Origin of the sequence: Pseudomonas sp. (assembly GCF_049590575.1) — a bacterium.
Taxonomy (GTDB): Bacteria; Pseudomonadota; Gammaproteobacteria; order Pseudomonadales; family Pseudomonadaceae; genus Aquipseudomonas.
On sequence record NZ_JBAWDE010000397.1, the window covers coordinates 1 to 98,098 of the forward strand.

Here is a 98,098-nt window from a genome sequence, read left to right on the forward strand (position 1 = left end):
GCCCAGCGCGGGGCAAGCCCGCTCACTACAGGGTAATCAGTGTTGCTGGCGGCATTCCGGCACAGGCATTGCTTCATGCATTCATCTGCCCGGAAACAGGAGCATTCGTTACCCCCCGACCCAGAGCCGACCCCATAAGAAAGTAAGGACCAGGCCTGTTGGCACCATCAGCCACGGGCTCATAAAAAAATGCGTTTTTTAAAGCGGCAGTGCCACCCCGCGCACCCCTCGGCACTGACAAGGTACTGGAATGGCTCGATCTTTCTTTGATGAAATGAATGACGCAAATGGCGACTGCCGTGCGCATTATCAGGATTTCTCCCGCTGGCTGGCCAATACGCCGCCGGAACTGCTGGCCCAGCGTCGTCGTGAAGCCGACTTGCTGTTTCATCGCGCGGGAATCACCTTCACCCTGTATGGCGACGAGCAAGACACCGAGCGCCTGATCCCCTTTGACATCATCCCGCGCAGCATCCCCGCCAGTGAGTGGGACTTGATTGAACGCGGCTGCATCCAGCGCGTGAATGCGCTGAACATGTTTCTCGCCGATATCTACCACGACCAGCGCATCATCAAGGCCGGCATCATTCCGGCCGATCAGGTGCTGGGCAACGAGGGGTATCAGAAGGCGATGGTCGGCCTGGACTTGCACCGCGATATCTATTCGCACATCTCTGGCGTGGACCTGGTGCGCGACGGCGACGGCACCTACTACGTGCTCGAAGACAACCTGCGCACCCCCAGCGGCGTGAGCTACATGCTCGAAGACCGCAAGATGATGATGCGCCTGTTCCCTGAAGTGTTCGCCAAGCAGCGCATTGCGCCGGTCGACCACTACCCCAACCTGCTGCTCAAGACCCTGAAAAGCTCGAGCCGCCTGGACAACCCGAATGTGGTGGTGCTGACCCCGGGACGCTTCAACAGCGCATTTTTCGAGCATGCGTTCCTGGCGCGGGAAATGGGCGTGGAACTGGTGGAGGGCGCCGACCTGTTCGTGCACGACCTCAAGGTCTTCATGCGCACCACCGACGGCCCCAAGCCGGTCGACGTGATTTACCGGCGTATCGACGACGCCTTCCTCGATCCCAAAGCCTTCAACCCCGACTCGATGCTCGGCGTACCGGGGCTGGTGGCCGCTTACTGCGCGGGCAACGTGGTGTTGGCCAATGCAATCGGCACCGGCGTGGCCGACGACAAGTCGATCTACCCCTACGTACCTGCGATGATCAAGTTTTACCTGGACGAAGAGCCGATCCTGCAAAACGTGCCGACCTTCCAGTGCCGCAAGCCCGACGAACTGTCCCACGTGCTGGCCAACCTGGCCGAACTGGTGGTCAAGGAAACCCAGGGCTCCGGCGGCTACGGCATGCTGGTCGGCCCTGCGTCCACCGCCGCCGAGATCGAGGACTTCCGCCAACGCATCAAGGCGCGCCCGCACGCCTACATCGCGCAACCGACCCTGAGCCTGTCCACCTGCCCCACCTTTGTCGAAAACGGCATTGCGCCGCGGCACATCGACCTGCGGCCCTTTGTGCTCTCGGGCAAGGAAACCCGCCTGGTGCCCGGTGGCCTGACGCGGGTCGCCCTGCGCGAAGGCTCGCTGATCGTCAACTCGTCGCAAGGCGGCGGAACCAAGGACACCTGGGTGGTGGAGGGCTGAGTATGTTGAGTAGAACCGCCGCAGATCTGTACTGGATGTCGCGTTACCTGGAGCGTGCTGAAAACCTGGCGCGCATGCTTGAAGTCAGTTATTCGCTGTCGTTGATGCCCCAGGCCGGGCGCAGCGACGGCCTGGACGAACTGGCGATGTCGTTGCTCAGCAGCGGCACCCTGGACAGTTACCTTGAACGCCATAAGCAGTTGGATGCCGAACGCATGTTGCATTTCTTCGCCCTCGACGAAGAAAACCCCGCCAGCATCTACAACTGCCTGCGCGCCGCCCGTGGCAACGCCCACGCGGTACGCGGGCGCATCACCGCTGACATGTGGGAAAACCTCAACGCCACCTGGCTGGAAATGCGCAGCATCGCTGCCGGCGGCCTGGCACGGCATGGCATCAGCCACTTCTGTGACTGGGTCAAGCAGCGCTCGCACCTGTTCCGTGGCGCGACGTCCGGCACCATCATGCGCAATGACGCTTATCGGTTTATCCGCCTGGGGACCTTTGTCGAGCGCGCCGACAACACCTTGCGCCTGCTGGACGCGCGCTACGAAATGTTCGGTGAAGAGTCTGAAGAGGTCAGCGACCTGTCGGCACGCGGCTACTACCAGTGGAGCGCCCTGCTCCGCGCGTTGTCCTCGTTCGAGGCCTACACCGAGCTGTACCCGAATGCATTGAATGCACGCTCGGTGTCGGAACTGCTGTTGTTGCGCAGTGATGTACCGCGCTCGCTGCATGCGTGCATTGAGGAGTTGAGCCATATCCTCGCGGACCTGCCCGGCAGTTATGGGCGCACGGCGCAGCGCTTGGCGGCGGAGTTCGAGGCGCGGCTGAGGTACACGGGGATCGATGAGATTCTGGAGGATGGGCTGCACAGCCGGTTGACGGAGTTTATCGACACCGTGCGCGAGTTGGCGCGGGCGATACACAGTTCTTATCTTGAGATGGTTTGATCGTACCGCCGCTGTCGCGGCGCTACCTTTTCCCTAGAAACCCGAGCATCAACGCGTTGACCCGCTGGGCTTGCTCGTTCTGGATCCAGTGCCCGCAATCGGCCAACACGTGTTGTTCGAGGTCGGGCACCGCTTCAGGCATGCGCTTGAGGGTATGCGCTTCAAAAACCCCGACGGGGTCGCGATCACCGATCAGGAACAGCGTGGGTTGCAGCACCTGCCGCCCAGCCAGGAATTCGGTGCGCTGCCAGTTGCGCTCGAAGTTGCGATACCAGTTCAATGGGCCGCGAAACCCATGCTCGGCGAAGGTCTGCACGTAAACATCGAGATCCTCGCGTGCACACCATGACGGCAACGCGCCGGGCGTCGCAGCGCCTTCAAACAATCGGGCGGCGGCTGGTTTTTTCTGCAGAAACACATCCTGGTCCTGCATGAACAGGCGCAGGGTGCGTTCGATATCGGCGTTCAACTCTTGCTCAGCCACGCCCGCTTCCTGGAAATACACGATGTAATTGAAGCGGTCAGCGTACAGCTCCCGCAGAATCTCGATCACCGGCCGGCGCGCACGCCCGGCAAACGGCACTGACATCGTGATCAGCCGCGTAACCCGTTCAGGCTCAAGCAGCGCCAGGTGCCAGGCCACCACCGCGCCCCAGTCATGGCCGACCATCGTCACCTGCTCGTGGCCAAAATGGTCCATGGCCTGCTGGATATCCGCGCAAAGGCTCAGCAAGTCATAGTCGGCGACATCTGCAGGCGAACTCGACTGCCCATAACCGCGCATCTGTGGGGCAAACACCCGATAACCCGCCGCCGCCAACACGGGGATCTGCTCGCGCCAGGAGTGCCAGCACTCCGGGAAACCGTGGAGCAGCCAGATGGGCTGGCCGTGCTGCGGGCCGGCGATGTGCACGCTCAAATCAATGCCGTTGACCTGGATCCTGTACTGCTCGATAGCGTTCATCACTGGCTTCCTTGTGTAGATGGCGTCACGCTGTAGTCGCCGGCGACCACCAACGTGGCAATAGCTGGCGTACCCGCGCTTCACCGAAGCGGTCATCAATCAACATTACCACGCCGCGGTCCTGCTGGCTGCGGATCACCCGGCCGGCGGCCTGCACCACTTTCTGGATGCCGGGGTACAGGTAGGTGTAGTCGTAGCCGGCGCCGAAGATCGCGCCCATGCGCGCTTTCATTTGTTCGTTGACCGGGTTCAACTGCGGCAAGCCCAGGGTGGCAATGAACGCGCCGATCAAGCGCGCGCCAGGCAAGTCGATGCCTTCGCCGAATGCGCCGCCGAGCACGGCAAATCCGACGCCCTGGCTGTGCTCGGTGAACTGATCGAGAAAGGCCTGGCGCTCGGCCTCGGCCATACCGCGCGACTGTTGCCATAGCGCGATCTGCGGGTGGCGCTCGGCGAGCAATTGCGCAACCTGTTGCAGGTAATCAAAGCTTGAAAAAAACGCCAGGTAGTTGCCGGGTTGCTGGGCGAACTGCTCGGCGATCAGCTCGACGATAGGCGCAAGCGAGGCTTCTCGGTGCACGAACCGGGTCGAGACCTGATCAACGATGCGCACGCGCAGCTGCTCGGCCTTGAACGGCGATTCCACGTCGACCCACGCGGTATCCGCCGGCACGCCCAGCAGGTCGGCATAGTAGTGACGCGGGCTCAAGGTCGCGGAAAACAACACGCTGCTGCGCGCTGCGGTGAGCCGAGGGCGGATGAATTCGGCCGGCACGACGTTGCGCAGACACAGCGTGGAACTGCTGCGCTTGCCACTGAACTGGCGCTTGCTGATATCGAAAATGAAGTGCTCGTTGAACAGCTCGGCGACCTTGGCAAATTGCAGCACTTCAAAATAGAAGGCTTGCAGGTCCCCGGCCAGTGACTCGGGGTGGTCGTTGAAGTAATCGCCCATGGCACTGGCGCACAGGCTCAGGGCCTGCAGGAGTTTTTCCGGCCGCGCGGCATAGGCCTGGTAAGGCGCGAGCTGGTCCTTGTGCAGCGCATTCCATTCGCGGTTCAGGCGCTGCAAGGGTTTCTTCAACGCCTCGGGCGCGCTGTCGCGCAGGGTCTTGAGGCTGTACTGGTCGAGGCTCGCGCTGTACATCGAACGGGCGCGCTCCACCAGGTTGTGGGCCTCGTCCACCAGCACCGCGGCGCGCCACTGGTTGAGCTGGGCCAGACCGAACAGCATGGCGCCAAAGTCGAAATAGTAATTGTAGTCGGCGACCACCACGTCAGCCCAGCGCGCCATTTCCTGGCTCAGGTAATACGGGCACACGTCATGGGCCAGGGCCACGTCACGCAGGTTGCGCTGGTTCAGCAAACGCACTTTGGAGGCGGCGATCCGCGCGGCGGGCAATCGGTCATAGAAGCCCTTGGCCAGTGGGCAGGAGTCGCCATGGCAGGCTTTGTCCAGGTGTTCGCAGGCCTTGTCCCGCGCGACCAGTTCCAGCACGCGCAATGGCAGGTCGGGGCTGCTGCTGAACAGCACCTGGGAGGCGTCCAGGGCGAGTTTGCGTCCTGGGGTCTTGGCGGTGAGAAAGAACACCTTATCCAGTTGCTGAGGCGCCAGGGCCTTGAGCAACGGGAATATCGTACCGATGGTCTTGCCGATCCCGGTGGGCGCCTGCGCCATCAGGCAACGGCCCGTGCTGACCGCTTTGTAGACCGATTCGGCAAGGGTGCGCTGGCCGGGGCGAAAGTCGGCATGCGGAAAACTCAGGCTTTTCGCCGCCGTGTTACGTGCTTCGCGGTGCTGCATTTCCAGGCGGGCCCAGCCGAGGAACAGCGCACACTGCTGGTTGAAGAAGGGTTCCAGCTCGGCGGCCTGGAAGTGCTGGTGGAGCAGGGTTTCGCCCTCGCCGACGATATCGAAGTACACCAGTGTCAGGTTGATGTCCGTAAGGCCGAGCTTCTGGCACATCAACCAACCGTACACCTTGACCTGGGCCCAATGCAGTTGCCGATGGTTGGCGGGCTGGGCATCGAGGTCGCCGCGATAGGTCTTCACTTCTTCCAGGCGATTGGCGTCGGGGTCGTAGCCGTCCGCCCTGCCCCGCACCTTGAGTTGCTGGTATTCGCCCTCCAGGGCGACTTCGTTCTGATAATGCGCGCTACGCCGTGACGCGACGGTGCGATGCCCGACAATACCTTCCTGGGCGCTGGGTGACGGCGTAAAGCGCAGGTCCAGGTCGCCGACCTTGGCCGTGAACTCACACAGTGCACGCACGGCCACGCTGTAGCTCAAGCCGGTTGCTCCGCCCAGCGCACATAGCAGACGGTGACGGGCATCTGGTATTCGCCGCAGAATTCCAGCCAACGCAGCTGGTTATCCTGCAGGCGATCGCCGGGGCCCTTGACCTCGATCATCCGGTAGGTTTTTTGCGCCGGCCAGAACTGGATCAGGTCGGGCATGCCGGTGCGGTTGGCGCGGATATCCAGCAACAGGCGTTCGAACCAGTAGCGCAGGTGGTCGGCGGGCAGGCATTCCAGGGCCTGTTCCAGCAGTTCTTCACCGAGCAGGTTCCAGAACACGAAGGGCGATTGGATGCCCCACTTTTCGTTGTAGCGTTGGCGAATCGTGGTTTTGTAGCGCTGGTCCTGCAGTTGCTCGAAACACGCGGCAAACAGCGGCGCACGGCGCTGATGGAAATCTTCGCTGTGCAGGTCCGCCGGCCCGCGCTGGAACGGGTGGAAAAACGAACCCGGCAACGGCGCGAAGATCGCCTCCCAGCACAGCAGGCCAAACAATGAATTGATCAGGCCGTTTTCGACATAATGCACCGGCGCGTCAGGCTCGCTCAGGTGCGCCTGTACGCAGTATTCGACTGACATCAACGGCTCCGGCAACCTGAGGGCAAGGTCCAGGCGCGTGACTTCCCGGGGTTTGGCCTTGGGCAATGCCGGCTCGCCTAATTTTCGCCGCAGGCGTGGCACGACGCGCAACAGGTGTTGTTGCTCGGCGGGGCTTTCCGGCGCCTGTTGCGCGGCAGTCGCCAGCGCCATGGCCTGGGCGTAATCCGCCTGGCGCTCGAGCACGCGGATCAGCCGCGCGCGGGCGCCGGGGTAAGCGCAGGTGCGGTAGATCCGCTGCGCCAGGTCCAATTCGGCGCTGCGCTCGCAATACTGGCCAATCTGGAACAAAAGCTTGGCCCGGCGTTTTTCCAGCCAGGGGTTGTCGGTGCTCAGCGCTGCCACGTGCGCGAGCACATCCTCCAGCGCCTCGCCGCTGTCGAAGGCCTGTTGGCACTGGTGCAGGAACAAAAAACCATGCACGTCATCACGGCTGCGCAAGCCACGGGACTCGGCGCCGAACTCGACCTTTTCGTAGGTGTAGATGCCAAGGTCGGCCAGCACAAACTCGGACCAGTCCTGGTGCAGGTTGCCGAAAAACATCAGCCGCAGGCGGTCGCACAATTGCATGACGGTGAGGCTGTACAGCGTATCGGCAAGCTCAGGGCACCACCGCGCAAAGCTGCGCATTTCGGTGAACTGTGCCGCCAAGCCCTCCAGCCAGTCGGCTTTCTTGCCTTTGGGCTGGTCGATCCAGGGTTTGAATGCAGCGAGGATCTCGCCCTTTTGCAGCAACCCGAACACCTCGTCAAAGGCCAGCAGGCATTGCGCGTCAACCCAGCCCAGTGCCAGCAACGGCTCGGCAGCGGCGTAGGGGCAACCGATCTCCAGGTAATTGAGTTTGCCCGCCCGAAAATGCGCGCCCTTGCGCATCACCATGCGCACCAGCAAGGCCTGGGAAGCCTGCGGCAAGCTGTCAAATTGCTGAATGAAATGCTCTTCGTCAGGATCCAGCAGATCGGCATAGCGTTGCCCCAGCCAATGCAGGACCTGACGGAAGTTATGCAGGTAATAGAGCGGGTCTTCGAGGGAATTGGCCATGGTACGCAGTGATCAAATACTGTTTATGCATACAGAGTGCCGCCGCAAAAGCCTTGTTGCAATCGCTAATAGATAAATGGCGCAGGCAACTTTTTATATAAAAGTGATCAGATGGGTGAGTCGATGGCGTAACATTTGCGGCCCACGCCCCGTGTGTGGGATTTTTCAGGGTTAACGGTAAGGGTTATGAACATGAAGAATTTGGGTCTGCCACTGGTTGCACTCACTTTTCTGGTATTGGCCGGTTGCGCGACGCAAACCGTAGTGACATTGCAAAATGGCACGCAGTATCTGACCAAGGACAACCCAAAAACCAAGACCGCCGACGGTTTCTACGAATTTACCGACATTGCCGGCAAACGCATCCGCGTGAAGGCCGACGATGTGGCCACGGTCCGCAAGGAAGACTGATCTCGATCAACTGTGGGAGGCGGCAAGCCCCCTCCCACATTCGGATTGCATTCAATCCTCAACTGATCGTAAGGCCTTCCCCCGACCAGCCACTCACACCGACCAACGTCACCGAATCCCCTCCCACGCTGATCACCGTATCCCCGCCGTGCTCACGGTAATCCACACGCCCCTGCACATCCTTGAACACCAGCTTGTCCGTGGGCTGATAGCCAATCAGCCGATCCTGGCCAAAATGCCCGCTGAACAAAAAGGTGTTATGCCCGCTGCTGTCGCGGATCGTGTCATTGCCCTTGCCGCCTTCGATAAAGTCCGCGCCCTTGCCACCCTGGATCAGGTCATTGCCGTCACTGCCGATGATGAAGGTATTGCCCTTGTGCGGCTCGGCGTTGCGATTGAGGTCCTGCACCCAGGTGCTGGCGCGCGCCGGGTCGGACAGGTTGGCGACGATAATCGTCGAATCGCGGGTCATCTGCTCGTAGAACCCGGACGCCAGGATGCGCGTCATGCCATCGCCATACGCGGTGGGCAGATGCGAGACCCAGGTCGGCAGGTTGACGATGGAAAACGGCATTACATTCCACAGCGTCGAGGCGTAGTGGTCGTTGAAGCTGACGATGTTATCGGTGGTCGACTCGTGCGGCTTGTCGTGCACGCCGAGTGACGACAGGTTGACGGATGAGCCGTCCAGCGCGCGGAACACCGGGTCATTTTCATAGCCGATATTCAGCACCTTGTCGCCGGCACTCTGGGTGGGCGAGGCATACGCCACGTAGTTGGCGTCCTTGTAGAAGCCGCCCCACTTGGCGGTGCTCAAGTCAGCCAGGCTGTTCACCGCCAGGCCTCCGAGGCTGTGGCCGCTGACCACTACATCCGTGCCGCTCAGGCCCTGCGCACCGGCATACTCGGCGATACTTTTGAGCAAGCCGCCAAACGCTTCGCCGGCGTAATTCTTCGCGTAATCCTTGGGCCCCAGCGCCGCGAGCAAGTCACTGACCAGGTCGCCGATCGAATCGCTGATCAGGCTTTCCCGCGGGCCCGAGGTGCCGCGAAAACCGATACCGATTTCCAGCAGCTTGCCGGCGCCATCGTACTTGCCCAGCACCTCGACCTGGGCCGTGGTGTAGCCGGCCTTTTCGCCAAAGAAGGTGCCGCGCGCGTCGACCTTGCCGGCATAGCCCAGGGTGCCGGCGCTGATGGGCGTCCAACCGGCTTTCTGCACAGCGTCCAGCGCGGCCTTTTCCGAGTCGGGGTTCCAGGGGATGCCGGGGATCACACCCTGGGAATCCGTGCTGCCCAGCAGCGCACCGACCAACGTCGCCGGTAACCCAAGCCCCAGACCGTTGTGCTGATAGCCCACGGCAAAGCCGTTATCCAGGTTGTGATAGGTATACAAAGTGATCGCCATCGCATCGGCGAACAACGCTTTGGAGCCCTCGGCCCCAAGATTTTTATAGTCAAACACACCCATGGTATTGCCTCTCTTGTTGTTGGAATGGTCGAGAAAGGAATCAGTGCGGTGCGGGCCCAAACGCCTCATCCACTTTCGCCAGGTCTGTATCGCGCAAGTTCCCGGCGTAGTAATGCAACTTGGTCCAGGCCATCAAATAGTCATAACGCGCCTGGGCCAGGTCACGGCGGGTGCTGTAGAGCTGCTGCTCGGCATTCAGCGCGTCGAGGTTGACTCGCTCGCCGCCGAGGATGCTCTGCCTGGTCGACACCACCAGCGCTTCGGCCGAGGCCAAGGCCTTCTGGTACGCGCGCAATTTGCTCACCCCCGACAGGCAGGCGCTGAATTGCCGGCGCAATTCGATCAGGGTTTCCCGGGTCTTGCCTTCCAGTTCGTACTCGGCCTGTTCCATCGCACGGCTGGCCTGGCGCGTGGAGGCGGAAATACCGCCACCGGCATACAGCGGCAGGCTGACTTCGACGCCAATGGTGTTGGTGTCGTAGCGCTGGTTGTAGGTGTTGCCGCTGTCGGACTCCTGCTGACGCGAGCTCGCGTACGCGGTGATTTTAGGCAGGTGCCCGGCGCGGTTGCGCTCTACTTCATAACGCGCCACTTCCAGGGCCTGGCGCTGGGAGGCCAGCGTCGGGTTATTGCTGAGCGCCAGTTCATGCCAGGTGTCGTAGTTGGCCGGGGTCAGGGTGAACGCGGCAAAGCCCTGGTTAAGCGGCGCCAGGTCGTTGATGTTGACGCTTTGCACGCCGATCAACGCGCCCAGCTCGCGCAGGGAGGCGTCCTGTTCATCCAGGGCCTCGATCTCTTCGGCCGTCGCCAGCTCATAACGCGACTCGGCTTCCAGAATGTCCGTGCGCGTGCCCTCGCCTTGCTGAAACAGATGCTGGTTCTGCTGGAACTGCTGCTCGAAGGCTTTTTTCTTGGCGCGGGCGATGTCGATCTGGTCCTGGGCAAACAGCGCCTGGGTGTAGTAGGTCAGTACCCGCACCAGCAGCGCCTGGCTCTTGTCGCGAAAGCTTTCATCGGCGAACAGCGCCTGGGCCACGCCTTTGCGGTAGTTGGCGTAGGCCTCGTAGTCGAACAGCGGCTGTTGCAGGCTGAAGGTCGAGCCGTAGCTGTTGTAGTTGCGATCGTCGTGATAACTGCCGCCGCGGCCGTCGGGCAAGGTGGCCTGGGAATTGTTGCGGCCCTTGTTGTAGTTGTACGACAGCTTGGGCAGCAGGCCCGCGCGGCCGATGGTGCGGTTTTCCAGGCCGGCGTCGCGTTCCTTGATGGCGCCGAGAAATACCGGGTCGTTGCGCAGCGCCTGTTCGTAGACGTCGAACGGGCCCATGGCGGCCTGGGCGCTGGCGCAGCTGAAAAGCAAGGCAATGAGCAGCGGTTTCATGCTCATTCCTCGGTCAACGCGGAGCCGGCGCGATCCAGCAGCGGCTTGAACAGGTAGTTGAGCAGCGAGCGTTCGCCGGTGCGCACGAACATCTCGGCGGGCATGCCGGGCTTGATCACCAGGCCGTGGAGTTGTTCCAACGCCGCCTCACTGACCGTGGTGCGCAGCACGTAGTACGGCGCGCCGGTTTTTTCATCGAGCATCTGGTCGGCCGAGATCAGGCTGACCTCGCCGGGTACCCGTGGCGTGCGGCTCTGGTTGAAGGCGGTGAACAGGATATCGACCGGCAAGTGCGTGCCGACCTTGTCCACCAGGTGCACCGGCAGGTGCCCTTCCACCTCCAGCCGCGTGCCTTGGGGCACGATTTCCAACAGGGTTTCACCGGCGCGCACCACGGCGCCTTCGGTGTGTACCGCGAGGTTGACCGCAATGCCATCGGCCGGCGCGTTGATTTCGCTGTGCTGCAGGTCGAACCCGGCGGAGGTCAGTTGCTGTTCCAGGGTCAGGCTGCGCAACTGCGCGTCGGCCAGCTGGCTGCGCACTTCCTTCTGGTATTCCTCGCTGTGCTGCTGCAATTTCAAGCGTGATTCGAGGATGCCCTGCTCCACCCGGCCGCTTTCGCCGGTGTTCTGCGCCAGGTCCTGCTGCACCTGGGACAGCTGGCGCTGGTACTCCATCAGCCGGTTGCGCGGGATGTAGCCGTTATCGGCCAAAGGTTGCAGGTTACTCAGTTGATCGCGCAGTGACTGGGCTTGAGCCGTCAGGTCAGTACGCGCGCGGCGCATGCCACCGAGTTGCGCGGTGGCGCCGTCGATGTTCGCGCGAATTCCCGCCTGTTCACGGGCGAAGGCTTCGCGGCGGCTGCTGAACAGCTGGCGTTGGCCTTCCAACACCAGGGCCAGCGCCGGGTCCGGGCTGGCGCTCAACTCGGCCGGAAAAACGATGCTCGCGCGGTTGTCACGCTCGCTCTGCCAGCGCGCGACGCTGGCCCAGGCCATGCGGTACTGGGCCTGCAGCGACTGCACATCGGCCTGGTTCTGGGTCTGGTCAAGCCGAAACAGTGGCTGGCCCTGCTTAACCATTTCGCCTTCCTTGACCAGAATCCGGCTGACCACGCCGGGGCTGAAGGTCTGCACCGCCTTGCGTTTGCCCGAGACCACCACCGTGCCCTGCACCGGAATGCCCTGGTCGAGTGGCGCCAGGCTGGCCCACAGGAAAAACCCGCCGGCGCCGACTACCGTCAGCAACCAGCCCATGCGCACGAAGAACCGCGCGTCGTGCTCTTTAACAAGGGGTTCTGGAGTGATACTGCTCATGCGCCTGGATTCCTTCCGGCTTGGTACTGACGACTGAAACTCACACCGGGCTTTTCCCTAGGTGCTTCCTTCGGTGCTTCCTGCTGGCCGGACAACGCGCGCAGCACTTCCTGGCTGGGCCCGAAGGCCTGCAAGCGCCCTTCGTTGAGCACCAGCAACTTGTCGGCCTGGGCCAGTGCCGAGGAGCGATGGGTCACCAGCACCACGCTGCTGCCCTGGGCTTTCATCTGCACGATGGCACTGGCGAGTGCCGCTTCACCGACGGTGTCGAGGTTGGAGTTGGGCTCATCCAGCACGATCAGGCGTGGCCCGCCGTACAACGCGCGCGCCAGGGCCACCCGTTGTTTCTGGCCACCGGACAGGCCGCCGCCGTTGTCGCCCAGCAGCGTGTCGTAGCCTTGGGGCAGGCGCAGAATCAGCTCATGCACACCGGCCTGTTGCGCGGCCTTCACGACTAATGCCGGGTCGGCGTCGGTAAAGCGTGCGATGTTGTCAGCGATGCTGCCGCTGAACAGTTCGATGTCCTGGGGCAAATAGCCGATATGCGGGCCAAGGTCATCGCGGTCCCAGCGATGGATGTCCGCGCCGTCCAGGCGCACGGTGCCGGCCAGGGTCGGCCACACGCCCACCAACACGCGGGCCAGGGTGGATTTGCCGGAGCCCGAAGCGCCGAGCACGCCGAGCACTTCGCCGGCGCCGAGGGCGAAACTGACCTGATGCAGCGTCGCCGCACGCCGCCCAGGCGGGCCCGCGCTGACCTGTTCAAAACTGACCTGGCCGTTGGGCGCCGGCAATTTCATCGGCTCGACGTCCGGCGGGAACTCGCGCAGCAAGTCATCCAGGCGCTGGTAGGCCAGCTTGGCCGAACTCCATTGCTTCCACACTGCAATCAGCTGGTCGATGGGGCTGAGCACGCGGCCCATCAGGATCGAACCGGCGATCATCATCCCGGCGGTCATATCGCCGCGGATTACCAGCCATGCGCCCAGGCCCAACACCAGCGATTGCAGGCACAGCCTCAGGGACTTGCTCAGCGAGGTAATCACCGAGCCGGTGTCGCTGGCCGTGTTTTGCAAGCTGAGGAACTGCGAATGCACGGCAAACCAGCGCTGGCGCAGCGCGCCGAGCATGCCCATGGCCTGGATGGTCTCGGCGTTGTGCAAATGGCTGGTGGCCAACTGGGTCGATTGCTGGGAGAAACCGCTGGCCTCGCCCAAAGGTTTTTTGGTCAGGTATTCGTTGAGGCACGCCAAGGCGATCAACAGCACCGCCCCCGCCGTGGCCAGTACGCCCAGCCACAGGTTGAACAGGAAAATCACCAACAGGTAGATGGGAAACCACGGCGCATCAAAAAACGCGAACAGCGCAGGCCCGGTGATGAATTGGCGGATATGGGTCAAGTCGCCCAGCGATTGCCCTGCGTGCCCCTGGCCGCGCTGCAGGTTGCGTTCAAACGCGGCCTTGTACACGCGCAAGTTGAAACGCCGCTCTAACTGGCTGCCGATACGGATCACGATAAAACTGCGAATGACTTCCAGCGTGCCGATAAATGCAAAGAACCCCACGACCATCAACGTCAACATCACCAGGGTGGTTTCATTCTGGGAGGACAGCACGCGGTCATACACTTGCAGCATGTAAATCGAGGGCACCAGCATCAACAGGTTAATTAACGCCGTGAAGCAGCCAATGCTGATCAGAATGCTCTTGTATTCGCCCAGCGCCTTGAATAAGGGCGCCACGGCCTGGGACTTCGCCATATCTTTTGATCTTCTCTGAGCGAATGACGGGCAATAGTTGCCCCAGCCCCGACAACGGAGCGGCCAACTATTAAAATCGAGTTATAGGCGTATAACGAACAACTAAGGTGTGCGTTGCAATACAACTTCAAGGCCACTGGGTGTGCGACCTTTGTACTCGCCTTCTTTCTGCCGATTGAGGTGGGTAATCCCACTGCCTTCGGCATTCATCAGCCAGATGCCGTCCGGCGTCGGCGACCAGGTCAGGGGCTTGGCGCCCAGCCATTGCTCGGCGCACGCCACATCGCCAGCCAAGGCATTCGCCTGTTCCAACAAGTCCAGCGCACACACCTGGCCGGCCTGGAGCAACTGCCAATGCCCGGCCAATTGCGCGTTGGAAGGTAATACAAGACTGCTCGCCATTGCGTGGGCTCCTGCCGATACGAACATCACCTGCATAACGCAGGCGATCAGTTGAAAAAAACGCTGCATTTCACGCTCCCGCCTGGAAGCGCGGCGCCGAGACGCCGCGCTTTTACATCACGCCACGATGTCGCTGACGGCCGCCTGGCCAACGGTGGTGACGAGGAAATCCGCCACGCCGTGCCCGGAGAAGTCCACCGCCAAGGTACCCAGGTTGGTCCCTGCCGCGTAGGTCAGTACAGCATCGCCAGCATGCCCGGTAAACGCATTGACGAAGGTCAGGCCCGCGCCTTTGGTGATGCCGCTGAGGTCGATCTTGTCCGAACCCGAGGTAAAGTCAAAGATCTTGTCCGCCGCACCCGGCTTGGAATCGGAACTGGCGCCGAACACAAAGGTGTCGTTGCCCGCGCCGCCCCACAGCTGGTCTGCCCCACCACCGCCGTAGATGAGGTCGTTGCCGGCCCCGCCCTTGATCACGTTGGCGGCGTTATTGCCGATGATCAGGTCGTTGCCCGCGCCGCCGAAGGCGTTCTCGATGGTCACGCCTTTGGCGATGGACACGTTGCCCACCAGGCCGCCAACGTCGGAGAACGACGCTTCATTGAGGTTGATCTTCTGGTTCTGGGTAAAACCGGAGAAGTCCAGGGTGTCGTTGCCGCCACCGTCCCACACCGAGAACACCAGCTTGTCGGCATTGGAGGTGGCGCTGAGGAAATCACGCCCGGTGTTGGAGTTGAAGCCGTAGGTGGTGTCGCCGGCGCGGGTGTTGTAGTTGGCGCCGTAGAGCTTCTGGATCGCGGCGATATCGTCCAGCAGCGGGCCGGACGCGTAGGCTTCGACCCCGCCCTTGCTGAAGTTCTGGTTGGTGTTGCTCTCGCTCCAGTAACTCATGACGCTGTAACCGCGCGTGTCCTGTCCATAGGTCGCGTCGTTGTAGGTCGGGTTGCCGTTCCCGGCGTTGTAGTCGCCAGGGTGAGCCAGGCCCAGGGTGTGGCCGATTTCGTGGGTCAGGGTCTGCCGGCCGTAGTTGTTGAGGTCCGGGGTTTTGTTTGGCGTGTAGCTGCTGTTGGTCAGGTACCACGAGGTGCCGTCGTAGCCTGCGCCGGTGCCGGGCAGGTAGGCGAAGGCCGCAGCGCCATCCTGGCCACCGCTGTAGTTGCCGAAGGTCATGTGCGCGTCGCCACCGGTGGCCTTTTCGGTAAAGGTCACGTTGGCCACATCCGACCAGGATTGCATGGCCAGCACGGCCTGGGCTTTCTGCTGGGCGCTGAACTGGCTGAAGCCCGAGATGCCATGTTTGTTCATGGTGCTCGAGGAGGCCGAGGTCAGGAAGGTGTAAGTCAGATCGATCTTGCCATTGCCATCAAAGTCCCGGTACGCGGCGCCGTCACGCAGCAGCTGAGTGGCTGCCTGGTCCACGGTATAGGACGGTTTGCCATTGACCGTGAGGTTGCCGCCACGGTCATACAAATGGCTGAAGCTATCGATTTGCGAGTAAGCGGTGCTGGCTTGCGCCGCCGACACGATAGCCTTGTCTTTTACTTTTGACATAAACGTACTTCCTTGTTTGCAAGTGCATCAGTCTTTGATCGATAGGAACCTCGCGGGCGAGATCGTCCTATCACTCGCCTCTTTTGAAGGCGTAAGAAAACTGACACAACTTGAAATCAATCGTCTACATCTATTTCTCGGGTAAAAATACGCGCGCAAACAACTTATCTATTTGCGAGGCCGTATCTGTTGGGGGAACTTGAATTTGTCCGAAAAAAGACTGTACCCCTTATTTAAATATTAAATAGTGGTAAAGCCGCCCAAGTTGGGCGGCTTACTTGATTAATGGATCCAATATATTGTCACGGTGTCATTAGCAACATTAAACAGCCACTACCCAACTTATTATTGAGTGTTGTCCCCTATTACCGGTACAGACAGCCGGGGCAGTTCAAGCGTTCTGAACCTGGCTTTCAACGCCCGGTACGAATGGTGTTCCACACCCGCGTGCGAACCCGGTCGATGTTCAGTGGCATCGCTTCCAGCGCAAACAGCTTGCCCATCATCTCGGGGCTTGGGTAAACCTTGGTGTCAGCCTTGATCGCCGGGTCTACCAGGCTGTCGGCGGCCTGGTTGCCATTGGCGTAATGCACGTAATTGGTAATGTTGGCCATCACTTCCGGGCGCAGCAGGTAGTTCATGAAGGCGTAACCGGCTTTTTCGTTGGGGGCGTCGGCGGGCATGGCGACCATGTCGAACCAGATCGCGGCGCCTTCCTTGGGAATGTTGTAGCCGATGTTCACCCCGTTCTTGGCTTCTTTGGCGCGGCTTTCGGCCTGCAGGATGTCGCCGGAGAAGCCGACCGCCACGCAGATATCACCGTTGGCGAGGTCCGCGGTGTATTTGGAGGAGTGGAAGTACGCCACATAAGGCCGCACTTTCATCAGCAGCTCTTCAGCCTTTTTGTAGTCCTCGGCCTTCTTGCTGTGGTGCGGCAAGCCCAGGTAGTTCAGCGCGGCAGGCAGCAACTCCGGGCCATTGTCGAGGATCGCCACCCCGCATTTCTGCAACTTGGCCATGTTCTCGGGCTTGAAGATCAGGTCCCAGGAATCGACGGGCGCGTTATCCCCCAATACCGCTCTGACCTTGTCGATGTTGTAGCCGATGCCGGTGCTGCCCCACAGGTACGGGAAGCCGTGGGCATTGCCCGGGTCATTGTTTTCCAGGGCCTTGAGCAACACCGGGTTGAGGTTTTTCCAGTTGGGCAATTGGCTCTTATCGAGTTTTTTCAGTGCGCGGCCCTGAATCTGGCGAGCCATGAAGTGGTTGGACGGGAACACCACGTCGTAGCCCGATTTTCCGGTCATCAACTTGCCGTCGAGGGTTTCGTTGCTGTCGTACACGTCATAGGTGAAACCGATGCCGGTTTCTTTCTGGAAGTTCTTGGTGGTGTCCGGCGCAATGTAGTCCGACCAGTTGTAGATCTTCACCGTCTCGGCGGCCTGGCTGATAGAGGCCACCAACATCAAGGGCAACAGGGCAATGGCTTTCATGGTTCGATTTCCTGGCGGTTTTAGGGCTGTTTTTATGGCAGGCGATCAAGGATCAAAGCGTTACAGGATCAATACGTAGGTCTTGCGCACGGTTTCCTGGATGTCCCAGATTCCGGTGCTGTTGGCCGGCAACATCAGTGCGTCGCCGGCTTCTATGTGAACGGCTTCACCGGTGTCGGGCGTGAAGGTGCAGCGGCCCTGGATAAAGTGGCAGAACTCCTGGGATTTGATTTGCCGACGCCAGCGACCTGGGGTGCATTCCCAGATGCCGGTTTCGACGCCGTCGTTGCGCTCCACGCTCAGGGTCGAGGCCACGGCGATGGGGTCGCCCAAGGGTACGGCCACCGGCGCGGCGTCCGGCAAAAGGGCATTCAGCGCGTCTTTGAATTGAGTGATGCTCATGGGTTTTCCCGTGTGAGTGAAACGACTTAGTGCATGAAACCTTCCATGAACTCGGCCATGCCAGTCGCCAACTTGCGCCGCCACGGGGCACTGTTGGGGTTGGCGAGCACCTGGTCTTCATGGACGAAACTGCGAATGATCGCGTTGTAGCCCAGCCAGCGGCAGGGTTCGGGCTCCCAGGCCTTGAGCGCCTCCAGGCCGCGGTCGCGGATCACCCACGGCTGCGTGGTTAGCGGCGTATCGCGTCCCAGGATCAGGTCAGCCAGGGTGCGGCCACCCAGGTTGCTGGCACCCACGCCCTCCCCGCCATAACCACCCGACAGCGCGATGCCGGACGTGTGGTCACACAGCATATGGGGACGGAAATTACGCGACATGCCCAGGTTGCCGCCCCAGGAGTGACTGATTCGCACGTTTTTCAGCTGTGGGAACAGTTCGCCAAACAAGTAGCGACGCAGCTCCACTTCGCTGTCGGTCAAATCGAAGTTGTGGCGCAGCTTGCCGGCGAACTGATAACCACCGCGCGCACCGAACACCAGGCGGTCGTCCGCCGAACGCTGGCCGTACGTCACCTGGCGACTGCTTTCGCCAAAGGCCTGCCCGTGGTTCAGGCCAATTTCATCCCAGGTGCTGGCGGGGAGCGGTTCGGTGGCGACAATCAGGCTTTGCACGGGCAGCTGGTAGCGCCCCAGGGTTGGCAATGTATTGGCATACCCTTCCACGGCCGGCACCACCCACGCCGCGCGCGCAGTCGCCTTGGCCGTGCGCACGCGGCCGGACTGCCAACGGGTGACGGGGCTGTTTTCATAAATCGTCACACCCATGCGCTCTACCACCCGCGCCAGGCCACGCACCAGTTTGGCGGGGTTGATGGTTGCGACGTGGGGTGCATAGATACCGCCATAGGGCTTGGCGATGCGGATCTGCTCGGCCAGTTGTTGCGGGCTCAGCCAGCGATAATCGTCTTCGGTGAGGCCCTGGGCATAGAGCTTGGCCAGGTAGCGGCGCAGGCTACCTTCCTGCTCGGGGTAGCGCGCGGCACAGTACAGGGCGCCGCCCTTGCGGTAGTCGCAGTCGATGCCTTCACGGGCCAGCACTTGGGCGACTTCATCGGGAATGCCGTGCAACAGGTCAAACGAGGCGCGGCGCTGCTCGGGCGCCAGGCCGGCCAGCAGGCGGTCTTCGCCCAGCAGGTTGCCCATCAGCCAGCCACCATTGCGGCCTGACGCGCCAAAACCTGCGGTTTGCGCTTCGATAATCGCGATGTTCAGCTCAGGCGCCTGGCGCTTCAGGTAATAGGCGGTCCATAGGCCGGTATACCCGGCGCCGATAATGGCCACATTGACGTCCAGGTCATGCTCAAGCGACGGCCGCGCCACCAGCGGGTCGTCCAGCCGGTCCATCCATAAACTGATATTGCGCCATGCCGGCATGCCAAGCTCCCCTACCTCGTTTCGATAGGCTGGATCCTAGAGCGCGGTGTCAGGGGCTGTCTTGCGCGCGTGCACGCAGGGAAATTTGTTTGACGTAGGCCTTGGGCGATTGGCCGGTGTGTTGACGAAATGCGCTGTAGAACGCCGACAGCGAGTTGAAACCGGCGGCGAAGGCCAGGTCATCGACCTTGATCGGCGGCGCTGCAGTGTCCAGCGCGGCCAGCAAATGCTGAAGCCGCGCCTGGTTGACGTAGCGGTAGAAGCTCTGCCCCAGCACCTGGTTGAGCAAATAGGAAATCTGATTGCGACTGTAGCCGCATTCCTTGGCAACCCGCTGCAAGTCCAGCTCCGGGTCCAGATAAGGTTGTTTGAGTTCGAAGTATTGCTGCAGGTCATTGGCCATATGCCCCAATTGCTGGGGCGACAGGCCCAGGCGGCTGACCGTGGGGCGCATCGCCTGGGTCGGCTGCTCGTGCACCAGGGATGCGTACTCATTGACGCGCCAGATCAGCCCATCGCGCACAGTAATGGCCTCGCTGGTACGAAACGACACCAGGCCCTGGCTGCCGCGCAAGGTGATGCGGTACTGGATAAACGCCGTGTCGCCATCGGCGCGGATGCGGTCGGTGTGCTCAATCGCTTCATCGGCGGCACGCGGCATGCTGGCTTGCAGGTACTCACGCAACTCGGCGAAACCGATGACACGGTTCTGGAAGAAATCGTGGTACTGGATATCCGGGTGGTAGTAAGACATCACCCCCTCAAGGTCGCGATGACGCCAACACAGGTGGTGGCGCAACACCAGGTCGCCGGTGGCGCGGGTGTGCTGGCAATCATCGTCCGGGGCGATGTCAGGCATGAAAAACTCTGCGGCGGGTAAACCCTGGAGATTGCCGAATTTTGCCGGCGCCTTCAATGGTCGATTGGAACTTCTGACTAATGGCCTTTTGCCTAGTTTTTTGTAGGCCATGACCCATGTCAAGTGAACCGAAAACAACCGCCGAACGGGGCGAAATAAGTCACCAGGGACTTGCGAACGAATGCTATTTTTGAGGCTCTTCGATGCCACGACCAGTGACGGTCATGGCCCCCTGCCGCGAGCTAAAGGAAGCGCTCAATGTACAAGGTGGGCAACATGAATAAAGTGACGTTCCCCAATGCCTGCCAGTTGATGCGCTGGCATTTTCATCCGATGGGCTTCGAGGGCAGCATGGATGCGCCGGGCAGCATGGTTGCCCGCCTGTTCGACCGCGCCAGTGGCGAGACCTTGATTGCGATAGCCGGCATCCCCTGCGCTACGGTGATGAATGCCGCGGATGTGGAGCGCATCATCGAGGCGGTGGAGGACGAGCTGGCGTCGTTTGTGCCGCCGTTGTCGCTGCGGGCCTGAAACAGATCCCGGATAACTAATATGGGTGGGGGCTCGGCCCCTCCCACATTGGGACAGTATTCAATCGTCAGCCGCGTCTGTCGTCGAAAAACGCTTTCTTGCCATCGACCCGCTCCGACGCCTTTGGCACGTTCACCGCTTGGCCTTCGGGCTTTTCCACATACCAATAGCAGTGGCTCACCGCTCGGGTAATGCCGACGTAGGCCAGGCGTAGCACCTCGTCTTTTTGCGCGGTGTCATAGGGTTCGCTGTCGCCGTCCTTGCCCAGGCCCGCCATGCGATACACCTGGTTCTTGTAAGGCGAGCTGGTCACATGCTGGCAATCCCCGAGCAGGAACACCGCATCCGCTTGCAGGCCCTTGGCGCTGTGATAGGTCAGTTGTTTCAACCTTCGCGCGTCGGGCGGCAAGCTAGAATCCACATTAACTGCTGGCTGAATATGCTCTTGTATCAATAGCTTATCGCTGCTTTTTCGATACAGCATTAATATCGAATCGCCCCTTTGGTAATGTTCGAGCAGCTGTCGACCCAGTGCAGTGTCGTCCCGCTCCAGCACAGTAACCGGCACCAGAGCCTTGGGCGTCCCGCCGGCCTTGGCCTTCTTGCCAGGGATCGCCGGCGCCGCACGCACGATGTGCTCGGCCGCATCAATGATGTGCTGATGGCTACGGTAGTTTTCGCTCAACATCACGCGGGTGGTGCTCGGCGACGGGAACTCCTGGTTGAACGCCATGAAATACTTGGGCGAGCTGCCGCGCCATCCGTAGATCGACTGCCAGTCGTCCCCCACGCACAGCAAGGACGAACGCTGGGCTCCACGGCCCACATGCATCGCCGGCCCACGGCTGCGGATTTCGCGCAGGCTGGCGCGGATCCATGACACGATCTGCGGCGAGACGTCCTGGAATTCATCGATCATCAGGTGCGACATCGGTCGCAGCAGCGGGTCGCTGAGCAGCTTGAGGTTTTCCGGGGTGTTTTCGCCGAACAGCGAGAACATGCGGTTATAGGTCATGATCGGCGGGGTTTGATCGAGCAGATGATCTTCCAGGGCTTTCCAGAAAATGCTCAGGGCCTCAAAGAACAAGCGGTCCGGGTCGTCCTTGGCGAAACTCATCTGGCCGACAGCCGTGGGTACGTCCAGCCCGAGGTTTTCGATAAACCCGGCGGCCATCACAAAACTGTCCAGCAAGGGTGCAGAGGCCAGCTCGCCCTTTACCTTGTAATCAAACCCGGGCCCTGCGCTGGCATCACCGGCCAGACTGCTGAGCATGCGCTTTGATGACTCGTAACTATCCAGCCATATCAATGGTTTACGGCAGAAAGCTTGAAACAGGGTGCGCTTGACTGCCCACTCGGCACGCACCGACAGTTTCGCATTGGGGCGGGTGATCTGAGGGTTTTCCCGCGCATCGAAGCCCAGCACCACCCAGGCATCCAACTCCGGGATATAGCCGTGGCAGTGAAATTGCGCGCCATTGATTTCAAAGGTCTGGCGGCTGGGCTCAATGCCTTTGATCGGCCAGGCACCGGCGCGAAACCACAGGTCTTCGATCACATCACAGAGTTCTTCGTCGCGCTTGGCGGCCAGCTCGGTCACCGCCATGCGCTTTTGCACATCCGGGTGATCTCGCTCCAACTCCCGCAGTTGCAAGCCTTGGCGAGCCAACGGGGTAATCAGCTCGCGGAACCGTGCATGGCAGCCATGCAGCTGGTGGTAGCAGGCATTCATCTGCTGGCGCTGGGCATCGCTGATGCGCAGGTCGAACGGGTTGCTGTCGGCATCCTCGAAACCGCTGCTGAGGTTCTCGAACGCCTGCAGGCGTTCAAAACCCGGCAAGCTGCGCACCATGGGCAGGATGCGTGAGTGAAAGGTACGCACCACCGCCTGGGCCTCTTTCAGACCAAGGGGTTGGCCCCACAGGCTGAGAATTTCCATGAGCTTGTTGACGAAGTCTTTGCGCGACTCGCGGGTGAAGGTCACCACCGTCATCGAACTCAGCTCGAAGCCCAGGTAGTGGGTGAGCAGCAAAATCCGCAGCACCAACGAGGTGGATTTACCGGCGCCGGCGCCAGCAATCACCGAAGTCGACGGCGTATCGCTGAAAATCATCTTCCATTGCGCCGCGCTGGGCTGCGCGTGGGCCGGCAGCAGGCGGGCCACGTCGGCCTTGATGCGCTTTTTGATCTCGGCGGTCAGCGGCAGGCGCCAATCGTCGAACAGGCTGTCGTCCACCCCCGGCGCACGATGTTCTTGCGGTCGGAAGTCGCGGATCAGCAGGACTTGCCGGCCTTCCTCGATGCCGTCGGCCTTGCCCTCGCGGTAACCGTACTCCACGCCAGCCTCATGGCCGCTGCGGAAACCGTCCGCCTGCCCATGCAACCAGGAAAACCGGTGCTGGGCGCGCAAGCGGGTCAGGCCGTGGCCAAACAGGCGCGCCGCCAGGCGTTTGAACAACGGCATTTCGGCGATAGGTCGCAGTTCAGGGGGCAAATCAGGCTGTTGTTGCGGCACGCGGACTCCTGCGATGAGCTGGGTTTCAACAAGTGCGCCATGGTCGCCGGAATCGCCGTTCAGTTCCAGCCAATTGCTTTACCGTCATGCAGTTAGGCGATGAAGTGAAAGTCAAAACGCCGGTAATCAATCTAACCCATCGATAGGAATCAGGCATTTTTTACGCTTTTTATCGATCATGGCCTGTTGGATCATGGGCGCCATCAACAGGAGACGATCATGCTTGAACTTCGACCTTTCAACGCCCTGGGCGGCGCCCACCATGGCTGGCTTGACGCCCATCACCATTTTTCATTTGCGCAATACCATGATCCCAAGCGTATGCACTGGGGCAACTTGCGGGTTTGGAACGACGACATCATCGCCCCCGGCACCGGCTTCCCGCAGCACTCGCACCGCGACATGGAGATCATTACCTATGTGCGTGAAGGTGCTATCAGCCATGCCGACAACCTTGGCAACAAAGGTCGCACCGAGGCCGGCGATGTGCAGGTCATGAGCGCTGGCACCGGAATTGCCCACAGCGAATACAACCTGGAGGCAACGCCGACCAAGATTTTCCAGATCTGGATTATCCCGAACGAAGCCGGCCTGCCGCCTTCCTGGGGCGCCAAGCCCTTTCCCAAAGGTGATCGCGAAGGGTTTGTAACCCTGGCCAGCGGCAAGGCGGGTGACAGCGAAAGCCTGCGCATTCGTGCCGATGCACGCCTGGTGGCGGCTAATCTGAAAGCCGGGGAAAGTGCCGAATACCGGCTGGACAGCGGGCGGCGCGCGTATCTGGTGCCGGCGACCGGTGTGATTGAAGTCAATGGCTTGCGTGCGAGAGCTCGAGACGGTGTTGCGGTGGAGGATGAGCAGGTGTTGCGGGTGACGGCGCTGGAAGACAGCGAGATCGTGCTGGTCGACCTGGCCTGATCTCAAACCTGGGCAAAACCTGATGTGGGAGGAGGCAAGCCCCCTCCCACATTCTTACCAGGTCACGTCGGTTACTCGGAGATGGCGCCGTCTACCAACACTTGCGCCTCTTCCACCAACTGCTTGAGGTGATCTTCGCCAATAAAGCTCTCGGCGTAGATCTTGTAGATGTCTTCGGTGCCCGAGGGCCGCGCGGCAAACCAGCCGTTTTCGGTCATGACCTTCAAGCCGCCAATCGCCTGGTTATTGCCCGGTGCGTGACTGAGGATCTGCTGGATGCGTTCCCCGGCCAGCTCGGTGGACGTCACCTGGTCCGGCGACAACTTGCCCAACAGGGCTTTTTGCGCCGGGGTGGCCTTGGCGTCGACACGAATGGCGAATGGCTCACCCAAGGCATCGGTCAGGCCACGGTAGATCTGACTCGGGTCCTGGCCTTTGCGCGAGGTCATTTCCGCCGCCAGCAGCGCCGGGATCAGGCCGTCCTTGTCGGTGCTCCACACCGTGCCGTCCTTACGCAGGAACGAGGCGCCGGCGCTCTCTTCACCGCCAAAGCCCAATGAGCCCTCGAACAGGCCATCGGCAAACCACTTGAAGCCCACCGGCACTTCGTACAGGCGACGGCCAATGCGTGCCGCCACGCGATCGATCAGTCCGCTGCTGACGACGGTCTTGCCCACGGCTGCATCCGCGCGCCAGTCAGGACGGTTCTGGAACAAGTAGTCGATGGACACGGCCAGGTAGTTGTTCGGGGCTAACAGGCCACCGGACGGGGTCACGATGCCATGGCGGTCGTGGTCCGGGTCGCAGGCGAACGCCACGTCGAAGCGTTCCTTGAGGCCGATCAGGCCCTGCATGGCGTAGCTGGAGGACGGGTCCATACGGATCTGGCCATCCCAGTCGACGCTCATGAAACGGAACGTGGAGTCGACTTCAGTGTTGACCACCTCCAGGTTGAGGCGATAGTGCTCGGCAATCGCCGACCAGTAGCGCACCCCTGCTCCGCCCAACGGGTCGACGCCCAGGCGCAGGTCGGCGCTGCGGATGGCGTCCATGTCGATGACGTTGACCAGGTCGGCGACGTAGCTGTTGAGGTAGTCATGCCGGTGAGTGGTGTCGGCCTTGAGCGCCTGAGCGTGGGAGATGCGCTTGACCCCGGCCAGTTTATTCGCCAGCAATTCGTTGGCCTTGGCCTCGATCCACTTGGTGACGTGAGTATCGGCCGGGCCGCCATTGGGCGGGTTGTATTTGTAACCACCACTTTGCGGCGGGTTATGGGACGGCGTGATCACGATGCCGTCCGCCAGGCCGGTGGTGCGGCCACGGTTGTAGCAAATGATCGCGTGGGAAATCGCTGGGGTTGGCGTGTATTCATCGCCCTCGGCCAGCATCACGTGCACGCCGTTGGCGGCCAGCACTTCCAGGGCACTGGCACCGGCAGGCGTCGACAGCGCATGAGTGTCCAGGCCTACGAACAGCGGGCCGTTGATGTCCTGGGCTTCGCGGTACAGGCAGATGGCCTGGCTGATGGCGAGCACGTGCCATTCGTTGAAGCTCAGCTCGAACGAACTGCCACGGTGCCCGGAGGTACCAAAAGCCACGCGTTGGGTGGAGATTGCTGCATCAGGCTGGCCGGTGTAATAGGCCGTGACCAGTCGCGGGATATCCACCAGCAACTGGGCTGGCGCCGGCTTGCCCGCAAAAGGACTGATTGTCATGCATAAACCTCGGAAAGAAGGATTTGGGGGAAAATGGCAGTTTACTGAGAGTTGGACTGCTGCGCGACGGTATCGATCCTACCGCATCAAGAGAAACTTCATTCACTCAGCCAATCTGGGCCTGACGCAACGCTTCGCTTAATGCTGTCAAAGCAATACTCAGGTCGGGCTGCCCGTGCAAGGTATGGCTCAAGCGCAGATGCTGGCGGTGCAAGCCGCTGACGCTGAACAGTTCACCGGGCGCGATCACCACTTGCTGGGTCAGCAGCCGCTGGAACACCTGGCGCATATCCACAGCAGGGGTGGCCTCAAGCCAGAAGGCCGCTCCCGCAGCCGGCGCCCGATAGGTGACTTGATCGCCCAGATGCTGCCCGATGCGCTGGCTCATTTCTTCGGCCTGTGCTTCAAGCTGCTGGCGCAGTGCGCGCAGGTGCTGGTCGATGCGTCCACTTTGGTACAAGCGTGCGATTGCACGCTGGCGAATCGATGACAGCCGGAACGAACGCAGCAGAAACTGGCGCTGCAATTCACTGCTCATGCGCCGTGACAGCAGGTAGCCATAGGGCGCCTCCGCCCCCAGCACTTTCTCGAACGAAGAAAACACGATCAACCGCTCCGGGTTCACCCCCTCTCGCAATGCCGTTTGCGACGCCTGGAAACCCAGCTCGCCAAACGTGTCGTTCTCCAGCAACCAGCAGCCGTAGTGATCCAGCAGGCGCGCCAGCTCCTGGCGGTCATCGGCAGGCATGGCCACGCCCGAGGGCAGGCTGGTGGCGGACGACAGCACCACCAGTTGCACCGGATGAGTATGTAGCAGTTGGTCAAGGGTTGCGGTGTCCAGGCGCCCCTCCGGTGTCCAGGGCAGCTCGATGAGGTGCACACCTGCCTCTCGGAACAGGCGCAGGATCAGCCAGTCGCAGGGCGATTCCACCACGACGGTGGTACCCCTCAGGCCAAGCACCTCAACCAGGATCTCCAGGACACCGCGCAGATCGGCACCGAGATACACATCGTCGGCATGCCAGCAGTGAGTGGGCGATGAGGTGTAGCGTGCCGCCAGCACCGCGCGCAACTCCCAGACGCCGCAAGGCTGGGACCACGGTTGCAAATGGCGCGGGTAATGGCGGACCAGCTCGCGCTCCTGGCGCAGCAGGTCTGCATCCAGAGAGGCCAACAATGCGGGCTCATCGCCGCTGAGTACCAACATGCCGGGACGGCGCGCCGCTGCGTAAAGCCGATCGAGCAAGTCACCACCGGCGCAGTTGACCGGGTTGGCCGAAATGGGCCAGGCGTAATACCCCGACTTCGCCACGGAATAGACCCTGCCCTCCTTTTCCAGCAATGAATAGGCGTACTGGATGGTCGAAATCGACACATTGAGGCGCCCGGCCAACTGCCGCAGGGATGGCAGCTTTACCCGGGCATCCGTGCCGACCTCGTTGATCAAGCTGATCATATAGCGATAGACCGCCTGGTAGGCGAAATCCGCCTGTCGTTCGCCGCGCAGGATCATCGGCCAGACAATTGAAAGGCCTGCCCGGCGCCGCGGGCGGTTGCACGGTCATCGCGCATAGGGCCTTTCACGCTGACTTGCGGCCGTTTGCGGTAAAGGTGCTGCAACAAGGCGATGGGTAAGCCGCTGGTGTCCATGACCCACTGCTGCAACATTTCCGCGGATGGCTTGCCCTGCAGCACCTTGTGCAGTTCCGGCAGTGCCACCAGCATCCCCGGATGGCATTGGCGCAAATAACCTTCCAGCCTTTCGCCATGATGGATAAACGGCGAGAACAGCAGACAGGTCAGCTGGGTTTCATCCAGGCCAAAGAACTGACTGGCTTTGGCGCTTGCCACGTTTCGACCTTCGCGGGTGCTTGCCTCGGCCAGCAGCTCTTTGGGCATGTGCAGGCGGCGTCTATACGGGATCATTTGCTGGATAAAGCCTTCCACGCCCCCTTCATAGGCAAGTTCACGCAGGCATTCGGCTTGCAGCCCGCGCAGATGAGCCATCAGCAACGGGATGGAAAACGTCGGGTGGCTGAAGTGAAAGCCCAGCGGGTCCGGGGCGTGGGCCATAAACTCGGTGAGCAAGGAGGATGCCGCAAGGTCTATGTCGCTCAGCAAATCAGCGATGCCGATGTAGGCGAGGTTGCGATGGCTAGCTTTGCTGGGGTTTTCATGGGCCACATAATGATCGCCATACACATCTTGGTAATAGCCGACACTCCACTCCTCCATGCGCGCAAACAACCCATTGAGCGACGGCGGCCAGTTTTTCGGGATGGTGACGCCAGCGCTCTGTGCTGCTTTCTTCAGCCATGCAAGCAAGTGGCTCTGATGACGCGGCGAATCCCCGCTGACCAAAGCGTGCACACCGCCATGCCAACTGCTGACACGCTGATAAAAGTCCCCCAAGGCCAGGTAAGTGTCGTTGCATAACGTCGCACGACAGTCGCCGGACGTCATATGGCCCATCATCAGCATATTGCGCTGGTTGATTTCTCGCCCGACGGCAGAGGCCGGCCGGAGGTGGTTGAAGGGCAGCACTTCGTGGTTTTCGACCATGAGTAACTCAACCCGCGGATCGTCATGGAGAAACAAGCGGCTATAACCGCAATTGAGGTTCTCCAGCTGCGCGTCCGTCATGCCCGAATGGCGCAAGGTCGCGACCCGCAACTGAAAAGTACGCGGCGCTCGCCCGGCAATCGACAATTGTGCGGCTCGCAACAACGCCAGGGTGTAGCTGCTGACTTCACCGCCACCGTGGGCCACCAGGACCTTGTAGTTTCCGACCTGTTCCATGCCCCCTGCTGCCACCACAATGCGTTGGATCAACAATTGGAGTGCCGTGCGTTCAGCGCGATTAAAGTGTCCAACCAAACGTTGCAGAACTTGCAGGTAAACATAATTCATAGCCTGTTCGTGAATAGTGCTCATCGCTCTACTACCTAAGTTGAAATATAAAATTCAAGCAACTGCTGAGAGTGTTTGCTCGACTTATTAAACGGGTGAGAAGTTCGTGCGCTGTCCCGCGCGCCGATCAATAGACACTAGCAGCGCGCAACAAAACGACACGAACATTGCTGATTGCGGCCTATGCCCGGCAAACGATCGACACCCCCGGTTTCAGGGGGTTACCTGCACCAAGGTGCAGCCCTAGGACGTTTCCGACACCGCCCTACAAATCGTTGACCAACAATTTAAAGAAGCGCCCGACAAATTCACTCAAACAACTTTCCAATTTATTGAATTGAGGTTTTTCCTGGAAATCCCTCTCCATCCGGTGCAGTGCAGGTGCAACGGTATTAGTTCGAAGAACTCGACACCGATCCAATTGATAGTCATTCATTGCTCAGTCCTTGAGATGAAAGCGAAGATGCAATTATCGGTACTGGAATAATGATTAATAGATACAGAACCTGACTGAAAACCAGTGCAGATGAGCCACGCGTGGAATATGAAGGCAGCATACGCAAGAACGCCGCACTGGGATTCAGGGCGGCGTCTGGGAGTAAAGGCAGGAATTGTGGGCTAAAGCCCTGATCTCAGGGGTTATGGGCTTCGCAGGTTAAGCCCTGTCAATTGGCGCATTTGCCCCATGCGCCGATAACCAGAAACATTCGTTTGAGAATATTCCTACGCTTTAAACAGCTTCAACCTGCAACGCCACACGCTCCCGGCACGGGCATTCGTCCATATAACGGTGTGCTTCCACGAACTGATTGAACGGAAACACCGTGGTTTTAAGCGGAACCAACACTCGATCAGCGGTGAGCTGGTTGATGTCACGCAAGGCACGCTGCAAGGCGACCTGGTCCTGGACGATGCCCAGTTCCGGCTTGCCGGTGAAATTGCCGATGCAGTGCACAAAGAACTGAATGTTCTTCTGGAACGCCGCACAGGCCGGGAATGGCGTCTGGTTGCCACCCTGCAAGCCATACAGCACCAGGCTGCCACGGGGCGCCAGGACATCCCCGAGCAAAGACATCTGCGGGCCGCCCAAACCATCAAAGACCACGTCGACACCCCGGCCTTCGGTGAACTTGTTGATTTGCATCAGCAAGTCCTGCTCTTCGGTGACGATGACCTTTTCCGCACCGAGCGACAGCAGGTACTCGCGCTCGGAACTGTCCTTGGTGGCAGCAATCACCCGTACACCCAGGGCTTTGCCCAGTTGCACAAACGAAGGGCCCGCGCAGTGGCTGGCGTCGGTCACCAGGGCAAACTGCCCAGGTTTGACGCGGGCCAGGTCCACGTACGCAAAGTAGGCGATCAGCAGCGGCGTGTAATGCACGCTGGCTTCGATCGGGCTCAAGACGTCCGGGTAACGGGTCAGGGCCGAACGGGGCAGGACAATCTGTTCGCCATACACCGGGTAATCATTGGGGCTCTCGGCCGGAAAACTGGCGACTTTATCGCCCACTGCCAAATCATCCACGCCTTCACCGACGGCGACGACAACCCCGGCCATCTCATGGCCAAGGCCGGACGGCAGGCGTGCATGGGAAGACGCCAGGTTCTGGCGCCACAAAATGTCATACCAGCTGATGCCAATCGCTTCGACACGCACCTGCACTTCGCCCGGTGCGGGCTGCGCGGCTGCATGCTCTTCGCATTTGAGCACCTCGGCCGGACCAAACTTGTGAAAACGAATCGTGCGGGACATCGCAAACCTCGTCAAAGTAACCTCTAATGCCATGAACTCTATCTGGGCTTTCCGGGTAAGACCACCGGTCGCCATTAATAGTCGACATGTCTGTCATTGATTCCGCTACTGAGGCATACACCTCAAGTATCGTAGGAAAACTCAATTATCCGGTGCAGAGTACCAGCCTTTCCCCGTAAGATTCACGCCGGTCATTGTTTGCACGTGGCCGCTCTCGTCAAGTTTGCTGACTCTTCCAGGACACAAGATGAACCGTAACGACCTGCGTCGTGTCGACCTTAACCTCTTGATCGTATTCGAAACCTTGATGCATGAGCGCAGTGTGACCCGCGCTGCCGAGAAATTGTTCCTTGGCCAGCCGGCTATCAGTGCGGCGTTGTCGCGCCTGCGTGGGCTGTTCGATGACCCGCTGTTTGTACGCACGGGCCGCAGCATGGAGCCATCAGCCCGTGCGGTAGAGATTTTCGCCCTGCTCTCCCCGGCCCTTGACTCGATTTCCACCGCCGTCAGCCGCGCGGCCGAGTTCGACCCGGCGACCAGCACCGCGGTGTTCCGCATCGGCCTCTCCGACGACGTCGAATTCGCCCTGCTGCCGCAACTGCTCAAGCGCCTGCGCGCCGAAGCCCCCGGCATCGTGCTGGTGGTGCGACGCGTCAACTACATCCTCATGCCCGGCCTGCTGGCCTCCGGCGAAATCTCCATCGGCGTCAGCTACACCGCCGACCTGCCCGCCAACGCCAAGCGCAAAGTACTGCGCCGCAGTTTGCCGAAACTGCTGCGCGCCGACAGCGTGCCAGGCTCCCTGAGCCTGGACGACTTCTGCGCCCGCCCCCATGCCCTGGTGTCCTTTGCCGGCGACCTGAGCGGCTTTATTGACGAGGAGCTGGAAAAACTCGACCGCAAACGCCACGTAGTCCTGGCCGTGCCGCAATTCAACGGCCTCGGCACACTGCTGGCGGGCACCGATATCCTGGCCACCGTACCGGACTACGCCGCCGAGGCATTGACCTCGGCAGGTGGCTTGCGCGCAGAAGACCCGCCGTTGCCGGTGCGCAGCTTCGAGCTGCACATGGCGTGGCGCGGATCGCAGGACAATGACCCGGGGGAAAGGTGGTTGCGGTCGCGGATTCAGATGTTTTTCGGGGACCCCGATAGCCTGTAATGGAATTCCACTAAATTCCATAAAACCGTTTAATAACAACAAGTTATTGTTTGGTTAAGTCCATAGCCGTCTGTCTAAATCCAATGGATTCCACGACTCATGGGGGCATAATTGGGGGCAAATTTCGGTTCCTTAAAAAGGATGCCCCCACCGATGCCCCCAGATAATGCGGTTGTTTTCAAACGAAAACTCAGCGATGCCTTGATCCGCTCACTGACCGAACCTGGCAAACACGCCGATGGCGAAATTCCTGGCCTCTACTTGGAGGTGAGGGCGTCGAGTAAGGCCGGCAAATCCCCTTCCAAGGTTTGGCGATTGAAGTATCGGCTGCATGGGAAGGAAAACCGCTTCTCCATCGGCGCTTACCCCGAGATTAGCCTCAAGGAGGCGCGCGACATTGCCCGCGGCGCACGCCGCGACGTGGCTAACCACACCGCTCCGCTCAAGGCCAAGACCGCCAAGATCGAGGCACAGTTGCTCAATGAAGAGCGCACCTTCGCTTACGTGGCCGAGCAATGGTTGGCATTCAAGTCTGCCGAACTAGTGACCAAATCCATCTCGGGCTTTACCGGAGCGCTGAACAACCACATCTTGCCTGCCATTGGCAAAAAACCGATCAGCGAGATCAAGTTGGAGCACATCACTACGATCATCACTGAGTTGCGCCGCAAGCGCACCATGGCCATGGCCCGGCGGGTGCGTACCATCATCCGTGCCGTCCTGGGCTTTGCCGAGGGGCGCGGATGGGTGGAACGTAATGTGGCGCTTAGCAACATTGAGGAGTTGAAGATCCGCCATGTCGTGACCAGCAACCCGGCGATCGAAAGGCCAGCCGACCTGGGCAGGTTTCTTGTGCGCCTTGATGACTGCAACGATGGCAGCGTTGCCGCCGCAATGCGCCTGCTGGTCATGTTGCCCGTCCGCCCCGGTGAACTGGTGCAGATGCGCTGGGAAGATGTCGACTTGGTGGGCGCCGATTGGCGTTATGTGGTGAGCAAAACCAAGCATCTGGACAAGAGCAAACACATCGTGCCGTTGCCTGACCAAGCCTTGGTTCTGTTACGCGAACTACATAAAACTCGCGTGGTGAATGAAGAAGGCAAAGGCTGGGTGTTCGTCTCGCCGGTCTATCCGGGACGTCCCATAAACCCGACCTCTATGCTCAAATCCTTTCAGCGCATCTGGCCGGAGTACGACATCACTGCCCACGGCTTTCGCGCCACCTACCGCACCATTGCCCATGAGCACTTAGGTATCGATCCAATCGTGCTAGAACTGTCGTTATCTCACCGAATGCCAGGTGCATTGGGGGCTGTGTATGCGCGTGCACAACTGCTAACACAACGCCGAGAGGCGGCACAGCAATGGGCGAACTACCTAGACCATTTGCGGCAAAACGCGGCGCGATTGAGGACAAATTGACGATGCAACGAAATTCGAGGATATGGGGATAATGGAACCCTAAAAAAGAAAACGTTCACTCAATAAGTAGGTTCTTTATGATTACCTGGCTTTCAGCATCCAGGTTATTGAATATGGCGCAGCGGACGGGATCATAACTCATCCTCCAAGTGTTTGAAAGCACTAGATTTCCAAAGTATAGCGCTTCGGTGATGGCCTTGATTATGTACTTATAATTTCTCGCTGTGAAGCGCGACGCAACTCGATCAAAACATACTTGTTTAGGGGGTCACGCTGCCAGATGGCAAACCGGCTTTCAGCTTCACCTAGTTGTAATGATAATGCCCATATCGCGAAGCTTAAGAACTCCAAACAAGTCAGCACAACTCGCCATACCTATTCCGAATTAGCCACCGTCCAGCCGCTATAAGCTATCAGTCCATAAACCAAACTGAACTTTTCCGATTTCGAGCACTCCGCCAAAAGTAATCGGTCTGTCGCGAGCATTGCCTCGCCGAGATGGAGCAGGTCATGCCATGGAGTGGCTTCCGTCGCCCTGGTTGAGCCGCATATAGGGTAGAGAACCGGGACACCCGCCTGCCCTCCGGCAAACCGGCGCTGGAGCAGAGTGGCGCATGCGGCGACTCGCAAGTTGTTTTGACTTGCATCATTTGGCGAACTGCCGACCTGCAAAGATAAATACGGCCGGCGTGTCGAAAAGTCCTAATAAACTAACGTGGTGTTCATTGTGGCGCGCTGAACATCTTGTGCGGATCAATCACAAACTTCTTCGGTACACCGGCGTCAAATTCGCCGTAGCCCTTAGGCGCGTCATCCAGGCTGATAACCTCAACCCCCACGATGTCAGCAATATGAATACGATCCCACATGATCGCCTGCATCAGTTGGCGGTTGTACTTCATCACCGGGGTCTGGCCGGTGTGGAAGCTGTGAGATTTGGCCCAGCCCAGACCGAAGCGAATGCTCAGGCTGCCCATTTTCGCGGCAGCATCCACAGCACCCGGATCTTCGGTGACGTACAGGCCCGGAATACCGATTTTGCCCGCCACGCGAACCACGCCCATCAGGGAGTTGAGCACGGTGGCCGGTGCTTCGTGTTTCACGCCGTCATGGCCGTGACCGCGCGCTTCGAAGCCTACGGCGTCGACGGCGCAATCCACTTCCGGTTCGCCCAGCAGTGCGGCGATTTGTTCGTGTAGCGGAGTGTCGAGGGACAGGTCGGCGATCTCGAAACCCTGAGCCTTGGCGTGTGCCAGGCGGACGGTGTTGACGTCGCCGATGATTACCACTGCCGCACCCAGCAGGCGAGCGGAAGCGGCGGCGGCCAGACCCACCGGGCCGGCCCCTGCGATGTACACGGTGCTGCCCGGGCCAACGCCGGCCGTTACGGCGCCGTGGTAACCGGTCGGCAGGATGTCGGAGAGGCAGGTCAGATCACGGATTTTTTCCATAGCCTTATCGCGATCAGGGAGTTTGAGCAGGTTAAAGTCGGCGTATGGCACCATCGCGTATTCAGCCTGGCCGCCGGTCCAGTCGCCCATATCGACGTAACCGTAAGCACCGCCCGGACGGGCCGGGTTAACGCTCAGGCAAACACCGGTGTGCATCTCTTTACAGGAACGGCAGCGCCCGCACGCGACGTTGAACGGCACCGAGACCAAGTCACCGATTTGCAGGTTCTCGACGTCGCGGCCCTTCTCGATCACTTCACCGGTGATCTCGTGGCCTAGCACCAGGCCGGTCTGCGCCGTGGTACGGCCGCGGACCATGTGCTGGTCCGAACCACAGATGTTGGTGGAAACCACGCGCAGGATGACACCGTGTTCGATCTTCCTGCCGCGCGGATCCTGCATTTTTGGATAGTCGATTTTCTGAATTTCGACTTTGCCATTGCCGAGATATACCACTCCACGATTTTCGATCATTCTTGTTTTTCCTCAGGTTGATAAACCCCGCTGAAATGGGGGTCATGCTTTAAGGCTTTCGTTGCGGATCGACATGCTTGCCGTACAAGGCATCAACCAGACTGCTCCAGTCGAATTGCAGTATGTCGGCATAGTGAATTTCTGCTTCATCCATGGCGTCGACTAATCCCGCTTGAACGGCGGCAATGGCCTGGCTCATGCGCGGCGCTATACCGATGTCCTCGACGGTCTTGACCACTTCGAGCATTTCCTCAGACCGACGACGACCGTGTTCCGCGACGCGGCTGATTAGGTAATGAGGATGGTCTGCATTCCAGCCCATGCTGGGGAAACTCGCGTGCAACGACTCGAGCACTGGTTGCTCGACACCATATTGCCGGGCAGTTGAAAGGCACTCCGTGGTCAATGCCTCCAAACCCTTGATCATTACACTGCGACACATTTTTACTGCGCAGGCCACACCAATTTTTTCGGAGAACGCTTGCACATTGAACCCCAACTTTTGTAACGCATCGGTCAGGGCAAGTGCCTGCGTCCCCCCTAGCAGGATGGGCGTTTTCAGGCGCCGAGGTCGCACCGGCGCCATCACGGCGGCGTCGATGTAACAGCCACCGCTACCTTCAATGGCTTCGCTAGCCAGTTGCTTGGCCGGGGCGACACTGAATTGAGATCCATGAACAGTTGCCCTAGGGGACGCCGAGCAGCCACGCTTCTGGCTACCTCCAAGGCGCAACCAGCGGTGACGGTACTGATAATCAATGGCACATTGTCGATGGCGCGCTCAAGTGAGTCCACCAGAGTCACCCCGCAGGTCCGAGCCTTCTCTACAAGAGCTGCGCGACGTTCGGGATCCTCAATCAAACGATCAAAAGCCACCACCCTCACGCCCTGAGCGACCAGATCCTGGTCGATGATTGCACCAACCTCACCGAAGCCGATCATCCCAACGCTATCAATCGAGGTCACCATTATTGGTCACCACTAGCCTTACCCGACCAAATAGAATGGGGCACACATACCTGACCATCGAATAGCAACCTGGAAGTACGCAGCAGCCCACAGCCGACCAGCGAACCATTATCCAATTGCAATTCGACAGTAAACTCACCGGTTGGATGCTCCACCGATAGCCGTAGATGTTCACCGGTTGGGACACGAGCCACGCCTTGAGTGACTGCGCCGGCGATCAGGCATGCCGACGCCACACTCACAGCGCCAAATACGCCAATCGACGCATGACATTTATGGGGAATGAAACTGCGACTGCTGATAGCACCTCCCGCAATGGGTTCGGCAATCAAACACATTTTTGGCACGCTACGTTGGGTGACGTCGCCCAGGTTCATCAATGGGCCGGCTAGCAAACGAATCGATTCGATCTGGGCCTTTAGCTCTTCATCAACATCTAGCTGTTCACGACTTTCATAGCCACTGCGCCCCAAGTCGGCAGCGCGCATCACAACCACCGGCATGCCATTGTCGATGCAGGTCACCTCGACGCCATCGAAACGGTCGAGCACGTTGCCGGTGGGCAATAAAGCACCGCAACTGGAGCCGGCGATATCGTCAAACTCGACGATCACTGGTGCTGCGGCGCCTGGCACGCCATCGATGCTGGCGTCACCCTCATAACGAACCTCGCCATTCGGCGTCTGGACCACAGCGGTGGCGGTCTGGCCGGTGTTCTCCATGAATATCCTGACCCGCGTCACCTCACCTTGGGTCGGAATCAGCCCACGCTCAAGGGCAAAAGGTCCAACCCCAGCCAGGATGTTGCCGCAGTTCTGACCGTAGTCGACTCGTGGCTGGTCCACGACTACCTGGGCAAACAGATAGTCGACATCGACACCTGGACGCTCTGAGCGACGGATGATCGCCACTTTGCTGGTCAACGAATCAGCACCACCGATTCCATCGATTTGCCGCAGATCAGGCGAGCCCATGGCCGCCAGCAAAACTTTATCCCGCTGGTCTTGCTCGGCCGGCAAATCCTCGGCCAGGAAGTAGGCTCCCTTGGAAGTACCGCCGCGCATCATCAGACAGGGAATACGAGTCTGGCTCATGCTCAGTCCTCCAGTTGATCGAGGCTGTCGTAGTACTTCAGACCCTTCTCTTCCAGGCGCGGACGCATGTTATAGATGTCCAGGCCCAACTCACCGTTCGCCAGGCGCAGGCGTTTTTGCTCTTCGAGATCGGCGCGCTTGCGACTAGCCTCGATCACTGCCGGCAGCTCTTCACGCCGCACAATCACCACACCATCGTCATCGGCCAGCACCACGTCACCGGGATTGACCAGTTGACCGGCGCACACAACCGGAATATTCACCGAGCCCAAGGTTTCCTTGATGGTGCCTTGGGCATGCACGGCACGGGACCAGACCCAAAAGCCCATTTCTCTCAGGGTTTTGGTATCTCGCACACCAGCATCCAACACTAGGCCGCACACGCCACGAGCTTTCAGCGAGGTGGCCAACAGGTCGCCGAAAAAACCATCGCTGCAGGGCGAACTGGGCGCGACCACCAGGATATCGCCCGGTTTGCATTGTTCCACAGCCACATGGAACATCCAGTTATCACCGGGGGCGACCAACACCGTTACAGCCGAACCGCTAATGGCGATATCCCGCTGGATCGGTCGTATCGATGACGACAGAAGTCCTTTACGACCTTGAGATTCGTGAACCGTAGCGACGCCGTATCGGGTCAATTCATCGATCAGCGCACTGTCGGAGCGCTCAATGTTACGCACGACCACACCTGTCTTACCGACCATGCTCATCCCAGATTCTCCGTAACTCGTGGAAATATGCTCTGGTAACCCTCGGCGTAGACGATATCTTTTTTCGAGGTGATGCCGATATTGCGCTTTGCCTGGACGCCCCGCTGCAAGGCCACTCGGGTGTAGTACTCCCACAGGTGCTCCTGACCCGCCATGCACTGGATGGCGGCGTACTTCTTGTCCCAAACTTCGGTGATATCCAGTAGCACATCAGGCTTCCACTCGCACTGCTCAGGCTGGTGCGGTTCGAAGCTGTACACCGGTGGCGCGCCAACGATTTTCTCGCCCGGCCTATAACCTTCGGCCTGGGCGATAATCCGCGCTTCCTGAGTCAGGTGGATGGCCAGGGGGTGATCGTAGTTATAAGGATCTTTCAAGGAATGGCTGAGGACAAATTCTGGTTGCACACGGCGGAACACGTCGGCCAGGCGGAACAGGGTTTCTTTGTCAGCGCGCATCGGGTAGTCGCCGATATCGAAGAATTCGACCGTGGCACCGAGAATGTCGGCGGCAGCCTGGGCTTCTTCACGGCGAGCGGCCTTGACCTTGCCTTCAGTCATCTCGCCCTTGCGCCATAGCTTGGCGGACTCGCCTCGCTCGCCGAAGGACAGGCAAACGATATGAACCCCATAACCTTGCTGGCCATGCAGTGCGATGGAACCGCCGGCACGCCAGACGAAGTCGGCGGAATGGGCGCTGACGACCAGGGCGGTCTTTGCGTTAGTGTCACTCATGTTAGTCAGGACTCCCTCTCTTATTTATGGGAATGCTGGCACAGCTACCTGGGAGCGACTAATGCGTTCGAATTACAATGCTATACTTTTTACTTATCAGCATTGTCGAATGCCGTCCTGAACTGAAAGAGTTTTCCTAATGTCCGAGAGTGAATTACCACATTTGATGCAAATCCGAACCTTTATTCGGGTTGCCGATCATGGAAGCGTCTCTCGGGCATCGGAAGTGTTGTTGCGAGCTCAATCTGTGGTGACTCGATCGGTGCATGACCTGGAAGCGCGACTGGGTGTGCAACTGTTTGAGCGGCATGCCAATGGCATGCTTTTAACAACCTACGGGAAGTGTATCCTGCCCCGCGCAAGACGGATCCTGGCCGAACTGGCGGTGATTCCGGCGATGCTCGGCCAGCCGCCGGTAACCGTGCACGAACAGCTTTACCTGCTGTATACACGACGTTTGGAAATTTTCGTCAAACTGTGCGAAACGCAACACATGCAGACCGTGGCCAATGCCTTCGGGTTCTCGCAACCGGCGATCAGCAGCGCGCTAAAAATACTCGAAAGCGGTACTGGCAAGGTCCTGTTCGAGCGCACTGCCCGTGGTTTGCGACCAACCCGGGCGAGCCAGGAAATTCTCTATCCCATTCGTCGAGCCCTCAACGAACTTCGGCATATCGACGCCGACATCGCCGCACTCAAGGGTTCCCTGCAAGGGACCGTGACGGTGGGCGCCTTGCCGCTGGGGCGTACTCGGATCCTTCCACAAGCCATCGTACAGTTGATCAACAATCATCCCGGAGTTCGGGTCGCGACTAACGAAAGCCCCTTCAATCTACTGGCACTGGAACTACGCGCGGGTGATGTCGATTTTGTATTTGGGGCATTGAGACCCACGGGCTATGCCAGTGATCTTCATGGCGAGGAACTGTTGACCGAAGAAATGGTGGTGTTGGTTCGAAGAGGGCATCCATTGTCAGGGAAGGTTGTGACGGCGAAAGACCTGAGCAACGCCCACTGGATATTACCCAGGGCCAATACACCTGCCAGGCTGATAATGGATGCACATTTCAAACGCTTGGGCGACAAGTCTCCCGAACCGGTGGTAGAAACCGGCGATCTGGCAATTATCCGCGGATTACTGCTGCACTCGGACATGCTCGCGGTGGTCTCAGAGCATCAGCTCGAACACGAAATTGCTTCAGGTGAGTTGCAGCGCTTGCAGCTGCAACTGCATGACACCAGCCGCCCCATAGGCCTTATCTACCGAACCAACGGTTTGCATTCCCCGGCCGCCGAGGCATTGATCCAACAGATCCGCGAGGTAGTCCGGCAAGCGCCTTGAATCACTGCTTCCCTGCGACCGAATACGTAACCTGCTGATTCCGGGTTTTCTGAAACTCTTCTAGTGACAACCCTTTCATGGCCGAGTAGATGTGCAGGTTGGACACACCGACCACCGCACCAAGCTTCTCCAGCAGAAAGAAAATCGCGCCGTATTGAATCAGCGCCTGCCAATCTCGACGACGGACCATGTCCCGCTCTTGAAGGGTAAGTTGATGTTCATCAAACAGGCCGTCCGGCGCTTCGAGAAAACGCTCGCGCCAGACCGGATTGATCAGGTTATGCAGGAAGCGATTGAGCCGGTAGCCCTTGTGGCTACGCTCAAGGGTAAAGGGGTAAGTGCCTTCCAGTTTTTCGATACCTGCCAGTTGATGATTGATGTGCTCGCGGTGGCGTTCGAGTACGTCAACCGGCACATCCCTGGCCTGGTTTTCCAATAGCAGCGTGGCGATACCTGTCATCGAAGGCAGGTAGTAATCCTGATGCAGCACGTTGACATTGGCCGACAGCGCACCGCGCATGATCAGCCAGGTGATCACTTCCGAACCTTCCATGCCGCCGAGCGTAGCGTATTCGGCGAGGGTCATTTCAGTCAGGCGCTCTGGATCGCTGACGAACAAGTCAACGAATTGCGCATCCCATTCAGGATTGTTGAAGCCGCAGCGTTCCCCGTGAACCTGATGGGAAACACCACCAGTGGCAACGATGGCAACCTTGATATCTTCCGGATAACTCTCGATGGCACGACGCAACGCCTGGCCCAATTTGTAGCATCGTTTGGCGCTTGGGACCGGAAACTGCAGCACGCCAACTTGCAACGGCACGACCTCTACAGGCCAGCCATCCTTGAATGGCAACAAGGCCGACATTGGCGAGAAGAGCCCATGATCGATCGGCTTATCGCGGAAAAACGACATATCAAACTCGTCGGCCATCAGGCTGTTTCCGATATGCCGGGACAGTGCCGCGTGACCACTGATCGGAGGCAGGTCACGCTTGCCACCGCCTTCATCGGCCACATCGTAATGATCGTCCACACCGAGTGCGAAGGCAGAATAATGATCGAAGAAAAACGACGTTACATGGTCATTGAATATGTAGAACAGCACCTGCGGCTTACGCTCCGCGAGCCACGCTTTGATGGGTTCGAAGCTCTTGAAGATCGGTGCCCAGGCCGCTTCATTCTGCTTGTCGTGGTCGACCGCGAAACCGATAGTGGGTGTGTGTGATACGGCGAGTCCACCGATGATGCGCGCCATGTGTACTTCTCCAGACAATTTGATAATAACTATCCGAGCCCCAGTGGGGCTCGGCCTTTTAGTGATTCAACTCAGGTAGGGGTCGCTCGAAGCGTGGCCTAGGACTGGACAGGATCGCGATAGCCGCGAGAATCGCCGGCACACCAAGCACGGCAAAAATCACGTTCATCGGCAGACCGAAACTCAACAGGACCCCACCCATCATTGAGCCGAAAATACCGCCGAACCGACCGATGCCCAGCATCCAGCTAACACCTGTAGCGCGGAACGCCGTGGGGTACTGGCTCGGAGCAAAAGCGTTAAGCCCGGTCTGTGCACCATTAATGCAAAAACCGGCAGCGAAAATCATTACACCCAGAAGTCCGGTTCCGATATCGACCAGGCCAATGGTAAAGACGCAAATCGCCCCGCCCAGGTATGCCGCCGCAATAACAACCTTGGCGCTCATGCGATCCATGGCGTAACCCACGAGCAGAATGCCGACCAGGCCGCCCAATTGGAACATGGCGGTAACCATGGCGGCGCGCTCGAGAGTAACGCCCGCATCCTTGATCAGGGTAGGCATCCAGCCGGTTAACAGATAAATAACCAGCAACCCCATGAAATAGGTCATCCACAAGCTCAATGTGCGCCAGCGATACTCACCGCTTAGCAGATAACGAACCCTGCCACCGGATGCTTGATCGGGCACCACCTCGGCGAGAGTGAACCGCACACTGTCGTTGAACGTTCCGCCCATGCGCTTAAGCACGGTGATGATTCGGGCCTGCGGATACTGTTTGTTGACCATGAAGTCGACCGACTCGGGCAGCAGAAAGTAGAGCACCGGCAACAGCAGCAGCGGCAGAATCCCGCCCAACAGCAAGACTGCATGCCAGCCAAAGTGCGGAATCATCCAGGCCGAAACGAATCCACCCATGGCAGACCCCAGACCAAAACCCATGAACATCAGTGTGATGAGAAAGCTGCGATGGCGCTTGGGAATGTATTCCGACAGCAGTGTGGTGCTGTTGGGCATTGCAGCCCCCAATCCCAGGCCGGTCAGGAACCGTAAAACCGCCAGCTCCACCGGCGAACGGGCAAATGCACAGAGCACGCTGAATACAGCAAAGCACGCCACCGACCAAAGCAACACACGACGGCGCCCCAGCCGATCGGAATAGGGTCCAGACATCAACGCGCCAGCAGCCAGGCCCACCATTGCGGCAGCGAGAATCGGTCCGAACGCGGCACGGGTGATGCTCCAGTCCTGAATCACCGCAGGGGCGATGAAGCCCATGATGGCGGCGTCAAAGCCGTCAAAGGTAACGATCAGGAAGCACAGAAAAAGAATTAACCACTGGTAGCGAGACATGGATCGATCATCGATCCACTGTTTGATATCCACAGTCTGAACGTTCATGGATGGGACCTTTTATTTTTATCGTTTGAGAGCCAGCTGTCCGCTGCGAGGACGACCAGGCGTAGTTTCATCATATTCCAGACAGCCATCTAACCGACTGCAAAATGCTTAAGCAGAGATCGTTTTTATTTATCATCAATAACGGAACGTCGTACGTAAACTCACGAAGTGGACGCTCTGTCCGCCGACTTCCTTTATTGCCCTACCCACGTCGAAGTATTCCCAATCCATATCGACGGTGACATTACGTGATGCCAGCCATCGGCCGGTGGCCTTGTAGATCGTACCCACCGACTTGCCGGAGGCGTTCGCACTGTTAGGTACCAGGGACATCCCCGTAAAGTAGACACCATCATTGGTATTCTCACGCCACGCCTTGTAAATGGCGGGCTCAATGCGAATTTGCGGCGCCGGAGAAAACGCAAAACTGGGCCCAAGCACGATCAGGTTGGACAACGTGGTCAAACTGGCTTCGCCGTAATAGCCATTTTTCGAATACAGCGGGTCAAACGTTCCGACTTTATTGTCGCCACGCTTTGAATCACCGCTGGAAATATCTGAGCGCACCGCGATTCGTGGTGCCCAAGGATGATTGAAGGTATAGCCCGTGGCACCGGACACGAACCAAGCCCTGATCTGCGCATCGCCGAGGTGGCCAAATTGACCCGCGGCATCCCAGGTCCAGTCAAAACCATTGCTCTTACCAAAAATCCGGGTCCCGACCGTGTAACGCTTCTCGTCACCGATCACTCCCGCGAGATTACGATCCTTGGTTTCCAGGTCTAGTCCATAGAAATCGAAGTTCACTGCCTTGCTGACAGGAACCGTGCTGTAGACCCCGTAGAACTTGACGCTATCACTAGGTTGGTCGTCGAAAGATTTCAGCCCGTAGTCGACCGGACGCAGCGCAAACGCATCCACCGAAATACCGCCCGGAGTCTTTAGCATGACCTTGGCGCCATCCAGGTTGCCGCGGATATTGGGCACGTCCCGGTCACTGATGAGCATCAGGCTGCCATATACCAGTTCCTGACGCCCCAAGCGCGTAGTCAGGCGATAACCCGAATTGAACTTCAGGTTCCAATCCACGAAGGCTTGTTGGAACTCGTTACGACTTTCATCGAAAGGCGAAAATAGATCCTTGCCCCAAGTGCGTGTGTTCTGTAACTGGGCAAACACACGAATCTGATCGTCAAAGAGGTGCAAGTCACCGTGCAGTTGCAGACGCTGCTGCAAGTAGCTGTCGTCATTTATGCCGCGCAAACCGAAAAATGGTTTATCGATCGCATCCGCGCGATAACGCATTTCTGCACCCGTTTGCAGCCAGGCCGACTCACCCAGCGGAATATAACGAAGGGAGTCAAAGGGATCGGTCTTTTTCGATTCGTCCTTCAGGAATGTGTAGTCCTCTGCCCAGCGCGGCAGAGCTGGGCGAGAAGGACGCGCCTGCTCAAGTGTACTCGGCACAGTAATTGAATCAGCCCACACACCGAACGGAGTCGCACTAAGGAAACAGATCATTGTTGTTTGACGCGCAAACTTTATTTTATACACGGCGATTCTCTTTTTATTATTGTTTAAAGGCGTTATTTATTAACCATCAGCAACAGCTCGCCCCCGCCCCAAACTTAGCCGTTCATGCAATATGAAAAGATCTTCAACACGACTAAAAATACCAATCGAATTTTTAGCCGCGTACCAAATCAAGGGAGAGGGGCGGTCTTATATATCCAACACCAAACGGGCACTTTTAGCCCGCGAACAGCACGGAGTGAATTGATTGTTTCGAGCTTTCTCGCTGTCGGTGAGGAAGGAATCACGGTGATCCGGCTCGCCCTCCAGTACGCGAGTAACGCAAGTACCGCAGATACCCTGCTCGCACGAAACGGGGATATCGATACCCGCCTCGTAGAGTACGTCAATGATGGTTTGATCTTCCGGGATGACATAGATGTCTCCGGAGCTGGCCAGTTGGATTTCAAAACTCGCCCCGCCAGCGTGAACATCCGGCGATGCGGAGAAGTACTCGCGATGCAGCGCGTCCTCGCCCCAGCCCTGCTCCCTGGCTGAGTGCAAAACAAATTCCATGAAGCCCGTCGGGCCGCATACATAAAGATGAGTCGAGGGACACGGTTCGCGCAGCAGCGTTGCCATGTCCAGAGGCTGAGCTGGCTCTGCATCATCGAAGTGGAAATGCACCCGTGATGCGAAGGACGACTCACGGATGCGCGCCTGAAACGCAGCGCGCTCGGCAGAGCGCGCCGCGTAATGCAGTTCAAAATCGGCACCGCTTTGTGCCAGGCGCTCAGCCATGCATAGGATCGGCGTGATACCAATTCCACCGGCAAACAGTAAGGTACGTGCCGCAGAGTGTTCCAAGGGGAACAGATTGCGTGGCTCACTGATGCTCAGCGTCTGCCCGACGACAATCTGCTCGTGCATGGCCTGTGAGCCTCCACGCGAGGTTGGGTCCAGCAGCACACCGATCAGATACCGATGGTTCTCCTCAGGGTGGTTGCATAACGAATACTGGCGAATCAAGCCTGGCCCGATGAGAACATCGATGTGCGAGCCCGCGCTGAAGACTGGCAATGGCGCTCCGTCGACGCGTGCCAGCTCAAAACTGCAGATACCCAGCGCTTCCTTTTGCTTATGGGTGACTATTACTTCCAACATGGCACAGTCCTGTTTCTTGTTTTTCTGGCGCTGGACCAGAGGTCCAACGCGGCTTACCTGAAGATCAGAGTTGCTGGGCGTCGATGAGGCTCTGCTCCTCTTGCGACAAACGCAGCATGATCTTGCGACAGAGAATGCCTGGCCTATCAGGTCCGAAGCTCAGTTCTTCAACCGGACCAGGCTCACGATCAAGCAGCTCCTGAATCCAGGTCAGCGCCTCGACGTCCTCTTGGTAGGCGGCCTTATGGCTTTCGTAGATATAGGTATCGATGTCTTGGTCGGTGAGGTAGAAGTCCCGGCTGTTGAACCACCAGTAATGCAGACTGTTCTGGCTTTCCGGGGTGAAGGCGTGAGTAATATTCGCCCGATACTCCTGAGCCTCATCACTCCGAGGCTCCAGATTGACAATTTTCGCGTGAGCGATATGGATGGCCGGCGACTCGAAACGCGCATCGGAAAAACGATCGACATTGCGACCTTCGAGTTTCATCGGTACGGCATATACCGGCGGGGGAGGTGAGTTTTTCAAAGCACGTAGAATGATCACCCGATCACCCTCGGCACGCACATCCAGATCAGAGCGAACATAAGCCGGGGTGCCAATACCGGTCTTGGCATGCAGGATGGAGAAATGAGTCTGATCGAGCAGGTTTTCGTGCATCGCCACGTAGTTGGTATGGAAGTTAAAACTGCCGCCGATAGTCTTCCATTCCGGCTGTTCCAACCAAGAGGTATCGGGCACTGAATCCGGCCCCGCCTTGCTTTTATCACCCATCCAAACCCAAATGAACGGGGCTTTCTCGATGACAGGATAACTGTCAATACAGGCGTGGCTTGGCGGGTTTGCCAGCGAAGGCATACCCACACATTGGCCAGTGGGAGCGTAGACCATGCCGTGGTAACCACACACCACATCGTTACCTTCCAGACGACCGCGACTGAGTGGGAACGAGCGGTGAATGCAGCGGTTATTCAAAATAACCGGTTTGCCTTCCTCTGTACGATACATCACCACAGAAGTACCTAGCAGGGTGCGCTCCAACAAGTGGCGACCTACCTCGCTGCTCAGGCCGGCAACGTACCAGCAGTTACGAATCAATGGGGTTCGATGGTCAGCCATCAGGTTGGAACGCTGACGCGGCGGACGCGGGGTGGCTTGTAACATGTTATGCCTCCTATTTTTATTGTGCGGTTTGCGCTTACAGAGCCATCAGGAGCTCGTCGAGGCGCAAACGCCTCAGGCTGTCCATGTCCCTGGAGAGAATCAGGGCATGTCCGTGGAGCCTAAATTATCGGTTAAGGCACGCCCTGTCCTCTCGCTAATGATTATCGAGGTATCGGTTATTCTTATGAGTTGTTTTCCTGAAAAGGTGAGGAGCCCCCTTTGGAAGCGTGGGGGCAGTGCCAAACGTCGCGTTAGACAGTGCCGAATCCATCACCTTGAGTGATCGACCACGCCCCCCCCCTTGCACACCCTACCAATCAATAGATTCCCTTTGCTGCGCGTTCAGAAACCGTTGTTTACCCGATTGCGGCATACAAACTTCAGCCATAAGCGTTGACCGCCAGCCTCTAATGCATGGAATAGGCGAAAATGTCGCTGGAATTCGGCGCCTGCGTGATGGGGCCTACGCAGCCCTGCTCAGCACTCTTATCACAGAACGAGGGATAGTGAGCAAACGCACTAGCTCATCTCTTACGGCGTAAGAGGCTAACCGGCATGCATCCGCAACGCGGCACACTGCATAACCAACTGCATGCGCGTCCATCGTTGTGTTTCGATGAGGTGGCCTACGTCTTTCAGATGGCTTTTTATTGGCGAACACAAGCTGTATGACGCGCCGCTGCAGCTAACGTCCCTTAGGGCCATCGCGGTCGGCGTCGCAAGGCATTTCACAATTAGACGGTTATTCACTCAAATAGGAGCGGTTACAGTGTTCCTAACCCTAGCTCCGCCGCTGGTAGCGCCAGGCGCACTCCCAGTACATAACTGGTGCGGCACAACGATTTGAAACAGTGGATGACGCAATACCAATCGGTCTTTGAGTGCGCAATTGAGGGGTCTGAGTTTCGCAAAAGACCCGACACTTGCGTGTATCGACCTGTCACGATGCGCGTACGATATCACCTGCCCACTGATTAGGTTTCATGCGCTCCATGGTTAAACACTGGCGTCATAAGGTACTCAACAAAACTTCTGACGTAGGGAGGCAGCGACGCAAAGTCATTCGCCACGATTCGCTGATGCCTCAAACTCCAAGGCTCTTGAAGTGAAATCCCAGCAATCCGATGCTCAGTGAGCGCCCTATTAGCCACACTGCGCGGCACGATTGAAACTCCCACATTATCCTCGACCAGTTGTAATAAGACTGGAAAGCTCTGCACGTTGACCCGGGCATTTATCCGCCGGCCCAACTTACTGGCAAATTGCGACAGGAACAAAAAGTTGCTGCTCTTGCGATCCAGGCCAACAAAGTCCGAATCCAGCACGGTGGCGAAACTGACCTGGGAGGTTTTTGCCAACGGGTGCAGAATGGAGGTGATCAAAATCAGCTCGTCCTCTCCGTAAAGCATTGCGTCGAGGTTGCCTATTTCCACATCTCCGGCCAACAACCCAATATCGACAGCGTTTTCAGTCACAGCCTGGACAACATCCTCGCTGAGCCGCTCCTCGAGCTCGATATTGATATTTGGATGAGTCACCAGATAGCCGCCAAGCGTTGCCGTTAAGCCGACGATACAACTGCTGTTGGCAACAATACGGATGTGCCCCTTGGTGCCGTTGGAAAAGCGCGACAGGTCACCCTCCATATGCTGCACCGCCGACAACAGCACGCGCACATGATCTAGCAATACGCGACCTGCCGGGGTCAGAACCATACCTTTGGCGCTCCTGACGAACAGCGGCGTGCCGAGCGCCTGCTCAAGGTTTTTCAGCCGGTAGCTGGCCGAAGGTGCAGATAAGAAGCGCACAGATGCCCCAATCGAAAGACTTTCCGAATCGGCTATCGCCAGAAATAAGCGCAGGTCGGTCAATTCGTATCGCATGGATATACCTCCTTCTATGTCACCGGGCCGGTATTTCCAACCTTGCAGGCCATGCTAAACCAACGCTCCTGCCCGACGCTTTCAATTTTTCTAAGAGAGCCTTCGTATCTTTCGACTGTCTTCGCACGGGGCACGTCCCTATCCTCGAATCAGCTGCTTGAACAACGTTGCTGAAGCCCCTAAAGACAAAAAAACCTACAGGATGACACCTCATGCAGTCAGTTCCTGACCTGCCCCACCTCTCTCATCAAATGTGTGCCCAGCGTTACTTTGAAGACTTCGAACTGGGCGAACGATTCGTTTTGCCTTCACGCACCATGACCGACGCGCTGTTTGCCGCGTTTCAATTGGCGAGTGGCGACAACCACCCTGTGCACTACGACGTTGAGTATTGCCGTGCCCATGGCATGCCTCAGTTGTTGGCCCATGGTTTTCAAATTGCGATCCAGACAGCGGCCGGCGCGGGCTTATTTCCCCACATGGTCGAACACTCCCTCAAAGCGTTTCTCGAACAGAGCAGCGAATTCCTGCATCCAGTCTATGCAGGCGACACGCTCTACAGCTCATTGCAAATAACCGAATTGACTCCCGGGCGCACCACTGGCGTGTTGACCATGACCTCGTCTGTGGTCAACCAGCGTAGCGAGCAGGTATTGCGCGGCAAACAAAAGTACCTGTTGCGCAAGCGCCTTTGAACGATCGAGTTGGCTGTTCGTTCTTCGTGACACTATAAAAATAACGGAGTCCCCCATGAGTCAAATTGAATTATCGGGCGCCTGCGCACCTGCGCATGACCCTGCTCGCGCGTCGTCTTTACTGGACGAAAACGCACTGTACAAAAAGATCACATGGAGGTTGATTCCCTTCCTGCTACTCGCATACGTGGTCTGCTACATCGACCGATCCAATGTGAGTTTCGCCTACCTACGTTTCAAGGATGACGTGGGACTGTCGGATGCTGCCTACGGGCTGGGTGCCGGTATTTTCTACCTGGGCTATGTGCTGTTCGAAGTACCCAGCAACATGCTTCTTGAAAAGCTTGGTGCACGCGCCACGCTCATGCGCATCATGGTTTTGTGGGGCCTGGTCTCGGCAGGTACAGCTTTCGTGAGTTCGCCGGAGCAGTTCTACTTTGCGCGCATTTTACTGGGGGTGGCGGAGGCAGGCTTCTTCCCAGGCCTGATCCTCTACCTGACTTATTGGTTTCCCGCCAGCCGCCGCGCTGGCGTCACGTCATTACTGATGGTCAGCTTATGTGTCGCGGGCATGATCGGAGGCCCGTTGTCGGGCGGCATTCTGCATGCATTCGACGGCTCGACGGTGATGAAATCCTGGCAGTGGATGTTCCTGCTTGAAGGTTTGCCTGCTGTGCTCATCGGCATCGCCGCATTCTTTTACTTGAGCGACGGACCTGCAAAAGCCAAGTGGCTGAGTGAAGAAGAAAAGCACATCGTGCAGAGCAACCTTGAACGTGATCAGCAGGGCAAAGCCCAGCATCATGGCAGCAAGGCAGTGTTTATCAAGCTGCTAACCGACCCAAAAATATTCATCGCATCGGTGGCGTATTTCTTCAGCCCATGGGCGCTGAGCGTGCTGAATTTCTGGGGCCCGGCCATCATCAGGCAGTCCGGAATCGACAACCCCTTCACCATTGGCCTGCTGTCGATCATTCCGAACCTGGCCGGCGCCATCGCCATGATCTATGTCGGGCGTCACTCAGATCGCCGCGGTGAACGGCGTTGGCACTTCATGGGCAGCGTCACGGTCACCGCGATCGGAGCCGTAATGCTGGCCCTGTTTCACGACAACTGGATGGCAGCCATTCTCTTTCTAACCTTGGTAGGCATCGGACAGTACACCGCGTTCGCAGTGTTTTGGACCATACCGCCCACTTATTTGTCGCGTACGACAGCCGCCGCCGGTATTGCCATCATCAGCAGTCTAGGCCAAATCTCCGGCCTGCTCTCCTCCTGGTTTCTCGGCCTACTGAAAGAAGCGACGGGGAACATGGTAACCGGGCTTTATCTGGTCGCCTTGATCCAGATCCTGACCGGCCTGTTGATCGTCGTAGGGTTTCGCGACCGCAAAGGTGCGACTGCGCCTATTTGATCGATTTAGAAATAGTGAGGTTTACATGTTGAACGCTGCATTGGAAGGCATTCGAATTCTTGACCTGTCGCGCATTCTGGCAGGCCCGTGGTGTACTCAAAACCTCGCGGACCTGGGGGCAGATGTCATCAAGGTGGAAAATCCCAAAGGCGGAGATGATACCCGAAGTTGGGGCCCCCATTATCTGGAGATACCCGACACCGAAGAACGCCTATCTGCTTATTTCATGAGTTGCAACCGCGGTAAGCGCTCGGTCGCCATCGACTTTGCCTCCCCCAAGGGGGCCGACCTGGTAAGGGCTCTAGCGAAACGGGCAGATGTTGTGATAGAGAACTTCAAAAGTGGCTCTCTGGCCAAGTACGGCCTTGATTACACCAGCCTATCAGCCATCAACCCCAATCTGGTGTACATGTCGATTACGGGCTTCGGCCAGAGCGGGCCGAAATCCGGATTACCTGGCTACGACTACGTATTCCAGGGCTTTGGCGGCCTGATGAGCTATACCGGCTATCCCGATGACGAGCCCGGCGCCGGTCCATTGCGAGTCGGCGCCTCGATCATCGACCTGAGTACCGGCATGTACGGCACTGTGGCCATTCTTGCAGCGCTACTGGAGCGCAAGTCTTCTGGCAAAGGCCAGTACATCGACCTTGCCCTGTCGGACGTCGCCGTGGCCATCAACGCCAATCATAATCTCGGCTATCTGGTTTCCGGCCAGGTCCCCCAGCGACTGGGCAATACCCACGCGAACCTGGCGCCCTATGAAATCTTCGCGTGTGCGGACGGACACCTGATTCTGGCGATCGGCAACGACCAGCAATTCAGCCGATTCTGTGTACTGGCAGAAGCAGCGGAGCTGGCCACCGATGTGCGTTTCATTACCAATGAACAGCGCCTCAGGCATATGAAAGCGCTTCGCATAGAAGTCGCCGCCTTGCTGATTGCCAAGACACGCAACGCTTGGAAGGCACTATTCGACACGGCCAATATCCCCTGGGGACCGATCAACACGTTGGACCAGGTGTTCGATGATGAACAAACCCTTTATCGGCAGGTTCAACAGCGCCTGGCGCACCCTCGCGCCGGCAGCGTTCCCACCGTGCGCAATCCAGTGGCGCTTGGTGATATCTCCGGTACCAAGGCACCTCCGATGCTGGGCGAACACACCAGCGCAGTGCTGGCTGAACTAGAGCTAAACGAGGGTGAGATTGCCCAACTCAAAGCGAACCATATCGTCGGTGGATGCTGATGGCTTCAATTCCCACAGGTGCATTTATGAGTCCCCATACCCATCTATTGATTGACTCTCGTGGTGTGGCGCAGCTCACCCTTATCAATGCGGGCAGCCTGAACATTTTAGGCACGACGGTCATCAACGACCTGAAGTGCGCAGTGCAGTCATTATCGGAAAACCCACAGGTACGCGTGGTGATCTTTCGCACTTCAGGCAGCAAGGCGTTTATCGGAGGCGCAGACCTCAAGGAGATGAAAGGTCTGCAGCGGGCTCAAGCCGAAGGTTTCATTTCGGGCCTGCGCGACTTGTGTGAGGCGCTTCGACAATGCAGGGCGACAGTGGTGGCCCAGATGCAAGGATGGTGCCTGGGTGGAGGCCTGGAAGTCGCCGCGGCCTGTGATCTCAGGGTGGCCAGCAGCCAGGCGCATTTTGCTATGCCGGAAGTCAGGATGGGGATTCCGTCGGTCATTCATGCAGCGCTGCTCCCCGCTCTGATTGGCAGCGGTAGGGCACGCTGGCTCATGCTCACAGGGGACGCGATCGACGCGCAAACGGCGCTCGACTGGGGCTTGGTCAACACAGTCGCCGAGGACGAACACCTGGAGCAGAAAACCGAACGGATGGTGCAGAGTTTGCTCGCCAGCGAACCCCACGCCCTTGTACAGCAAAAACGCCTGCTCAACGCCTGGGAACAAGTGGCCATGGGCAACTCCATCCCTGCCAGCATCGAAGCATTTGGCGCCGCCTTCGACACAGGTGAACCGGCCCGTGCCATGCATGCGTTTTTCGCACGGCCCCGCGCCTGATTTATACGCCCTCCATGGGAGAAAGAGCCTTGTCCATACCTGACGTTATCCATCACAGCGTGCACCGCTCCATACTACTGCTCACTCTTGATCATCCACCAGTCAATGCCATCAATGCCCGGATGCGCAGCGCACTGATGGCCGCTTTGCATGAGGCGCAGGCTGATCCGACGATCAAGGCCGTACTGATTACAGGCCAAGGGCGCAACTTTATCGCCGGTGCCGATATCCGCGAGTTCGGCCTCCCGCCGCAGGCACCGTCCCTGCCGGATGTCTGCGCGCAAATTGAGGCATGCGCGAAAATGGTGGTCGTCATCCTTCACGGCGCGACCTTGGGCGGCGGTCTGGAACTTGCCCTGTCGGCGCATTATCGGTTAGCCATCCCTGACACTCAGTTGGGGTTTCCCGAAGTCAAGCTGGGCCTTCTCCCAGGCGCTGGCGGCACACAGCGACTGCCGCGATTGGTAGGCGTGCAGGCTGCGCTTTCATTGATGCTCGACGGTCACTCGATAACGGCTGCCGAGGCGCTGGCGATTGGCTTGATCGACCATATGGTCGAAAGTGGGGACTTGCTAGAGCAAGGCCTGCTGTATACGGAACAGTTGCTTAAGCGCGGCGCAGCACTAAGACGCGCGCGGGATACATGCGTCTTGAAGGACACCAAGGCGTGCCAAAAAGCCATCGACTTGGCCAATGTGGAACTGTCCGAGGAGCGGCACACAAAAGGGTTATTTTCTCCGGCAAAAATAATCCAAGCGGTCGAGGCCGCGGTGCACCAACCTTTCGACGAGGGGCTGGCCCTGGAGCGCGCATTGTTTTTGCAATGCATGAACAGCCCGCAACGCGCCGGGTTGGTTCACGCTTTTATGGCTGAACGAGAGGTGAGTAAGGTGCCCGGGTTGTCCTTGACTCGGCAAAGGCCGGTATCCAGCGTCGGGGTCGTCGGAGGTGGAACCATGGGCGCCGGCATCGCGCTGGCAGCTCTTAATGCCGGTATACCTGTGATGATGATTGAACGTGATGAACAGTCTCTGGCACGTGGGCGAGCGCATATTGAGAACATTTACGACGATAACCTGCGCAAAGGCCGAATCAGCGCCGAGGAACACACCCGGCGCTTGTCGCTCTGGCAAGGCAGTACTCATTATGGCGCGCTGTCCGATGTCGATATGGTGATAGAGGCCGTTTTTGAAGACATGCAGGTCAAAAAAGCGGTGTTTTCGGAGCTGGATCGCGTGTGTAAACCGGGCGCGGTGCTCGCGACCAACACCTCTTATCTGGATATCGACGAGATTGCTCGCAGCACCTCAAGACCAGAGGACGTGCTCGGACTGCATTTCTTTTCACCCGCACATCTGATGAAGTTACTGGAAGTTGTGGTGCCCCCCAAGGCCAGTCCTGAGGTATTGGCGACTGCCTTCGCCTTCGCCAAGCGCTTAGACAAGGTGGCGGTATGGGCAGGTGTCTGTGACGGTTTTATCGGCAACAGAATACTGGCGACCTGTCGCGCCGCCGCAGACCTCATGATGCAGGATGGTGCATCACCTTATGACATTGACGCGGCCGTTCAGGGTTTCGGTTTTGCAATGGGTCCCTACCAAGTCATGGACCTTGCTGGAGGAGATATCGCTTGGGCCGCACGCAAGCGTCGGGCAGCTTTACGTGACCCGCTCGTCCGTTATGTACATATACCTGATGTACTTTGCGGGCTTGGCTGGTTTGGTCGAAAGACCGGCCGTGGCTATTATACTTATGGCGACAACGCCCGTATCGGCCAGCCAGCCCCTCAAGTACTGGCATTGATCGAGGAAGAACGCGAACGGGCCGGCACCCGGCGAAGGGCCTTTTCTGCCGAGCAGATTATTCGTCGTTATATGGCTGCGATGATCAATGAAGGTGCTAATGTAATTGCCGATGGCATCGCCTTACGCCCTCTGGATGTAGACGTTACGTTGATCGCTGGATACAGCTTCCCACGGTACCGCGGCGGCCCCATGCATTATGCCGACCGTATAGGACTGACACGGATTCTTGCCGATATCCAGGGGTTTGCCGCAGAAGATCCGCACTTCTGGAAACCTAGCGCACTGTTAATCGACCTTGTAAGGCGAGGGGCCGATTTTGCCAGCCTTAATCATGTGGATCGTGCCAGGTAGGCATGCCCGGATGCCTGCACCATCGCCCCTGATCGGAAAGGCCGGGGCGTTCGGCTGAACGTGTCTGATGGGTCATTGAATACGCTGTGCCTCTTCATTCAGAGCGCCTGATCTCGCTCCATGAAAAATCAGTGCCTTACAAAGGCCCGCTCGATGCGCGCCTCAAGGACACACTCGGTTTCGGAATAGCACGCGTGGACGGCAGCTCGCACCTGCTGCGCTATGCTCGAACGGCCAATGAGACGAGCGGATTGGCCTATGACAACGCGGGCTACGTGCAGGAGCAACTCAGCATGTACGTCGCCGAACACAACTACCGCGTGCAAGCGACGCGCTGGTTGAGTGCGATGCCGAGACTGTAATCCATCGGGCATTCGGATGGCCGCGGCAAGTGTCAAATCCGCTGGTATTTGCCATGCAGGTACAAACGTTTGTCTAAACTTGAACAGGACGCCGCCAACCGCGCCCTGGCGATCAGGTGAAGTCGGCAGCCGCCTAGTCGTGGCTTTGCCCGGCCCGTGGATTCCACTGAAAACCCGCTCAAGCAAAAACCCTGGTTTGAGGCGATGATCGTCGACACACACACTGCGTTTCGACCAGCCCGAACTCGCCATCGATGCGGCGCGGCGGGGTCAGGGAGTGGTGCTGACCAGTCCCTGGCTGGTCGAAGAGGCCGTGGAGCAAGGGCAACTAGAGCAGGTGTTCGAAGCAACCCTGTCCGTCGGCAAGGGTTACTATCTGGTTCATCGCGCTAGCGCGCCCTTGCGTGCACCCGTCGAGCAACTCCGGCAGTGGTTATTGCAATCGGCACTTAGTTGCTCGCCTCACGTGTAGCCCGGACCAACCCATCCAACCAGTCCTGATGGCCATTGATCATCGGGTTGGGCCGAGCCAGGGCCAGTTCTACTGCCGGCTTACCCTTCTGGGTTTCCTGGGTGAGGATGCGCACGCGTCCCTGCGACAGGTCCTCGATCAGCCACGCATGGTGCACATCGAGGCGGGTATCACCCTCGCCCGCCCAACCGTGCCAGGCAATCCGAGCCGGTTGGCCATCAGCCGGCGGTACAAACTCAGTGCACTGCGCTTCGACCGGGAACCCGAAGGTCTCAAAGTAGAAGCGCATACCGTCTTGCAACTCAGGACCCGGGCCGTCATGCAGGCGCACATTCGCCGAGTTGGCGTAGTAGCTCGGCCATTGCGACGCATGGCTCAACAACGGCCAGATATCCGCGGCGGCGAGGCCGGCGACGATGATTTCATTGGAGACAAAATTCTCGGTGAAGCCTGGCAGGTAGCCTTGCGGCCAGATGATCTCGTTCATGCTCAGCACTCAGTGGTAATGGACTGGCGCCATGGTCGGTGCTAGCGTGAAATAACACCAATCGTCATCTTTTATGCAGAGCATCATGAATCCTGATATCAGGCACCTCGACCTCAACCTGCTCAAAGCCCTCGATGCCTTGCTGGATGAGCGCAGCGTCACCCGCGCCGCCGAGCGCTTGTCGCTGACCCAGCCCGCGGTCAGCGGCATGCTCACTCGTTTGCGCGACAGTTTCGGCGACCCATTGTTCGTGCGTGCGCAACGCGGCATGGTGCCGACCCTGCGGGCGGAACAACTGGCTGGGCCGGTCAAGCAGTTGCTCGGTAGCGTCGAGCAGATGCTGCAACCCCAGGCATTTGACCCGCTCACGGCGACGATGACGGTTGCGCTGGCGTCCACCGACTACGCGTTGCGGGCGATGGTGGTGCCTTTCCTGAGCGCCCTGCGCGTACAGGCGCCGAATATCCGCATCGCCGTGCAACCCGTCGACCCGCAACAGCTGCCTGGCCAGTTGGACAGTGGGGCCATCGACTTGGCGCTGGTGACACCCGACAGCACCCCGCCCGGCCTGCATTCGGCGGCGCTGTTCGATGAGCGTTATGTGTGTGTGATGCGCGCCGATCACCCTGAGTTACGGCATGAGGTACTGACCCTGGAGCGCTTTTGTGCGCTGGATCATGCGCTGGTCTCCCCCGCCGGTGGCGCCTTCGAAGGGGTAACCGATCACGCGCTCGCCCGTATCGGCCGATCACGGCGCGTGACGGTTTCGGTGACCAGCTTCCTGGTGCTACCGGAGATCCTGCACACCAGCGACCTGATCGCCGTGGTACCCCGGCGCCTGGCGTTGCACGCCGATGGGCTGGTGTTGCGTGAACCACCGCTGGACATTCCAGGTTTCAGCAAGACCGTGGCATGGCATGAGCGCACCCATCACGACCCCGCTCACACTTGGTTACGCAGCCTGTTGGTGGACACCTGCCTGGCACTCGACTGAACGCCTTCAAGCGCTAAGCTGCGCCTTGACCTTGCTGACGATAAACGCCCCGATAGGAATTGCCGACGTAGCCGCCGGCGACGGCGCGTTACACACGTTCACGCTCAGTTTAGTGTTCACAAACAGGAAGTCGTCAATCAACTTGCCGTTGTTCGACACAGCCTGGGCGCGGACACCAGCAGGATAGGGTTTCAAATCATCCTGGCTGATAGAAGGGCAGTATTTTTGCACCTGCTTGAGATAGCTGCGCTTGAAGATCGAGTTTCTCATCTCAATCAACCCAGGCTTGAAGTTGGCCTTGAGCACTTTCAACACACCGGGCGAGGTGAATATCTCGAACATGTCCACCAGGGAGAAATCGGTTTTTTTGTAGCCTTCCCTTTTCAGCGCCAATACGGCATTGGGGCCGACCGTTACCGTGCCATCGATCATGCGGGTCAGGTGTACGCCCAGAAAGGGCATGGAGGGATCGGGAATAGGGTAAATCAGGTGATTGACGATCTGATTGTGCACATGGGGTAGCAAGTAATACTCGCCTCGGAACGGGCAAATCTGGAACTCAGGCTCCATGCCCAGCATCCGCACTACACGATCAGCCATCAGCCCGGAACAGGAAATCAGAAACCGGCCCTGATAAATCCCGGACGTGGTGGTGACTACCACCTCCTCCGCGCGCTCGTCGAGCGCGGTGACCTCGCTGTTGTAGCGGATGACGCCGCCTTTGCGGGTGAACTCCGTGGCCATTTGCCGGGTAACTTCGGCGTAATTGACGATGCCGCTGGAGGGCACATAGATGCCGCCGAGGCCGATAATGTTAGGCTCCCTTTCCCGTAGCGCCTGCGCGCTGAGCCATTCACGCTCCAGGCCATTGGCCGCCGTGCGGTCCCACAACGCCTGCATTCGCTGCATCTCGACGTCATTGGTGGCCACCAGCAGCTTGCCGCAGGTGTCGTAACGAATGCCGTGCTCATCACAGAACGCTTTGGTCGCCCGGTTGCCCTCCAGGCAGAACTTTGCCTTGAGGCTGCCGGGGGTGTAGTAGACCCCGGCGTGAATCACACCGCTGTTATGCCCGGTCTGATGACGGGCCGCGCCTGATTCCTTTTCCAACAGCAGAACCTGCGCATCCGGGTATTCACCCACCAATTGCATGGCGGTGGACATGCCGATGATGCCGCCGCCGATGATCACAAAGTCGTACACCTGTATTCCCTCTCTACCTACGTCGGGGGTAAACGGGGGCGCCTGCGCCCCCGCGCCGGTTCAGTTGGCGCTTTGCCCGTGCTGATGCGCCAGCTTGGGATAGCTGATGTAACCACGTTGACGCATCAACTCACGACGCAGACCCGGGTGCGCAGTGAAGCGATCACGGCCGTGCAGCCAGAACAGGTTGTTGATCAGCAGGAATGAACCAACAGCGACTGGCACAGACAGCTTGGCATCGCTGTTTTCCAGTGACTCGCCAAGCGCGTACAACCAGGTGCCCTCTTCGAAATTTTCTGGCTGCACGAATTGGTCGATATAACGCATGGTCGGCCGGCCGACTTCATCGGTGTCGAAGATGGCATGGAACACATCCTCCTTGACGTTTTTGCTCGGCGGCGCCGTCCAGCGCAGGGGACGACGCGCCAGCGGATGCCTGTAGAACGTGTCCAGGTCCGCCCAGTCATCCAGGTGCAGGATCAGCGAGTTGCCGCCTTCCATGTTCTGCTCGTCGATCTTCATCATCAGCACGTAGTCGGTAATCTGATTCACGAAGGTGCCGTCGTTGTGCAACTCCATTACACGGTGCGGAGCACGCAAATAGCTGTCCGAGGTGTCGACGTTTTCCACCACGAACCGCGCATAGAACTGACCACTCATGGCATCGAAATTCGAACGCCCGAGCAAGTGCGCCACGGCGGTGGAAAACTTGACCATGTCGTCTGCCTGGGACACGTTATCCAGGCCTTGGGGAACGATCAGCAGGCCCCCGGTTGCTCGGTCCATCACCGTATTCACCAGCACTGGGCGCAGGGTACCGCCGCAGAGCTCATCAAGGAGCTGGCCAAACTGGAATCGCAGGAAAGACTTGTACTCCAGCGCCTGCACCGGCAGTTGAGCTACAGCGCTCAAAAACGCACTGACCGTCGATTGCGCAAACGTTAGTTCAAGCAGGCGTGGAGACTGGGCCGAAGGCATGATTGAAAAGCCCTGGAAGGCTGCTGGTGGCTGCATGACCGCAACGTCGAGCGGGGCGAAGGCATTCATTGCTACATCCTCTTTTTTGTCGAGTAAAGAGGCGCACGACACAGCGTCGTGCGCCCGGTGAAAATTACTGAATCGACACCTCAGAACAGCGCGACGGTGTAGCTCACTGTCATACGGGTCTGGTCCTGATTGGCATCCGCCTCGGAGTGCAACACGCCTGAGCGCAAGGCGAACCCAAGGCCTTTGAAGGTGCCGTCCTGGATCACATAATCGAGTGCCAGATCGCGCTCCCATTCCTGTTGATCGCGGCCGGTGGTGGTCTTGATGTTGTCGCCCTTGAGGTAGACCACCGAGGCGCGCAGGCCTGGGAGACCAGCGCCGGCAAAGTCGTAGGCATATTGGGCAAACCAGGTCTGTTCACCGGCGCGGTTGAAGCTGGTGATCATGCGATCGGTGAACAAGTAGAGGGATGTGCCGGTCGCGCCTTTGTCCGGTAGCGAGCCCTGGTTGAGTTGGACGAAGTTGCTGGCGTCCGAAATGCTCTGGTAGCCGCCCGTCAATGCGTGGCCGCCGAGGCTGTAGGTAAAGATCGCGCTCCAGGTGCGGTTGTCGATCTCCCCCGCGGCATCGTCGCTGTAGCCACTGGTGCGATAACCGGCACTACGCCCTGCCGAGCGGCCATTGGCACCACTGGAACCGGTGTCGAAGTAGCGCAGGTCGGTCTTCAACGACTGCCCTTCACCCAATCCCAGCACGTGCTGCAGGCCATAAAATTGCTGCGTGTAATAGTCTTCGAGGTTGGCCACGTAGTACTGCAACGTCAGGTCTTTGTTGACCTTGAAATCCCCGCCGGCAAACACGAATGAATTGCTCTGGCGGGTACCACCGGCGACGGCCAGCCCGGTGCTGTCCGTGGAGCCGCGTCCGGTCGCGTGTTCCAAACGACCCGCCGTCAGGCTTAGGTTGTCGATTTCTGTGCTGGAGATCTGGGCGCCTTCAAAGGTCTGCGGCAGTAGGCGGCCGTCATTGGCTTGCAGGATCGGCAACTTGGGCATCAGCGTGCCGTAGCGCAGTTCGGTTTGGCTCAGGCGCATCTTGGCGGTCAGGCCGAGGCGACTCCATTCGTCAGCGGTGTGGTCCCCTGCGGATGGAATCATCGAACTGCCGCGATGCCGCCCTTGCCCGCTGTCCAGCGTCACGCCGAGCAAGCCCATGGCGTCGAGGCCAAATCCAAGGGGGCCATTGGTAAACCCCGAGGAGTAATTGAGCATGAAACCTTGTGCCCACTCCGCGGTTTTACTCTGCCCGGCCGGCCCCGCACGGTCGCGGTAATCGTTGTTGAAATAGTAATTGCGCAGGCCAAGCGTGGCTTTGCTGTCGCCGACAAAGTCCGCTGACGCAGGCTGACCGAAGAACAGCAGGCAAGCGCCGGCGCTCAAGCCCGTGAGGGCCAGGGATGTTTTCATGGGAAGTATGTCCAGTGAGATTATTGTTGTTATGGATGACATTCATCGAGGAGCAGCCTGTGGGCCGCCCTTCAACACCCCGTCATGCAAGGGTCAAACGCGCTCGATCACCATTGCGACGCCCTGCCCAACCCCCACACACAGGCTGACCACGGCGTAGCGCTGCTGGTTACGTTGCAATGTGCGACAGGCACTCAGCACCAACCGGGCGCCCGAGGCGCCTAATGGATGCCCGATAGCAATCGCGCCGCCCAAGGGGTTGACGCGGCGGTCGTCAAAACCAAGTTCCAGCGCCTTGAGGCAGGACAACACCTGCGGCGCGAATGCCTCGTTGATCTCGATCAGATCCACCTGTGCCAGGCTGATACCGGCACGCTGCAACGCCACGTGAATTGCCTGGTGCGGGCCGATGCCCATGATGCGCGGCTCCACGCCGACCACTGCCGAAGACAGGATTCGCGCCATGGGCGCAACGTCGTGGGCCTGGCCAATGGCTCGATTACCCAACAGCAAGACCGCGGCGCCATCGTTGATGCCCGACGCGTTGCCGGCGGTTACGACGCCACCGGGGAACAGCGGGTTGAGCCGCGACAACGCGGCAAAATCGGACTGTGGCCGTGGATGTTCGTCAACGCTGATCATTTGGGTTTGCCCCTTGCGCCCAGTGGGCACCTCCACCGGCAGGATCTCATCGGCCAGCCAGCCCGACTGCAACGCGTGGGCATAACGTACCTGCGACGCGGCAGCAAAGTGATCGGCCTCATAGCGGGTGATGCCATACATCAGGGCGACGTTGTCACCGGTCTGCGGCATGCTGTCGTTGCCATACCGCTGCACCAGTTTCGGGTTGGCAAAACGTGCGCCAATGGTGCTGTCCGCCAGTTCCTGGGTGCGACTGAACGCACTCTCGGCCTTGGCGAGCACCAGCGGCGCACGCGACATGCTTTCGACACCGCCAGCCAGATACAGCTGCCCTTCACCACAGGTAATGGCCCGCGCCGCATCGATAACCGCGGACAATCCACTGCCACACAAGCGGTTGACGGTCTGGCCTGGCACACACCACGGCAGGCCGGCGCTGAGCAAGGCGTTGCGCGCCAGGTTACGGCTGTCCTCGCCGGCCTGGTTGGTGCAACCGAGGATCACATCCTCCACGGCGTGTTCCGGCAGACCAGAGGTCTGCATCAGGCGCGCCAGCAGGTTACCGACCAGGTCATCCGGCCGCATGCCCGAGAGGCTCCCGCCGTGACGGCCAAAGGGGGTGCGCAAACCGCTGTAGATATAGGCATCAAGCATGGCAAGTTTCTCGCTTAATCAAAGTGGCTCGGCAGCTGCCGGCATGGGGTTTTCGGCACTGCACAGGGCGATTCCCAGGCGTGCCCGGCGGCGTAACCAGTTGCTGGGGCGGTAACGCGGGTCGCCCGTGAGGGTGTGCATACGCTCCAGAATCAGCAGCAGTCGCCCCGCGCCGAGGCGGTCCCCCCACGCCAGCGGCCCGTGGGGGTAGCCGAGGCCCAAGCGCACCGCCATGTCGATATCCTCGACGCTGGCGATGCCCTGTTGAGCGATGTCGCAGCCCAGGTTGACGATCGACGCCAGGGTGCGCTGCAGTACAAACCCGCAACTGTCACGCAGCATCACAACTTGACCGCCGCCCCGGCTGAACAGCGCGTGAGCGGCGTCCTGCATATCCGCGCGGGTGGCCGGGTTGACCATCAGGCAGCGCAATGTGCCCAGCTCCAGAACGGTATCGATCGCCACGCTGCGGCTGGGGTCGACACCATGGCGCACGGCCGACTCGCTGGCGTCGTCACCCAAGGGCGCCAACAGGCACAACGCGCCGGGCGATGGGTGCGGCCCCGTCTCCACCTGCACGCCCAATTGCTCCAGCAGCGCCAGCACACGGGCCTTGCCGAGATCATCGTCCGCAGCCACCCACACCGAGGGTAGTTGCGGAAACAGCGGCACGGGCTGGGTCGCCGAGGGCGCGCCGCCATTGCCGTCGTATCGATAAAAGCCCTGGCCAGTCTTTCTCCCCAAGTGCCCGCCCGCCTGCATCAAGCGCAACAATGGATGGGGGCGGTAGCGTGGTTCTTCATAGAACTGGTGATACACCGACTCCATCACTGGCAAGCTGACATCCAGGCCAATCAGATCCAGCAACTCGAAGGGGCCCATGCGAAACCCCGCGCCGTCACGTAGCACTGTGTCGATCAGCGCGGGTGAAGCCACGCCTTCACTGAGCATACGCAGGGCTTCGGTGCCATAGGCGCGACCGGCATGATTGACGATAAATCCAGGGGAGTCCTTGGAGTTCGCCGGGTAATGGCCGATCGTTTGCACTAACGCTCGCAGTCGCTCAAGGACCTCAGGTTGAGTGGCAATCCCGCCGATCACCTCTACCAGACGCATCAGCGGCACCGGGTTGAAAAAATGCAGGCCGGCCACACGCTCTGGGTGCTTGCATACCGCGGCGAGCGCAGTGATGGACAACGACGACGTATTGCTCGCCAACAGCGTGCTTTCATCGAGCAGTTCGTCGAACTGCCGGAACAGCTGCTGTTTGGCCTCAAGGTTTTCGACAATCGCCTCGATTACCAGCGCGCAGTCATTCAGCGCTTCTAGGCGATCAACCACCTGTACCAGCGCCAGTACATCATCCGCTGCCTGTGCGCCGATGCGGCCCTTGCTCTGCAGCATGGTCAGCGTCGTCGCCAACGCGCTTTGCGCGGCACTCGCTGCACCTGGGCGCACATCAAACAGTGAGACATTCAGGCCGGCCAGCGCCATGACCTGGGCAATGCCCTGCCCCATGGCACCGGCACCGACCACCCCGATTCTCTGAATGGGTGATGTGTTCATAGGCCGAGGTACTCCGGTGTGCGCTTTTGCAAAAACGCCTGCATACCTTCTTTTTGGTCGTGGGAGCCGAACAGCAGTTGAAAGGCTTTGCGCTCCAAAGTCAGTGCCTGCTCCAGCGGAAGATCCATGCCGGCAAGCACCACTTCTTTAATCTGCGCGACGGCGATGGGCGGCATAGCCGCAATGGTCACTGCCATCACCAGGGCTGCGGTGAGGGTCTGCACGTCGGGCGCAACTTCGCTGATCACGCCCATGCGAAGACCTTCATGCGCCGTAAACTGCGCGCCCGTAAACAGCAGGCGCAATGCCTGGAACTTGCCCACGGCACGCAACAGGCGCTGTGTGCCGCCGGCGCCGGGCATGATTCCGACCTTGACTTCGGGCTGACCGAAGCGAGCCGACTCCCCTGCAATGATCACATCACAGTGCATCGCCAACTCACAGCCGCCGCCCAGGGCAAAGCCGTTGACGGCCGCGATCACCGGTTTGCGACACACAGAAATCGCCTGCCAGTGCCGCTCTGCATGTCTGGCATACAGCTCAAGTGCCGTGGCGTCGACCATCTCACCCAGGTCCGCGCCAGCGGCGAACACCGTATCGCTGCCGGTGAGAATAATGACGCGGGTATCAGGGCACCCGTCGAGCCGTCGAAAATGGGTAGCCAGCTCTTCGCGCATCGCCATGTTCAACGCGTTGCGAGCCTTGGGACGGTTGAGGCGCAACAGCGCAACACCCGGCGCGGGTTGTTCGTATAGAACCAAGGGTTCGGGACTATCAGATGCGTGGCTCATAGGGGCTCCGTGGCCAGGTAAATAGACGGCCGTTAACCACGAACGATGCCGGCTGCATAGAGACGCTCGATCTGTTCGGCATTCAGCCCAAGATCCTCAAGCACTGCGCGCGTGTCCTGCCCCAAGGTCGGCGGGGGACTGCGATAGGTCGCGGGCGTACGCGAGAGCTTCACCGGCGAGCCGATGCCACGGTAGTCCCCGATGTCCACCAACAGCCCCCGATGCTGGGTATGGGGATGGGCAACCACTGTGTCGATGGTCGCAATCGCCCCGCACGGCACGCCTGCGCCAATCAGCTGCTGGGCTAGTACCGCGCCGTCATGCGTGGCCATATGTTGTTGCAGCACACGTTTGAGCGCCTCGCGATTGACCGAGCGAGCGCCGTTATTGACGAATCGCGGGTCGTCGAGCATCTCGCCCGCGCCCAACTGCTCACACAACTTGGCGAACTGGCGATCATTGCCAACCGCCAGAAAAATCGGCTCAGTGCCCGTGGTGTAACTGTCGTAAGGCGCAATATTGGGGTGTGCATTGCCGGTACGCTGCGGGGTTTTACCGGCGGCCAGGTAGTTGGGCACATGGGGGTGCAACAGCGACACGCCGCAGTCGTACAGGGTGATGTCGAGGGATTGCCCGAGGCCGCTGCGGTGACGTTCATTCAGTGCCAGCAGCACGCCGGCCAGCGCATTGAGCCCAGTGACCATGTCGACAATCGGCAGGCCGATGCGCAACGCACCGCTGTTGGCTTCGCCGTTGACACTCATCAGGCCGGCCATGGCCTGGATCACCGCATCGTAGCCTGGCAGGCCGCCAAGCGGGCCATCGGCGCCGAACCCGGAGATAGCACAGTGGATCAAGCCTGGGAAACGCTCGCTCAAGACTTCGTTGAAGTCGATACCCCAACGTTTTAGCGTGCCAGGCTTGAAGTTTTCGATCAGAACATCCGCGCCTTCAAGCAGGCCCATCAGCAAATCGATGCCTTCGGGGCGGGAGAGGTCCACGGCGATCCCCTGCTTGTTGCGGTTGACGCCACGGTAGTAGGAGGCGTCGGCGCCTTCGAAAGGAGGCCCCCAGCCGCGCGTTTCGTCGCCGCTCAACGGCTCCAGCTTGATCACATCGGCGCCATGGTCGGCGAGCGCCTGGGAGCAGTAAGGCCCACCCAGCACGCGGCTGAGGTCAATCACTTTCAGGCCGTCGAGGGCCCCTTTGGAAGGGTTCATAAATACACCTGCGATCAATGGATAAACGGATTCAAACCGGCAACAGCTGCATCGCCTCGGCATGGGAAAGCGGGCTTTCGTTGGCCAGGCGGGACAGCAATTGCGCGTCGATCGCAGGTTCAGGGTTCAGCGGGTCGCGGGGCAGAAGCTTGTGTTGCAACAACAAATGGGCCAGGGCCAGGCGGCGACTGTTATCCGGTTGTTGGCTGGCTTCCCACGCCATGAAAATCGCCGTGGCGATGTGGTACAGGGCACTCCCGGCCTGGCGCACTTCTTCATCGCGGCGCTCCACGGCGACTGTCGACAGCCGCGCCACGGTACGGTCCAGCAGGTCGGCGAAACGCTGATGACTGATCGCGGGCAGCGCCGCTTCCGTCAACACGTTCACCAGGTGGTGTTTTAACGGCTCGAGCGCGTGTTCACGGGTGACGGCACGGCCAATGTCCAGGGCCACGATATTGCTGGTGCCTTCCCAAATGGAACCCAAGTGGGCATCGCGTACCAGTCGCGCATCACTCCACTCTTCGATATAGCCAATCCCGCCGCGCACCTCCATGGCGTCACCGGTGACGCGACGGGCATCACGGCAGGCGCGGAATTTAATCAGCGGCGTGAGAATACGCACGCACTTGCGGGCCGCTTCATCGCCCGCATCGGCCTTGGGCAGCAACGTGGCAATTTGCATGAACATCGAACGTGCCTGCTCCGTGGGCAACATCATTTTCAGCAATTGGCGTTGCATCAGCGGCATCTCGATCAAATGCTTGCCGAATGCCCGGCGGTGCCTGGCGATATAGAGCGCCTCGTTGACGCCGCGCCGCATCAAGCCAGCGGCGCGCACACCGTTGGACAGGCGCGACATGTTGACCATGTCGGCCATCTGCTGAAAACCGCGCCCCACTTCGCCGATCAGGTAGGCCGTGGCGCCTTCCAGGGTAATTTCACCGCTGGCCATCGAGCGTGTGCCGAGCTTGTCTTTCAGACGCTGAATTCGGTAGGCGTTGCGCGAACCATCCGGACGCAGCTTCGGCAACAAAAACAGGCTCACACCGGACATGCCGTCCGGTGCGTCATCCGGGCGTGCCAGGACCATTGCCAGGTCGGCATCCGGGTTGGAACAGAACCACTTTTCACCGCTCAACTGCCATTCGCCGTCATTGAAGATGGCGCGGGTTTGGGTGCGCGATACATCCGAGCCGGCGGCCTGTTCAGTCATGAACATGGCGCCCTGGAACAGGGTGTCGAAGTCCTGAGAGACCAGGGACGGCAGGTAGCGCGCCACCAGTTCCGGCGCGCCGAACTTGCGCAAGGTGCGCGTCAGGGAGTCAGTCATGCTGACGGGGCAGCAAAGACCAAACTCGGCCTGCACAAACAGATACGTGAGGGCATATTTAACCAGCGGCAGCGTCCCGTCATCGCGGTGACTCATGGCCGCCAGCCCCAGTTCGGCATACGCGACGCGTTCCAATTCGACAAAATCCGGGTGCTTCTGGATGCTCTGGATATCTTCACCACGGCGGGTGCGCGGCAACAGTTTGGGCGGGTTCTTGTCGGCCGACAGGGCCAGCACATCCAATTCATTACCGGCGCGTGCACCTAGCTGCTGCCAGGTCGGCAACCAGTGGTTGTAGAGATCGCAGGGCAAGTAAACCTTGAGCAGCGCGGCAAGACCAGCGTCACACTCGAACAGGTTAAGGCCACGACTATCAGGAATATTCAAGGGGTCGTGGAGCGCTTCGGACAGGGCATTCATGGTGACTCTCCTGGTTCTTGTGAACTCAGAGTAGGGTCAGCATCGATAAGTATCTAATACAAAATAAATCACCTACGATAACGAAAAACTATCGTAACCCGAGGGCGTGCCATGGATCTCAAACAGCTGCGTTATTTTGTTGCCGTTGCCGAAGAGCTGCACTTTGGACGCGCCGCTACACGGCTGTTCATCTCCCAACCCGCCCTGAGTTTTGATATCAAAAAGCTTGAAAGCCAGTTGGATATTCAACTGCTGAACCGTAACAACAAGTCGGTAAGCCTGACTAATGCCGGCCAGGTCCTGCTGGATGAGGCGCGTTATCTGTTGCTGCGTGCCGAACAAGCCAAGCGCCTGACCCTGCGTTCGGCCCAGGGCTTTGCAGGGCGCCTGAGTGTGGGCTTCGTCAACTCCGTGCTGTATCGAGGTTTACCCCAGGCAGTAAAAACCTTCGAGCAAGACCATCCCGATACCGAAATCGTGTTGATGGAGATGAACAGTGCAGAACAAGCCCAGGCGCTGCAGCGCGGGCAGATCGATATTGGATTCGTTCACTGGAGCAAATTCCCCGAGAGCATCCGCTGTGAGTTGATCTTGCGTGAGCCGTTTGTGTGTTGTCTGCCTGCGTCCCACCGGCTCGCCGGGCGCGAAAAAATCGACCTGACTGAGTTGGCCGACGATGACTTTATTCTGTTTCCCCGCACCGTCTCGCCGCACTACCACGACTTGATCATCGCGCGCTGCGTGGCAGCTGGCTTCAGCCCACGCATCCGCCATGAAACGCGCCTGTGGCAAACCGTAGCGACCATGGTGGCTTACGGCATGGGCGTGGCGCTCGTGCCCCAGACACTGGCCAAGACCCTGACTGAAGGTGTGCACTATTGCGCGATCAATGGTGATGGAGCGCTATCGGAAATTCATGCGATCCGCCTGGCGGCATTACCATCCGCGGCGGCGCAGAGTTTTCTCGAATTATTCAAGACGCTACAGCCTTCGCAGGCATCCGAAACAGGGATCTACGATACGAAATCCCGTATCAAGCAATAATTATTAATCATTATTTTTATCGTTGGGGCCTGTATAGGCTCTTAGCAATCGGCACCCAGCACTGTCCTGGCGTGCCGTTTCGCTAATAACCCATCGAGCGTGCAAGAAGGGTTATATCCAATAAAAACAATAGGAACCCACCATGACTACCCGCCAGGATATTGCCGCTCACAAGAGGGCCCGCAAAGCCGGCATTGCCTCGTTCATCGGAACGACAATCGAGTGGTATGACTTTTATGCCTATGGCATTGCGGCCGCGCTGGTCTTCGGCAAGATATTCTTCCCCGCAGACCTCAACCCGGGGACTGCCACACTGCTGTCATTCCTCACCCTGTGGGCAGGCTTTATCGCTCGCCCCATAGGCGGCATCATATTCGGGCACCTTGGTGACAAGATCGGTCGCAAGACCACCTTGGTCATCACCCTCGTGATGATGGGGGTTGCCACCACTTGCATCGGCTTGCTGCCCACCTACTTGCAACTCGGCATCTGGGCACCGATTGCGCTGGTGGTATTGCGGGTTATCCAGGGCATCGCAGTCGGTGGCGAATGGGGCGGTGCGATTCTGATCGCCAGCGAAAATGCGCCCAAAGGCAAAGGCATTCTTTACGCCGCGTTCGCCCAGCAAGGCTCACCGGCCGGCAACCTGCTGGCGACGGTGGTGTTCTTTGGCTTGAGCGCCCTGCCGGTGACCGACTTCATGCTGTGGGGCTGGCGCATTCCGTTCCTGCTGTCTGCGGCGCTGGTGATCGTGGGCATGGTCATCCGGCTCAAGCTGGAAGAATCGGACGACATGAAGCGTCTTATGGCGCAAAAGAAGACGGTCAAGCTGCCGATCCTGGAGGTGCTGCGTAATCATTGGCAGATCGTGCTGCTGGGCGCCGGCGTGCTGCCGATCATCCATGTGACTTACTTTAAAAGCACCTTCGCACTGTCCTGGGCCACCAAGGAGCTGGGCTATGCACAAAGCACCTTTCTGAGCGTCATCATTATTTCCCTGATCGTCCAGTTCATCGCCCAGCCCTTTGGCGCCATCCTGGTATCGAAGATAGATATGCGCAAAGCCGTCGCCTTCATGGTGATCCCGGAACTGATCCTGATGCCGGCAATGTTCTTTGCGGTGGAGACCAAGGTCTATTGGATTGCCGTAGCGGGCATGTGCCTGGCGACCATTCCCCACTCGATGTTCTATGGCGCGGTCGGTGGGATTCTGGCGCGTGCCTTTCCCACCAAGGTGCGCTACAGCGGGCTATCGATTTCCTATCAACTTTGCTCCCTGCTGGTCGGCGGCGCGACACCGGTGCTGGCACAAGGGTTGCTGAACTCGACGGGAAGCATTATTGGCGTGGCCATCGCTTCGGCGTGTTATGCCTTGGTGTCGCTGGTGTGCATGCTGCTGTTGCTCAAGCGTATCGGGCATACAGCCTCCGAGCTCTCGACAGCGGAACAGGCAGATGCCGATGATCTGGCCGGTGAAGCTATTACTGCATCGACGCAACAGTCACACGGGCAGCGGCCGATCCTGAATGACGCGCTTCATGACGAGCGTCGAGGTCAGCCGTTGCACATTGGGCAAGGCTGAGAGGCTCTCGTCGTACAGCCGCTGAAAAGCCGGCAGATCCTGGGTAATGACGTGAAGCAGATAGTCCGGCTCGCCGAACAACCGCTGAGCATCGATTACCTGAGGGATCTGCATCAGCGCTGCTTCAAACGCATGCACAGCAGATTTGTCGCCCTCGCGCAGGGTGACAAACACCATCGCAGAGAAATTGAGCCCCAGCGCTCCAGGGTCCAATTGAGCGCGATAGCCCATTAACACCCCGGATTCTTCCAACGCTCGCACGCGTCGATGGCACGGCGAAAGGCTAAGCCCTACCCGTTCAGCCAATTCCGTGACCGAGAGACGACCGTTTTTTTGCAACTCAGAAATAATCTTGCGATCAATCTCATCCATCTGGAAGATTCTCCCAATCCAGAGCGCTAAATTGACTATCTTTAGAAGCACATTCTAATCACATTTCATTATTCTTCCTCGCGTTCATTTATGCGTGAGGCAACGAGATGCAAACAAGTAGGTGTCATCAACGGAGAGGGCCAGTGGCATGACCTTGAGTATCTTCGTTGCATTCTGGGCCGTGTCGATTCTGTTTGTAATAACCCCTGGCGCGGATTGGGCCTATGCCATTTCGGCAGGGTTGAAAGGCCGCGTGGTACTGCCTGCCGTTGGTGGACTTCTGTCGGGGCATATCATCGCCACGCTGATCGTCGCCGGCGGCGTTGGTACGCTGGTGGCCAACCATCCTTTGGCGTTAGCTGTGCTGACCGTTGCCGGTGCCGGCTACCTGCTGTGGCTGGGGATCAACATGCTTGCCCACCCTGCCACGCCCCACGCGGATCAGATCCAGGTATCGGATTCGTGGCAACGCTGGGCGATCAAGGGCCTGTGTGTCAGTGGCTTGAACCCCAAAGTGTTCCTGCTATTCCTCGCACTGCTGCCGCAATTTACCGATAGCACGGCAACCTGGCCGGTGCCGATGCAGATGGTGGCGCTGGGGCTTGTGCATACGCTGAGCTGCGCAGTGATCTATCTGTTGGTCGGCTATGGCTCCCAAACCGTGCTGCGTGCCCGGCCCGCAGCGGCCCGGCGTGTCAGCCGTTTCTCCGGCGCGGCCATGATCCTAATCGCGATCGTGTTGTTCATCGAGCAAGTACTGGGTTAATCCCTTTTCAGCGAGGCAACAAAATGACTGATCAGCCTGCACCCTACGGCAACGCCCAATCGGCGCCGCGCATTCGTATCCCGCACTTGAAGCAGATGAAGGTCGAGGGTCGCAAATGGGCGATGCTCACCGCCTACGATATGTACAGCGCAGCGATTTTCGAGGAGGCCGGTATCCCGGTGCTGCTGGTGGGCGATTCGGCCTCCAATAATGTCTATGGCTACGAATCCACGCTCTCGGTGACCGTGGACGAACTGATTCCGCTGGTGAGCGCGGTCAGCCGCTCAACCCAGCGGGCGCTGGTGATTGCCGATCTGCCCTTCGGCGCCTACCAGGCGTCAGCGGAACAATGCTTTCACACCGCCGTGCGCTTTATGAAAGAGGCCGGCGCGCATGCGGTCAAATTGGAGGGCGGAATCGAGATGCTGCCTCAGGTTGAGAAACTCGCGCAGTCCGGCATTCCCGTCATGGCGCACATTGGTTTCACGCCCCAGATGGAGCATCAACTGGGTGGTTACCGGGTTCAGGGGCGCGGCGACGATGCGCAACGCCTGATCGACAGCGCCAAGGCATTCGAGGCGGCCGGGGCGTTTGCGTTATTGATCGAGATGGTGCCGGGAGAAGTGGGCCGTGCGATCACCGAAGCGGTGTCGATCCCCACTGTGGGCATTGGAGCGGGTAACCAATGCGACGCCCAGGTACTGGTGTGGCAGGACATGGCGGGGCTGCGCAACGGCCGCCTGCCGCGCTTTGTCAAACAGTATGCGGACCTACGATCGGTACTCCGTACCGCCGCCAGTGACTTTGCGCGGGAGGTGCAGACCGGTGAGTTTCCGGGGCCTGAACATACGTTCTGAGCCCTGAAATACCTGTCGCAACGCCCGCTCAGGGCGTTGCGCCCACCCGCTATCCCTCGTCAAAACCTAACTTCACCCACTTGACCGACCCCTTGGGTATTGCCAGACCAGAGTGCGGCAACACCTGGCGATGTCAGCCGCCCGTGAACAATCAGGTCCTCGCCGGCAATTAATGGGCGGACGCCCTTGAAACTGAAGCTGCGTGGAACGATCCCGGAATGCGCTTCAAGCAGGCTTTGCAAGGCAAGCGTTGCCACAAGCGGACCATGCATGACCAGCCCAGGATAGCCTTCAACCTCAGTCACGTAGTGCAGGTCGTAATGGATGCGGTGGGCATTGAACGTAATTGCGGAATAACGAAACAGCAGAGCTGGGTGCACACGCGTAGATCGATGCCAATCACCTTCCGGCAGGGGCTCCCCTCCAACTACGTTGCCGTTTGCCGCCTTGTAGACAATGTCTTGCTCCTCGTAGACCTTAAGGTCGCCGTCCTGACTATATTCGTGTCCAACGGTGACAAATAGCAGGCTGCCGCTACGCCCAGCCTTCTCCTCAATGGAGAGGATCGAGGACCTGCGCAGTGCCGCCACACCTATTTTCAAAGAACGATGAAACGTCAGCCGACTGCCTGCCCACATCCGCTTGCGGCCGTGTGTCTCGGGAAGAAAATCCCCCGTCAGCGGGTGGCCATCGACGCCCAGCTCCTGGCTGTCGACGGATTCGTGAAAAAAGGCCCAGTGCCAGAGCAACGGCAGGTCCGCGCTATCGGACGGGGCCGCCCGACCAAGGGTCCAACCGACGCGTTTTACATGGGAGTGATTCAGCGAGTCATGACTCACCTGAACTTTTCCAATCCAAGCTGCGTAATCCATCTGCACTCCTAAACTTAAACAGACATGGTCCGGGCGGCACGCTCCCAATTCAGGCAGGCAAACGACCGGTAGAAAGCATTTGCAGGCTAACGATAACAGTGTTATCTGTAAAAAACACAATTATAATCACGCACCGTTTGGAGGCCGTCATGTGTTCAGCCGCATCTGCAATCGATGTTCCTGTCGCTCACAGCTATGTCAGTGGCACCCCTACCCATCCCCTCTTGGGAATGACCATTGGCGAAAGCTTTGACCAAGCTGTCAGAAAAAATCCGGATGGCTTGGCGTTGGTCATGCGCTCCCAGGGCATCCGCTGGACCTACGCTCAGCTTGCCGAGCAGGTCGATCGGTTTGCCTGTGGCCTGGTCTCGCTGGGGCTTAATGCGGGAGACCGGGTCGGGATCTGGTCGCCAAACAACGTCGAGTGGGTCATCACTCAATTTGCCACGGCCAAATTAGGGTTGATATTGGTTTGTATCAATCCAGCCTATCGGCCTGAAGAGCTTAAATATGCATTAAAGAAAGTGGGCTGTAGTGCGTTAGTCACCGCAACTCAATTCAAGAGTAGTCATTATATTGAAATGCTGTATCAGATCGCGCCGGCCATAAGTACGCAAACACCAGGGGATTTGAAGCTAAAAGACCTGCCGGACCTGCACACCATCATTCAAATTAACCAGCTGCCCTCGCCAGGTTTTATAAGTTTTGACAGTGTCAGTGAGCGAGGTCAGTTTTTCTCAATTCCGACTGTAAAACTCAAGTTTGATGACGCGATCAATATCCAGTTCACCAGCGGCACTACCGGCTCACCAAAAGGGGCCACGTTGTCCCACCATAACATTCTTAATAACGGTTACTTCTGCGGCCAGGGAATGGGGCTCACGGCCCAGGACAAACTGTGCATTCCCGTGCCGTTTTATCACTGCTTCGGCTTGGTATTGTCCAACCTGGCCTGCATCAGTCACGGTGCGGCGATGATTATACCGAGCGAATCATTTGATGCTCTTTCAGTCCTTGAGGCTATTCAAGCAGAACATTGCACGGCGTTACATGGTGTACCCACCATGTTCATCTCAATTCTGGAACATCCCGACTTCCATACCTTCGACCTCAGTTCTCTGCGAACCGGGATGATGGCAGGCGCACCCTGCCCTATGGACGTAATGCGCAGAATCATTTCAGATCTAGGCATGACCGAAATCACCTTCGCCTATGGAATGACCGAAACCAGCCCGATAAGCTTCCAGACCAGCCGCGACGATGTTCTTGAGCGCCGCGTCTCCACGGTCGGTTCGGCATTACCACATATTGAGGCAAAGGTCGTCGATGACGTTGGCAACATCGTTCCCCGAGGCGTTCCAGGGCAGATCTGCATCCGAGGCTACTCAGTCATGTTGGGCTACTGGGGCGATGCCGAGAAGACGTCTGAAGTACTCGACGCCAATGGCTGGATGCACACCGGCGATATTGCTACGTTGGACAGTAACGGTTACTGCAACATCACGGGCCGAATCAAGGACATGGTGATACGCGGCGGAGAAAACATTTACCCCAAGGAAATTGAAGAGTTTCTATCCGGTCACCCAGCAATCGGTGAGGTTCAGGTATTTGGTGTGCCTGACTCTAAATTTGGTGAGGAGATATGTGCCTGGGTTCGCCTTAAAGAGGACTACACGCTGGATGAGGAGGCGGTCAAAATTTTTTGCCGTGGATCAATCGCACACTATAAGATCCCGCGGTACATTCGTTTTGTGTCTGCGTTCCCCATGACAGTAAGCGGCAAAGTTCAAAAGCTCAGCATGCGCGAGGTGATGATTAATGAACTGGGACTTAGCGAAATAAAAACCGCTTGATAGCGCGCGACGGTAGTTAGTGGCTGCCGTTGTACAATCAGGGACTCTACAGGTCTTCACCTCGACAGGCACTACGTGCGAAGGTATGATTGAAAATTCCTATCTTCGCAGCCCGAGTCATTCATTTCAACGATACGAGCTTGTTTGAAGATGAACATAATTAGATAGCGCAGCGAGCCAACTATGAACGAAGAGGTAAAGCCACCCGTCGTTAAGCGTAAAGCAGCACTGAGTGCCTTCCGCCGGGAACTGATCAGGGACGCCGCCAAACAAATATTTGTCGAGGTCGGTTTGCATGGTGCGTCGCTGCGTGAAATTGCCAAAATCGCAGGGTGCACCACCGGGGCGATTTACGCGCAGTACACAAACAAGGAGGAGGTGTACGCAGATATCCTCCGTGAGTCTCTGGTCAACATGGCAGAAGCCGTCAAGGACGGTGCCGATCAAGGGCCTAAAGGCAAACAGAGTCTCGCCGCATTACGTGCCTGGTTTGAATACTTCGATGCCAGACCTGCAGAATTCGATTTGGGCTTTTACCTCTACGGCGGCGCGCATCCCGTCGGGGTTGGCAGTGAGTTGAACCGTGAGCTGAACGTAAAGCTCAAGGTTGTATATGAAACGGTCGCCAACGCCATGGAAAACGACGCGATTGCGACAGCCGACAACAAGCATCATCTTGCGGTCGCAGGCGCATCGTGGATGTTTGGCATCCTGTTAATGAAAGGCACCGGGCGCCTGAAAATCCTGGAGATCGATGTGGACAAACTACTGGATGACAGCCTTAGAACACTCCAGCACGCCCACAGCGCATAACCCAGTTTAAACCGCCTCCTTCGGATACCGTGCCACTAAGGCTCGGTAGACCATCCTGCAAACTCGCCCCGTAATCGCTCGCCCTCCCCCAGCGTTTCAACTCTTCGTACCGCGATCGCCCACCCAATCCAGGCGTTTCTTAGCCTGCTTACGCTTGCTCTTTTCCCAGCGGAAAATTCATATCGGTCATCTTTAAAAATCACGCTTGCTATCTTTTCGTAACGGCGTTACTTTTTCGTCGACCTTCACAGAATGACGAGACATACGATGAATAAGAATGTTGACGTGAATTGGCATGAACGGGCTGCAGCGCTGGTGCTACCAACGGATGCCGTTATCGGAACGCAGCACGTGCGTGCGGAAAAAACCTCGCTCTGTATCAACCCGGCCAATGGCCAAGCACTGGTGGAAGTCTCCGCCTGCGGCGAACGGGAAGTGGATGCAGCCGTCAAGGCGGCGCGTCATGCCTATGAAGCAGGCACCTGGCGTCGGATGGCGCCGACCCAACGCAAGCGTCGTCTACTGGCGCTGGCTGAATTGATGCGCAAACATTCCGATGAACTGGCACTGCTAGAGTCCTTGGCGGTTGGCAAGCCCATTCGTGACACCACAACCGTTGATATTCCGGCATCAATCGCCTGCTTCGTCTGGAACGCGGAAGCAGTCGACAAGCTTTACGACCAGGTTGCGCCTACCGCTCAGGACGTCGTTGCAACCATTACTCGCGAACCTCTGGGCGTCGTGGGTGTGGTCACCCCATGGAACTACCCCCTGCTGCTTGCGGTATGGCGCATCGCCCCGGCCCTGGCCACCGGCAACTCAGTGGTGTTGAAGCCTTCTGAAGAAGCTCCGTTTACCGCTCTACGCCTCGCAGCGCTTGCCTTGGAAGCAGGTATTCCGGAAGGCGTATTCAACGTCATTCCTGGCGGCGCCGAAGCAGGCCAGGCCCTTGGTCTGCACCCTGATGTCGACTTCATCTCCTTCACGGGTTCTGCCGACGTCGGCAAAAAATTTCTGCAGTACGCAGGCCAGTCCAACATGAAGCGACTGAGCTTGGAGTGTGGCGGCAAAAGCCCTCAAGTCGTGCTGTCCGACTTCACCAATCTGGATGAGGTGGCCAAAGCCGTTACATTCGGTATCTACACCAACCAAGGCCAGGTCTGTTACGCAGGCTCACGGCTAATCGTTGATCGAAAAATCAAGGATGAGCTGGTGGACAAGATCATTGCGTCCGCCAGCCGCCTGGTCCCTGGTGACCCTTTGGATCCGCAGACCCGTCTGGGCGCCATCGTCAGCCAAAAACAACTTTCACGCGTGTGTGGCTATATCGAAGGCGCTCAACGCGACGGCGCCACCCTGCGTTGTGGCGGCGAACGCAGCCTTGTTGATAGCGGTGGCTACTACCTGACGCCAACGTTGTTCGACGATGTACTGCCGTCCATGACGATTGCCCAGGAAGAGGTCTTTGGCCCTGTCCTGTCGGTCATTTCGTTCGATGAAGAAAGCGAAATTCTGCCGCTGGCCAACGACACCCCTTACGGCCTGGCCGCCTCTGTCTGGACTAACGACATCAACAAGGCACACCGAGTGTCCCGAGGCGTCAAGGCAGGCACTGTCTGGATCAATTGCTTCAACGAAATCGACTTCGGCGTTCCGTTTGGCGGGTTCAAACAATCTGGATTTGGTCGCGACAAAGGTATCCAGGGTCTGGAGAAATTTACCGACCTCAAAACCACTTGGGCGCGTATTCGCTAGGAGCGGACCATGATTCAGCCAAATGAACTGCCGGCAGCTGTCCGGTACGAAAAACAAGCCGGCGGCGTCGTGCTAATCACGATTAATAACGCCAACCGCGAAAATTGCATTGATGAAGCGGTCCACGAAGGGTTGTGTGAAGCCTGGGTGAAATTTCGTAAAGACCCAGAGCTGAACGTAGCGGTGCTGACAGGGGCTGGCGAGAAGTCTTTTTGTTCGGGTTGGGACATCAAAGGTTACGCGAAACGTACCTCCACCCTGAGTTTGAACGACCTGCGTGAACGCGCCGCCTATGAGCCAGGGCTCGGCGGTCTGACCCGTGGCGTCGAGGTGTACAAGCCCATCATCGCCGCGATCAACGGGTATTGCCTCGCAGGCGGAATGGAACTGGCCATGGCCTGCGACATTCGTTTTTCAGTGCCCGAAGCCCAGTTTGGTGTGCTGAACAGGCGCTGGGATATCGGCTGCGAGTCGGGCCTGACTCAACGTCTGCCGCATATCGTCGGCCTGGGCAATGCGCTGGACTTGATTCTCAGCGGTCGGCAATTCACCGCTGAAGAAGCCCTGCGTATCAACTTCCTGAATCAGGTTGTCCCCCGTGAAGCTTTGTTGGACAAGGCCCTGGAATACGCCAGGCAAATTGCCGCACTCCCGCAAGCCTCGCTGCGTACTGATAAAGAGTCGGTACTGCGCGGCCTGGGGCGACCGCTGCAGGACGGGCTATGGATGGAAAACACCCTCTGGAACAGCACGGTTCACTCAGAGGAACTTGAAAACGGCATCTCCCGTTTCGGCGCGCGTCAATAACTCATCCAATAAGAGGTAATTATCATGACTAAAAACACCAACAACATGACCGGTAAAACCATCATCATCACTGGCGCTGCCCGTGGGCTAGGTCAAACCTATGCGCTGGAACTGGGCCGCTTGGGCGCCAACATTGTCCTGGCAGACTTCAACGACTGTGTAGAGTCCGAAAATCTTCTGACCAAGGAAAATATTCCCTTTCTGACGGTAAAAGTAGATGTCGCAGACGCGACCAGCACTCAGAAGATGGCAGAGGCTGCCGTTGAACGCTTCGGCAAGATCGACGTCTTGGTCAACAATGCAGCCTTGTGGGCCGACCTCAAAAATACGCCGTTCACGGACATCGATCCGGACATCTGGGACCGCTGCATGAATGTCAACGTAAAGGGTGTCTGGAATTGCTCCAAAGCCGTATTCCCTTCGATGAAAGCGGCCGGCGGCGGCAGTATCATCAACATCGCGTCCCTGGCCGCGGTCTACGGCATGCCCTATGCCCTGCACTACACCGCTTCCAAAGCAGCCGTCATTGGTATTACCCGTGGTTTGGCCCGTGAAGTCGGCCGCCACTGGATCCGTGTAAACAGCATCGCACCGAGCCTGGTACTGACCGAGGCCACCAGCCAGTTCTTCGACGACAAGCTGGACAAAGCTACGGACGCGATCAAGTCGGGTCAGAGCCTCAAGGGCAACCTGACACCGGATGACGTCGTCGGTGCGGTCATCTTCCTCGCCAGCGAAGGCAGCGGTTTCGTTACTGGTCAGACGTTGATGGTGGATGGTGGCACTACCCTCCTCTAACACTTCTGCTCGTCACTAGCCTAAACAATAAAAAACTTCTCAGGCTCGCTACAGCCGTCTCGGTCAACGCACACGTTAGCCAGGAGGGCTGTGGGAGCTCATCCGTAAAACACGGTGAATGACAATGGCTACTGCAATCGATACAGACGCTCGCACAACGCACACCACCACCCCCAAAGAAGAACGGCGAGTGATACTAGGCTCGTCACTGGGGACTGTATTCGAATGGTATGACTTCTACTTGTACGGAAGCCTCGCCGTGTTCTTCGGCTCGTTATTCTTTCCGAAAGGCAACGAAACAGCAGCCCTGTTGGCCAGCCTGGCTACTTTTGGCGCCGGGTTTGCCATCAGGCCTGTAGGCGCAATCATATTCGGGCGCCTTGGCGACCTGTTCGGCCGCAAAAAAACCTTCCTCGCCACCATTGTAATCATGGGGTTGTCTACCGCCTTGGTGGGTGTCCTGCCGACCTACGAACAAGTCGGTATTCTCGCGCCGATCCTGTTAGTGCTCCTTCGACTGATCCAGGGCCTGGCCATGGGCGGCGAATATGGCGGTGCCGCAATTTACGTCGCCGAACACGCGCCTGCGAAGAAGCGTGGCTTTCGCACCAGCTGGATCCAGACCACAGGAACCATCGGGTTCTTGCTGTCACTTGGCGTCATTCTTACCTGTCGGTCACTGCTGGGTGAGGAGGAATTCCGTGCGTGGGGGTGGCGTATTCCATTCCTGCTGTCGCTAGTGCTGCTGATGGTCTCGGTCTATATCCGCATGACACTCAGCGAATCCCCGGTTTTTCTCAAAATGAAGGCCGAGCACAAGTTATCGGCCAACCCGGTGAAGGAAAGCTTTGGCGACTCGAAAAACCTGCGCCTGGTGTTCATTGCATTGTTGGGCGCCATTGCCGGACAAGCGGTCGTTTGGTACACCGGGCAGTTTTACGCCCTGTTCTTTCTACAAAGTATCCTGAAGATCGAGTTTGGCCTGTCCACCATGTTGGTCGCGTTGGCATTGGTCATCGGAACCCCGCTCTTCGTGTTCTTCGGATACCTATCGGATAAGGTCGGTAGAAAGCCGATTATTCTTGCCGGCTGCCTCTTGGGGGCACTGACCTTCATGCCTATCTACAAAGGGCTGATGCACTACGGCAACCCCGCCTTGGAAGCCGCTATTGCTACCACCCCTGTAATCCTTACCGCCCCAGAAAACTGCAATAACTGCGATGCCATCCGCAATGAACTGTCGGCGCGTGGTGTGCCCTATCGTACGGTGATAGAGGCAAACAACAGTGTTGCTATTTCCATCGGCGCCCTTAATTTGACCGCGCCCGACAAGCCGACACTGACAGCGGCGTTAGCCAGTGCCGGTTACCCGGGCGCTGCGGACCCGACCCAGGTCAACAAGCCGATGATGTTGCTGCTGCTGGTGCTGTTGATGACGTACGTCACCATGGTGTACGGCCCCATGGCCGCCTTCCTGGTCGAGCTGTTCCCTGCACGCATTCGCTACACCTCCATGTCATTGCCCTATCACTTGGGGAATGGCTGCTTCGGTGGCTTCCTGCCGCTGATCTCATCTTGGCTGGTGCTGTGGACAGGCAATGTTTATGCGGGGCTTTACTACCCCATCGGCGTAGCGGCGCTCACCTGCATCGTTGGTTTTATCTACATACGTGAAACCAAGAATCTCGATCTGAATCGTTAATCACTACCTGCAGGTGTTGCGCTGTTCAGTGCAATGCCTGCCGCGGGAGCCCCTATGATTAGGACTGTGTTATTTGTGCCTGGGGACAGGCCGGAACGCTTCGAAAAAGCTATAGCGACAGGCGCAGGCCGCGTCGTCATCGACCTGGAAGATGCCGTTGAGCCACAGCATAAGGACCAGGCGCGCGAAAATGCTGATCGGTATTTGGCGCAGACGCGTCATCAAAATGTGATGGTCAGGATCAACTCAAATGGCGATGAGGCTTATAAACAGGACCTGGCGTTGTGCCGGGCTCACCCCCACCTGGCTGGTGTCATGGTGCCAAAGGCCGAAAGCCTTAAACAGCTGGAAGAAGTCGCTGATACCTGCCGCAAAATCTGGCCACTGATAGAAACACCTCAAGGCCTTTTGACACTCCCCGAGTCAGCGACCTGCAAAGGCATCGAGCGCTTGGTGTTTGGCGTATTGGATCTGGCTATCCAGCTCGGTATCAATGCCTACTCGCCCAGCAGTCACAGGATCTTCGACCAGGTTCGTTATGCGCTGCTATTGCACAGCGCACTCAATGGCCTGGAACCGCCCGTCGACACGGTTTACCCCGTGCTAAGTGATATGGAGGGCCTTAGCGCCTTTGCGACCGCCTCAAAGGATCTGGGCTTCGCCGGCATGCTCTGCCTGCATCCTAAACAGGTCGAGCAGGTTGACAGTATCTTCACACCCTCAGCACACGAGCAAGCCTGGGCAGAGCGCGTGCTCGAGGCGGCAAAGCAGCACGGCGGGGCGTTTTCCTTTGAAGGGAGAATGATCGATGCACCCGTACTGACCTCGGCAAGGCGCATGCTGGGTAAATGACTGTTTGACTCTTTAGCCGGGCAACTTGAATGCCCGGCGCGCATTGTTCGCCAGGAAACAGCGCTGTACATCTTCCTCCAGGTTCAACGCTTGCAGCCCTTGTAAACAATCAGCGGCAGTCAGCATCGGGTAATTGGTGCCAAACAAGACCTTTCTCTTCCCCGCTCCACGCATATACGCCACCAGCTCCGCAGGAAACCGCGAAGCCTTGTAGGCTGATGTATCCACGTAGACATTCGGATGCTTCATCATCAAGGAAATCATTTCGGCCACCCACGGAAAGCCGATATGCCCGCCGACGATGCGCAGCTCAGGAAACTCATGCGCCACGTTATCCAGATAAGGCATCGGGCGCCCTGGCTCCGACGGGCGCATAGGGCCCGCGTGGCCTACTTGCAGACAGAAGGTGATATCCAGCTCGATGCACTCGGCATACAGCGGGTAGTAACGGCGGTCATCAGGCGGCAGGCCCCAAAGCCATGGCAATACGCGCAACGCCTTGAAACCATACTGGCGGGCACAACGGCGCAGTTCCCTGACCGCCTCCATCGGCCGGCTCAGGTCTACCGATGCCACGCCAATGACTCGCTCAGGCTGCGCCGTGACGGCCGCCGCCACTTCTTCGTTAGTGATCATCGGCCCCGCAGGTCCCCACCAGGCACTGGCGAAGACCTTCGATACGCCCTCTTTCTGGAGCGTTTCAAGCACTTGCGCCGAGGTAATGTCAGGGCTGTTCTCGGCTAGCACCTTCCACGCCGTGGGCCAGCGCCGCAGAGACTCAAACATCGGGTCCTGCAAAAAGCGCTTGTTGGGAAACTGCATCCAGGCGTCGATAATTTCCACGATGTTCTTTCTCTTATTCGCCCATGATTTCCCGGCGACGCTTGTCCTGGGCCCGGCGATTACCTGCATCGCTCATGCCGGTGGGCAGTTCCTGGTCGAGCAGCGTAGTACGCAGGTCAATCTGCTGCATGACCGAATCCTGCAAGGCTTTCTTGGACATCGCATACGCCACGTTGCAATCGGGCGTGATGCATCGCGCATAGGCAATCGCGGTGGCCAGCAGTTGCGATTCCTCCACTACCTCATGGAAGAACCCGAGCTTCTCGGCCTGCTCCAGCGAATAGAGTTCACCCTTGAGGGTGGTCAGCGCGCCGACCTGATTGCCCAGCGCATACTTGATGATTTCCACATACGCGGCAGGCATCGGAATGCCGATAGGCACTTCGTTCAAGCCGAACTTGGCCTCTTTGCGAGCGGCGATACGGAAGTCGCAGTCCAGGGCCGTGATCAGGCCACCGGCAATAGCATGCCCGTTGATCGCTGCCACGGTGGGGCGCGGGTACTGGAAGATGCGCAGGTTGGTCGCGCGATACTCGGCGTACCACTGGCGGATCCGCTCTTTGTTCTGGCTGCCAAACACATCAAAGCTGTACTTGAAGTCGATGCCGGCGGAAAAGGCATTGCCCTGCCCGGTCAGAATCACCGGCAGCTCGCTGAACTCGGTTTCGAGCCGATCAAACGCGTCATGCAGGTCCTTGAAGAAGGTGTCGTTCTGCACATTGACCTTGTTGGTATTCATGCGCACAACCGCACACCCTTCAATCACTTCAATCTGCCATGCCATGGTTCATTCCTTATCGGTGGCGCCTATGAAGCGGCGCATGAGTAAATGTGGGCGGCGCTCTAGCACACCGCCAGGGTAAGCTCTTCTTCCATGATTTCGCGCATCCTGAACTTCTGTACTTTGCCGGAGAGCGTCATTGGGAAGCCGTCGACGAAGCGTATATAGCGCGGGATCTTGTAACGGGCGATCTGGCTGCTGCAGAACTTGCGTATCTCGTCTTCGCTGATCGCCAGGCCCGGGCGCACGATCACCCAAACGCAGAGCTCCTCGCCGTATTTCTCATCTGCCACGCCGATCACCTGCGCATCCTGAATCGCCGGGTGTTGATACAGGAACTCCTCGATCTCGCGCGGGGAAATATTTTCGCCGCCGCGTATCACCATATCCTTGATACGCCCGGTGATGCTGACGTAGCCCTCGGCATCCATCGTGGCCAAGTCTCCGCTGTGTATCCAGCCGTCGCTGTCGATGGTCTGCACAGTCTTTTCCGGGTCGTTCCAGTAGCCTTGCATCAGCGAATAACCACGGATACACAACTCCCCCACGACGCCGATCGGCAAGGTGTCTCCCGACTCCGGGTGGACCACCTTGGCTTCCAGGTGGGGGTGGACTTTGCCGATGGTCGACACGCGTTTTTCCAGCGGTGTTTCACAGGTGCTTTGGCAGCTGGCCGGGCTGGTTTCGGTCATGCCGTAGGCAATAGTGACATCGCGCATATGCATGTCGCGCTGAACCCGGCGCATCACCTCAATCGGGCAAGCCGTGCCGGCCATGATGCCGGTGCGCAAGGTGGACAGGTCGAATTCGTGAAAGCGGGGGTGGTCGAGTTCGGTGATGAACATCGTCGGCACACCGTGCAGGGCGGTGCAGCGCTCACTCTGTACGGCCTCAAGGGTACGCACCGGGTCAAATGCATCGTTGGGATAGACGATGGTGCTGGCATGGGTCAATGCCGCCAGGTTGCCAACCACCATGCCAAAGCAATGAAACAAAGGCACCGGAATGCACAGGCGATCGGTGGCAGTCAGGCTCATGCCTTCGCCGAGAAAAAATCCATTGTTGAGAATGCCGCGATGGGTCAGCGCTGCGCCCTTTGGAGAGCCCGTGGTGCCGCTGGTGAATTGGATGTTGATCGCATCAGTGTTCTTCAGCGTCGCAGCGACACGCGGGACATGTTCATCCAAGGCATTCCCCAGACTCATCAGATCGCGAAAACGCATAAACCCGGGCACGTGTTCTTCGCCCAGGTGAATGACCGCATGCAATGCGGGCAACCTCGTAGCACTGAGCTGTCCAGGTGTAGATGTGTGGATTTCCGGCGCAATGGTTCTGATCACTTGCAGGTAATCAGTAGTCTTGAACGCGGCCATAGTGATCAATGCCTTGCAGCCCGCCTTATTCAGCGCGTACTCAAGCTCGATGGTTTTATAGGCCGGGTTGAAGTTGACCAGGATGATACCGACCTTGGCTGTCGCCAGTTGGGTTATCAGCCATTCGGCGCTGTTGTTGGCCCAGATAGCCACACGATCACCCGGCACAAGTGACAACGCAAGCAGCGCACTCGCCAGTTGGTTTACTTCGGCTTGAAGTTGCGAATAGCTGAGCCGGATACTCTGATGACACGAAACAAGCGCTTCATTATCGGGAAATCGTGCGACCACCTCGTCAAAGAAATCCCCCAGGGTTTTCTCAATCAACGGAGTATGAATCGCGCCACGCGAATAACTTCTTTTTATTGTGTTCATCGTGTCTGTCTCAACATTGATGTGCCGCTGTGCCCTTTTGCACAGTACGAAAATCGGCAGCGCTGGCACATTGGCAATACTGACGTTTTTTATGCCAATTTCGCCAAGCCAGCCATTTCCTGCTGGCCATGCGCCAGGCTGCGACGATTCAGGACTTACCAGAGTGGCAAGCTGTAGCTGACGATCAGGCGGTTTTCATCCAGATCACTCAGGAAGTTGCTGCGGGTGGTGGCGTTACGCAGCTTCAACGCCAGGTTTTTCAGCGGCCCGCTTTGAATGACGTACCCCAGGTCCGTGTTGCGCTCCCAGGTTTTGCCTTCGCTCAGCCCGGCCCCTCGGTCCACGTTGTCACCCGACAGATAGCGGGTCATCAGGGTTAGCCCTGGAAAGCCCAACGCGGCGAAGTCATAGTCGTAGCGCACCTGCCACGAATGCTCATCGCGGTTACCGAAGTCGTTGATCTGCACCTGATTGAGCAAGGCATCGTCCGCGCCATTGACGTAGGCGAAACCGGTGCGACCGCTGAGGTGCTGGTAGCCGGCGCTGAAGCTATGCCCAAGCATTTTGTAGGTAAACAAGGCGCCCAAAGCATCGTTGTCCACGTTACTTCCGCCGTCGGCACCAGAGTGTGAAAATCGGATATCGGACTTAAGACTTTGCCCGCCCCCCAACGGTAATTGATGCACTAGATTGATCAGGTGTTGTTTGTAGATGCCATCAAGGCCGCCGTAGTAATAACTGGTGGAAAGTGTCGGATTCCATTGATAGCGACCCCCACCAAACAGAAATTCATCACTGGTTTTGGCACTTCCGAGCACTATATTGCGCTTGCCGCCATTGAAGACGGTCATCACTTCGTTGTCCGAAGAGTCGCGCTGATTGACCCGATCAAGGCGGCCCAGATCAAGGTTCAAACCCTCAATCTCGTTACTGGCCAACCAAGCTCCGCGAAAGGTCTGCGGCATAAGACGTGAGTCATTGCGCATCAAAGGCGGCAACACCGGCTGGAGAGTGCCGAGCTTCAAGGTGCTCTTGGAGATACGTACCTTGGCAGTAAAGCCTGACTCGCCATATTCATCCTTGGCCCGCTTGGGCCCGACCGCATTGGTCTTGAGCAGGCCGGTGCCAACCCGATCTGGGCTGGAGTCGAGTTTCAGCCCCAGCATCCCGATGGCATCAATACCGAAACCTACCGGCCCCTCGGTGTAACCGGATTCAAGGCGCAACATGAATCCCTGAGCCCATTCCTCCGCTTTATTCTGCGCCGCGCCGGCCTGGCGGAAGTCACGGTTCATATAGAAGTTACGCAGTTCCAGGGTGAATTTGCTGTCCCCCAGGAAGTCTGCACGTACCGATCCGACCATACCCAAGACTGCGCTGGCGCACAGGACGGGCATAACTGTACCGAAGTTGAATTGCATGGTTAGTCTACCTTTCGCTATTGTTATTGTTATTGCTGTTTTTTATTGTTTTCGACTGTGACGCACACTTCAGCGCCGCCGGGATAACGCCCAACGCCACTAAATTCATTCAAACTTTCTGTTCAGAATTTAAATTGAAACGTGAGTAACTCCTTATTGGGCCGCCATGCGTAATGCACCATCCAGACGTATCACCTCGCCGTTGAGCATCGGGTTCAGTACGATCGACTCCACCAATTGCGCGTACTCGCAACCGCGCCCCAGACGTGGGGGAAATGGCACTGTTTTACCCAGCGAGTCTTGAACGGCCTGAGGCAGTCCAAGCAGCATTGGCGTTTCGAAGATGCCGGGCGCAATGGTCACCACCCGAATGCCAAACCGGGCAAGTTCACGAGCAATCGGCAGTGTCATACCCACCACACCAGCTTTAGACGCCGCATAGGCCGCCTGGCCGATTTGGCCATCAAAGGCCGCGACGGACGCGGTGGTGATGATCACGCCGCGCTCGCCATCGCCATTGGGCGCATTGTTACTCATGGCCGCTACGACCAATCGTATGGCGTTGAACGTCCCCACCAGGTTGATCGTGATTGTGCGCGCAAAGGTATCCAGGTCATGCGGCCCCGCCTTACTCTGCACCTTCTGCCCAGGTGCTACGCCAGCACAGCAGATCAGTCCGTCTACACGGTCGAACCGGCCGAGTGAAAGGTCGATGGCCGCTTGCACGGATTGCTCTTGCACCGTGTCCGTGCGCACGAATAACGCATCGGGCCCCAACTCATTCGCCAATGCTTCACCTGCCACCTCGTTGAGGTCAGCCAGCACCACCTGGGCGCCCGATCCCACCAGCCACTTGGCGGTGGCAGCCCCTAAGCCCGAAGCACCACCGGTGATGAAGAAAACAGAACCTTCGATTCTCATGAAAGACCTCTTGGGGGATTAAAGGGACGAACCAAATTGAGCCTTGCGGCGCTGGCAAAACGCGGAAACGCCTTCTGCAAAGTCAGCGCTGGCGGATACCGCCACGAACGTGGCCTTTTCGGCTGCCAAGGCTGTTTCCAGGTTTGCGTCCAGGCCGCTACGCAGCAAGCGTTTGATCCCCGCCTGCGCCGCGGCGGGCCCTTCGGCCAAGCGCTGGGCGATGGCCAGGCCGGCTGCCGCCAGCTCTTCGCCAGGCACCACCTCGGTCACCAGGCCTGCGGCCTTCGCGTCAACGGCGCTCAGTTTCGGATTCAGCAACGCGATGGCCATGGCTCGATGCAACCCCACCTGCCGTGGCAGATGCCAGGTGCCGCCGCCGTCCGGCGTGGCACCGATTGCGCTGTACGCCATCAGGAAACTTGCATCGTCGGCCGCGACCAGGATGTCGCACGCCAGGGCCAGCGACAGTCCGAAGCCGGCGGCGGCTCCGTTGATCAAACCCAGCACCGGACAGGGCAATTGCGTCAGTCCGGTTACCGCTTCGTTGACGGCACTGATCAGGGTTTCCAACTCATCGACGCAGGCCGCGCTGGAGACCCTCAACAAGGTCTCGAAGCGGCGCACATCGCCCCCCACCATGAAGTGCGCGCCGCTGCTGCGCAGAACCAAAACACGTGGCGGGTTCACAACCAACGAGCGCACCGCATCTCTCAACGCCAGCCCCATGCCCAGATCCACACTGTTGCCCGTCTCGGGACGATCCAGCGTAATGAAACAGATAAGCCCTAGGCGTTCGACTTGAACGCCTGAACGGGTGTTTAAGGGGGTCGTCATACCGACCTCACCAACCGTCATGCGTGAGCCGCCGAATGTTTAGGGCGCAGAACTTCGTCGTAGTCATCCAGCGACGGAAACTCGAGCGACGGACGCTGATCCAGGGTCTTCAGATGCTCGCGGTACTGCGCCAGGTAGTCCTCACGCGCCGCTTGGCTGATATAGGGCACATGGAAGGCTACGAACGGCGGCAGAACCGTGAGGCCGACATAGCCCAACACGCCGCGCTGGATAGGCTGCAACAAAGTTTCCAGTTCACCGTGCACAGCACCCGGACCAAACATGTGGTCCTGGCCGCCGAGCGAAAACGCAAGCATGGCTTTTTTGTCTTTCAAGCCGCCGCGGTCATAAATGCGTGCACCGCCATAGCAGTACCCCGAGATGAACACTCGGTCGAACCAGCCCTTCATGATCGCCGGCATGCTGAACCAGTAGATCGGGAAGTTGAAAATGATCAGGTCGGCGCGCTTGATCTTGTCCAGTTCAGCGAGGATGTCCGGCGCGAGGGTGCCGGTGGTGTAACCGTTGCGCTGCTCCAAGGCATAGACTAGGTGCTCGCTGTTGGCTCGCTGGCCAAAGTCGCCGGCGCTGGCAACGGGATTGAAGTTCATCGCGTACAAATCAGACACGACCACCTCATGCCCCTGCCCGCTTAACACCTCCACGGCAAGGTTGAGCATGGCCGTGTTGAATGACTGCGGCTCGTTGTGCGCGTGGACAATCAGTACGTTCATGGAAGCTCCGGTCAATGGCTGATGAGCTCACTGTACGGAAGCGGATGGTGGTGCTAAATTGGCATTAATGACTATTTTTATGCGTAATTTGCCATTATGAAAATCGCCCCGCTACGCGTCGCCATTCTGGCTCTCGATGGCTGTTATGCCTCGAGCCTCGCCGGCATCGCCGACGTTTTCCATGTCACCAATGCGCACCTCAGTCGCCAGCAACACAAGACCGGTAAAGCCATTGCCCGGCCTTTTTCCTGGCAGTTCGTGTCGAACAAGGGTAAGCCCGTCACGGCATGCAATGGATTGGCGTTGAACATCGCCACCCCGCTGCCGCAAGAGAAGGTCGACATGATCTTTATTCCGGGGCTGTACTACGCCGGGCATGACGCTTTCGAACAGATGCTCGAAAGCGCTGTACCGCAGTTGGAGTGGCTCAAGGCGCAATGGCGCGAAGGTGCGGTGCTGGCCGCCAATTGCACAGGCACCTTCCTGCTCGCCGAGACCGGCTTGTTGCAGGGTCGTCAGGCCACAACCACCTGGTGGCTGGAACGGCTGTTTCGCGAGCGCCACCCTGCGGTGAACCTGCAATTGCGCTCGATGGTGACCGAGGAGGACCGCCTGTGGTGCGCTGGCGCCAATGCCTCGTATCTGCTGCAAGGGGTACGGATGGTCGAGCATTTCTGCGGCGCGAATACCGCGACCCTGACCGCCAAAACGATGCTTATCGACACCAGCCAGACCACTCAACTGCCTTATCTGCCCCTGCAGATGGAAACCGTGCACAGCGACACCATGGTTGCCAAGGCACAGCACTGGCTGCTCAAGCATTTTGCCGAGGACATCAGCCTGCCCGAGCTTGCTTCGGCGTTGTCGGTCAGCGTGCGTACGCTGATACGCCACTTCAACAGCGTGCTGGGCACAACACCCCTAGCCTATTTGCAAAACCTGCGTATCGAGATCTCCATGACCCTGCTCGAAAGCAGCGACTTGAGCATCGAGGAGATCGCCAATCAGGTCGGTTATCAGAACGCTAGTTCCTTCACGCGCCTCTTTCGCCAGCAGGTGGGCTCGACACCAGCGGCCTACCGCAGTCGGTTCGCCACAACGACAGGCAATCGACAACGCTAGCCGGCCTGCCACATCACCCACAAACGTCCAAGCCATGACCCGATGCACAGGCGTAAAATTCGAAAAATCACTGAGTGGTGCGCCATCATGCACGATCAACGCTCGACAACAGATTGGGTTAAACATGCTCCTCAGACCTCATCGCTGGAGCGGTTCGAGGCGTTTTTCGTGGCTCATGCGTTCGACGCGCACCAGCACGACACCTATGCGATCGGCATGACGCTGGACGGCGCGCACCGCTTCCAGTACCGCGGCGAGTCCAACGTTTGCGTCCCCGGCGAGGCAATGATTCTGCACCCGGACGAAATGCACGATGGCTGCGCTGGAACGGACACGGGTTTGCGCTACCAAGGCCTTTACGTGCCGCCGTCGCTGGTTCAGCGCATCGTCAAGGGCAAGCCGTTGCCATTCTTGAAAAGCGGGGTTTCCCGTGACCCGCGCCTGGTTTCAGCGGTATTCGAACTCCTGCATGCCCATGAACTCGCCCCCCTGGCAGAAGACGATGCGCTGTTCAATTTCGTGATGACCCTCGCCGCCGTCACCGGTCAGCGTCCGGCACGGCCTGCCCACCATTTCGCCGCTGCACTGCGGGCACGCGAATACATTCACGACAACCTGGACCGACCGATCACCCTCGACCAACTCGCGGATTGCGCCGGCCGAGACCGTTGGAGCCTGTCCAAAGATTTTCGGGTGTTCTTTGGCACCAGCCCCCACCGTTACATCACCGCGCGCCGACTCAGCCAGGTCAAACAACTGGTGCAGGCCGGCCAGACGCTGTCCAAGGCGGCCATAGATTCGGGCTTTTTTGACCAGAGCCATATGTCCAGGCACTTCAAGAGAAGTTTCGGTATTGCCCCTTCACGCTGGTACTTTCCACAGTGTGACGAGTGAGTTGAAGAGATGAAAAACCTGGACGAAATTGACCGCAGAATCCTGCGCGCGTTGCAGGCCGACGGGCGTATGCAGAATATCGAGCTGGCGGACCACGTAGGGCTCTCCACGTCGCCCTGCCTGCGCCGCGTGAAGTGGCTGGAGGACAATGGCATCATTGAGCGCTACGTCGCACTGCTCAACGCACAAAAACTGGATGTTGGCCTGACGGTGTTTGTACGGATCTGGCTGAATGGCCAGGACGCAGAAGCCGTCGATCACTTTACCCAAGAGGTGTTGAAACTCCCTCAGGTGGTGGAGTGCCACCTCATGGCGGGCGACTGTGATTTCCTGCTCAGGGTAGTGGCCGGTGACCTGACCGGCTATCGCAAATTCCAGGGTGACTACCTGGCAACGATCAAAGGCGTCAAGAGTGTCAAAACTGAAGTGCCCATGCAGACGATCAAGCTGACCTCGGCATTGCCCATCTGATACCGCTGATGGCCTGCCCCCTTCCTTTGAGCAGGCTACCGCGGTTTTTCTACTCTTCGATTTCACCACCAAAGGCGCGCAAATGCTGGCGGAATGTCTGTTCAGGATCAGTCAACCGCGATTGCAGGTAAGTGTCGAATCGGGCCTGTTCTCGAAACGACTTGCCCAAGCGCATTCGCGCTGCCTGGTAGCGCTCGGTGTCACGGATCGCCGTGGCCACTTCTGCCACTTCTGCTGCACGCTTCAAGGGAATAAACAGCACACCGTCATCGTCGCCCAGGGCGAAGTCTTCAGCAGTCACCAACGTAGCGCCGCACGTTGCAGACACCAACGCCTCGGTTTCACGCGGATCCAGACGCTGCGGGCCTACGGGCAACGTCCCCAAGCTGAACACGGGCAGACGAATGGCCTTGAGTTCAACCGTGTCACGGTGCAACCCCCAGATGACTACACCGGCCATGCCGGCGAGGCTTGCTTCCAGAGTCACCAGATCCCCGACACAGGCTTCGTCCATGCGCCCACCGTTATCCACCACCAGCACATCGCCCCGTTCTGCGGTCTCAATGGCTTCTAAAAACACGTCGACACTTCCGTAGTGCCGGGCCGGACATACACGGCCCACAAAATGCGTGCCACTCCACACTGGGCGTAAAGCCGAGGGGGCGAGACGCACCGCAATCCCCAAACGCATGCACGCGTCGGCAACATGGGGGGTCGTCAAATCCAGGTAGGTGCGCTGAAGTACCAAGGGGTCCATGTTCAGGCGCCTTTTCCGCAAGTATCAAGTGCAACGTTGCGCAGGTCGCGCAGCAGAGTGTTGGTCCGGTTCGACATTGCCAGCGAATAGCGCCAACCGCGTCCCACGCGTATCGGGTTCAACGCGCCCAGCAGCTCCGTGACCGAATCAAAGATCGTCAGCGTGGCGTCGCCTTCAAGTACCTCGCCCGCCTGCACGTTCTCGGCCTGAAGCCGCACAAGCTCGAACACCGCCGGCCGATCTTCTTCACCCTCGAACATCGAAGGGAAGTGGCGCAAGGCAACAATGGGGCGACTGCCAAATGTGACGGCCGAGCCGTCGGCAGGCCCAGTCAGCCGGACATGACCCTCGGCAACGCGCCGGTCCTTGACCGCGACGGTGCCGGCAAACACGCTGCCTGCCTCCTCACCAGGCGACGCGATGGATTTGACCCCCATCGAACGAGTGGTCCAGACCGAACCGATTTTTTTCGGGTAGCCCAGGGCCCAGCCGCGCGCCAGGGACGTGTCCTGGTCGACGATGATATAGGGGCAGTACTGCATCAGTTGCCCTTCATACTGGACGCTGGCCAACACGATGCATTCCTTGTACTGGGCGCGAACCGGGTCCAGTAACTCTTCTGCACCATTGGTACACGCCTGCCAGTCGACGAACGAGACTGTTACCAGCCCAAGTTCGTCAGGATGCAAATTCAGGCCCGGAGGCAATAGGCGCTCGATGGATTCGGGCTCAACCCAGCACTCAATGGTGATGAAATCAGCCGCATAGTGCCAAGGTGGCGTGGGTGCGATGCTTGACTTACCGTCGGGAGAAAACGGCCCCATAAAGCCATGGGAAGAACGAAGACGAGTCATTTCATAATCCTGAGTTGGTTGATGAAAGGCGCGTGGCGGCGCAGACAGAACGCCTGAACGCATGGGAAGGCAGGTTACTCGTTAGCCTTTGGCAGGCGATTGCGTTTACGCCGCAGGAACCGGTGCCAGGTGGCATTCACTTATGCGAAACGCCGATGTCCTGGCTTGCAATGCCAGCACCGAAATCCGCAAGCGATACGCCAGGACCGGTACGCGGGTAGCGCTCGGGTGGCGAAAAGTTCTCGTCCGAACCGTTGCCTCGATGAAACACAAGGTTGAGTGCTTTGCGCTGCCCTGAACGCACGGGTTGGACAGCATGACGCAAGGTCGACCAGACCAATTCGCCCGCTTCACGGCGTGGTTTGCGTTTGACCGCCAGCAGCACCACGTCGCCCTGCTGTGCCTGAACGCTGAAGGAGGCCGTAGGGGTCCGTTCATCCTGGCGCGTGATCGACAATTGCCCCCCAACAAAGTCCTGTTCCGCGCGGGATAGGAGCACAATCGCCTGAAAGGGGAACACTCTCTGCTCCCCCCTGACACAGTGATGCAGCCGCTCGCAGTCATCCACGCCGTAGCAAGAGAGATAGCTCAGCGTGCGGTGTTGCCCCCATTCGGCACATTCCGTCACCAGGGCTTGCGGTGATGCCGGGAAACGATAGCTGGAACCGGAGCGCTCGCTCCAGACATTGGCGAGCAGGTTCAGCGGTGGATACAACAACGCCTCTAAATAACCAACGACAGCACAAGGGTTTACCAACATGCAGACAGAACCCTGGCAAAAACCCGCCCCCACTCCACTCAACGTTTCCAGGGTGGTGACCTCCGTTGCCTCAGCTGCAGCCAGTTCCAGGCATTGAGCTTCGCTGATCAACCCTGGGAGCGTTGCATAGCCGTGGATATCCAGGGCGCGCAGCGTCACCCTCCAATCAATACGCTGCAATGAAGACTGAGTGGGCACCGCGGTGCCGTCCATGTGGGTAGACATCGCACACTCTATCGATTTTTTGACCATAGATAACCGCCGACCGCTATTCCTACCGCACAGATAATCGACACGTAGTAGGCCGGCCCCAGGGGGCTTTCCTTGAGCAGCAAGGTAACGACCATAGGGGTCAGCCCGCCGAAGATGGCGTAGGCCAAGTTGTAGGAAAATGACAACCCACTGAAGCGCACTACCGGTGGGAATGCCTTGACCATCACGTAGGGCACCGCACCGATGGTGCCGACCAACAGGCCTGTCACGGCATACATCGGGAACAGCCAGTCGGGATGGGCGAACAGGCTGTGATAAAACGTCCACGAGCTGATCATCAATGCCGCACAGCCCAGCACAAACACGCGCCCGGCGCCGAACCGGTCTGCAAGCGAGCCGGCCAACACGCAGCCCAGGCTCAGAAAGACAATGGCCAGGCTGTTAGCCTGCAAAGCCGTGGTGGCGGAAAAATGGTAGACGGTCTGCAACACCGTCGGCGTCATCAAAATAACCACGATGATGCCTGCTGAGAGGAACCAGGTCAGCGCCATGCAAATCAGAATGGCACCACGATGGTCACGCAAAACCGCGCGTAACGGCACCTCGGAAGCCAGGGTTTTTCTCAGCTGCATCTCAGCAAACACGGGCGTTTCGTGGAGCCAGCGGCGCAAGTACACCGAGAGCAAACCAAACACGCCTCCTAGCAAAAAGGGGATTCGCCACGCGTAGTCGGCAACTTCTGCTGGCGAGTAAACACTGTTGATCGCCGTAGCCACCAGAGAGCCCAACAGAATGCCAGCCGTCAGGCCACAGGTCAGCGTGCCGCAGGCGTACCCAACGTGATGTTGAGGCACGTGCTCGGCAACAAAGACCCAGGCCCCCGGCACTTCGCCGCCAATGGCAGCGCCTTGAATCACACGCATCAACAGCAATAACAGGGGCGCTGCAATACCGATCTGCGCATAGGTTGGGAGCAACCCCATGATCAAGGTCGGCACAGCCATCATGAAAATGCTCAAGGTGAACATTTTTTTGCGTCCCAGCAGGTCGCCGAAGTGCGCCATGACGACGCCGCCCAGCGGTCTTGCCAGATAGCCCGCTGCAAAAATGCCAAATGTTTGCATCAGGCGTAGCCATTCGGGCATGTCACTGGGGAAAAACAGCTTCCCCACCACGGTGGCGAAAAACACGAAGATGATGAAGTCGTAAAATTCCAACGCACCGCCCAGCGCAGACAGCGACAGCGTCTTGTAATCGCTGCGTGTCAGCCGGCGTGCAACGGGAAGTGAGGGTGCAGCACTTGAGGGGACTGAACTCATGGCAAAGGTTTCTCTTATTGTTATATCTGCGCCCCTTTTCAGGACGAAAGGGGCTGGCAGATGGTGCGGGTGCAAAGCCTCCTGTACGTAACCTTCTCCTTAGTGGCGACTGTATCCCCTGCGCCCTCACATAGCCTTGTACGTTTGCAGGCGATTTATGAACGTTCCTGCGCCTGCAAAAATTGCTCGATGCGACTGACCGCCTCGTGGAGCCGCTCAATGCTGGTGGTGTAGGAAAAGCGCAGATAGCGCTCGGGCTGATTGATCCCAAAATCCAGGCCTGGCCCCGTTGCCACCCCCGCCTCCTCCAGCAGCGTCATGGCGAATGCAAAGCTGTCGGTGGTGAAGGCAGAACAGTCGGCATAGATGTAAAAAGCGCCTTCCGGTTTGGCCACCACCCGAAAGCCCAACCGCGCCAACTCGGCAGACAGGAAGTCGCGACGGCGCTGAAATTCCATGCGGCGCGTCTCTACCAAGTCGAGCGTCTCGGGTGTAAAGGCCGCCAGCGCCGCGTATTGAGCTGGGGCCGACGGAGACAGGAACAGGTTTTGCGCAAGCTTTTCGATGTGCCGCGTATAGCCTTCGGGCACCACCAGCCAGCCCAGGCGCCAGCCGGTCATCTGGAAGTACTTGGAGAAACTTTGCACGATCCAGACGCCCTCGCAGCACTGCAGTGCTGTGGTGGATTCCTGGTCGTAGGTGAGTCCCTGGTAGATCTCATCGAGAATGAAATGCCCGCCCTTGGCGCGGATAAATTCCGCGAACGTGCGGATTTGCTCGAGGCTGAGCATGGTACCGGTAGGGTTGGCCGGTGAAGCAAATAGCGCGCCGGCGGTCGAATCACGCCAATGGGCTTCAAGGTCGGCCAGGGTAGGCTGGAAGTTATGCGCTTCGCCCACCGGAATGGAGATTGGTACGCCCTCGAAGATGCGCACGAAGTTGCGGTTGCACGGGTATCCTGGGTCAGTCAGCAACCATTCCTTGCCCGGCTGCGCCAAGCAGGCCAGTGCGAGTAACAGCCCACCCGATGCACCCGCCGTCACCACGATGCGTGACACCGGCACCGTGACGCCATAGCGCTGCAAGTAGTAATCGGCGATTGCCTGGCGCAGTTCGGGAATTCCCAGCGCCGGGGTGTAGGTGGTCTTGCCATTGGCCAGGGCCGCCTGGCCGGCAGCAATGATGGCGGGGGGTGTCGGGAAGTCGGGCTCGCCGACCTCCATGTGCACAATGTCGCGCCCTTCTGCCTCCAGCCGCTTGGCGCGGGTCAGGATATCAATCACATGAAAGGGCGCCACATCGTCCATGCGGGCGGCGATAACAGGCGGTTTGATCAGTGAGTTCATGGTTTTATCCTCCTTTGATAATCGGTGCGACCGAGGTGTCTCAAGCCACTTTTTTCAGCGCGATCACGCGACCGCGCAACACATCCAGCAAAACGCTTTCGCGCTGCTTGGCCAATGCCATGGCTTTGGCGCGAACGTGCCCATAACCGCGAATCTGCTCGGGCAGCGATACCAGTTCCAGTAGCGTGTCGTAATGCGCGCCACCGTCCTCCAACAGCGGCAACACCTCAGCAATCACCGCCTCATAACGTTGGATCAGCGCGCGCTCCTGACGGCGCTCGACCGAGTAGCCGAACACATCCAGCGCGGTACCGCGCAGCCCACGTAGCTTGGCGAGCAGGCGGAACACCGGCACGATCCAGGGGCCAAATTCGCTTTTTTTCGGCAGCCCTGTGTGCGGGTCGCGTTTGGCAAACAGCGGTGGGGCCAGGTTGAACACCAGCTTGTAGTCGCCTTCGAACTGTTGGGAGACGCGGTCGAGGAAACCGCTTTCTACATGCAGGCGCGCGACTTCGTATTCGTCCTTGATCGCCAGCAATTTGAAGTAGTACTTGGCCACGCCCTGGGTCAGTTCGCTACGTCCGTTGCCGAGCCGTTGTTCTGCGTTACGCACCTGCTCGACCAAAGCGCTGTAGCGTTGCGCATAGGCGCTGCTCTGGTACGCGGTAAGGAACTGCTGACGGACAGCGATCACCTCATCCAGGGTCTTCACGGGCTGCGGTGAAATACGCATACCCTGGCCGACAGCCTTGGCCGCCAGCAATTGCTCGACAGCTTGCGGGTTGAGCGCTGCCTGGCGCCCCCAACGGAAGGCTTCGGTGTTCATCTTTTTGGCCGCGCCATTGAGTTCGATGGCCGATTCGATCGAGGTCGCAGAGAGCGGAATCAGCCCGCGCTGGTATGCAAACCCGAGCATGAACATGTTCGCGGCGATGCTGTCGCCCAGTAACGCCGTTGCGATGCGCCCGGAATCGACGAACTCGGCATGCTCCTGGCCCACTGCCTCGACGATATTGCGGCGCAGCGCTTGGGTGGGGTATTGCATGTCGGCATTGCGGGTAAAGGCACCCGGCATGGTTTCCTGGGTGTTGACCAGGACGTGGGTGCTGCCATGGCGCGTTGCCGCGAGGGTCTTGGTGTTGCCCGCCACAATCAGGTCGCAGCCCAGCACCAGGTCGGCGCCACCGGCGGCGATACGGATGGTCTTGATCGACTGCGGGTTGGGGCCGAAACGCAGGTGGCTCCACACCGAGCCGCCCTTCTGGGCCAGGCCCGCCATATCGAGCAAGCCACATCCGCGCCCTTCAAGGTGCGCGGCCATGCCCAAGATAGCGCCAATGGTGACGACCCCGGTACCGCCCATGCCCGCGACTAAAATGCTGTAGACCCGATCATCGATTTTCGGCCGCACCGGCTCCGGCAGCAACGGTACCGCCTGCCCTTGCACGGCCGCCTCCGGCTTGCTCAGGCTGCCGCCGACAACGGTGACAAAGCTTGGGCAGAAGCCGTTGACGCAGGAATAATCTTTGTTGCAGGACGACTGATCAATGGCACGCTTGCGACCAAACTCGGTTTCCACCGGCTGCACTGACACGCAGTTGGACTTCACGCCGCAGTCACCACAGCCTTCACACACCAGGTCGTTGATCACGATGCGCTTGGCCGGGTCGGGGAAAGTACCGCGCTTGCGGCGCCGACGTTTTTCCGCGGCACAGGTCTGGTCGTAGATCAGCACCGAAGTGCCTGGCACCTCACGGATGTCGCGCTGAACGTTGTCGAGTTCGTCACGGTGATGGAATGTCACGCCAGGTGGCCAGGCGGTCTCCAGCGGGTATTTGTGTGGCTCATCGCTGACCACCACGATGCGCTTGACCCCTTCGGCATTGACTTGATGGGCGATGGCCGGTACGGTCAACGCGCCATCGTGTTTCTGCCCGCCGGTCATGGCCACGGCGTCGTTGAACAGAATCTTGAAGGTGATGTTGGTGCCGGCGGAAACGGCGGCGCGTATGCCCAGATACCCGGAGTG

The 98,098-nt window shown here is 58.6% G+C and carries 84 protein-coding genes; 30 read left to right on the forward strand and 54 right to left on the reverse strand.

The window, feature by feature from the left end; translation table 11 throughout:
* Positions 1-250: 250 nt before the first annotated feature.
* Both WBR57_RS27655 and WBR57_RS27660 read left to right on the forward strand, forming a co-directional pair.
* A complete protein-coding gene (locus WBR57_RS27655; protein ID WP_424088416.1) occupies positions 251-1,660 on the forward strand; it encodes a circularly permuted type 2 ATP-grasp protein in 1,410 nt (469 codons plus the stop codon).
* A gap of 2 nt (positions 1,661-1,662) precedes the next feature.
* On the forward strand, positions 1,663-2,613 hold the full coding sequence (locus WBR57_RS27660; protein WP_424088418.1) for an alpha-E domain-containing protein: 951 nt from the start codon (positions 1,663-1,665) through the stop codon (positions 2,611-2,613).
* A gap of 22 nt (positions 2,614-2,635) precedes the next feature.
* Here WBR57_RS27660 and WBR57_RS27665 read toward each other — a convergent pair whose 3' ends face one another.
* Genes WBR57_RS27665 through WBR57_RS27675 form a run of 3 tightly spaced genes read right to left on the reverse strand, consistent with a single transcriptional unit; the run spans position 2,636 to position 7,513 of the window.
* Positions 2,636-3,577, reverse strand: a complete 942-nt coding sequence (locus tag WBR57_RS27665; RefSeq protein ID WP_424088420.1) for an alpha/beta fold hydrolase — start codon at positions 3,575-3,577, stop codon at positions 2,636-2,638.
* Between the two features lie 25 nt (positions 3,578-3,602).
* Positions 3,603-5,867: an ATP-dependent DNA helicase gene (locus WBR57_RS27670; protein ID WP_424088422.1), complete on the reverse strand. Its 2,265-nt coding sequence runs from the start codon at positions 5,865-5,867 to the stop codon at positions 3,603-3,605.
* Complete coding sequence (locus WBR57_RS27675; RefSeq protein ID WP_424088424.1) at positions 5,864-7,513, reverse strand: VRR-NUC domain-containing protein; 1,650 nt, start codon at positions 7,511-7,513, stop codon at positions 5,864-5,866. Before WBR57_RS27675 ends, WBR57_RS27670 begins: the two co-directional genes overlap by 4 nt.
* A gap of 186 nt (positions 7,514-7,699) precedes the next feature.
* Between WBR57_RS27675 and WBR57_RS27680 the strand changes: the two genes are divergently transcribed.
* A complete protein-coding gene (locus WBR57_RS27680) occupies positions 7,700-7,924 on the forward strand; it encodes a YgdI/YgdR family lipoprotein (protein WP_424088426.1) in 225 nt (74 codons plus the stop codon).
* A 58-nt stretch (positions 7,925-7,982) separates the two neighbouring features.
* Here WBR57_RS27680 and WBR57_RS27685 read toward each other — a convergent pair whose 3' ends face one another.
* From WBR57_RS27685 to WBR57_RS27730, 10 genes are all read right to left on the reverse strand, one after another.
* Positions 7,983-9,395, reverse strand: a complete 1,413-nt coding sequence (locus WBR57_RS27685) for a lipase (protein WP_424088428.1) — start codon at positions 9,393-9,395, stop codon at positions 7,983-7,985.
* A 40-nt stretch (positions 9,396-9,435) separates the two neighbouring features.
* Positions 9,436-10,773, reverse strand: coding sequence for a TolC family outer membrane protein (locus WBR57_RS27690; RefSeq protein ID WP_424088430.1), 1,338 nt, complete (start codon positions 10,771-10,773; stop codon positions 9,436-9,438).
* Between the two features lie 2 nt (positions 10,774-10,775).
* Positions 10,776-12,089 (reverse strand): HlyD family type I secretion periplasmic adaptor subunit, encoded by a 1,314-nt coding sequence (locus WBR57_RS27695; protein ID WP_424088432.1) that lies wholly within the window; start codon positions 12,087-12,089, stop codon positions 10,776-10,778.
* On the reverse strand, positions 12,086-13,849 hold the full coding sequence (locus WBR57_RS27700) for a type I secretion system permease/ATPase (protein ID WP_424088434.1): 1,764 nt from the start codon (positions 13,847-13,849) through the stop codon (positions 12,086-12,088). Before WBR57_RS27700 ends, WBR57_RS27695 begins: the two co-directional genes overlap by 4 nt.
* A gap of 102 nt (positions 13,850-13,951) precedes the next feature.
* Positions 13,952-14,320 carry a protease inhibitor Inh/omp19 family protein gene (locus WBR57_RS27705; RefSeq protein ID WP_424088436.1) on the reverse strand — a complete coding sequence of 123 codons (369 nt, stop codon included), beginning with the start codon at positions 14,318-14,320 and terminating at the stop codon, positions 13,952-13,954.
* Between the two features lie 48 nt (positions 14,321-14,368).
* Positions 14,369-15,802 carry a serralysin family metalloprotease gene (locus WBR57_RS27710; RefSeq protein ID WP_424088438.1) on the reverse strand — a complete coding sequence of 478 codons (1,434 nt, stop codon included), beginning with the start codon at positions 15,800-15,802 and terminating at the stop codon, positions 14,369-14,371.
* Between the two features lie 413 nt (positions 15,803-16,215).
* Complete coding sequence (locus WBR57_RS27715; protein WP_424088440.1) at positions 16,216-17,295, reverse strand: polyamine ABC transporter substrate-binding protein; 1,080 nt, start codon at positions 17,293-17,295, stop codon at positions 16,216-16,218.
* A gap of 60 nt (positions 17,296-17,355) precedes the next feature.
* The gene (locus tag WBR57_RS27720) at positions 17,356-17,697 is read right to left on the reverse strand and encodes a cupin domain-containing protein (RefSeq protein WP_424088442.1); all 342 of its coding nucleotides are present in this window, start codon (positions 17,695-17,697) and stop codon (positions 17,356-17,358) included.
* Positions 17,698-17,723: 26 nt separating this feature from the next.
* A complete protein-coding gene (locus WBR57_RS27725) occupies positions 17,724-19,130 on the reverse strand; it encodes an NAD(P)/FAD-dependent oxidoreductase (RefSeq protein WP_424088444.1) in 1,407 nt (468 codons plus the stop codon).
* A 49-nt stretch (positions 19,131-19,179) separates the two neighbouring features.
* Complete coding sequence (locus WBR57_RS27730) at positions 19,180-19,989, reverse strand: helix-turn-helix domain-containing protein (RefSeq protein ID WP_424088446.1); 810 nt, start codon at positions 19,987-19,989, stop codon at positions 19,180-19,182.
* A gap of 258 nt (positions 19,990-20,247) precedes the next feature.
* Here WBR57_RS27730 and WBR57_RS27735 point away from each other — a divergent pair, with 258 nt between their 5' ends.
* Positions 20,248-20,520, forward strand: coding sequence for a DUF1652 domain-containing protein (locus tag WBR57_RS27735; RefSeq protein WP_424088448.1), 273 nt, complete (start codon positions 20,248-20,250; stop codon positions 20,518-20,520).
* A gap of 67 nt (positions 20,521-20,587) precedes the next feature.
* On the opposite strand, the gene WBR57_RS27740 is transcribed toward WBR57_RS27735, so the two are convergent.
* Positions 20,588-23,035, reverse strand: coding sequence for a UvrD-helicase domain-containing protein (locus WBR57_RS27740; RefSeq protein WP_424088450.1), 2,448 nt, complete (start codon positions 23,033-23,035; stop codon positions 20,588-20,590).
* Between the two features lie 219 nt (positions 23,036-23,254).
* Here WBR57_RS27740 and WBR57_RS27745 point away from each other — a divergent pair, with 219 nt between their 5' ends.
* A complete protein-coding gene (locus WBR57_RS27745) occupies positions 23,255-23,950 on the forward strand; it encodes a pirin family protein (RefSeq protein ID WP_424088452.1) in 696 nt (231 codons plus the stop codon).
* A gap of 71 nt (positions 23,951-24,021) precedes the next feature.
* Here WBR57_RS27745 and pgm read toward each other — a convergent pair whose 3' ends face one another.
* From pgm to WBR57_RS27765, 4 genes are all read right to left on the reverse strand, one after another.
* On the reverse strand, positions 24,022-25,665 hold the full coding sequence (pgm, locus tag WBR57_RS27750) for a phosphoglucomutase (alpha-D-glucose-1,6-bisphosphate-dependent) (RefSeq protein ID WP_424088454.1): 1,644 nt from the start codon (positions 25,663-25,665) through the stop codon (positions 24,022-24,024).
* A 106-nt stretch (positions 25,666-25,771) separates the two neighbouring features.
* Positions 25,772-27,178, reverse strand: coding sequence for a PLP-dependent aminotransferase family protein (locus WBR57_RS27755; protein WP_424088456.1), 1,407 nt, complete (start codon positions 27,176-27,178; stop codon positions 25,772-25,774).
* On the reverse strand, positions 27,175-28,599 hold the full coding sequence (locus tag WBR57_RS27760) for a hypothetical protein (protein ID WP_424088458.1): 1,425 nt from the start codon (positions 28,597-28,599) through the stop codon (positions 27,175-27,177). Before WBR57_RS27760 ends, WBR57_RS27755 begins: the two co-directional genes overlap by 4 nt.
* 706 nt (positions 28,600-29,305) lie before the next feature.
* Positions 29,306-30,328, reverse strand: a complete 1,023-nt coding sequence (locus WBR57_RS27765) for a zinc-dependent alcohol dehydrogenase family protein (protein ID WP_424088460.1) — start codon at positions 30,326-30,328, stop codon at positions 29,306-29,308.
* 247 nt (positions 30,329-30,575) lie between these two features.
* Here WBR57_RS27765 and WBR57_RS27770 point away from each other — a divergent pair, with 247 nt between their 5' ends.
* Positions 30,576-31,490, forward strand: a complete 915-nt coding sequence (locus WBR57_RS27770; RefSeq protein WP_028616088.1) for a LysR substrate-binding domain-containing protein — start codon at positions 30,576-30,578, stop codon at positions 31,488-31,490.
* Positions 31,491-31,643: 153 nt separating this feature from the next.
* A complete protein-coding gene (locus tag WBR57_RS27775; protein WP_122539284.1) occupies positions 31,644-32,912 on the forward strand; it encodes a tyrosine-type recombinase/integrase in 1,269 nt (422 codons plus the stop codon).
* Positions 32,913-33,634: 722 nt separating this feature from the next.
* Here the strand turns inward: WBR57_RS27775 and fdhA are convergent.
* Genes fdhA through galB form a run of 6 tightly spaced genes read right to left on the reverse strand, consistent with a single transcriptional unit; the run spans position 33,635 to position 38,350 of the window.
* Complete coding sequence (fdhA, locus tag WBR57_RS27780; protein WP_154950116.1) at positions 33,635-34,837, reverse strand: formaldehyde dehydrogenase, glutathione-independent; 1,203 nt, start codon at positions 34,835-34,837, stop codon at positions 33,635-33,637.
* A gap of 49 nt (positions 34,838-34,886) precedes the next feature.
* The gene (locus WBR57_RS27785) at positions 34,887-35,423 is read right to left on the reverse strand and encodes a DUF1932 domain-containing protein (protein WP_240055782.1); all 537 of its coding nucleotides are present in this window, start codon (positions 35,421-35,423) and stop codon (positions 34,887-34,889) included.
* Positions 35,423-35,806: an NAD(P)-binding domain-containing protein gene (locus WBR57_RS27790; protein WP_240055772.1), complete on the reverse strand. Its 384-nt coding sequence runs from the start codon at positions 35,804-35,806 to the stop codon at positions 35,423-35,425. The genes WBR57_RS27785 and WBR57_RS27790 overlap by 1 nt, the downstream gene beginning before the upstream one ends.
* A complete protein-coding gene (locus tag WBR57_RS27795; protein WP_122540785.1) occupies positions 35,806-36,900 on the reverse strand; it encodes a 4-oxalomesaconate tautomerase in 1,095 nt (364 codons plus the stop codon). Before WBR57_RS27795 ends, WBR57_RS27790 begins: the two co-directional genes overlap by 1 nt.
* 2 nt (positions 36,901-36,902) lie before the next feature.
* Entirely contained in the window at positions 36,903-37,616 is a 714-nt protein-coding gene (locus WBR57_RS27800; protein WP_122540784.1) for a 4-carboxy-4-hydroxy-2-oxoadipate aldolase/oxaloacetate decarboxylase, read from the reverse strand.
* Positions 37,613-38,350, reverse strand: a complete 738-nt coding sequence (gene galB / locus WBR57_RS27805; protein WP_122540783.1) for a 4-oxalmesaconate hydratase — start codon at positions 38,348-38,350, stop codon at positions 37,613-37,615. Before galB ends, WBR57_RS27800 begins: the two co-directional genes overlap by 4 nt.
* A 139-nt stretch (positions 38,351-38,489) precedes the next feature.
* Between galB and WBR57_RS27810 the strand changes: the two genes are divergently transcribed.
* Positions 38,490-39,692: a LysR family transcriptional regulator gene (locus tag WBR57_RS27810; RefSeq protein WP_122540782.1), complete on the forward strand. Its 1,203-nt coding sequence runs from the start codon at positions 38,490-38,492 to the stop codon at positions 39,690-39,692.
* 1 nt (position 39,693) lies between these two features.
* Here the strand turns inward: WBR57_RS27810 and WBR57_RS27815 are convergent, their stop codons facing one another.
* From WBR57_RS27815 to WBR57_RS27840, 6 genes are all read right to left on the reverse strand, one after another.
* Entirely contained in the window at positions 39,694-40,950 is a 1,257-nt protein-coding gene (locus WBR57_RS27815) for a gallate dioxygenase (RefSeq protein ID WP_122540781.1), read from the reverse strand.
* A 58-nt stretch (positions 40,951-41,008) separates the two neighbouring features.
* Positions 41,009-42,352 (reverse strand): MFS transporter, encoded by a 1,344-nt coding sequence (locus WBR57_RS27820; RefSeq protein WP_122540780.1) that lies wholly within the window; start codon positions 42,350-42,352, stop codon positions 41,009-41,011.
* Positions 42,353-42,487: 135 nt separating this feature from the next.
* Complete coding sequence (locus WBR57_RS27825) at positions 42,488-43,906, reverse strand: alginate export family protein (protein WP_240055773.1); 1,419 nt, start codon at positions 43,904-43,906, stop codon at positions 42,488-42,490.
* Positions 43,907-44,074: 168 nt separating this feature from the next.
* A complete protein-coding gene (locus tag WBR57_RS27830; RefSeq protein ID WP_122540722.1) occupies positions 44,075-45,028 on the reverse strand; it encodes a PDR/VanB family oxidoreductase in 954 nt (317 codons plus the stop codon).
* Positions 45,029-45,092: 64 nt separating this feature from the next.
* Entirely contained in the window at positions 45,093-46,193 is a 1,101-nt protein-coding gene (locus WBR57_RS27835; RefSeq protein ID WP_163003233.1) for an aromatic ring-hydroxylating dioxygenase subunit alpha, read from the reverse strand.
* A 974-nt stretch (positions 46,194-47,167) separates the two neighbouring features.
* Entirely contained in the window at positions 47,168-48,076 is a 909-nt protein-coding gene (locus WBR57_RS27840) for a LysR substrate-binding domain-containing protein (protein ID WP_122540721.1), read from the reverse strand.
* Positions 48,077-48,288: 212 nt separating this feature from the next.
* Here WBR57_RS27840 and WBR57_RS27845 point away from each other — a divergent pair, with 212 nt between their 5' ends.
* The 7 genes from WBR57_RS27845 to WBR57_RS27875 all read left to right on the forward strand — a co-directional run bounded on the left by WBR57_RS27845 (position 48,289) and on the right by WBR57_RS27875 (position 55,215).
* Positions 48,289-48,771, forward strand: coding sequence for a MaoC family dehydratase (locus WBR57_RS27845; RefSeq protein WP_122540720.1), 483 nt, complete (start codon positions 48,289-48,291; stop codon positions 48,769-48,771).
* A 55-nt stretch (positions 48,772-48,826) separates the two neighbouring features.
* A complete protein-coding gene (locus WBR57_RS27850) occupies positions 48,827-50,185 on the forward strand; it encodes an MFS transporter (RefSeq protein ID WP_122540719.1) in 1,359 nt (452 codons plus the stop codon).
* Positions 50,186-50,210: 25 nt separating this feature from the next.
* Entirely contained in the window at positions 50,211-51,434 is a 1,224-nt protein-coding gene (locus tag WBR57_RS27855) for a CaiB/BaiF CoA transferase family protein (RefSeq protein WP_122540718.1), read from the forward strand.
* Between the two features lie 26 nt (positions 51,435-51,460).
* Entirely contained in the window at positions 51,461-52,225 is a 765-nt protein-coding gene (locus WBR57_RS27860; RefSeq protein WP_122540717.1) for an enoyl-CoA hydratase, read from the forward strand.
* 29 nt (positions 52,226-52,254) lie between these two features.
* Positions 52,255-54,381 (forward strand): 3-hydroxyacyl-CoA dehydrogenase NAD-binding domain-containing protein, encoded by a 2,127-nt coding sequence (locus tag WBR57_RS27865; protein ID WP_240999406.1) that lies wholly within the window; start codon positions 52,255-52,257, stop codon positions 54,379-54,381.
* A gap of 86 nt (positions 54,382-54,467) precedes the next feature.
* A complete protein-coding gene (locus WBR57_RS27870) occupies positions 54,468-54,743 on the forward strand; it encodes a carbohydrate porin (RefSeq protein WP_424088470.1) in 276 nt (91 codons plus the stop codon).
* 223 nt (positions 54,744-54,966) lie between these two features.
* Entirely contained in the window at positions 54,967-55,215 is a 249-nt protein-coding gene (locus tag WBR57_RS27875; RefSeq protein WP_122540715.1) for a LysR substrate-binding domain-containing protein, read from the forward strand.
* Here WBR57_RS27875 and WBR57_RS27880 read toward each other — a convergent pair.
* Entirely contained in the window at positions 55,193-55,702 is a 510-nt protein-coding gene (locus WBR57_RS27880) for an SRPBCC domain-containing protein (RefSeq protein WP_122540714.1), read from the reverse strand. The two genes, WBR57_RS27875 and WBR57_RS27880, sit on opposite strands and share 23 nt — an antisense overlap.
* 85 nt (positions 55,703-55,787) lie before the next feature.
* Between WBR57_RS27880 and WBR57_RS27885 the strand changes: the two genes are divergently transcribed.
* A complete protein-coding gene (locus tag WBR57_RS27885) occupies positions 55,788-56,696 on the forward strand; it encodes a LysR family transcriptional regulator (protein ID WP_122488511.1) in 909 nt (302 codons plus the stop codon).
* Between the two features lie 6 nt (positions 56,697-56,702).
* On the opposite strand, the gene lhgO is transcribed toward WBR57_RS27885, so the two are convergent.
* The 8 genes from lhgO to WBR57_RS27925 all read right to left on the reverse strand — a co-directional run bounded on the left by lhgO (position 56,703) and on the right by WBR57_RS27925 (position 66,978).
* Positions 56,703-57,899, reverse strand: a complete 1,197-nt coding sequence (gene lhgO, locus WBR57_RS27890) for an L-2-hydroxyglutarate oxidase (RefSeq protein ID WP_122513709.1) — start codon at positions 57,897-57,899, stop codon at positions 56,703-56,705.
* Positions 57,900-57,959: 60 nt separating this feature from the next.
* Entirely contained in the window at positions 57,960-58,946 is a 987-nt protein-coding gene (gene glaH, locus WBR57_RS27895) for a glutarate dioxygenase GlaH (protein WP_122488509.1), read from the reverse strand.
* An 80-nt stretch (positions 58,947-59,026) separates the two neighbouring features.
* Positions 59,027-60,352: an OprD family porin gene (locus tag WBR57_RS27900; protein WP_122539295.1), complete on the reverse strand. Its 1,326-nt coding sequence runs from the start codon at positions 60,350-60,352 to the stop codon at positions 59,027-59,029.
* A gap of 93 nt (positions 60,353-60,445) precedes the next feature.
* Positions 60,446-61,648: a 3-oxoadipyl-CoA thiolase gene (locus tag WBR57_RS27905; protein WP_122539294.1), complete on the reverse strand. Its 1,203-nt coding sequence runs from the start codon at positions 61,646-61,648 to the stop codon at positions 60,446-60,448.
* A gap of 18 nt (positions 61,649-61,666) precedes the next feature.
* Positions 61,667-63,214 (reverse strand): 3-hydroxyacyl-CoA dehydrogenase, encoded by a 1,548-nt coding sequence (locus tag WBR57_RS27910; RefSeq protein WP_122539293.1) that lies wholly within the window; start codon positions 63,212-63,214, stop codon positions 61,667-61,669.
* Positions 63,211-64,005 carry an enoyl-CoA hydratase gene (locus tag WBR57_RS27915; protein WP_122513707.1) on the reverse strand — a complete coding sequence of 265 codons (795 nt, stop codon included), beginning with the start codon at positions 64,003-64,005 and terminating at the stop codon, positions 63,211-63,213. The genes WBR57_RS27910 and WBR57_RS27915 overlap by 4 nt, the downstream gene beginning before the upstream one ends.
* A 32-nt stretch (positions 64,006-64,037) precedes the next feature.
* Entirely contained in the window at positions 64,038-65,225 is a 1,188-nt protein-coding gene (locus WBR57_RS27920; RefSeq protein WP_122539292.1) for a CaiB/BaiF CoA transferase family protein, read from the reverse strand.
* A gap of 31 nt (positions 65,226-65,256) precedes the next feature.
* A complete protein-coding gene (locus tag WBR57_RS27925) occupies positions 65,257-66,978 on the reverse strand; it encodes an acyl-CoA dehydrogenase family protein (protein WP_122539291.1) in 1,722 nt (573 codons plus the stop codon).
* Between the two features lie 111 nt (positions 66,979-67,089).
* On the opposite strand from WBR57_RS27925, the gene WBR57_RS27930 reads away from it, so the two are divergent.
* Together WBR57_RS27930 and WBR57_RS27935 are read left to right on the forward strand one after the other, a co-directional pair.
* Positions 67,090-68,022, forward strand: a complete 933-nt coding sequence (locus WBR57_RS27930; protein WP_122539290.1) for a LysR substrate-binding domain-containing protein — start codon at positions 67,090-67,092, stop codon at positions 68,020-68,022.
* A gap of 142 nt (positions 68,023-68,164) precedes the next feature.
* Positions 68,165-69,604, forward strand: a complete 1,440-nt coding sequence (locus WBR57_RS27935; RefSeq protein WP_240055777.1) for an MFS transporter — start codon at positions 68,165-68,167, stop codon at positions 69,602-69,604.
* Here WBR57_RS27935 and WBR57_RS27940 read toward each other — a convergent pair.
* A complete protein-coding gene (locus WBR57_RS27940) occupies positions 69,524-69,976 on the reverse strand; it encodes an Lrp/AsnC family transcriptional regulator (protein ID WP_122513704.1) in 453 nt (150 codons plus the stop codon). The two genes, WBR57_RS27935 and WBR57_RS27940, sit on opposite strands and share 81 nt — an antisense overlap.
* Positions 69,977-70,124: 148 nt before the next feature.
* On the opposite strand from WBR57_RS27940, the gene WBR57_RS27945 reads away from it, so the two are divergent.
* Together WBR57_RS27945 and panB are read left to right on the forward strand one after the other, a co-directional pair.
* A complete protein-coding gene (locus WBR57_RS27945) occupies positions 70,125-70,742 on the forward strand; it encodes a LysE family translocator (RefSeq protein ID WP_122539289.1) in 618 nt (205 codons plus the stop codon).
* A 23-nt stretch (positions 70,743-70,765) separates the two neighbouring features.
* Entirely contained in the window at positions 70,766-71,599 is an 834-nt protein-coding gene (gene panB, locus WBR57_RS27950) for a 3-methyl-2-oxobutanoate hydroxymethyltransferase (protein WP_122539288.1), read from the forward strand.
* Between the two features lie 59 nt (positions 71,600-71,658).
* On the opposite strand, the gene WBR57_RS27955 is transcribed toward panB, so the two are convergent.
* On the reverse strand, positions 71,659-72,471 hold the full coding sequence (locus tag WBR57_RS27955) for a MaoC family dehydratase N-terminal domain-containing protein (RefSeq protein WP_122539287.1): 813 nt from the start codon (positions 72,469-72,471) through the stop codon (positions 71,659-71,661).
* Between the two features lie 149 nt (positions 72,472-72,620).
* Here WBR57_RS27955 and WBR57_RS27960 point away from each other — a divergent pair, with 149 nt between their 5' ends.
* The 7 genes from WBR57_RS27960 to WBR57_RS27990 all read left to right on the forward strand — a co-directional run bounded on the left by WBR57_RS27960 (position 72,621) and on the right by WBR57_RS27990 (position 81,051).
* Positions 72,621-74,324, forward strand: coding sequence for an AMP-binding protein (locus tag WBR57_RS27960; RefSeq protein ID WP_154950118.1), 1,704 nt, complete (start codon positions 72,621-72,623; stop codon positions 74,322-74,324).
* A gap of 183 nt (positions 74,325-74,507) precedes the next feature.
* Entirely contained in the window at positions 74,508-75,137 is a 630-nt protein-coding gene (locus tag WBR57_RS27965; RefSeq protein ID WP_101270138.1) for a TetR/AcrR family transcriptional regulator, read from the forward strand.
* Between the two features lie 267 nt (positions 75,138-75,404).
* Positions 75,405-76,892: an aldehyde dehydrogenase gene (locus tag WBR57_RS27970; protein WP_106803937.1), complete on the forward strand. Its 1,488-nt coding sequence runs from the start codon at positions 75,405-75,407 to the stop codon at positions 76,890-76,892.
* 9 nt (positions 76,893-76,901) lie between these two features.
* Entirely contained in the window at positions 76,902-77,699 is a 798-nt protein-coding gene (locus WBR57_RS27975; RefSeq protein WP_101270134.1) for an enoyl-CoA hydratase/isomerase family protein, read from the forward strand.
* Between the two features lie 24 nt (positions 77,700-77,723).
* Positions 77,724-78,497: an SDR family NAD(P)-dependent oxidoreductase gene (locus tag WBR57_RS27980; protein WP_204952084.1), complete on the forward strand. Its 774-nt coding sequence runs from the start codon at positions 77,724-77,726 to the stop codon at positions 78,495-78,497.
* Positions 78,498-78,615: 118 nt separating this feature from the next.
* A complete protein-coding gene (locus WBR57_RS27985; protein ID WP_204952085.1) occupies positions 78,616-80,199 on the forward strand; it encodes an MFS transporter in 1,584 nt (527 codons plus the stop codon).
* 54 nt (positions 80,200-80,253) lie between these two features.
* Positions 80,254-81,051, forward strand: coding sequence for an HpcH/HpaI aldolase/citrate lyase family protein (locus WBR57_RS27990; RefSeq protein WP_240055778.1), 798 nt, complete (start codon positions 80,254-80,256; stop codon positions 81,049-81,051).
* A 12-nt stretch (positions 81,052-81,063) separates the two neighbouring features.
* Here WBR57_RS27990 and WBR57_RS27995 read toward each other — a convergent pair whose 3' ends face one another.
* The 7 genes from WBR57_RS27995 to WBR57_RS28025 all read right to left on the reverse strand — a co-directional run bounded on the left by WBR57_RS27995 (position 81,064) and on the right by WBR57_RS28025 (position 88,333).
* Positions 81,064-81,894 (reverse strand): amidohydrolase family protein, encoded by an 831-nt coding sequence (locus tag WBR57_RS27995; protein ID WP_122540695.1) that lies wholly within the window; start codon positions 81,892-81,894, stop codon positions 81,064-81,066.
* A gap of 13 nt (positions 81,895-81,907) precedes the next feature.
* Positions 81,908-82,678 (reverse strand): enoyl-CoA hydratase/isomerase family protein, encoded by a 771-nt coding sequence (locus WBR57_RS28000; protein WP_122540696.1) that lies wholly within the window; start codon positions 82,676-82,678, stop codon positions 81,908-81,910.
* A gap of 59 nt (positions 82,679-82,737) precedes the next feature.
* Complete coding sequence (locus tag WBR57_RS28005) at positions 82,738-84,423, reverse strand: AMP-binding protein (protein WP_122540697.1); 1,686 nt, start codon at positions 84,421-84,423, stop codon at positions 82,738-82,740.
* A 155-nt stretch (positions 84,424-84,578) separates the two neighbouring features.
* Positions 84,579-85,820, reverse strand: a complete 1,242-nt coding sequence (locus WBR57_RS28010; protein WP_424088489.1) for an OprD family porin — start codon at positions 85,818-85,820, stop codon at positions 84,579-84,581.
* A 177-nt stretch (positions 85,821-85,997) separates the two neighbouring features.
* On the reverse strand, positions 85,998-86,765 hold the full coding sequence (locus tag WBR57_RS28015) for an SDR family NAD(P)-dependent oxidoreductase (RefSeq protein ID WP_122540698.1): 768 nt from the start codon (positions 86,763-86,765) through the stop codon (positions 85,998-86,000).
* Between the two features lie 18 nt (positions 86,766-86,783).
* The gene (locus tag WBR57_RS28020) at positions 86,784-87,599 is read right to left on the reverse strand and encodes an enoyl-CoA hydratase/isomerase family protein (RefSeq protein ID WP_154950119.1); all 816 of its coding nucleotides are present in this window, start codon (positions 87,597-87,599) and stop codon (positions 86,784-86,786) included.
* 17 nt (positions 87,600-87,616) lie between these two features.
* Positions 87,617-88,333: an NAD(P)H-dependent oxidoreductase gene (locus tag WBR57_RS28025; RefSeq protein ID WP_122539274.1), complete on the reverse strand. Its 717-nt coding sequence runs from the start codon at positions 88,331-88,333 to the stop codon at positions 87,617-87,619.
* 96 nt (positions 88,334-88,429) lie between these two features.
* Here WBR57_RS28025 and WBR57_RS28030 point away from each other — a divergent pair, with 96 nt between their 5' ends.
* The 3 genes from WBR57_RS28030 (at position 88,430) to WBR57_RS28040 (ending at position 90,820) form a co-directional block, all read left to right on the forward strand.
* Positions 88,430-89,455 carry a GlxA family transcriptional regulator gene (locus tag WBR57_RS28030; RefSeq protein WP_122539275.1) on the forward strand — a complete coding sequence of 342 codons (1,026 nt, stop codon included), beginning with the start codon at positions 88,430-88,432 and terminating at the stop codon, positions 89,453-89,455.
* A gap of 87 nt (positions 89,456-89,542) precedes the next feature.
* On the forward strand, positions 89,543-90,349 hold the full coding sequence (locus WBR57_RS28035) for a helix-turn-helix transcriptional regulator (RefSeq protein WP_154950120.1): 807 nt from the start codon (positions 89,543-89,545) through the stop codon (positions 90,347-90,349).
* A 9-nt stretch (positions 90,350-90,358) separates the two neighbouring features.
* Positions 90,359-90,820 (forward strand): Lrp/AsnC family transcriptional regulator, encoded by a 462-nt coding sequence (locus WBR57_RS28040; protein ID WP_122539276.1) that lies wholly within the window; start codon positions 90,359-90,361, stop codon positions 90,818-90,820.
* 49 nt (positions 90,821-90,869) lie between these two features.
* Here the strand turns inward: WBR57_RS28040 and WBR57_RS28045 are convergent, their stop codons facing one another.
* From WBR57_RS28045 to WBR57_RS28070, 6 genes are all read right to left on the reverse strand, one after another.
* Positions 90,870-91,577 carry an RraA family protein gene (locus WBR57_RS28045; protein ID WP_122539277.1) on the reverse strand — a complete coding sequence of 236 codons (708 nt, stop codon included), beginning with the start codon at positions 91,575-91,577 and terminating at the stop codon, positions 90,870-90,872.
* Positions 91,578-91,579: 2 nt separating this feature from the next.
* The gene (locus WBR57_RS28050) at positions 91,580-92,431 is read right to left on the reverse strand and encodes an acetoacetate decarboxylase family protein (RefSeq protein WP_122539278.1); all 852 of its coding nucleotides are present in this window, start codon (positions 92,429-92,431) and stop codon (positions 91,580-91,582) included.
* Positions 92,432-92,567: 136 nt separating this feature from the next.
* A complete protein-coding gene (locus tag WBR57_RS28055) occupies positions 92,568-93,416 on the reverse strand; it encodes a 2OG-Fe(II) oxygenase (protein ID WP_163003154.1) in 849 nt (282 codons plus the stop codon).
* Positions 93,417-93,424: 8 nt separating this feature from the next.
* Positions 93,425-94,723, reverse strand: coding sequence for an MFS transporter (locus tag WBR57_RS28060; RefSeq protein ID WP_122539280.1), 1,299 nt, complete (start codon positions 94,721-94,723; stop codon positions 93,425-93,427).
* Between the two features lie 155 nt (positions 94,724-94,878).
* A complete protein-coding gene (locus tag WBR57_RS28065; RefSeq protein ID WP_122539281.1) occupies positions 94,879-96,069 on the reverse strand; it encodes a pyridoxal phosphate-dependent aminotransferase in 1,191 nt (396 codons plus the stop codon).
* A gap of 40 nt (positions 96,070-96,109) precedes the next feature.
* Positions 96,110-98,098 (reverse strand): indolepyruvate ferredoxin oxidoreductase family protein (locus tag WBR57_RS28070; protein ID WP_424088486.1); only part of this gene is annotated, 1,989 nt, incomplete at its 5' end.

Excerpts from the sequence above, each read along its gene's own strand:
- WBR57_RS27935 (WP_240055777.1), top strand. The coding sequence starts at position 68,165 with ATGACTACCCGCCAGGATATTGCCGCTCACAAGAGGGCCCGCAAAGCC.
- WBR57_RS27925 (WP_122539291.1), bottom strand. The coding sequence starts at position 66,978 with ATGAATGCCCTGTCCGAAGCGCTCCACGACCCCTTGAATATTCCTGAT.
- glaH (WP_122488509.1), bottom strand. The coding sequence starts at position 58,946 with ATGAATGCCTTCGCCCCGCTCGACGTTGCGGTCATGCAGCCACCAGCA.
- pgm (WP_424088454.1), bottom strand. The coding sequence starts at position 25,665 with ATGACAATCAGTCCTTTTGCGGGCAAGCCGGCGCCAGCCCAGTTGCTG.
- WBR57_RS27720 (WP_424088442.1), bottom strand. The coding sequence starts at position 17,697 with ATGAGCATCACTCAATTCAAAGACGCGCTGAATGCCCTTTTGCCGGAC.
- WBR57_RS27685 (WP_424088428.1), bottom strand. The coding sequence starts at position 9,395 with ATGGGTGTGTTTGACTATAAAAATCTTGGGGCCGAGGGCTCCAAAGCG.
- WBR57_RS27795 (WP_122540785.1), bottom strand. The coding sequence starts at position 36,900 with ATGAGCCAGACTCGTATTCCCTGTCTGATGATGCGCGGCGGTACTTCC.
- WBR57_RS27965 (WP_101270138.1), top strand. The coding sequence starts at position 74,508 with ATGAACGAAGAGGTAAAGCCACCCGTCGTTAAGCGTAAAGCAGCACTG.
- WBR57_RS27880 (WP_122540714.1), bottom strand. The coding sequence starts at position 55,702 with ATGAACGAGATCATCTGGCCGCAAGGCTACCTGCCAGGCTTCACCGAG.
- WBR57_RS27695 (WP_424088432.1), bottom strand. The coding sequence starts at position 12,089 with ATGAGCAGTATCACTCCAGAACCCCTTGTTAAAGAGCACGACGCGCGG.
- WBR57_RS28065 (WP_122539281.1), bottom strand. The coding sequence starts at position 96,069 with ATGAACTCACTGATCAAACCGCCTGTTATCGCCGCCCGCATGGACGAT.
- WBR57_RS27905 (WP_122539294.1), bottom strand. The coding sequence starts at position 61,648 with ATGCTTGATGCCTATATCTACAGCGGTTTGCGCACCCCCTTTGGCCGT.
- WBR57_RS27785 (WP_240055782.1), bottom strand. The coding sequence starts at position 35,423 with ATGGCGCCGGTGCGACCTCGGCGCCTGAAAACGCCCATCCTGCTAGGG.
- WBR57_RS27835 (WP_163003233.1), bottom strand. The coding sequence starts at position 46,193 with ATGTTACAAGCCACCCCGCGTCCGCCGCGTCAGCGTTCCAACCTGATG.
- WBR57_RS27815 (WP_122540781.1), bottom strand. The coding sequence starts at position 40,950 with ATGGCGCGCATCATCGGTGGACTCGCCGTATCACACACACCCACTATC.
- WBR57_RS27790 (WP_240055772.1), bottom strand. The coding sequence starts at position 35,806 with ATGGTGACCTCGATTGATAGCGTTGGGATGATCGGCTTCGGTGAGGTT.
- WBR57_RS27970 (WP_106803937.1), top strand. The coding sequence starts at position 75,405 with ATGAATAAGAATGTTGACGTGAATTGGCATGAACGGGCTGCAGCGCTG.
- WBR57_RS28050 (WP_122539278.1), bottom strand. The coding sequence starts at position 92,431 with ATGACTCGTCTTCGTTCTTCCCATGGCTTTATGGGGCCGTTTTCTCCC.
- WBR57_RS27945 (WP_122539289.1), top strand. The coding sequence starts at position 70,125 with ATGACCTTGAGTATCTTCGTTGCATTCTGGGCCGTGTCGATTCTGTTT.
- WBR57_RS27800 (WP_122540784.1), bottom strand. The coding sequence starts at position 37,616 with ATGAGCATGGTCGGTAAGACAGGTGTGGTCGTGCGTAACATTGAGCGC.
- galB (WP_122540783.1), bottom strand. The coding sequence starts at position 38,350 with ATGAGTGACACTAACGCAAAGACCGCCCTGGTCGTCAGCGCCCATTCC.
- WBR57_RS27700 (WP_424088434.1), bottom strand. The coding sequence starts at position 13,849 with ATGGCGAAGTCCCAGGCCGTGGCGCCCTTATTCAAGGCGCTGGGCGAA.
- WBR57_RS27755 (WP_424088456.1), bottom strand. The coding sequence starts at position 27,178 with ATGATCCTGCGCGGCGAACGACAGGCGGATTTCGCCTACCAGGCGGTC.
- WBR57_RS27655 (WP_424088416.1), top strand. The coding sequence starts at position 251 with ATGGCTCGATCTTTCTTTGATGAAATGAATGACGCAAATGGCGACTGC.
- WBR57_RS27955 (WP_122539287.1), bottom strand. The coding sequence starts at position 72,471 with ATGGATTACGCAGCTTGGATTGGAAAAGTTCAGGTGAGTCATGACTCG.
- WBR57_RS27920 (WP_122539292.1), bottom strand. The coding sequence starts at position 65,225 with ATGAACCCTTCCAAAGGGGCCCTCGACGGCCTGAAAGTGATTGACCTC.
- WBR57_RS27900 (WP_122539295.1), bottom strand. The coding sequence starts at position 60,352 with ATGAAAACATCCCTGGCCCTCACGGGCTTGAGCGCCGGCGCTTGCCTG.
- WBR57_RS27930 (WP_122539290.1), top strand. The coding sequence starts at position 67,090 with ATGGATCTCAAACAGCTGCGTTATTTTGTTGCCGTTGCCGAAGAGCTG.
- WBR57_RS27730 (WP_424088446.1), bottom strand. The coding sequence starts at position 19,989 with ATGCCTGACATCGCCCCGGACGATGATTGCCAGCACACCCGCGCCACC.
- fdhA (WP_154950116.1), bottom strand. The coding sequence starts at position 34,837 with ATGATCGAAAATCGTGGAGTGGTATATCTCGGCAATGGCAAAGTCGAA.
- WBR57_RS27960 (WP_154950118.1), top strand. The coding sequence starts at position 72,621 with ATGTGTTCAGCCGCATCTGCAATCGATGTTCCTGTCGCTCACAGCTAT.
- WBR57_RS27715 (WP_424088440.1), bottom strand. The coding sequence starts at position 17,295 with ATGAAAGCCATTGCCCTGTTGCCCTTGATGTTGGTGGCCTCTATCAGC.
- panB (WP_122539288.1), top strand. The coding sequence starts at position 70,766 with ATGACTGATCAGCCTGCACCCTACGGCAACGCCCAATCGGCGCCGCGC.
- WBR57_RS27860 (WP_122540717.1), top strand. The coding sequence starts at position 51,461 with ATGAGTCCCCATACCCATCTATTGATTGACTCTCGTGGTGTGGCGCAG.
- WBR57_RS27725 (WP_424088444.1), bottom strand. The coding sequence starts at position 19,130 with ATGCCGGCATGGCGCAATATCAGTTTATGGATGGACCGGCTGGACGAC.
- WBR57_RS27705 (WP_424088436.1), bottom strand. The coding sequence starts at position 14,320 with ATGCAGCGTTTTTTTCAACTGATCGCCTGCGTTATGCAGGTGATGTTC.
- WBR57_RS27840 (WP_122540721.1), bottom strand. The coding sequence starts at position 48,076 with ATGCGATACGAATTGACCGACCTGCGCTTATTTCTGGCGATAGCCGAT.
- WBR57_RS27690 (WP_424088430.1), bottom strand. The coding sequence starts at position 10,773 with ATGAAACCGCTGCTCATTGCCTTGCTTTTCAGCTGCGCCAGCGCCCAG.
- WBR57_RS27820 (WP_122540780.1), bottom strand. The coding sequence starts at position 42,352 with ATGAACGTTCAGACTGTGGATATCAAACAGTGGATCGATGATCGATCC.
- WBR57_RS28025 (WP_122539274.1), bottom strand. The coding sequence starts at position 88,333 with ATGAACGTACTGATTGTCCACGCGCACAACGAGCCGCAGTCATTCAAC.
- WBR57_RS27665 (WP_424088420.1), bottom strand. The coding sequence starts at position 3,577 with ATGAACGCTATCGAGCAGTACAGGATCCAGGTCAACGGCATTGATTTG.
- WBR57_RS28005 (WP_122540697.1), bottom strand. The coding sequence starts at position 84,423 with ATGAACACAATAAAAAGAAGTTATTCGCGTGGCGCGATTCATACTCCG.
- WBR57_RS28020 (WP_154950119.1), bottom strand. The coding sequence starts at position 87,599 with ATGACGACCCCCTTAAACACCCGTTCAGGCGTTCAAGTCGAACGCCTA.
- WBR57_RS28035 (WP_154950120.1), top strand. The coding sequence starts at position 89,543 with ATGCACGATCAACGCTCGACAACAGATTGGGTTAAACATGCTCCTCAG.
- WBR57_RS27735 (WP_424088448.1), top strand. The coding sequence starts at position 20,248 with ATGTACAAGGTGGGCAACATGAATAAAGTGACGTTCCCCAATGCCTGC.
- WBR57_RS27830 (WP_122540722.1), bottom strand. The coding sequence starts at position 45,028 with ATGTTGGAAGTAATAGTCACCCATAAGCAAAAGGAAGCGCTGGGTATC.
- WBR57_RS28060 (WP_122539280.1), bottom strand. The coding sequence starts at position 94,723 with ATGAGTTCAGTCCCCTCAAGTGCTGCACCCTCACTTCCCGTTGCACGC.
- WBR57_RS27810 (WP_122540782.1), top strand. The coding sequence starts at position 38,490 with ATGTCCGAGAGTGAATTACCACATTTGATGCAAATCCGAACCTTTATT.
- WBR57_RS27770 (WP_028616088.1), top strand. The coding sequence starts at position 30,576 with ATGAACCGTAACGACCTGCGTCGTGTCGACCTTAACCTCTTGATCGTA.
- WBR57_RS27675 (WP_424088424.1), bottom strand. The coding sequence starts at position 7,513 with ATGGCCAATTCCCTCGAAGACCCGCTCTATTACCTGCATAACTTCCGT.
- WBR57_RS28045 (WP_122539277.1), bottom strand. The coding sequence starts at position 91,577 with ATGGACCCCTTGGTACTTCAGCGCACCTACCTGGATTTGACGACCCCC.
- WBR57_RS27760 (WP_424088458.1), bottom strand. The coding sequence starts at position 28,599 with ATGAGCACTATTCACGAACAGGCTATGAATTATGTTTACCTGCAAGTT.
- WBR57_RS27775 (WP_122539284.1), top strand. The coding sequence starts at position 31,644 with ATGCCCCCAGATAATGCGGTTGTTTTCAAACGAAAACTCAGCGATGCC.
- WBR57_RS27855 (WP_122540718.1), top strand. The coding sequence starts at position 50,211 with ATGTTGAACGCTGCATTGGAAGGCATTCGAATTCTTGACCTGTCGCGC.
- WBR57_RS27850 (WP_122540719.1), top strand. The coding sequence starts at position 48,827 with ATGAGTCAAATTGAATTATCGGGCGCCTGCGCACCTGCGCATGACCCT.
- WBR57_RS27660 (WP_424088418.1), top strand. The coding sequence starts at position 1,663 with ATGTTGAGTAGAACCGCCGCAGATCTGTACTGGATGTCGCGTTACCTG.
- WBR57_RS28000 (WP_122540696.1), bottom strand. The coding sequence starts at position 82,678 with ATGGCATGGCAGATTGAAGTGATTGAAGGGTGTGCGGTTGTGCGCATG.
- WBR57_RS27845 (WP_122540720.1), top strand. The coding sequence starts at position 48,289 with ATGCAGTCAGTTCCTGACCTGCCCCACCTCTCTCATCAAATGTGTGCC.
- WBR57_RS28010 (WP_424088489.1), bottom strand. The coding sequence starts at position 85,820 with ATGCCCGTCCTGTGCGCCAGCGCAGTCTTGGGTATGGTCGGATCGGTA.
- WBR57_RS28030 (WP_122539275.1), top strand. The coding sequence starts at position 88,430 with ATGAAAATCGCCCCGCTACGCGTCGCCATTCTGGCTCTCGATGGCTGT.
- WBR57_RS27765 (WP_424088460.1), bottom strand. The coding sequence starts at position 30,328 with ATGTCCCGCACGATTCGTTTTCACAAGTTTGGTCCGGCCGAGGTGCTC.
- WBR57_RS27980 (WP_204952084.1), top strand. The coding sequence starts at position 77,724 with ATGACTAAAAACACCAACAACATGACCGGTAAAACCATCATCATCACT.
- WBR57_RS27885 (WP_122488511.1), top strand. The coding sequence starts at position 55,788 with ATGAATCCTGATATCAGGCACCTCGACCTCAACCTGCTCAAAGCCCTC.
- WBR57_RS27680 (WP_424088426.1), top strand. The coding sequence starts at position 7,700 with ATGAACATGAAGAATTTGGGTCTGCCACTGGTTGCACTCACTTTTCTG.
- WBR57_RS28040 (WP_122539276.1), top strand. The coding sequence starts at position 90,359 with ATGAAAAACCTGGACGAAATTGACCGCAGAATCCTGCGCGCGTTGCAG.
- WBR57_RS27975 (WP_101270134.1), top strand. The coding sequence starts at position 76,902 with ATGATTCAGCCAAATGAACTGCCGGCAGCTGTCCGGTACGAAAAACAA.
- WBR57_RS27710 (WP_424088438.1), bottom strand. The coding sequence starts at position 15,802 with ATGTCAAAAGTAAAAGACAAGGCTATCGTGTCGGCGGCGCAAGCCAGC.
- WBR57_RS27985 (WP_204952085.1), top strand. The coding sequence starts at position 78,616 with ATGACAATGGCTACTGCAATCGATACAGACGCTCGCACAACGCACACC.
- WBR57_RS27990 (WP_240055778.1), top strand. The coding sequence starts at position 80,254 with ATGATTAGGACTGTGTTATTTGTGCCTGGGGACAGGCCGGAACGCTTC.
- WBR57_RS27915 (WP_122513707.1), bottom strand. The coding sequence starts at position 64,005 with ATGAGCCACGCATCTGATAGTCCCGAACCCTTGGTTCTATACGAACAA.
- WBR57_RS28055 (WP_163003154.1), bottom strand. The coding sequence starts at position 93,416 with ATGTCTACCCACATGGACGGCACCGCGGTGCCCACTCAGTCTTCATTG.
- WBR57_RS27745 (WP_424088452.1), top strand. The coding sequence starts at position 23,255 with ATGCTTGAACTTCGACCTTTCAACGCCCTGGGCGGCGCCCACCATGGC.
- WBR57_RS27910 (WP_122539293.1), bottom strand. The coding sequence starts at position 63,214 with ATGAACACATCACCCATTCAGAGAATCGGGGTGGTCGGTGCCGGTGCC.
- WBR57_RS28015 (WP_122540698.1), bottom strand. The coding sequence starts at position 86,765 with ATGAGAATCGAAGGTTCTGTTTTCTTCATCACCGGTGGTGCTTCGGGC.
- WBR57_RS27940 (WP_122513704.1), bottom strand. The coding sequence starts at position 69,976 with ATGGATGAGATTGATCGCAAGATTATTTCTGAGTTGCAAAAAAACGGT.